Annotated in this window: 106 protein-coding genes (2 of these 106 cut by a window edge); 52 read left to right on the top strand and 54 right to left on the bottom strand. The window is 69.9% G+C overall.

The window, feature by feature from the left end:
• The 3 genes in view from rarD to MWN52_RS16050 are tightly spaced (at most 35 nt apart) and all read left to right on the top strand, a layout consistent with a single transcriptional unit that may run on beyond the window.
• On the top strand, positions 1–367 hold the 3' portion of the coding sequence (gene rarD / locus MWN52_RS16060) for an EamA family transporter RarD (RefSeq protein ID WP_286575498.1). The gene continues 533 nt to the left of window position 1, outside the view; the window shows 367 of its 900 coding nt (coding positions 534–900); the start codon falls outside the window, past its left edge; its stop codon occupies positions 365–367.
• 35 nt (positions 368–402) lie between these two features.
• On the top strand, positions 403–1,410 hold the full coding sequence (locus MWN52_RS16055) for an XdhC family protein (protein WP_286575497.1): 1,008 nt from the start codon (positions 403–405) through the stop codon (positions 1,408–1,410).
• Positions 1,407–2,030 carry a nucleotidyltransferase family protein gene (locus tag MWN52_RS16050; protein ID WP_286575496.1) on the top strand — a complete coding sequence of 208 codons (624 nt, stop codon included), beginning with the start codon at positions 1,407–1,409 and terminating at the stop codon, positions 2,028–2,030. Before MWN52_RS16055 ends, MWN52_RS16050 begins: the two co-directional genes overlap by 4 nt.
• Before the next feature lie 331 nt (positions 2,031–2,361).
• Here MWN52_RS16050 and MWN52_RS16045 read toward each other — a convergent pair whose 3' ends face one another.
• From MWN52_RS16045 to MWN52_RS16025, 5 genes are all read right to left on the bottom strand, one after another.
• On the bottom strand, positions 2,362–3,474 hold the full coding sequence (locus MWN52_RS16045; protein ID WP_286575495.1) for an alpha/beta hydrolase: 1,113 nt from the start codon (positions 3,472–3,474) through the stop codon (positions 2,362–2,364).
• Between the two features lie 274 nt (positions 3,475–3,748).
• Positions 3,749–5,062 carry an ABC transporter permease gene (locus MWN52_RS16040; protein ID WP_130524482.1) on the bottom strand — a complete coding sequence of 438 codons (1,314 nt, stop codon included), beginning with the start codon at positions 5,060–5,062 and terminating at the stop codon, positions 3,749–3,751.
• 12 nt (positions 5,063–5,074) lie between these two features.
• The gene (locus MWN52_RS16035; protein WP_286575494.1) at positions 5,075–6,232 is read right to left on the bottom strand and encodes an ABC transporter permease; all 1,158 of its coding nucleotides are present in this window, start codon (positions 6,230–6,232) and stop codon (positions 5,075–5,077) included.
• A 112-nt stretch (positions 6,233–6,344) separates the two neighbouring features.
• On the bottom strand, positions 6,345–7,031 hold the full coding sequence (locus tag MWN52_RS16030; protein ID WP_130516649.1) for an ABC transporter ATP-binding protein: 687 nt from the start codon (positions 7,029–7,031) through the stop codon (positions 6,345–6,347).
• Between the two features lie 171 nt (positions 7,032–7,202).
• Positions 7,203–8,453 carry an efflux RND transporter periplasmic adaptor subunit gene (locus MWN52_RS16025; protein ID WP_286575493.1) on the bottom strand — a complete coding sequence of 417 codons (1,251 nt, stop codon included), beginning with the start codon at positions 8,451–8,453 and terminating at the stop codon, positions 7,203–7,205.
• A gap of 225 nt (positions 8,454–8,678) precedes the next feature.
• Between MWN52_RS16025 and MWN52_RS16020 the strand changes: the two genes are divergently transcribed.
• The 5 genes from MWN52_RS16020 to MWN52_RS16000 all read left to right on the top strand — a co-directional run bounded on the left by MWN52_RS16020 (position 8,679) and on the right by MWN52_RS16000 (position 14,167).
• Positions 8,679–9,596: an ABC transporter ATP-binding protein gene (locus tag MWN52_RS16020; protein ID WP_131660385.1), complete on the top strand. Its 918-nt coding sequence runs from the start codon at positions 8,679–8,681 to the stop codon at positions 9,594–9,596.
• A complete protein-coding gene (locus MWN52_RS16015; protein WP_286575492.1) occupies positions 9,593–10,351 on the top strand; it encodes an ABC transporter permease in 759 nt (252 codons plus the stop codon). Before MWN52_RS16020 ends, MWN52_RS16015 begins: the two co-directional genes overlap by 4 nt.
• A gap of 52 nt (positions 10,352–10,403) precedes the next feature.
• Positions 10,404–11,603 (top strand): sensor histidine kinase, encoded by a 1,200-nt coding sequence (locus tag MWN52_RS16010; RefSeq protein ID WP_286575491.1) that lies wholly within the window; start codon positions 10,404–10,406, stop codon positions 11,601–11,603.
• Between the two features lie 144 nt (positions 11,604–11,747).
• The gene (locus MWN52_RS16005) at positions 11,748–12,350 is read left to right on the top strand and encodes a response regulator transcription factor (RefSeq protein WP_130536110.1); all 603 of its coding nucleotides are present in this window, start codon (positions 11,748–11,750) and stop codon (positions 12,348–12,350) included.
• A 125-nt stretch (positions 12,351–12,475) separates the two neighbouring features.
• Entirely contained in the window at positions 12,476–14,167 is a 1,692-nt protein-coding gene (locus tag MWN52_RS16000) for a sensor domain-containing diguanylate cyclase (protein WP_286575490.1), read from the top strand.
• A 175-nt stretch (positions 14,168–14,342) separates the two neighbouring features.
• On the opposite strand, the gene MWN52_RS15995 is transcribed toward MWN52_RS16000, so the two are convergent.
• The 7 genes from MWN52_RS15995 to MWN52_RS15965 form a co-directional block, all read right to left on the bottom strand.
• Positions 14,343–15,716 carry a leucyl aminopeptidase family protein gene (locus tag MWN52_RS15995; RefSeq protein ID WP_286575489.1) on the bottom strand — a complete coding sequence of 458 codons (1,374 nt, stop codon included), beginning with the start codon at positions 15,714–15,716 and terminating at the stop codon, positions 14,343–14,345.
• Positions 15,713–16,432, bottom strand: coding sequence for an HAD family hydrolase (locus tag MWN52_RS15990; RefSeq protein WP_286575488.1), 720 nt, complete (start codon positions 16,430–16,432; stop codon positions 15,713–15,715). Before MWN52_RS15990 ends, MWN52_RS15995 begins: the two co-directional genes overlap by 4 nt.
• A gap of 737 nt (positions 16,433–17,169) precedes the next feature.
• Positions 17,170–18,270 carry an AI-2E family transporter gene (locus MWN52_RS15985; RefSeq protein ID WP_286575487.1) on the bottom strand — a complete coding sequence of 367 codons (1,101 nt, stop codon included), beginning with the start codon at positions 18,268–18,270 and terminating at the stop codon, positions 17,170–17,172.
• A gap of 13 nt (positions 18,271–18,283) precedes the next feature.
• Positions 18,284–18,871, bottom strand: a complete 588-nt coding sequence (locus tag MWN52_RS15980; protein WP_130535004.1) for a hypothetical protein — start codon at positions 18,869–18,871, stop codon at positions 18,284–18,286.
• Positions 18,868–19,362, bottom strand: a complete 495-nt coding sequence (locus MWN52_RS15975; protein ID WP_286575486.1) for a phage holin family protein — start codon at positions 19,360–19,362, stop codon at positions 18,868–18,870. The genes MWN52_RS15980 and MWN52_RS15975 overlap by 4 nt, the downstream gene beginning before the upstream one ends.
• Positions 19,363–19,393: 31 nt before the next feature.
• Positions 19,394–19,750, bottom strand: a complete 357-nt coding sequence (locus tag MWN52_RS15970) for a hypothetical protein (protein WP_130524469.1) — start codon at positions 19,748–19,750, stop codon at positions 19,394–19,396.
• A 108-nt stretch (positions 19,751–19,858) separates the two neighbouring features.
• A complete protein-coding gene (locus MWN52_RS15965) occupies positions 19,859–21,340 on the bottom strand; it encodes a Do family serine endopeptidase (protein ID WP_130535007.1) in 1,482 nt (493 codons plus the stop codon).
• 506 nt (positions 21,341–21,846) lie between these two features.
• Between MWN52_RS15965 and MWN52_RS15960 the strand changes: the two genes are divergently transcribed.
• From MWN52_RS15960 to MWN52_RS15940, 5 genes are all read left to right on the top strand, one after another.
• The gene (locus MWN52_RS15960; RefSeq protein ID WP_286575485.1) at positions 21,847–24,000 is read left to right on the top strand and encodes an adenosylcobalamin-dependent ribonucleoside-diphosphate reductase; all 2,154 of its coding nucleotides are present in this window, start codon (positions 21,847–21,849) and stop codon (positions 23,998–24,000) included.
• A gap of 143 nt (positions 24,001–24,143) precedes the next feature.
• Positions 24,144–24,689, top strand: coding sequence for a hypothetical protein (locus MWN52_RS15955; RefSeq protein ID WP_286575484.1), 546 nt, complete (start codon positions 24,144–24,146; stop codon positions 24,687–24,689).
• Positions 24,690–24,803: 114 nt separating this feature from the next.
• Positions 24,804–25,688, top strand: coding sequence for a TSCPD domain-containing protein (locus MWN52_RS15950; protein ID WP_286575482.1), 885 nt, complete (start codon positions 24,804–24,806; stop codon positions 25,686–25,688).
• Positions 25,689–25,723: 35 nt separating this feature from the next.
• Complete coding sequence (locus MWN52_RS15945) at positions 25,724–26,347, top strand: S1 family peptidase (protein WP_286575481.1); 624 nt, start codon at positions 25,724–25,726, stop codon at positions 26,345–26,347.
• Positions 26,344–26,769, top strand: a complete 426-nt coding sequence (locus tag MWN52_RS15940) for a hypothetical protein (RefSeq protein WP_286575479.1) — start codon at positions 26,344–26,346, stop codon at positions 26,767–26,769. The genes MWN52_RS15945 and MWN52_RS15940 overlap by 4 nt, the downstream gene beginning before the upstream one ends.
• 200 nt (positions 26,770–26,969) lie before the next feature.
• On the opposite strand, the gene MWN52_RS15935 is transcribed toward MWN52_RS15940, so the two are convergent.
• Positions 26,970–27,890, bottom strand: coding sequence for a LysR substrate-binding domain-containing protein (locus tag MWN52_RS15935; protein ID WP_286575477.1), 921 nt, complete (start codon positions 27,888–27,890; stop codon positions 26,970–26,972).
• A gap of 102 nt (positions 27,891–27,992) precedes the next feature.
• Between MWN52_RS15935 and MWN52_RS15930 the strand changes: the two genes are divergently transcribed.
• The 3 genes from MWN52_RS15930 to MWN52_RS15920 all read left to right on the top strand — a co-directional run bounded on the left by MWN52_RS15930 (position 27,993) and on the right by MWN52_RS15920 (position 29,294).
• A complete protein-coding gene (locus MWN52_RS15930) occupies positions 27,993–28,343 on the top strand; it encodes a carboxymuconolactone decarboxylase family protein (RefSeq protein ID WP_286575475.1) in 351 nt (116 codons plus the stop codon).
• Positions 28,343–28,654, top strand: a complete 312-nt coding sequence (locus MWN52_RS15925) for a tautomerase family protein (RefSeq protein ID WP_286575473.1) — start codon at positions 28,343–28,345, stop codon at positions 28,652–28,654. The genes MWN52_RS15930 and MWN52_RS15925 overlap by 1 nt, the downstream gene beginning before the upstream one ends.
• 82 nt (positions 28,655–28,736) lie before the next feature.
• Positions 28,737–29,294 carry a DUF4865 family protein gene (locus MWN52_RS15920; protein WP_286575472.1) on the top strand — a complete coding sequence of 186 codons (558 nt, stop codon included), beginning with the start codon at positions 28,737–28,739 and terminating at the stop codon, positions 29,292–29,294.
• Positions 29,295–29,524: 230 nt separating this feature from the next.
• Here MWN52_RS15920 and MWN52_RS15915 read toward each other — a convergent pair whose 3' ends face one another.
• Genes MWN52_RS15915 through MWN52_RS15905 form a run of 3 tightly spaced genes read right to left on the bottom strand, consistent with a single transcriptional unit; the run spans position 29,525 to position 31,075 of the window.
• A complete protein-coding gene (locus tag MWN52_RS15915) occupies positions 29,525–30,133 on the bottom strand; it encodes a DNA-3-methyladenine glycosylase I (RefSeq protein WP_286575471.1) in 609 nt (202 codons plus the stop codon).
• 31 nt (positions 30,134–30,164) lie between these two features.
• Positions 30,165–30,452 carry a YciI family protein gene (locus MWN52_RS15910; RefSeq protein ID WP_286575470.1) on the bottom strand — a complete coding sequence of 96 codons (288 nt, stop codon included), beginning with the start codon at positions 30,450–30,452 and terminating at the stop codon, positions 30,165–30,167.
• A gap of 41 nt (positions 30,453–30,493) precedes the next feature.
• A complete protein-coding gene (locus MWN52_RS15905) occupies positions 30,494–31,075 on the bottom strand; it encodes a TetR/AcrR family transcriptional regulator (protein ID WP_286575469.1) in 582 nt (193 codons plus the stop codon).
• Between the two features lie 228 nt (positions 31,076–31,303).
• Here MWN52_RS15905 and MWN52_RS15900 point away from each other — a divergent pair, with 228 nt between their 5' ends.
• The 4 genes from MWN52_RS15900 to MWN52_RS15885 all read left to right on the top strand — a co-directional run bounded on the left by MWN52_RS15900 (position 31,304) and on the right by MWN52_RS15885 (position 33,175).
• On the top strand, positions 31,304–31,609 hold the full coding sequence (locus MWN52_RS15900) for a DUF3658 domain-containing protein (RefSeq protein ID WP_286575468.1): 306 nt from the start codon (positions 31,304–31,306) through the stop codon (positions 31,607–31,609).
• A complete protein-coding gene (locus MWN52_RS15895) occupies positions 31,581–31,985 on the top strand; it encodes a hypothetical protein (RefSeq protein WP_286575467.1) in 405 nt (134 codons plus the stop codon). Before MWN52_RS15900 ends, MWN52_RS15895 begins: the two co-directional genes overlap by 29 nt.
• Positions 31,986–32,170: 185 nt before the next feature.
• On the top strand, positions 32,171–32,746 hold the full coding sequence (locus MWN52_RS15890; protein WP_286575466.1) for a hypothetical protein: 576 nt from the start codon (positions 32,171–32,173) through the stop codon (positions 32,744–32,746).
• Positions 32,747–32,956: 210 nt separating this feature from the next.
• Entirely contained in the window at positions 32,957–33,175 is a 219-nt protein-coding gene (locus MWN52_RS15885) for a hypothetical protein (RefSeq protein WP_286575465.1), read from the top strand.
• A gap of 134 nt (positions 33,176–33,309) precedes the next feature.
• Here MWN52_RS15885 and MWN52_RS15880 read toward each other — a convergent pair whose 3' ends face one another.
• The 3 genes from MWN52_RS15880 to MWN52_RS15870 all read right to left on the bottom strand — a co-directional run bounded on the left by MWN52_RS15880 (position 33,310) and on the right by MWN52_RS15870 (position 34,997).
• Complete coding sequence (locus tag MWN52_RS15880) at positions 33,310–33,447, bottom strand: hypothetical protein (RefSeq protein ID WP_286575464.1); 138 nt, start codon at positions 33,445–33,447, stop codon at positions 33,310–33,312.
• A gap of 155 nt (positions 33,448–33,602) precedes the next feature.
• Positions 33,603–33,923, bottom strand: coding sequence for a hypothetical protein (locus MWN52_RS15875; RefSeq protein WP_286575461.1), 321 nt, complete (start codon positions 33,921–33,923; stop codon positions 33,603–33,605).
• 591 nt (positions 33,924–34,514) lie between these two features.
• Positions 34,515–34,997, bottom strand: coding sequence for a hypothetical protein (locus MWN52_RS15870; protein ID WP_286575460.1), 483 nt, complete (start codon positions 34,995–34,997; stop codon positions 34,515–34,517).
• 205 nt (positions 34,998–35,202) lie between these two features.
• Between MWN52_RS15870 and MWN52_RS15865 the strand changes: the two genes are divergently transcribed.
• The 3 genes from MWN52_RS15865 to MWN52_RS15855 all read left to right on the top strand — a co-directional run bounded on the left by MWN52_RS15865 (position 35,203) and on the right by MWN52_RS15855 (position 38,111).
• A complete protein-coding gene (locus tag MWN52_RS15865) occupies positions 35,203–36,303 on the top strand; it encodes a M28 family peptidase (RefSeq protein WP_286575459.1) in 1,101 nt (366 codons plus the stop codon).
• A 338-nt stretch (positions 36,304–36,641) separates the two neighbouring features.
• Entirely contained in the window at positions 36,642–37,304 is a 663-nt protein-coding gene (locus MWN52_RS15860) for an XAC0095 family protein (RefSeq protein WP_286575458.1), read from the top strand.
• 354 nt (positions 37,305–37,658) lie between these two features.
• The gene (locus tag MWN52_RS15855; RefSeq protein WP_286575457.1) at positions 37,659–38,111 is read left to right on the top strand and encodes a hypothetical protein; all 453 of its coding nucleotides are present in this window, start codon (positions 37,659–37,661) and stop codon (positions 38,109–38,111) included.
• Positions 38,112–38,658: 547 nt separating this feature from the next.
• Here MWN52_RS15855 and MWN52_RS15850 read toward each other — a convergent pair.
• Positions 38,659–39,939, bottom strand: coding sequence for a carbohydrate porin (locus MWN52_RS15850; protein WP_286575456.1), 1,281 nt, complete (start codon positions 39,937–39,939; stop codon positions 38,659–38,661).
• A gap of 472 nt (positions 39,940–40,411) precedes the next feature.
• On the opposite strand from MWN52_RS15850, the gene MWN52_RS15845 reads away from it, so the two are divergent.
• The 3 genes from MWN52_RS15845 to MWN52_RS15835 all read left to right on the top strand — a co-directional run bounded on the left by MWN52_RS15845 (position 40,412) and on the right by MWN52_RS15835 (position 42,256).
• Positions 40,412–41,059 (top strand): dihydrofolate reductase family protein, encoded by a 648-nt coding sequence (locus tag MWN52_RS15845; RefSeq protein WP_286575455.1) that lies wholly within the window; start codon positions 40,412–40,414, stop codon positions 41,057–41,059.
• A gap of 108 nt (positions 41,060–41,167) precedes the next feature.
• Positions 41,168–41,626, top strand: coding sequence for a hypothetical protein (locus tag MWN52_RS15840; RefSeq protein ID WP_286575454.1), 459 nt, complete (start codon positions 41,168–41,170; stop codon positions 41,624–41,626).
• A gap of 132 nt (positions 41,627–41,758) precedes the next feature.
• Positions 41,759–42,256 carry a TspO/MBR family protein gene (locus MWN52_RS15835; RefSeq protein WP_286575452.1) on the top strand — a complete coding sequence of 166 codons (498 nt, stop codon included), beginning with the start codon at positions 41,759–41,761 and terminating at the stop codon, positions 42,254–42,256.
• Positions 42,257–42,349: 93 nt separating this feature from the next.
• On the opposite strand, the gene MWN52_RS15830 is transcribed toward MWN52_RS15835, so the two are convergent.
• Together MWN52_RS15830 and MWN52_RS15825 are read right to left on the bottom strand one after the other, a co-directional pair.
• Complete coding sequence (locus MWN52_RS15830; RefSeq protein ID WP_286575451.1) at positions 42,350–43,570, bottom strand: hypothetical protein; 1,221 nt, start codon at positions 43,568–43,570, stop codon at positions 42,350–42,352.
• A gap of 198 nt (positions 43,571–43,768) precedes the next feature.
• The gene (locus MWN52_RS15825) at positions 43,769–44,299 is read right to left on the bottom strand and encodes a GNAT family N-acetyltransferase (RefSeq protein WP_130535029.1); all 531 of its coding nucleotides are present in this window, start codon (positions 44,297–44,299) and stop codon (positions 43,769–43,771) included.
• A 142-nt stretch (positions 44,300–44,441) separates the two neighbouring features.
• Between MWN52_RS15825 and MWN52_RS15820 the strand changes: the two genes are divergently transcribed.
• From MWN52_RS15820 to MWN52_RS15805, 4 genes are all read left to right on the top strand, one after another.
• Positions 44,442–44,738, top strand: a complete 297-nt coding sequence (locus tag MWN52_RS15820; protein ID WP_286575450.1) for a YbaK/EbsC family protein — start codon at positions 44,442–44,444, stop codon at positions 44,736–44,738.
• Between the two features lie 207 nt (positions 44,739–44,945).
• Positions 44,946–45,167, top strand: a complete 222-nt coding sequence (locus MWN52_RS19685; protein WP_425608048.1) for a YbaK/EbsC family protein — start codon at positions 44,946–44,948, stop codon at positions 45,165–45,167.
• Positions 45,168–45,483: 316 nt separating this feature from the next.
• Complete coding sequence (locus tag MWN52_RS15810) at positions 45,484–47,064, top strand: DUF1800 domain-containing protein (protein WP_286575448.1); 1,581 nt, start codon at positions 45,484–45,486, stop codon at positions 47,062–47,064.
• A gap of 29 nt (positions 47,065–47,093) precedes the next feature.
• On the top strand, positions 47,094–48,296 hold the full coding sequence (locus MWN52_RS15805) for a DUF1501 domain-containing protein (protein ID WP_286575447.1): 1,203 nt from the start codon (positions 47,094–47,096) through the stop codon (positions 48,294–48,296).
• A gap of 64 nt (positions 48,297–48,360) precedes the next feature.
• Here the strand turns inward: MWN52_RS15805 and MWN52_RS15800 are convergent, their stop codons facing one another.
• Together MWN52_RS15800 and MWN52_RS15795 are read right to left on the bottom strand one after the other, a co-directional pair.
• The gene (locus tag MWN52_RS15800) at positions 48,361–49,158 is read right to left on the bottom strand and encodes a hypothetical protein (RefSeq protein WP_286575446.1); all 798 of its coding nucleotides are present in this window, start codon (positions 49,156–49,158) and stop codon (positions 48,361–48,363) included.
• Positions 49,159–49,331: 173 nt separating this feature from the next.
• Complete coding sequence (locus tag MWN52_RS15795) at positions 49,332–49,685, bottom strand: DUF3147 family protein (protein WP_130516726.1); 354 nt, start codon at positions 49,683–49,685, stop codon at positions 49,332–49,334.
• 316 nt (positions 49,686–50,001) lie between these two features.
• Here MWN52_RS15795 and MWN52_RS15790 point away from each other — a divergent pair, with 316 nt between their 5' ends.
• Positions 50,002–50,949: an amidohydrolase family protein gene (locus tag MWN52_RS15790; RefSeq protein ID WP_286575444.1), complete on the top strand. Its 948-nt coding sequence runs from the start codon at positions 50,002–50,004 to the stop codon at positions 50,947–50,949.
• 80 nt (positions 50,950–51,029) lie between these two features.
• Here the strand turns inward: MWN52_RS15790 and MWN52_RS15785 are convergent, their stop codons facing one another.
• The 6 genes from MWN52_RS15785 to MWN52_RS15760 all read right to left on the bottom strand — a co-directional run bounded on the left by MWN52_RS15785 (position 51,030) and on the right by MWN52_RS15760 (position 58,938).
• Complete coding sequence (locus MWN52_RS15785; protein WP_130516731.1) at positions 51,030–51,464, bottom strand: DUF3597 domain-containing protein; 435 nt, start codon at positions 51,462–51,464, stop codon at positions 51,030–51,032.
• Between the two features lie 84 nt (positions 51,465–51,548).
• The gene (locus tag MWN52_RS15780) at positions 51,549–52,604 is read right to left on the bottom strand and encodes an RCC1 domain-containing protein (protein ID WP_286575441.1); all 1,056 of its coding nucleotides are present in this window, start codon (positions 52,602–52,604) and stop codon (positions 51,549–51,551) included.
• A 160-nt stretch (positions 52,605–52,764) separates the two neighbouring features.
• Entirely contained in the window at positions 52,765–53,355 is a 591-nt protein-coding gene (locus tag MWN52_RS15775; RefSeq protein ID WP_286575440.1) for an NADPH-dependent FMN reductase, read from the bottom strand.
• Between the two features lie 124 nt (positions 53,356–53,479).
• Positions 53,480–55,093 (bottom strand): alpha/beta hydrolase, encoded by a 1,614-nt coding sequence (locus MWN52_RS15770; RefSeq protein WP_286575437.1) that lies wholly within the window; start codon positions 55,091–55,093, stop codon positions 53,480–53,482.
• Between the two features lie 67 nt (positions 55,094–55,160).
• Positions 55,161–57,395 carry a penicillin acylase family protein gene (locus MWN52_RS15765; protein WP_286575436.1) on the bottom strand — a complete coding sequence of 745 codons (2,235 nt, stop codon included), beginning with the start codon at positions 57,393–57,395 and terminating at the stop codon, positions 55,161–55,163.
• 181 nt (positions 57,396–57,576) lie between these two features.
• The gene (locus tag MWN52_RS15760; RefSeq protein WP_286575435.1) at positions 57,577–58,938 is read right to left on the bottom strand and encodes a glycoside hydrolase family 16 protein; all 1,362 of its coding nucleotides are present in this window, start codon (positions 58,936–58,938) and stop codon (positions 57,577–57,579) included.
• A gap of 318 nt (positions 58,939–59,256) precedes the next feature.
• On the opposite strand from MWN52_RS15760, the gene MWN52_RS15755 reads away from it, so the two are divergent.
• Both MWN52_RS15755 and MWN52_RS15750 read left to right on the top strand, forming a co-directional pair.
• Positions 59,257–59,787 (top strand): DUF2059 domain-containing protein, encoded by a 531-nt coding sequence (locus tag MWN52_RS15755; RefSeq protein WP_286575433.1) that lies wholly within the window; start codon positions 59,257–59,259, stop codon positions 59,785–59,787.
• A gap of 178 nt (positions 59,788–59,965) precedes the next feature.
• A complete protein-coding gene (locus MWN52_RS15750) occupies positions 59,966–61,690 on the top strand; it encodes a cellulase family glycosylhydrolase (RefSeq protein WP_286575431.1) in 1,725 nt (574 codons plus the stop codon).
• A gap of 4 nt (positions 61,691–61,694) precedes the next feature.
• Here the strand turns inward: MWN52_RS15750 and MWN52_RS15745 are convergent, their stop codons facing one another.
• The 3 genes from MWN52_RS15745 to MWN52_RS15735 form a co-directional block, all read right to left on the bottom strand.
• Positions 61,695–62,714, bottom strand: coding sequence for a purine-nucleoside phosphorylase (locus tag MWN52_RS15745; protein ID WP_286575429.1), 1,020 nt, complete (start codon positions 62,712–62,714; stop codon positions 61,695–61,697).
• A gap of 52 nt (positions 62,715–62,766) precedes the next feature.
• Entirely contained in the window at positions 62,767–63,237 is a 471-nt protein-coding gene (locus MWN52_RS15740) for a YehS family protein (RefSeq protein ID WP_286575428.1), read from the bottom strand.
• Positions 63,238–63,439: 202 nt separating this feature from the next.
• The gene (locus tag MWN52_RS15735) at positions 63,440–64,888 is read right to left on the bottom strand and encodes a GGDEF domain-containing protein (RefSeq protein ID WP_286575426.1); all 1,449 of its coding nucleotides are present in this window, start codon (positions 64,886–64,888) and stop codon (positions 63,440–63,442) included.
• Positions 64,889–65,049: 161 nt separating this feature from the next.
• On the opposite strand from MWN52_RS15735, the gene MWN52_RS15730 reads away from it, so the two are divergent.
• Complete coding sequence (locus tag MWN52_RS15730) at positions 65,050–66,030, top strand: NAD(P)H-quinone oxidoreductase (protein WP_286575425.1); 981 nt, start codon at positions 65,050–65,052, stop codon at positions 66,028–66,030.
• Positions 66,031–66,138: 108 nt separating this feature from the next.
• Positions 66,139–67,461, top strand: a complete 1,323-nt coding sequence (locus MWN52_RS15725) for a glycoside hydrolase family 2 TIM barrel-domain containing protein (protein ID WP_345783498.1) — start codon at positions 66,139–66,141, stop codon at positions 67,459–67,461.
• On the opposite strand, the gene MWN52_RS15720 is transcribed toward MWN52_RS15725, so the two are convergent.
• From MWN52_RS15720 to gndA, 5 genes are all read right to left on the bottom strand, one after another.
• Positions 67,445–67,879 (bottom strand): VOC family protein, encoded by a 435-nt coding sequence (locus MWN52_RS15720; RefSeq protein WP_286575423.1) that lies wholly within the window; start codon positions 67,877–67,879, stop codon positions 67,445–67,447. The two genes, MWN52_RS15725 and MWN52_RS15720, sit on opposite strands and share 17 nt — an antisense overlap.
• A 105-nt stretch (positions 67,880–67,984) precedes the next feature.
• A complete protein-coding gene (locus MWN52_RS15715) occupies positions 67,985–68,236 on the bottom strand; it encodes a hypothetical protein (RefSeq protein WP_130516760.1) in 252 nt (83 codons plus the stop codon).
• 370 nt (positions 68,237–68,606) lie between these two features.
• Positions 68,607–70,274, bottom strand: a complete 1,668-nt coding sequence (locus MWN52_RS15710) for a GGDEF domain-containing protein (protein WP_286575422.1) — start codon at positions 70,272–70,274, stop codon at positions 68,607–68,609.
• A gap of 82 nt (positions 70,275–70,356) precedes the next feature.
• A complete protein-coding gene (locus MWN52_RS15705) occupies positions 70,357–71,259 on the bottom strand; it encodes an endonuclease/exonuclease/phosphatase family protein (protein WP_425608135.1) in 903 nt (300 codons plus the stop codon).
• A gap of 165 nt (positions 71,260–71,424) precedes the next feature.
• A complete protein-coding gene (gene gndA / locus MWN52_RS15700; protein WP_286575421.1) occupies positions 71,425–72,837 on the bottom strand; it encodes an NADP-dependent phosphogluconate dehydrogenase in 1,413 nt (470 codons plus the stop codon).
• A 234-nt stretch (positions 72,838–73,071) separates the two neighbouring features.
• Between gndA and MWN52_RS15695 the strand changes: the two genes are divergently transcribed.
• From MWN52_RS15695 to MWN52_RS15680, 4 genes are all read left to right on the top strand, one after another.
• The gene (locus MWN52_RS15695; protein ID WP_286575420.1) at positions 73,072–73,380 is read left to right on the top strand and encodes a TFIIB-type zinc ribbon-containing protein; all 309 of its coding nucleotides are present in this window, start codon (positions 73,072–73,074) and stop codon (positions 73,378–73,380) included.
• Positions 73,381–73,668: 288 nt separating this feature from the next.
• Positions 73,669–74,547, top strand: a complete 879-nt coding sequence (gene rpoH, locus MWN52_RS15690; protein WP_130516770.1) for an RNA polymerase sigma factor RpoH — start codon at positions 73,669–73,671, stop codon at positions 74,545–74,547.
• Between the two features lie 834 nt (positions 74,548–75,381).
• Entirely contained in the window at positions 75,382–77,625 is a 2,244-nt protein-coding gene (locus MWN52_RS15685; protein ID WP_286575418.1) for a TonB-dependent siderophore receptor, read from the top strand.
• The gene (locus MWN52_RS15680) at positions 77,625–78,560 is read left to right on the top strand and encodes an alpha/beta hydrolase (RefSeq protein WP_286575416.1); all 936 of its coding nucleotides are present in this window, start codon (positions 77,625–77,627) and stop codon (positions 78,558–78,560) included. Before MWN52_RS15685 ends, MWN52_RS15680 begins: the two co-directional genes overlap by 1 nt.
• Before the next feature lie 279 nt (positions 78,561–78,839).
• On the opposite strand, the gene MWN52_RS15675 is transcribed toward MWN52_RS15680, so the two are convergent.
• On the bottom strand, positions 78,840–80,156 hold the full coding sequence (locus MWN52_RS15675) for an NAD(P)/FAD-dependent oxidoreductase (RefSeq protein WP_286575415.1): 1,317 nt from the start codon (positions 80,154–80,156) through the stop codon (positions 78,840–78,842).
• A gap of 271 nt (positions 80,157–80,427) precedes the next feature.
• A complete protein-coding gene (locus MWN52_RS15670) occupies positions 80,428–82,605 on the bottom strand; it encodes a primosomal protein N' (protein ID WP_286575413.1) in 2,178 nt (725 codons plus the stop codon).
• Between the two features lie 468 nt (positions 82,606–83,073).
• Between MWN52_RS15670 and MWN52_RS15665 the strand changes: the two genes are divergently transcribed.
• Together MWN52_RS15665 and MWN52_RS15660 are read left to right on the top strand one after the other, a co-directional pair.
• Positions 83,074–84,108 carry a hypothetical protein gene (locus tag MWN52_RS15665; RefSeq protein WP_286575411.1) on the top strand — a complete coding sequence of 345 codons (1,035 nt, stop codon included), beginning with the start codon at positions 83,074–83,076 and terminating at the stop codon, positions 84,106–84,108.
• Positions 84,095–84,712, top strand: coding sequence for a DUF3106 domain-containing protein (locus MWN52_RS15660; RefSeq protein WP_286575410.1), 618 nt, complete (start codon positions 84,095–84,097; stop codon positions 84,710–84,712). Before MWN52_RS15665 ends, MWN52_RS15660 begins: the two co-directional genes overlap by 14 nt.
• Positions 84,713–84,751: 39 nt before the next feature.
• On the opposite strand, the gene MWN52_RS15655 is transcribed toward MWN52_RS15660, so the two are convergent.
• Entirely contained in the window at positions 84,752–85,948 is a 1,197-nt protein-coding gene (locus MWN52_RS15655) for a DUF3667 domain-containing protein (RefSeq protein ID WP_286575409.1), read from the bottom strand.
• Between the two features lie 106 nt (positions 85,949–86,054).
• On the opposite strand from MWN52_RS15655, the gene MWN52_RS15650 reads away from it, so the two are divergent.
• From MWN52_RS15650 to MWN52_RS15640, 3 genes are all read left to right on the top strand, one after another.
• Positions 86,055–87,407, top strand: a complete 1,353-nt coding sequence (locus MWN52_RS15650) for an MATE family efflux transporter (RefSeq protein ID WP_130524424.1) — start codon at positions 86,055–86,057, stop codon at positions 87,405–87,407.
• A gap of 109 nt (positions 87,408–87,516) precedes the next feature.
• Positions 87,517–89,427, top strand: coding sequence for a signal peptide peptidase SppA (gene sppA / locus MWN52_RS15645; protein ID WP_286575407.1), 1,911 nt, complete (start codon positions 87,517–87,519; stop codon positions 89,425–89,427).
• Between the two features lie 11 nt (positions 89,428–89,438).
• The gene (locus tag MWN52_RS15640) at positions 89,439–89,768 is read left to right on the top strand and encodes a DUF7709 family protein (protein WP_130516786.1); all 330 of its coding nucleotides are present in this window, start codon (positions 89,439–89,441) and stop codon (positions 89,766–89,768) included.
• A gap of 4 nt (positions 89,769–89,772) precedes the next feature.
• Here MWN52_RS15640 and MWN52_RS15635 read toward each other — a convergent pair whose 3' ends face one another.
• Positions 89,773–90,000, bottom strand: coding sequence for a hypothetical protein (locus tag MWN52_RS15635; RefSeq protein ID WP_130516788.1), 228 nt, complete (start codon positions 89,998–90,000; stop codon positions 89,773–89,775).
• A 60-nt stretch (positions 90,001–90,060) separates the two neighbouring features.
• On the opposite strand from MWN52_RS15635, the gene MWN52_RS15630 reads away from it, so the two are divergent.
• Together MWN52_RS15630 and MWN52_RS15625 are read left to right on the top strand one after the other, a co-directional pair.
• Complete coding sequence (locus tag MWN52_RS15630; RefSeq protein ID WP_286575406.1) at positions 90,061–90,471, top strand: GNAT family N-acetyltransferase; 411 nt, start codon at positions 90,061–90,063, stop codon at positions 90,469–90,471.
• 11 nt (positions 90,472–90,482) lie between these two features.
• Positions 90,483–91,262: an SDR family oxidoreductase gene (locus tag MWN52_RS15625; RefSeq protein ID WP_286575404.1), complete on the top strand. Its 780-nt coding sequence runs from the start codon at positions 90,483–90,485 to the stop codon at positions 91,260–91,262.
• 460 nt (positions 91,263–91,722) lie between these two features.
• On the opposite strand, the gene MWN52_RS15620 is transcribed toward MWN52_RS15625, so the two are convergent.
• From MWN52_RS15620 to MWN52_RS15605, 4 genes are read right to left on the bottom strand one after another with little or no spacing between them, the layout of a single operon-like run.
• Complete coding sequence (locus MWN52_RS15620; RefSeq protein ID WP_286575403.1) at positions 91,723–92,487, bottom strand: DUF2894 domain-containing protein; 765 nt, start codon at positions 92,485–92,487, stop codon at positions 91,723–91,725.
• Between the two features lies 1 nt (position 92,488).
• A complete protein-coding gene (locus MWN52_RS15615; protein ID WP_286575402.1) occupies positions 92,489–93,109 on the bottom strand; it encodes an OmpA family protein in 621 nt (206 codons plus the stop codon).
• Positions 93,106–95,463, bottom strand: coding sequence for a DUF802 domain-containing protein (locus MWN52_RS15610; RefSeq protein WP_286575401.1), 2,358 nt, complete (start codon positions 95,461–95,463; stop codon positions 93,106–93,108). The genes MWN52_RS15615 and MWN52_RS15610 overlap by 4 nt, the downstream gene beginning before the upstream one ends.
• Positions 95,445–96,206, bottom strand: coding sequence for a DUF3348 family protein (locus tag MWN52_RS15605; protein WP_286575400.1), 762 nt, complete (start codon positions 96,204–96,206; stop codon positions 95,445–95,447). The genes MWN52_RS15610 and MWN52_RS15605 overlap by 19 nt, the downstream gene beginning before the upstream one ends.
• A gap of 306 nt (positions 96,207–96,512) precedes the next feature.
• Here MWN52_RS15605 and MWN52_RS15600 point away from each other — a divergent pair, with 306 nt between their 5' ends.
• Positions 96,513–97,241 (top strand): class I SAM-dependent methyltransferase, encoded by a 729-nt coding sequence (locus tag MWN52_RS15600; protein WP_286575398.1) that lies wholly within the window; start codon positions 96,513–96,515, stop codon positions 97,239–97,241.
• A 285-nt stretch (positions 97,242–97,526) separates the two neighbouring features.
• Here MWN52_RS15600 and MWN52_RS15595 read toward each other — a convergent pair whose 3' ends face one another.
• The 4 genes from MWN52_RS15595 to MWN52_RS15580 all read right to left on the bottom strand — a co-directional run bounded on the left by MWN52_RS15595 (position 97,527) and on the right by MWN52_RS15580 (position 101,733).
• Complete coding sequence (locus tag MWN52_RS15595; RefSeq protein ID WP_286575397.1) at positions 97,527–98,102, bottom strand: GNAT family N-acetyltransferase; 576 nt, start codon at positions 98,100–98,102, stop codon at positions 97,527–97,529.
• A gap of 19 nt (positions 98,103–98,121) precedes the next feature.
• Positions 98,122–98,895, bottom strand: coding sequence for a glutaminyl-peptide cyclotransferase (locus MWN52_RS15590; protein ID WP_286575395.1), 774 nt, complete (start codon positions 98,893–98,895; stop codon positions 98,122–98,124).
• A 103-nt stretch (positions 98,896–98,998) separates the two neighbouring features.
• Positions 98,999–100,213 (bottom strand): serine hydrolase domain-containing protein, encoded by a 1,215-nt coding sequence (locus MWN52_RS15585; protein WP_286575394.1) that lies wholly within the window; start codon positions 100,211–100,213, stop codon positions 98,999–99,001.
• A 143-nt stretch (positions 100,214–100,356) separates the two neighbouring features.
• Complete coding sequence (locus tag MWN52_RS15580) at positions 100,357–101,733, bottom strand: helix-turn-helix domain-containing protein (RefSeq protein ID WP_286575393.1); 1,377 nt, start codon at positions 101,731–101,733, stop codon at positions 100,357–100,359.
• A gap of 124 nt (positions 101,734–101,857) precedes the next feature.
• Here MWN52_RS15580 and MWN52_RS15575 point away from each other — a divergent pair, with 124 nt between their 5' ends.
• The 5 genes from MWN52_RS15575 to mmsB all read left to right on the top strand — a co-directional run bounded on the left by MWN52_RS15575 (position 101,858) and on the right by mmsB (position 107,555).
• Positions 101,858–103,363 (top strand): CoA-acylating methylmalonate-semialdehyde dehydrogenase, encoded by a 1,506-nt coding sequence (locus MWN52_RS15575; RefSeq protein WP_286575391.1) that lies wholly within the window; start codon positions 101,858–101,860, stop codon positions 103,361–103,363.
• A gap of 22 nt (positions 103,364–103,385) precedes the next feature.
• Entirely contained in the window at positions 103,386–104,567 is a 1,182-nt protein-coding gene (locus MWN52_RS15570) for an acyl-CoA dehydrogenase family protein (protein WP_286575390.1), read from the top strand.
• Positions 104,564–105,358, top strand: coding sequence for an enoyl-CoA hydratase (locus MWN52_RS15565; protein WP_286575389.1), 795 nt, complete (start codon positions 104,564–104,566; stop codon positions 105,356–105,358). Before MWN52_RS15570 ends, MWN52_RS15565 begins: the two co-directional genes overlap by 4 nt.
• Positions 105,355–106,506 carry an enoyl-CoA hydratase/isomerase family protein gene (locus tag MWN52_RS15560; RefSeq protein WP_286575388.1) on the top strand — a complete coding sequence of 384 codons (1,152 nt, stop codon included), beginning with the start codon at positions 105,355–105,357 and terminating at the stop codon, positions 106,504–106,506. Before MWN52_RS15565 ends, MWN52_RS15560 begins: the two co-directional genes overlap by 4 nt.
• Before the next feature lie 152 nt (positions 106,507–106,658).
• Entirely contained in the window at positions 106,659–107,555 is an 897-nt protein-coding gene (mmsB, locus tag MWN52_RS15555; RefSeq protein ID WP_286575387.1) for a 3-hydroxyisobutyrate dehydrogenase, read from the top strand.
• A 239-nt stretch (positions 107,556–107,794) separates the two neighbouring features.
• Here mmsB and MWN52_RS15550 read toward each other — a convergent pair whose 3' ends face one another.
• The 4 genes in view from MWN52_RS15550 to MWN52_RS15535 are tightly spaced (at most 54 nt apart) and all read right to left on the bottom strand, a layout consistent with a single transcriptional unit that may run on beyond the window.
• Positions 107,795–108,904, bottom strand: coding sequence for a DUF4124 domain-containing protein (locus MWN52_RS15550; protein ID WP_286575386.1), 1,110 nt, complete (start codon positions 108,902–108,904; stop codon positions 107,795–107,797).
• Positions 108,904–109,530 (bottom strand): DUF4124 domain-containing protein, encoded by a 627-nt coding sequence (locus MWN52_RS15545; RefSeq protein WP_286575385.1) that lies wholly within the window; start codon positions 109,528–109,530, stop codon positions 108,904–108,906. Before MWN52_RS15545 ends, MWN52_RS15550 begins: the two co-directional genes overlap by 1 nt.
• Positions 109,531–109,584: 54 nt before the next feature.
• Positions 109,585–110,151 (bottom strand): L-threonylcarbamoyladenylate synthase type 1 TsaC, encoded by a 567-nt coding sequence (gene tsaC / locus MWN52_RS15540; RefSeq protein WP_286575384.1) that lies wholly within the window; start codon positions 110,149–110,151, stop codon positions 109,585–109,587.
• A gap of 4 nt (positions 110,152–110,155) precedes the next feature.
• Positions 110,156–110,857, bottom strand: the final stretch of a protein-coding gene (locus tag MWN52_RS15535; protein ID WP_286575383.1) for a DNA topoisomerase I. It continues 1,842 nt past the right edge of the window; only the last 702 of its 2,544 coding nucleotides appear in the window; its start codon lies off the right edge, out of view — the gene reads right to left on this strand; it ends in the stop codon at positions 110,156–110,158.

Genomic DNA, 110,857 nt, shown 5'->3' with positions numbered 1-110,857 from the left:
GGTGTCGGGGTTGGGCATGGAGAGCGTGTACCTGTTCGTGCCCGCGCTGGCGCTGGTGGCCTGGGGTGAGGCCGGGCACGGTGGCGCCTTCGTGCACGGCTGGAGCCTGGGCACCGACGTGCTGCTGGTGCTGGCCGGAGCGGTCACCGCGCTGCCGCTGCTGGGCTTCGCCTACGGCGTGCGGCGCATCCCGCTGTCGCTGGTCGGGCTGCTGCAGTACATCGCGCCGACGCTGCAGCTGCTGCTGGGCGTGCTGGTGTTCGGCGAGCCGTTCGGACTGGAGCGGGCCCTGGGCTTCGCCCTGATCTGGGCGGCGCTGGGCGTGTTCGTCGGCGACAGCCTGTGGCGCGGACGCCGGCGCGGCTGATGGCCTCACGACCCCGTCAGCCCGCAGGCGCGACCATGGCCGCCATGAAGGACGACGTGACCGCCCCGCCGAAGATCGCCGACGCGCAGCGCGCGGTGCTGGACGCCGCCGCCGGCGCCGACCCCGCGCATGCGGCGCTGGCGCTGGTGGTGGACACCGACGGCTCGACCTATGTGCGCGCCGGCGCGATGGCGCTGTTCGATACCCACGGTGGCCAGGTCGGCTGGCTCAGCGGCGGTTGCCTGGAGCCTGAGATCCAGGTGCGCGCGCTGGCGGCGATCGAACAAGGCGCCGTCGACTGGCTGGAACTGGACACCCGCGAAGACGAGGACCTGCTGTCCGGCTCGGCGATCGGCTGCCGCGGCCGCCTGCAGCTGGCGCTGCTGCCGCTGGCGCTGCTGCCGGGGCTGGAGACCGCGATCGCCGCCTGGCGCGGCGGCCAGGATCAGACGCTGCGGCTGCAGACGCACAAGCTCGATCAGCTGACCCTCACGCTGGGCGCGCAGCGCTGGACGCTGCCCTGCGCGCCTGCGCCGACCGGGCTGGCCGCCGGCATCGGGCTGCTGTTCCAGGCGCCGCCGCAGGTGCTGGTGCTGGGCGCCGGCCCGGAGACGCCGCTGCTGCTGCCGCTGCTGCGCGAGATCGGCTGGACCACGACCCTGGTCGAACGCCGCCCGCGCTGGCAGCCGGGCGACGCGCAGGCCGTCGGCGCCGATGCGCTGCAGCCCCTGGCGCCTGCCGAGGCGCTGACGCTGCCGGCTTCGGCTGGGGCCGATGCCGCGCTGGTCATGCACCACAACTTCGAACTGGATCGCGAAGCGCTCGAAGCGCTGGCCGCGACCGATATCCCCTTCGTCGGCCTGCTCGGGCCGGTGCGGCGGCAGCAGGACCTGTTCCGCCTGTTGCCGCCGGTGGCGCGTCAGGCGCTGGCCCCGCGGTTGCGTTCGCCGGTGGGGCTGGACCTGGGCGGGCGCGGCGCGCAGGCCATCGCGCTGAGCATCGCCGCGCAGCTGCAGGCCTGGCATCACGGCCGCACGGCGTGAGCGACCACATCGCCGTGGTGCTGGCCGCCGGCGGCAGCCGGCGCCTGGGCCGCGCCAAGCAGTTGCTGCCGCGCGCGGGCGAACCGCTGGTCTGCCGCGCCGTGCACCTGGCGCGCGCCACCGCGCCCCTGCGCCTGCTGGTGGTGGTCGGCGCGCGCGCGACCCAGGTCAGCGCCGCGGTGCGCGCCGCCGATGTGGAGACCGTGATGAACCGCCAGTGGCGCGAAGGCCTGGCCGCCAGCGTGCGCGCCGCGCGCGATGCGCTGGCGACCGACGCGCGCGGCGCCACGCGCGTGCTGCTGCTGGCCTGCGATCAGCCGGCGCTGGAGGCCGCGCATCTCCAGGCGCTGCTCGAGGCCGCCGCGCGGTCCGATTCGGGCTGCGCCGGCACGGTGCACGGCGCGCGCATCGGCATCCCCGCCGTGGTCACGCTGGCGCGCCTGGCGCAGGCCCAGCCGCAGGGCGATGCCGGCCTGCGCGAGCTGCTCAACGCGCTGACGCCCGAGACGGTCGGTCGGCTTGCGGCGCCGGAGCTGGAGTTGGACCTGGACACGCCGGCGGACCTGGTCACGGCGACCGCCCGCGGCCTGATCGATCCGCTGCCGTCCACGAGCGAGTAGCCGCTTCTTGGGGGGAGCCGCTGTCTCCTCGAATCTCGCAGCTTCCTGCCTGTAGAGCGGAGCTTGCTCCGCTGGGGCTTTCCCACGAACTGAACGAAGAGCAGCGGAGCAAGCTCCGCTCTACAGGTGGGAGCCGTCCTTATGGCTTTTTGGCCCACGGCGGCGAAGTGCTTTGCCGGTAGAGCCCATCGCCGCCGTGGGCCGAAAAGGCCACAAGGGCGGCTCCGGCGATGTAGGGCTTGCGCTTCGCAACTGGCCTTGCTGGGCAGACAGTGATGAGGCGTGATCGGAAGGCCTCATCGCCCCCGCGGCAGCCTTCGGCTTGTCGCCTTCAGCGCTGCGCCGTCAGTGCGTCGGTCGGCAGCGGCGGGGTCAGCGCCTCGGGCACGGGGCAGCGCGAGGTCGGGGTGGCGGTGGCGGCGAACCAGGCGTCCACCGTCGGCGCCAGCCGGTCCAGGCGCATCGGCAGGCTCAGATGGGTTTCGCCCGGCACTTCCAGATAGCGGTCGCGCGGCGCGGCGGCGGCGAGCATGCGGCCGTGCGCGACCGGGATGTGATGGTCGTTGGTGCCATGGACGATCAGCACGCAGGCCGGCGTGGCGCGCAGGGCGCCGGCGACGTCGACATCGTCCAGGTTCAGCCCCAGCTGCGCGTCGGCCGCGGCGATCACCGCGTCGAGGTTCTGCCGGCCGTAGGTCGCCTGCGCGATCAGCGTGGTCGCGGCGGACTTCCACGTGTCCGGCCGCGCGGCCAGCATGTGCGGGACCATGTCGCGGATGCCGCGGCCGGCGTTGGCGAAGGATTCCATCGCCACCACGCCGGCCACCTGGGGGCCCAGGTCGTGCGCGGCGAAGATCGCCGTGGCCGCGCCGTAGGACACGCCGAACAGGTACAACGGGCCGGCGATCTCGCCGCGCTGGCGCAGCTGGTCGACCACGCGCGCCACGTCCTGCCCTTCGCGCGTGCCATAGCCGGCCGGGCCACTGCCGGAGCGGCCGTGGTTGCGCAGGTCCAGGGTGATGGTGCGGTAGCCGGCCTGGGCCAGCTGCAGCGCCCAGGGCATCAGCGAGTCGCCGTCCATCATCCAGCCGTGCAGCAGCACCACCGTGCCACGCGGGGCGGCCGGCGCCTGCGGCCGCACGAAGTCCACGTCGAAGGCCACCTGCTGCAGCGCGCTGCCGTCCGGGTTGCCGGTGTAGCGGTAGTCCAGCCGGTAGTCGCCCGGGTCCAGCGCGCGCCAGTAGATCGGGACGCCGCCTTGCCCCGGCAGCTTGCCGCTGCGGGTGGGCAGGCGCGCCATCAGCCCCTCGATGCGCGGAGCATCCAGCAACGGCGACACGCCACCGGGCGCGACGATGCGGGTGCTGAGCGAGGTCGAGTTGGGCGGGATGCAGGCGACCAGCCAGACGCAGCAGGCGAGCACCAGCACAAGCAGGCGGGACATCGGCGTGGGGAAGACAGCGAACGGCGGCGCAGCCTAGCGCCGCCGCCGGCCGGCGCGCTATCGCACCGGCGTGACATTCGCATGACAGCTGTCGTGGGTTCAGACAGGCGGCTTGCGTGCGGTTAGGCGGTCACCGCGACGACGATGCGCGGTGACCGCCCAGTCCGATCGACTGCAGGCGTCGATGGCCGGACCGCCGGCGACGCCACGCCACCCCTTCCGCCGCGCCGGCGGTGACCTCACCGCCTCCAGGCGCTCACGACGGAAGCAGCCCTCAGACTTCGCGCAGCGCCTGGGTGATCGGCAGGCGCGCCGCGCGCAGGGCCGGGAACAGCCCGCCGACCAGCCCGATCGCCAGCGCCCACTTCAGCCCGCTCCACAGCAGTGGCGCGGAGACCTTGAACTGGAACACCACCTGGCTGAAGTTCTGCCCCAGCGTGGACACGCTGTAGTTGTTGAACAGCAGCCACGCCAGCGCGCCGCCCAGCAAGCCGCCCAGCAGCGCCAGCAGCATGGTTTCCAGCATCACCGCGGTCACCACCGGCAGGCCACGGAAGCCGATCGCGCGCATGGTGGCGATCTCGCGGGCGCGGGCGGCCACCGCCGCATACATCGTATTGAGCGCGCCGAACACCGCGCCCACCGCCATGATCGCGCCGATCACCGTGCCCAGGATGGTCAGCAGCTTGTTGAGGCCGCCGCCCTGCTTGGCGTAGTAGGCACGCGTGGTCTCCACGTCCAGCTTCAGGCGCGGATCGCCGGCCATGGCGGCCCTGAACTGCTCGAAGCCGGCCTTGCCCTCGGTCCTGACGGTTACCGACTGGTAGGCGCGGCGGTTGTAGGCGCTGGCCAGGGTTTCCGCATCGGCCCACAGCTCCGAGTCGTGCGCATCGCCGGAGGCGAACACGCCGACCACCTGCCACTGCTGGTTGCCCAGCTTCAGCGGCTGGCCGACCGAGAGTCCACCGAACTGATGCAGCGCGCCCTGGCCGACCACCAGCTCGCGCATGCCCGGCTTGAAGCGCCGGCCCTGGATGATCCGCATGCGCTCGTGCACGGCCCAGGCTTCCTCGCCCACGCCGCGCACCTGCACATTGGTGTCCGAACCATCGGACTTGGACGGCAGCGCGACCACCTGCGACAGCTCGGCCGAGACCAGCGGCCGGCCGTTGGCATCGCGCGCGATGCCGGGCAGGCGGCCGATCAGCGGCAGCTGGTCGCGGGTGATGACCGAGTTGGCCTCGGCCTGCGAGCCGCCGCGCAGCACGATGGCGCTGGTCTCATCGCCGGTGCCGTTGAGCTGGGCCTGGAAGCCGTTGCCCATCGCCAGCATCGCCACCAGCACCGCGACCACGCCGGCGATGCCGACCACGATCACCGAGGCCGCGCCCCAGCGCTGGGGCAGGCTGGCCACGCCGATGCGCGTGGCCTGCAGCGCCAGACGGCCGGTGCGGGTCAGCCCCAGCCACAGCCCCAGCAGCGCCGCGAGCGCCAACACGAGAAACCACGGCAGCGCCACCCAGACGCCGATGGCCACCACCAGTGCGCCGATGGTCAGCGCATTCCACAACCCTTGCTTGCGTTTCATGCGTGCGCTCCTTCAGCGGCCGGCCAGTGCATCGACGATCTTCAGGCGGCTGGCGCGTAGCGCCGGCAGCACGCCCACCACCAGCCCGATCATCACCACCAGGCCCGCGCCGACGGCCCAGGTCTGGCCGGGCACGCGCGCCGGCAGCATGCCGCCGGCCTTGGCCGCCAGCGCCGGCAGGATGCCCGCCGCCAGCCCCAGGCCGATCGCCCCGCCCAGGCCGATCAGCAGCAGCGACTCGACCAGCACCAGCCACAGCATCGTGCGGTCCTGGAAGCCCAGCGTCTTGAGCGTGGCCAGCTCCGGCACGCGCTCGCGCACGGCCTGGGCCATGGTGTTGCCGGTCAGCAGCAGCAGGGTGAAGAACACCGCGCCCATGATCGAGGTGACGATCAGGCCGATGTCGGCGAACTGCTTGACGAAGGCCTGCTGCCAGGACGACTCGGTCTGCGACTTGGTCTCGTGGTCGGAGTTCATCGACAGCGCGTCGATGGCCTGGGCCACGCGCGAGGCGTCGTCCGGGTTGTTGAGCGTGACCGTGTACCAGCTGACCTGGCTCTTGATGTAGTCGTTGGACTCATCGAAGTACTTCCAGTTCATCACCAGCTGGTTCTCCTCGTTGGCCGCCGTGCTGCGGTCCTTGGCGCGGAAGATGCCCACCAGCTGCAGCGGCCAGTCGTTGCTGCCGCCGCGCGGGAAGATGGTGGCCTGCAGCGGGATGGTGTCGCCGAGCTTCCAGCCGAACTTGTTTGCCAGCGTCTCGCCGACCACCGCGCCGGTGCGCGTGGTCTGGAAGGCCTTGAGCTGCGTGGGCGGGAGCTGCAGGTTGGGATAGAGGTCGAAGTAGTTGGGCGCGACCGAGAAGTTGGGGAAGAAGTCCTTCGGGTCGCGGTAGATGCCGCCGAACCACATCGCATAGGTCACGTCCTTGACCCCCTGGACCTGCTTGATCTTCTGCTCCAGGTTGAGCGGCAGGGTCTGGGTGATGGACAGGCGCGAGGCGACGATCAGGCGGTTGGCGCCATCGACCGAACCGCCGGAATTGAACGCCACGCGCACCGAGTCGAGCATCCCGTACAGCAGGAACGCGGCGACCACGCTGAGCAGGGTCAGGAAGGTGCGCGTCTTGCTGCGGAACAGCTGCGCCCAGACCAGGGAGAGATATTTCATGACGGACCTCGTGAGGCGAGGAGGGCTAAGGGAGAAGCGCGTGGAGGCGTCGTGCGGCGCGGGCCTCGGCGCGCGATTGCGCTCGTGCACGGACCGCGCCGGGTTTCATCGCTCAATGCTCGACCGCATCGACCAGCTCGCCCTTGTCCAGGTGCACCGTATGGGTGGCGTACTCGGCGGCCTTGGGATCGTGGGTGACCATGATGATGGTCTTGCCATGGTCGCGATTGAGCAGCTGCAGCAGGGTCAGCACTTCCTCGGCCGAGGCGCGGTCCAGATCGCCGGTGGGTTCGTCGCAGATCAGGAAGGTCGGGTCGGAGACGATGGCCCGGGCGATGGCCACGCGCTGCTGCTGGCCGCCGGAGAGTTCGTTGGGGCGATGGTCGCGGCGTTCGGCCAGGCCCACCAGGGTCAGGGCGATCTGCGCGCGGCGCTTGCGGTCGGCGGCCGACAGGTCGGTCAGCAGCAGCGGCAGCTCGACGTTCTTCTGCGCGGTGAGCATCGGCATCAGGTTGTAGAACTGGAACACGAAGCCCACGTGCCGGCTGCGCCAGTTGGCCAGCTGGCCGCCGCTGAGCCGCTCGATGTGCTCGCCCTCGATCTGGATCTCGCCCGAGGTCGGCGAATCCAGCCCGCCGATCAGATTGAGCAGGGTGGTCTTGCCCGAGCCGGACGGACCCATCAGCGCGACGAAGTCGCCGGCGGTGATGTCCAGGTCCAGGCCGTGCAGCACGTGCACCTTTTCCGGGCCGCGCTGGTAGGTCTTGGTGAGGTTGCGGATCGAAACCAGGGACGTCATGGCGATGCCTCGTGTGGATGCGGGCCAAGGCCCGGGCAGAAGGAAACAGGCGCAAGGCGCGTGGGGCCCTTCGCGTGCGGTCCGGCGCCTGCTGCGCCGGTCTTGCTCGATTGCAACGACGCTCGTGCGCGGCGGGGTTCGACATCGCCCGCCGCCTGAAACTCGAAGACCTCAGGACGCCGGTGCGCCATCGCCGACCGCGACGCTGTCGCCGTCCTTGAGCGTGGCCGGTGGATCGAGCACCACCTGCTCGCCGGCGCGCAGGCCGTCGAGGATCTGGCGCTCGCTGGCCAGGGTCTGGCCGGGCTTGAGCGTGCGGCGCTGGACCTTGTCGCCCTCGACGACGAAGGCGACCGGTACGCCATCGCGCTCCACCACCGCCGCGGCCGGCACGCGCACGCCCTGCGGCGCCGGTGCGTCGGCCTTGGGCGCGGCCTCCAGGAAGCTCACGTTGACGCCCATCTCCGGCACGATGCGCGGGTCCTTGACCTTCAGCGCGATGCGTACCTTGACCGTGGCCTTGCCGCGGTCGGCGGTGGGGATCACGGCGATCACCTCGGCCGGGATCTTCCAGTCCGGATAGGCGTTGAGCGTGGCCACCACCGGCATCTTGGGCTGCACGCGGCCGATGTAGGCCTCGCCCACGTCCACCTCGACCTCCAGCGAATCCATGTCCACGATGGTGCCGATGCCGGTGCGGGTGAAGCCGCCGCCGGCCGACAGCGGCGAGACGATCTCGCCGGGCTGGGCCGCCTTGGCGGTGATCACCCCGGCGAAGGGCGCGCGCACCACGGTGTAGTCCTTGCCGATGCTGGAGATCTTCAGCTGGTCGCGGGCGACCTGCACGTTGCGGCGCGCGGTCTCCAGCTGGGCGCGCAGCGCATCGCGCTCGGCCACCTGCTGCTCGTACTGCGAGCGCGAGACCAGCTGCTGGTTCACCAGCGCATCCAGGCGCCGGGCCTCGGCCTCGGCCCGGGTCAGCTGCGCCTGCATGTTCTGCACCTGGCTCTGCGAGGAGGAGAGCTGGGACTGCGCCAGGCGCTTTTCGGCGTCGGCGTTGATCGGGTCCAGGCGCGCCAGGATCTGGCCGGCCTCCACGCGCTGGCCTTCCTCGATCATCACCTCCTCGACCCGGCCGGTGATCTGCGCCGAGACGGTGGCCGTGCGCCGCGCGACCACATAGCCGGTGGCGTCCAGCACCGAGGCCGGCGCGTCGGCGCCGCCGGTCATCGCCGCGACCGTGGCCGTGCGCACCTGCACCGGCTTGGCCCGGCCGAGCGCGAACCACGCGGCCGCCGCCAGCACCAGCAACACAAGCACGACGACCACCGCAATCCACACGCCCTTGCGCGAGGGCGCCGGCGGCGGTGTCTTGCTGCGATCGATGCGCAGCTCCTTGAGCAGTTCGGCTGAGGCGTTCATGGATCCATCGATGACGTCGTTGAGGCGCAAGTGTGACCAGACCGGGTGATTCGTACCAAGCTGCCGGAAGTCACAACCTGCTTGCGGTCGGGGCGCAGCATGCGCGGCGCGTGGGCCCTGCGGCCAGTGACAGCTGTCATCCGCAATGGCTGATCGACGCCACTGCCGGACCCGCGCATGACGGCGCAGGCTAACCGCACCTTCCGGTAATGGCTGATACGTCCCATGCCCGTCATTCCTCTCGATCCGGCTTCACCGGCACCCGCGGCCCTGCTCGGCGCGCATGCCCGCTATGGCGCGCTGGTCGCCCTCGACGGCGTCGACCTGGCGCTGCGGCCCGGCCAGGTGCTGGCGCTGCTCGGCCCCAACGGCGCCGGCAAGAGCACCAGCGTGGCCCTGCTGCTGGGCCTGCAGCGTCCCGACGCCGGGCAGGCGCTGCTGTTCGGCCACGACCCCGATGCACTGAGCGCGCGGCGCCGGGTCGGCGTGATGCTGCAGAGCGCCGCCTTGCCCGACACGCTCACCGTCGGCGAGCTGATCGCGCAGACGCGCGGCTACTACGCCTGCCCGCTGAGCGTGGCCGACTGCGTGGCCATCGCCGGCCTGGACGGCCTGCTGCCGCGCCGCTATGGCCGGCTGTCGGGCGGGCAGCAGCGGCGCGTGCAGTTCGCCCTGGCCATCTGCGGCCGGCCCGAGGTGCTGTTCCTGGACGAGCCCACCACCGGCCTGGACATCCAGGCGCGGCGCCAGCTGTGGGCGGCGATCCGCGCGCGCGCCGCGGCCGGCTGCGCCGTGCTGCTGACCACCCACTACCTGGAGGAGGCCGAGGCGCTCGCCGACGAGGTCGCGGTGCTGCAGGCCGGGCACATCGTCGCGCGCGGCAGCGTGGCCGAGCTGCGCGGCCGCGTGCTGCAGCGCTGCATCCGCGCCCGCACCCGGGTGCCGGCGGCGGAGATCGCCCGCTGGCCCGGCGTGCACGCGGTGCGCCACGACGGGCAGGTCCTGGAGATCCAGGCCGAACCGGCCGAACCCATCGTCGCGCGCCTGCTCGCCGCCGATCCGCAGCTGGACGAACTGGAAGTGCGCCGCGCCGGCCTGGCCGACGCCTTCCTCGCCATCACCCAAGGCCGGGAGGCCGCATGAACGCCATCACCGCCACCGCGCCGTCCACGTTGCGGCTGTATGCCACCGAGGCGCGCTTCGAGGCGCTGCGGCTGCTGCGCACGCGCTCCTTCGTGCTGCCCACGCTGCTGTTTCCGCTGATGTTCTATCTGCTGTTCGGTGTGCTGCTCAATCATGGCAATGCCGAGGCCAAGCGCTATCTGATGGCCAGCTACAGCGTGTTCGGGGTGATGGGGCCGGGCCTGTTCGGCTTCGGCGTCAGCCTGGCGCTGGACCGCGAACGCGGCCTGCTCACCCTCAAGCGCGCGCTGCCGGTGCCGCCGGGCGCGCCCCTGGCCGCGCGCATGCTCATGGCGATGGTCTTCGCGCTGTGCGTCGGCGTGCTGCTGCTGATCGTCGGCACCGTGCTGGGCGGCGTGCAGCTGACGCCCGCGCAGGTGGCCGCCCTGCTGACGGTGGACGTGCTGGGCGTGCTGCCGTTCTGCGCGCTGGGGCTGCTGGTCGGCGCCCTGGTCGGCGGCAGCGGCGCCCCGGCGGTGGTCAACATGATCTACCTGCCGATGTCGCTGCTGTCCGGCCTGTGGCTGCCGCTGTCGATGCTGCCGGGCTTCTTTACCAGGCTCGCGCCGCTGTGGCCGGCCTGGCACCTGGGCCAGCTGGCGTTGAAGAGCGTGGGAATGGACGATGGCGGTGCGGTGCTGGTGCATGCAGGCGCGCTGGCCGCGTTCGCGGCGGTGTGCTTCGCGCTCGCCCGGCGCCGGCTGCGTCGGGCATGAAGTTCCGGCGCCTGTGGTGGCAAGATCGTGGCTTCGTTCAGGACCTGACCCCATGACCTTTCCCGTTCCTGCATGGCTGCGGCCCGCGCCGGGCTCGCGTGCCGCCGAACAGATCGCGCAAGGCAAGTCGCCATGGACCGAGGCGGTCCACCTGATCTGGTCGGCCTGGGTGTTCGTGGTGCCGGTGTTCGAGCCTCACGGCTTCACCGCGACCTGGTGGCTGTGCACGCTGGTGTCGTATCCGCTGTTCCTGCTGCTGTACACGCTGACGATGGTCTCGGCGCGCCGCCGGGCGAACATCGCCGCGCTGGGCATGGTGGCGATGGCCTCGGCGCTGTGCGCGGTGTATCCCTCGGCCATCAGCTATTTCATCTTCGGCTGTCTGACGCTCCGGGTGGAGGGGCGGCACGCGTTCGTGCGCTACCTGGGAATCATGCTGGTGCTCAACGCCGCGTTCCTGGCGTGCGCGCTGCTGGTCGGCTACCCCTGGCAGATCCTGCTGTGGCTGCCGATCTCCACCATCGGCACCGGGGTGGTGATCGCTGTGCAGCAGATCAACCAGCGCAAGGATTCGGCCCTGCGCCTGAGCCACGACGAGGTCCGCCGTCTGGCCGCCGTGGCCGAGCGCGAACGCATCGGCCGCGACCTGCACGACCTGCTCGGCCACACGCTGTCGCTGGTGGCGCTGAAGTCCGACCTGGCCGCGCGCCTGATCGAGCGCGATCCGCGCGCCGCGCGCGTGGAGATGGACGAAGTCAGCCGCGTCGCGCGCGAGGCGCTGGCCCAGGTGCGGCGCGCGGTCAGCGGCATCCGCTCGGCGCAGCTGGCCGCAGAGCTGGCCTCGGCCAGGCTGCTGCTGGAAACCGATGGCATCGCGATGGACTATCAAGTCGATGGCGTGTCGCTGCCGCCGGCGGTAGAAACCGCCTTCGCTATGGTCCTACGCGAAGCGGTGACCAATGTGCAGCGCCATGCACGGGCGCGCACGGTGCACATCGCCGTGGCCGCGCAGGACCAGGCGCTGACCCTGCGCATCCACGACGACGGTCGTGGCGGCGCGCTGGTGCCGGGCAACGGCCTGGACGGCATGCGCGCCCGCGTGCAGGCCCTCGGCGGCACGCTGCAGGTGGACAGCGTGCGCGGCCACGGCACCACCGTGCTCGCGCACGTGCCCTGCGCCTCCCCCGCACTCGCCGAAGACTCCACCGTGGGCGCAACGGTCTCTTCAAATCAAATCGCAGCCCCCCTGTAGAGCGGAGCTTGCTCCGCTGCTTTTGGCCGGATCGATCGGGAAAGCCTCAGCGGAGCAAGCTCCGCTCTACAGGGGGGCGCCGCAGCGGTGGCGATGAAGCTTCCCCATATAGAATCCCGCCATGCCCACCCAGCCCCTCCTGCCGTGATCCGCGTCCTGCTGGCCGAAGACCAGGCCATGGTGCGCGGCGCGCTGGCCGCCTTGCTGCGGCTGGAGGACGACATCGACGTGCTCGAAGCGGCGGCCGACGGCGAAGCCGCCTGGCGCGCCCTGCAGCGGCTCACGCCCGACGTGCTGGTCACCGACATCGAGATGCCCGGCCTGTCCGGCCTGGAGCTGGCCCAGCGCGTGCAGCGCCACGGCCTGGCCACGCGCGTGGTGATCGTCACCACCTTCGCCCGGCCCGGCTTCCTGCGTCGCGCGCTGGACGCCGGCGTGGCCGGCTACCTGCTCAAGGACGCGCCGCCCGAACACCTGGCCGAGGCGCTGCGCAGCGTGCATCGCGGCGGCCGCGCCATCGCCCCGGAGCTGGCGCTGGAAGCCTGGTCCGAGCGCGATCCGCTCAACGAGCGCGAGCGCCAGGTGCTGCGCCTGGCCGGCGACGGCGCCAGCGCCACCGACATCGCCAGGCAACTGCATCTCTCGCACGGCACCGTGCGCAACTACCTGTCCGAGGCGATCAGCAAGCTCGGCGTGGGCAACCGCATCGAAGCCTTCCGCGTGGCGCGGCAGAAGGGCTGGCTCTGAGCGCTCAAGCGCGACGGGCCTGGCGCCTAGGCCCGAATCCAAAACTGCGACGCGGGTAAGCCTTTTGCACGCAATCGCATCGCGCCTGCCCGCTACCATGGCGCGTCGTCCCGCCCACGCCACGCATGCTGTCCAAGAACCGCCTCGTCAACCAGATCGGCCCGCTGCTGGCGGCCATGATCTTCGTCTTGATCGGCTGGGGCATCCTGCGCGGCGCCGACCGCTTCGCCACCGATGCGCGCTGGGTCTCGCACACCCACGAGGTGATGGCGCGCATCGATGAGATCGAGGCGCGCCTGCGCGAGGCCGAATCGGCCGAACGCGGCTATCTGCTGACCGGTCAGGTCGGCTATCTGGCCGATTACCAAGCCGGCAAGGAACAGATTCCGCAGCTGTTCGCCGCGCTCGGCGCGCTGGTGCGCGACAACGGCCCGCAGGAGCAGCGTGTCACCCAGCTGCGCACGCTGATCGACCAGCGCCTGCGTCAGACCGACGCGGTGGTGCGGATCTACCAGCAGCAGGGCCTGGCCGCCGCGCAGGCGACCATCGACACGCAGGCGCGTCTGACCTCCGATGCCATCCGCCGCCAGGCGCGGACGATGGGCGACGCCGAGCGCGCGCTGCTGGTCGAACGCGCCGCCTCCAGCGACGAGAGCGCCACGCTGCTGCGCATCCTGGCGATCGCCGGCATCCCGATCGGCATCCTGGTCATCGCCATGGTCTATGCGCTGATGGTGCGCGAGATCCGCGGCCGCCGCCGCGCCGAGCGCCGGATCCAGCAGAGCAACGCGCGCCTGGAGGCCACCGTGGCCGAGCTGGAGCACACCAGCGGCGACCTGCGCGTGCTCAGCCACTTCGCCAGCATGCTGCAGAGCTGCGTGCGCGTGGAGGAGGCGCTGGCCTTGACCGGCGAGGTCATGGCGCAGCTGATGCCGGGCACCGGTGGCAGCATCTATCGCATTCGCGCCTCGCAGGACTACGCCGAGGCGATGGGCGGCTGGGGCACGCCGAGCGCGGCCAGCGCGGCGATGCTGACGCCGGACGATTGTTGGGCGCTACGCCGCGGCCAGCCGCAGCTGGTGCGGGGTCCGGGCACACTGCGCTGCCACCATATCGAGGGCGACGCCGGCGCCACCGCCTGCATCCCGCTCATGGCGCAGGGCCAGCAGCTGGGGTTCCTGTACGTCTCCGCGGACGACGCCGCCTTCCTGGCGCGCGTGCAGCTGATCGAGACCGCGGCCGAGCAGCTGGCCATGGCGCTGTCCAACCTGGAGCTGCAGGAACGCCTGCGCATCCAGTCCATCCGCGAGCCGCTGACCGGCCTGTTCAACCGGCGCTATCTGGAAGAGTCGCTGGCCCGCGAACTGGCGCGCTGCGCGCGCCGCGGCCTGCCGCTGGCGCTGATGATGCTGGACCTGGATCACTTCAAGCGCTTCAACGACACCCACGGCCACCCGGGCGGCGACGCGCTGCTGTCCGGCTTCGGCCAGCTGCTGCAGCAACTGTCGCGGCAGGAGGACATCGCCTGCCGCTATGGCGGCGAGGAGTTCACCCTGATCCTGCCCGAGTCCACACCGCAGGCCGCGGCCGAGCGCGCCGAGCAGATCCGCGCCGCGGTCGAGGCCATGCGCGTGCCGCATCTGGGCAAGGACCTGCCGCCGGTGACGGTGTCGATCGGCCTGGCCTGCTTCCCGCACGACGGCCAGGAGCCCGAGGCCCTGCTGCGCAGCGCCGACCAGGCCCTGTACCGCGCCAAGGCGCAGGGCCGCAACCGCGTCGAAAGCAGCCACGACCCGCGCGCCGTCCGCTCGGCCTGATCTCAGCCCCGGACGTCATCCCGCTTCGGCAAAAGCCCGCCTGGTGTGAGCTTGCCGGCGGCAGCTCGCTCGGTGAGAGCCGCCATGGCGGCGATGAGGCTCTACCGGGAGAGCGTCATCGCCGCCATGGCGGCTCCCACAGAAGACATCGGCGCCTAGGCGGCGCTGTTGCCGCTCACGGCGCGTAGCGGCTGCGCAGCATCTCGAAGGCCGCGCGCAGCGCCATCGCCTCGCCGCCGGCGGGGCGGCCGGGGCGATCGTTGTCGTTCCAGGCGTACACGTCCAGATGCGCCCACGGCGTGCCGGCCGGGACGAAGCGCTCCAGATACAGCGCCGCGGTCACCGCGCCGGCCATGCGCGAGCCGGCGTTGGCCAGGTCGGCCACGTGGCTGGTCAGATAGCGCAGGTACGGCCGCCACAGCGGCAGGCGCCACAGCGGGTCGCGCGTGCGCTCGCCGGCGGCGAGCCAGGCGTTGGCCAGCGCGTCGTCGTTGGAGAACAGCACCGGCAGCTCGGGCCCCAGCGCGATGCGCGCCGCGCCGGTGAGCGTGGCGAAGTCCAGCAGCACCTCGGGCGTGTCCTCGCCAGCATGGGCCAGCGCATCGCCCAGGATCACGCGGCCTTCGGCGTCGGTGTTGTCGATCTCCACGCTCACCCCGGTGCGCGTGGCGATGATCTCGCCGGGGCGGAACGCATCGGGACCGATCGCGTTCTCCAACGCCGGCACCAGCAGGGTCAGGCGCACCGGCAGGCGCTGGCGCATGACCAGTTCGGCCAGCGCGATCGCGTGCGCCGCGCCGCCCATGTCCTTCTTCATGTTGCGCATGCCGTCGGCCGGCTTGAGGTCCAGCCCGCCGGTGTCGAAGCACACGCCCTTGCCGACCAGCGACACCTTCGGCGCATCCTCGGCGCCCCAGCGCAGCGCGATCAGGCGCGGTGCGCGGTGCGAGGCGCGGCCCACCGCGTGGATCGCGGGAAAGTTCTGCGCCAGCAGCGCATCGCCGGTGATCGCCTCGACCTGCGCGCCATGCTCGGCGCCGATCTGGCGCACGACCGCTTCCAGCTCGTCCGGGCCCATGTCCTGGGTCGGCGTGTTGACCAGGTCGCGCACGCGCAGGCAGGCCGCCAGCAGGGCATCGGTGCGCGCATCGACCGCCTCGCGCAGCAGCCGGGCCGGCGTGCGCGTGGCGGTCTTGTAGCGATCGAAGCGATAGGCGCCCAGGCCCCAGCCCAGTTCCAGCGCCGCGCGCGCGTCGGCCGAGCGCGCGCTCACCACCTCCCAGGCGCTGCCGGCCGGCAGGCCCAGCGGCGCGTGGCCGTAGGACAGCGGATCGCCCGCGTCGGCGATGCCCAGCACCGCGCCGGCCACACCCGCCTCGCCCGGCAGCAGCGCCAGCGTGCCCGGCGCGGCGCTGAAGCCCTGCGCCTGCAGCCACGCGGCCACCGCCGGCGGCTGCTGCGCGCACCAGCCGCCGAACTGCTCGCGCTGCAGCACATGCAGCGGGCGCACCTGGTCGGTGCGGGCGTCGAGAAAGGCGGGAGCACTCATGCGGCGGCGGAGTCCTTGTCGTCCAGATGCGCGTCGAGCCAGTCGGCCAGCGCGGTGAGCGTGGAAAATTCGAGATCGGGCCGCGGCTCGTGCAGCGGCCAGGGCGCGCCCTCGCGGTTGAGCCAGGCCGCGCGCAGGCCCGCGCGCATGGCGCCGGCCGCGTCCATCACCGCGTGGTCGCCCACGTGCAGCACCTGTTCGGGCGGCAGCTCCAGGCGCACGCAGGCGGCGTGGAAGATGCTCGCCTCCGGCTTGGCCGCGCCGTGTTCGCGCGCGCCCAGCTGGAACACGAAGTGCTGATCCAGCCCGCAGCGCGCCAGGTCGGCATTGCCGTTGGTCAGCGCCGCCACCGGCACGCGCGCGGCGATCCGCGTCAGCGCCTCGACGGCGTCGGGATAGCACTCGACCCGGTTGCGCTCGGCATAGAAGATCTCGAACGCGGGATCGAGCAGCGCCAGGTCGGCCCCGCTGTGGCGCAGGGCGTGTTCCAGGGTCAGCTTGCGCAGCGCCGAGAGGTCGTGGATCAGGTGCGGGTTGTCGTCGGTGACCTGCGTGCGCAGCTCGCGCATCGTCTCGATCGGGAACTGGCGTGCGGTGGCGGGGCTGTGGGTTTCCAGCCAGGCGTGCAGCTTGCGTTCGATGCGCTCACCGATCGGGGCGAACGGCCACAGGGTGTCGTCCAGGTCGAGGGTGATGGCGCGGATGTCGAAGGTCATGGGGGGCATTTTAGCCTGTGGGCTGTGGCGCCTGCCTTGAGGGGCGCAGCCCGCCCTTGCCGTTGCCGTTGCCGGGCTGTTGCTGTTGCTGTTGCTTTGGCCGTGCTGTTGCCTTTGCTTTACCTGTCTGAGCCGTAAAGCGAGCCGAGCATCGCAGGAAGACGGGGCCGAAGAGTCGCCCTGTTTGAGCGAAGCGAGTTTGGGCGACGTGCCCCGTCTTCCGAGAAGCGCAGGGAACCGCCGCGTATCGGCGGCTCGCGTCCCGGCGAGAAGCGGTTTTGGCTACTTTTGACAAGACAAAAGTAGCTCGCGCGGCGAAGCCGTGCGAAAGCTTTGCTTTTAAGAAGCGCCTGCATGGCGCTCAAGTTTTGCTTGCAAATTTAAAGCGAGACTTGCCAGGAGCTGGCGCCGGGACTTGTAGGACGAAAGCAACGCGCCTGCGGCGCGCCAAGTGCAAAGCTTTCGCGCCTGCGGCGCGACTTCCTTTTGTCTTGTCAAAAGGAAGCAAAACCGCTTCTCGCCGGGACGCACGCCGACGCTACGCGTCGGTCCCCTGCGCTCCTCGCAAAGCAGGGCATTTATCCCCTTTTAGGGACGGCGCCCAAACTCGCTTCGCTCAAACAGGGCGCCTCTTCGGCCCTGCTTTGCTGCGGTGCTCGGCGTGCTTTACGGCTCAGACAGGTGGAGCAACCGCAAAGGCAAAGGCAACAACAGCAACAGCACCAGCAACGGCTGCGCTACTCCATCAGCCGCGCCCACCCCTCCATCCCCTGCACCCGCGCCAGCACCAGCTTGATGCACACCAGCATCGGCACCGCCAACAGCAGCCCCACGATCCCCCACAGCGAACCGAACACCATCAGCGACAGGATCAGGATCAGCGGCGAGAGCCGCATCTGCCGGCCCAGCACGATCGGCGTGACCACCTGGCCCTCCAGCGTGTGCAGGCCCAGATAGATCGCCGCCGGCAGCAGCGAGGGCCAGGCATCGTCGAAAGTGGTCAGGCCCACCACCAGCATCATCACGATGCCGATCAGCGGGCCCACGTAGGGCGCGAAGTTGAGGATCGCCACCATCGTGCCCCACAGCAGCGCATCGGCCAGCGGGAACTTCAGCAGCATCAGCGCGCCGGCGAACAGCAGGCCCACCACACCGTTGATCAGGCTGATGGTCAGCACATAGCGCGAGACCGCGCGCTCGATGGACTGCAGGATGCCCACGGTCAGCTTCTGCTGCTGGCGCCGCGGCATCAGCGCCACGGCATGGCGCTGCAGCGGCTGGCCATAGACCATGAAGAAGAACGTCAGCAGCACCACCGCCAGCACCGAGGCGATCATGCGCGGGGTGGCGGTCAGGGTGCGGTACGGATCGTCGGCGGTGCGCATCACCTGCGGGCGCCGGCCGGTGTCGCCGGCGGCGGCGCGGGCGAAGTTCTCGGCCGCCTGGTTGGCGTCGTAGACCGGCTTGGTCAGCTCATGCAGCTTGGGCGCGAGCTGGCGCAGCTCGCGCGGGGCCGCCTTGGCCCAGGCCGCGGCCGGCGGCACCATCTGGTAGGCCAGCGCCCCGGCCGCGGCCAGGCCCAGCAGCAGCACCAGCAGCGCGCCGAGGAAGCGCGGCACGTACAGCCGCTGCAGGCCGCGCAGCAGCGGGTTGCCGACCAGCGCCAGGAACACCGCCAGCAGCACCGGCAGGATCACCGCCTGCGCCAGCCACAGCGTGTAGCCGCAGGCCAGGAAGGCCAGGATCACCAGCGACAGCGGCCCGCGCGGGCGCGGTGGCGCCGGTTTGACGGGCAGGGGCGTGGGCGCCGGCGAGAGATCGGCTTCAGAGGTGGACATGCGGCGGCTGGCGTTAGCGTTCGGAAACGTCGGTGGCCGCTTCGGCCGGGCGCGGCGCCTGCGCCGCCCAGGCCTCGGTCTCACCGCGCGCCTCGGCGGCGCGGCCATAGGATGACACGCCGCGCGCCGCGGTCGGCGCCGGCCCGCCGTCGGCGGTGGCCAGCCCGGCCGCCCTCGCTGTGGTGTTGCCCTGCGCCAGCCGCGCCGCGTCGTCCGCGCCGGTGGTCGCGGCCGCCGCACCCGCCGCGGCGGCGGCCTGATGGGTGGCCCCGGCCGCCGACTGCGCGCTGCCGGCCGCATCGTGCGCCTTGTCCGCGGCCTGATCGGCCTGCCACGCGGCCATGGCCGCCTGCAGCGAGGTGAACATGCCGGAGATCGCGCTCACCGAGCGCAGCCACTTGGTCGCCCCAACCGCGCGCATCGGCCGGGTCTGGCCGATCACAAAGCCCAGCCCCAGGCCGGCCAGCACGATGCGCCATGGCGTCCAGCCGCGCTTCCAGTGCCCGATCAGGGCATCGGCATCGGCCAGGGTCTGGGCGCGGCGATGCTCGACCAGCGCCTCGGCACGGTCCACGCGATGGCGCAGGTGAGCGAACTTCATGGCGTGCCTCCTCGCTGGGCGCGCAGCTGCTCGGCGGCCGAGCGCGCCTCCGGCCCGGCGTCTTCCTCGTCGTCGTCGCCCAGGCCCATGGCCTTGAGCTGGCGCCGGGTGGCGTCCATCCGGCTGAAGCCGAAATAGCGCAGCGTCTGCCACACGCCCAGCGCGGTGATCGCCAGGCTCAGGCCCGCGGCCACCGACAGCGCGCCGAGCCAGGACAGCCCCAGCCGCTGCAGCAGGGCAATCAACGCGCCCATCAGCAGCAGCCAGCTGGACACGCCGAACGCGGCGGCCACCGACATCCACACCATGGCCCGGGCCAGCGAGGCGCGGGCCAGGGCGAAGTCGGCCAGGACCAGCCGGCGCAGCGATTTGGCGGTGGCCACTGCCGAGGACAGGCTGTCCTTGCCGGCCTTGCCGACGCGACGCAGGCTCTCGTCCAGCGAGGGCGTTGCGTCGTCGCCGGGGGCGGCGTCGTGGTCGGGTGCGCTCACGCCGGCTCCGGTGTCGCGGTCGTGCAGGCGATCAATCGCTGCTGCGTCCCAGCTTGGCGATGACCCAGCCGGCGGCCAGGGCGATGCCGAAGGAGGCCAGCGGACGCTCGCGGATCAGTTCGGCGGCGCTGTCGATCAGGTCGCGGCCCTTTTCCACCAGGGCGTCGACCTGCTCGCGTGCGGCTTCTCCGCCGAATTCGGCCGCGCTCAGGCCGGCCAGCGCGCCGTCGGACAGCTCGGCCTTGGCCGTGGCCTTGCCCAGGCGCAGTTCGTCGCCGGCGACCGAGGCGGCGCCCTTGACCGCATCGCTGGCGGCCGAGGCGGCGGACTTCAGGTGTTCCCCGGCCTCACCGAGGGAGGACTTCATCTTGTTGGCAGCGTCGGACATGGCATGGCTCCTTGAACGGGTGGGACAGCAGGTGGTCGAGCCTACCCCAGGGCCGCATGAATGCCCCGTCAGCGTGCCGCATGCGGCCCGTGACGGGACGGCCAGCATTCAGCGCATCAGCAGCGTGCCGTCCTCGCCGTCGCGCAGCACGCGCAGCACCAGCTGCTGCGGCGGCTTGGCGAAACTGCTGCGGAAGCTGGGCAGGTCGGCGAAGCGGCCGTTGCTGCCCTCGATGATCACATCGCCGCTGCGCAGCCCGTTGGTCCAGGCGCGGCTGCGCGGCTGCACCTGGCCGACCTGCACCCCGCCACCCACGCCGTTGGCGCGCAGGGTCTGGCGCAGGGCCTCGTCGACCTCGTTGAAGGTCGCCCCGGACAGGCGCGGGTCCAGCTGCGCGCCGGGCAGGTCGCGCTGCTGTTCCTTCAGGCCCACGCGCAGGCTGAGCGGCTTGCCGTCGCGGCGGATGTCCAGGGTGACCTGGCTGCCCACGCCCTGCAGGCCTTCGAAGTTGTGCAGCGCCGCGCTGTTGTCGATGCGCTGGTTGTTGGCCTGCAGCACCACGTCCCCGGGCTTGAGCCCCGCGGCGGCCGCGCCCGAACCGGGATACACCCCGGTCACCAGTGCGCCGCGCGGCGTATCCAGGCCCAGCGCCGTGGCCAGGCGCTGATCCACGTCCTGCGTGGTCACGCCCAGCGTGCCGCGCTTGACCACGCCCTTGTTGGTGTAGAGCTGCTCGGCGATGTTGCGCGCCAGGTCGATCGGGATGGCGAACCCTAAGCCGATGTTGCCGGCCATCGAGCCTGAAGGATTGAAGCTGGCGGTGTTGATGCCCACCAGCTGGCCCTGCAGGTTGACCAGCGCGCCGCCGGAGTTGCCCGGGTTGATCGAGGCATCGGTCTGGATGAAGTTCTGGTAGCCGGCCACCGGGATGCCGCTGCGGCCCACCGCCGAGACGATGCCCGAGGTCACCGTCTGGCCCAGGCCGTAGGGGTTGCCGACCGCGACGACGAAATCGCCGACCTGCAGCTTGTCGCTGTCGCCCAGCGGGATCTGGGTCAGGTCCTTGGGCGGGATGCGGATCAGGGCCACGTCGGTGTCCGGGTCCGAGCCGAGGAACTCGGCCTCCACCGTGCGACCGTCGCTCAAGGTCACCGACACGCCGTCGGCGTTCTCCACTACGTGGTGGTTGGTGAGCACCAGGCCGCGCTGGGCGTCGATGATCACGCCCGAGCCCAGCGCGCGCTGCACGCGCTCCTGCGGCATGTTGGGGATGCCGAACAGCCGGCGGAACACCGGATCGTTGGCGAACGGCCCCAGCGGGCTGGCCACGCGCACGGTCTGGCGGCTGTAGACGCTCACCACCGCCGGGGTGACGCGCTTGAGCATCGGCGCCAGCGACGGGACCGCCTGGCCTTCCACCGCGGCCGGCAGCGCCGCGCCCGCGGCGGCGGCCGGCAGGATCGCCGAGGACGGCGGCCCGTCCTCGCGCGCCAGCGCGGGGTGGTCGAAGGTCTGGTACAGGCCAAGGGCGACGAAGCCGCCGAAGGCAGCGGCGGCGGTCAGGGACAGCAGAGTCGGCAGTGGGCGCATACGGGTCGGTGGCGATCGGCATGGAAGGAGGCGCCCGGGGCGTGCGGCATCGCGGCAACGCGCCTGTCCTCACCGACCCCGGCAACCTGAACGAGTGTGATCAGCGGCGCCTAAACCGGCAATGAAATCGGCCCGCGCAGGCGCCGCGCGGGTTCCATGGAAGGCGCACCCGAGCGTTCCACGCAAACTGGGTGACGCGTGGTTGACAGTCCTCGGGGGCGGGACTACTTTCCATGGCTTGCGGCCCCAAGATGTAGCGAGGTGTCCGCGCAATGGCCCCAAGCCATAGGGTTTGGCTTGGGTTTCCCGGCGCCAGTGGGGAAGCGGCGCATGCATCAGGTGTGCAGGCGGTCCAGGCCGGACCGTCACCACAATCTGTTCGACGCTTCAGTGCCTTGCCCGGGCATGCGTGCGCACACGCCGCAGCTGACCGAAATTTCATCCATCTCGCGCGCGCGCCTAAGCTGGCGTGCGCGCCTTTCATCCATGACGGAGAGCTCCAATCCATGAGCACGGTGCGCCTTGAGGCGGTCAAGAAAGCAGAAGCGGCCCGCGTCATCCCGATGCAGCCCGCGTCCCAGGACATCTGGGACAAGAAGTACCGCCTGAAGAGCAAGGCCGGCGTGGCCATCGATGCCGACATCGACGGCACCTACCAGCGCGTGGCCCGCGCCCTGGCCGACGCCGAGCCGACCGCCGAGAAGCGCGCCTACTGGTACGAGCGCTTCGTCTGGGCGCTGCGCCGCGGCGCCATCCCCGCCGGGCGCATCACCTCCAACGCCGGCGCGCTGGAACACAAGCCGGCCACCAGCACGATCAACTGCACCGTCTCGGGCACCATCACCGACTCGATGGACGGCATCCTGGAGAAGGTCCACGAGGCCGGCCTGACCCTCAAGGCCGGCTGCGGCATCGGCTACGAGTTCTCCACGCTGCGGCCCAAGGGCGCCTTCGTCGCCGGCGCCGGCGCCTACACCTCCGGCCCGATGTCCTTCATGGATATCTTCGACAAGATGTGCTTCACCGTGTCCAGCGCCGGCGGGCGCCGCGGCGCGCAGATGGGCACCTTCGACGTGTCGCATCCGGACGTGAAGGACTTCATCCGCGCCAAGCGCGAGGACGGCCGCCTGCGCCAGTTCAACCTGTCCTTGCTGATCACCGACGGCTTCATGCAGGCGGTGGAGGACGATGCCGACTGGCCGCTGGTGTTCCCGGTCAACCAGAAGGAACAGGGCGACATCGACCTGACCGACGCGGCCAAGGTGGTCTGGCGCGAGTGGCCCAACGCCGACCAGTACGTGCAGCGCGACGACGGCCTGGTGGCCTGCAAGGTGTACGGGCATATCCGCGCCCGCCACCTGTGGGACATGATCATGGTGTCCACCTACGACTACGCCGAGCCGGGCTTCATCCTGATCGACCGCGTCAACGAGATGAACAACAACTGGTGGTGCGAGAACATCCGCGCGACCAACCCCTGCGGCGAGCAGCCGCTGCCGCCTTACGGCGCCTGCCTGCTGGGCTCGATCAACCTGACCACCTTCGTGCGCGACCCGTTCACCGAGCAGGCGCGCTTCGACTGGGAGGAATACAAGGAAGTCGTGCGCGTGTTCACCCGCATGCTCGACAACGTGGTCGAGGTCAACGGCCTGCCGCTGCAGCAGCAGCGCAACGAGATCCTGCGCAAGCGCCGCCACGGCATGGGCTTCCTGGGCCTGGGCTCCACCCTGACCATGCTGCGCATGAAGTACGGCAGCGCCGACTCGTGCGAGTTCACCGAGCAGATCGCCCGCGACATGGCGGTGGCCGGCTGGGAAACCGGCCTGGCGCTGGCCAAGGAGAAGGGCGCCGCCCCGATCATGGAGGAGCGCTTCGAGGTGACCCCGGCGATGCTGCGCCAGCGCCCGGAAATGGAGCGCGACGGCTGGCGCGTCGGCCAGCAGATCGAGGGCAAGGTGCTGCACGCCAAATACAGCCGCTACATGCAGCGCGTGGCCTCGGTCGCGCCCGAGCTGGTGGACGAGCTGGCCGAGGTCGGCGCGCGCTTCACCCACCACAGCTCGATCGCGCCCACCGGCACCATTTCGCTGAGCCTGGCCAACAACGCCTCCAACGGCATCGAGCCCTCCTTCGCCCATCACTACAGCCGCAACGTGATCCGCGAGGGCAAGAAGTCCAAGGAGAAGGTGGACGTGTTCTCCTACGAGCTGCTGGCCTACCGCGAGCTGGTCAACCCCAAGGCCATGCCGTTCTCCGAGGACGCCCAGGCCAAGCTGCCGGACTACTTCATCGCCGCCGACGACATCAGCCCCAAGGAGCATGTCGACGTGCAGGCCGCCGCGCAGAAGTGGGTGGACAGCTCGATCTCCAAGACCGCCAACGTGCCCACGGACTATCCCTACGAGCAGTTCAAGGACATCTACCGCTACGCCCACCAGCAGGGCCTGAAGGGCTGCACCACCTTCCGCTTCAACCCGGCCGCCTTCCAGGGCGTGCTGGTCAAGGAGGCGGACCTGGAGAACACCACCTACCGCTTCGAGCTGGAGGACGGCTCCTTCGTCGAGGTCAAGGGCAACGAGCAGATCGAATACGACGGCGAGATGCACACCGCCGCCAACCTGTTCGACGCGCTCAAGGAAGGGTATTACGGCAAGTTCTGAGCGCCGCGCGTGCCGGCCCACACCGGCATGCGCGATGCTGGAAGACCCCTGCGTCGCCGGCAGCACGGCGCAGGGGGGACACCCATAACACGCGGCTGCACTGGCATCGTCTTGGCACCCCTACGAGCCCTGATGGAGGGCACATGAGCACAGGAACGGAAATCTCGGCGACGCTTTCCGAAGCCGCCGAAAGTGTGAAGGAAAAGACCAGCGAGCTCGCCACCGTCGTGGCCGAGGCCGCCTCGCATGCCGCCGACACCGTCGCCAAGCGCGCGGCCACGGCGAAGAAGTCCGCCAGCAAGACCCTGGAGAAGGCCAAGAAGGCCGTGACCAAGCGCACCAGCAAGGTCACCAAGGCGGTCAAGAAGACCGTGGCCAGCACCAAGCAGAAACTGGTCGCCGCCAGCGCCTCGGCCAAGGCAGAGGCCGCCGCGCTGAAGGCCAAGGGCGTGGGCAAGCAGGTCGCCGCCAAGAAGGCCGCAAAGAAAGTGGCCAAGAAGGCGACGGCCAAGCGGCTCGCCGCCAAGCCAGCGGTGAAGAAGGCCGCCGCCAAGAAGGTTGCGGTCAAGAAGGCCGTCAAGAAAGCCGCAGTGAAGAAAGCGCCGGCCAAGAAAGCCGCCGTCAAGAAGGCGCCCGCCAAGAAAGCAGTGAAGAAAGCCGTCAAGAAAGTCGCCAAGCAAGCGAAGTGACCCGCAGCACCGCCCTGGCCGCGCCCCGGCCAGGGCACACCGCCTGAGCGCGCCTACTGGCGCACGGCGGTGTCCTCCCACCTCAACGCAGTACCGCATCCAGGACCCAAGGCCATGGCCGTCAAGATCGACAAGAAAATCAAGGGCTACAGCGTGCTCACCCCGGAAGACAAGGCGCGCCAGGCCGCCGCGCCGGTGCCCGCCGAGTCCGTCAGCCGCGCCACCGCCGAGGCCGAGCTGCCCGTGGCCGAAGTCATCCAGATGCACGAGCGCATCGAGCGCCCCGACGTGCTGGTCGGCAGCACCTACAAGATCAAGTCGCCGATGGTCGAGCACGCCATGTACGTGACCATCAACGACATCGTGCTCAATGCAGGCACCGAGCACGAGCACCGCCGCCCGTTCGAGATCTTCATCAACTCCAAGTCGATGGAGCACTTCCAGTGGATCGTCGCGCTGACGCGCATCATGTCGGCCGTGTTCCGCAAGGGCGGCGACGTGACCTTCCTGGTGGACGAGATGAAGGCCGTGTTCGACCCGCGCGGCGGCTACTTCAAGGCCGGCGGCGTCTACATGCCCTCGCTGGTCGCCGAGCTCGGCGCCATCGTCGAGGAGCACATGAAGTCCATCGGCCTGATCCACGACCCGGAAATGTCCGAGCACCAGAAGGCGATCCTGGCCGAAAAGCGCAAGCAGTACGAAGACCGCTCAAAAAAAAACACTGACGTAACCCCCAGCGCCAAGCGCAGCGACGCTGTTGCCCCCTCCCTTTCGCGCAGCGAAGGGGAGGGCCGGGGAGGGGTCGCTCCTGCCTCTGCTCCCACTTCCGCCGTCATCCCCAACAGCACCGCCGACCACGTCGAGGACATCGAAGTCACCGGCGACGGCGCCAGCTTCCCGCCCTCGGCCAGCATGTGCCACAAGTGCAACACCAAGGCCATGGTGATCATGGATGGGTGTCAGACTTGTTTGAATTGCGGGTATTCGAAGTGCGGTTAACTCAGAATATGGATATATTTACTCAGATCACGTACGTGGTAGGTCGCCTGACTCCAGACGGTGTGCAAATGCTTGGCACTGGATTCCTGTTCAGGCCTGACGGATATATTGCGACCACCCAACATGTAGTAGGCGTTGATCCATCAAACCTGGTTATCCTCGCTCCCCACATATCAAAAATTGATGAATATCAAGATTTATCCGATAACTCCTGCGTACCCATTCCAGTAACTGTAGAACAGCTCGACCCTATACGGGATCTGGCTGTTCTGAAAGGGGAAATAATTTTTAACGTTAATCTCCCGTCACTTTCGTCATTTGACCGAGTTGCCGTGGGTAGTGACTTGTGTATCTTTGGTTATCCACATTGCGTTGAGGGGCGCAGAGCCCTGACTTTTCAAAAGGCTGAACTTGGGGCTAAGGTGAAAATTAGCGAAAAAGGAGTATCGACAAATCACGCCGTTATTAACGTTCAAGCTCGCCCTGGCCAATCGGGTTCGATTGTTTTTAATCCACAAACCGGGACTGTTGCGGGTGTGCTGGTGGGCGCTTGGGCGCCAGCTGGAGGTGGGGGAATTTCGCTTGGTGGAATTAATCCCAGGGAGTTGCATCAGACGACCCACTGTGTCCCGGCAAGCTATTTGGAAGAGATGGTGTGATCGAAATCCCTGCCGGCAGTTTAGATGAGTGGCTGGAGCCGCTTAAACCATTTCAGCGTTCACATTTGGCTGCTTTTTTAGCACATGAAGAGCCTGAGGCCGCTGCTCAAGATTGGTTGAGTAGTACTGGCTCAAGCCAGATTATTCCTTTTGGTGGTGTCCCTAATCCAAATCCTTTCTGGGATCGATTTAGGCTTGAGTTTCGTAGATTCGTGTGTGATGACTCCGCTTACGTGGAAGAAAAGCAAGCACTGATTGCTGAGGCCGGGCCGGCCACGAAAGCTATACTTATTTCTGGGATTTCCGCGGCAATAGGGGCGACTATCGGTTACTCTGCAACGTTGCTCGCGCCCGCGGTGGCCCTCCTTCTATATGTAATCGCAAAGATGGGTTTACGGGCGTATTGCAACGTTGACGTTTAAAGGTCTTGCGGGCAGGTGTGAGCCCAAGTAGGAGTCAGGATACAGCTTTGAGCAGAATTGGTTGAGAGAGGACAATAGGGGTCAGAGTGCAGTTTTGCTCGTAAGCGACGGGCTCTGGCCCGTGCTTTCGCGACCATGAAACCGCACTCTGAGCCCTGTTCTGGGCCCATTGGCGCCGTGAGTCGGTAATGCGCCGGGTTTCACGCGGCCGCCTCATTCCGGACCGCCGTATGCCACGCATGCGCCGCGCGCAGACGCTGTTGCAGGATCTCCGCCAGCCGCGTCACCGCCGGCGGCGGCGCGACGACCGCGCGGTGGAGGGTCAGCCCCAGCGCCGGCAGCGTCGGCAGGCCGCCGGCGCCGGGCGGCAACAGGGTCAGTGTGTCCGGCACGCCGGCCGGCGTGCGTAGGGTCACGCCCAGGCCGGCGCGCACTGCGGCCCACACTCCGCCGAGGCTGGCGCTGGTGAAGGCGATGCGCCATGGGATGCCGGCGCGGTCCAGTGCCGTGGTCGCGGCGGTGCGCAGCAGGCACGGCGCCTCCAGCATCACCAGCGGCAGCGGTGCGTCGCCGCTCCAGGCCAGCGCGGGCGAGAGGCCGGGTGCGGCGGCGATCCAGCGCAGTGGCCAGGGCGCCTGCGCCTGGCAATGCGCCGAGCCGGCGCCGGACTCCCAGGCCAGCGCCAAGTCCAGTTGGCCGGCCTCGACCCGTGCCCGCAACTCGTGCTGGCGGGCGATGCGCGCTTCGATCCGCACCTGCGGGTGGGCGCGGGCGAAGCGCCCCAGGACGTCGGGCAGCATGTGTTCGCCGAAATCCTCCTGCAGCCCCAGCCGCACCCAGCCCTCCAGGGTCGTGTCCTGCAAGGCCACGATCGCCTCGTCGTTGAGCTCGAGCAGACGCCGCGCATAGCCCAACAAGGCCTCGCCGGCCTCGGTCAAGGCCAGGCCGCGGCCCTGGCGGCGGAGCACCGGCTGGCCGGCCTGTTCCTCCAGCTTCTTCAACTGCGCGCTGATCGCAGAGGTGGACCGACCGCGCCGCTCGGCCGCCTTGGCGAAGCTGCCCAGTTCCACGCCGACGACGAAAGTGCGCAACGCATCGAGATCGAAGGTGATCGGGCGCATCGGAACGATCCTGTTTTTCCGGATAAATGATTCGATATTTTCCGATTTTACGGAAGATCCGGCGCCACTAGGCTATGTTCGTTCCCCATTGCGAGGCCTCCGATGCGCGATTCCACCCCCACCGCCCCTTCCCCGCAGGCGGCGTTCGCCGACATCGCGCCGGCCTTTGCCCGGTTGACCGACGAGGTGCTGTTCGCCGAGGTGTGGCAGCGCCCCGGCCTGTCGCCGCGCGAGCGCAGCCTGGTCACCGTCGCTGCCTTGGTGGCGCTGTACCGTCTGGAGCAGCTGCCGTTCCACCTGCAGCGCGCACTGGATCACGGCCTGGACCGCGACACCCTGGCCGAGGCCATCACTCACCTGGCCTTCTATGCCGGCTGGCCGTGCGCGGCGTCGGCGCTGCCGTTGCTGCGCACCGCCGCTGCGGCCCGGCCGGCCACGACGGAGACGCCGTGATGCCGCATGCCCGTATCTCGCTGCTGCGCGGCACCTCGCCCGCTTATCTGCGTGCGCTGTCGTCCAGTCTCTACCAGGCCATGCACGAGGCCTTCGAGGTGCCTGCCGGCGATTGCTTCCAGATGATCCACCAGCTGGCGCCGGAGGAACTGGTGTTCGACCGCCACTACCTGGGCGGGCCGCGTTCGGACCGCTTCGTGCTGATCGCCCTCACCGCCGGCCGCGAGCGCAGCGATGCCTGCAAGCAGGCGTTCTACCGGCGCCTGGTCGAACTGCTGGCCATCGCGCGGGGATCGCGCCGGAGGACGTGATGGTCACCATCGTCACCACCTCGGCGCAGGACTGGTCCTTCGGCGGCGGCCGCGCCGGTATCGCAGCCAGCGGGGCGCCGGCATGATCGCCATGCAGTACAGCATCGCGCTTCCGGCCGACTACGACATGGCCATCATCCGCCGCCGCATCGCCGACAAGGGGCCGCTGCTGGACACGCTGCCCGGGCTGCTGTTCAAGGCCTATCTGGTCGCGGATCGGCGCGATCCGGCGCTGCCCGCCCGGCAAAACCTGTATGCGCCGTTCTATCTCTGGCGCGATGCGATGGCCATGCATCGCTTCCTCGACGGCCCCGCGTTCGCGGCGTTGTGCGAGTCCTTCGGCCGCCCGCCGGTTTCGTGCTGGATGGTCGAGGCCGCGAGCACACCTGCGGTCCTGCGCACGGCGCGCTACGCCACGCGCCAAATCCAGGCGGCCGCCTTCGCATCGATGGATGGCGCACCCGACGAAGTGGGAGAGGCGCACGATCGCGCGCTGGCCACGGTGCTGGGCTACGAACCGCAGGGATGGACGCGCCTGCGCTTTGGTCTGTGGCGCGATTTGCCGCCGGCGGCGCACAGCGTGCAGTCCTACGTCGTGCACCACCTCAGCGCGCCAGGCGTCGCCGCGGCAGCAGGGTGAGGCGATGACGACGCATGCTTAGAACAGATCGCGCAGTGATGGGGTCAGGTTTCCCGCCAACAGCCTGACTTTGAGCCCCATCGGCAAGTAGGGGCCGGAGTCCAGTTTCCTATGGGAGCGACGAGATCGGCTTCTATTTTCGCGAACATAAAGAGCTGCACTCTGACTCTTGATGTGGCGTGTTCGCGCACATGAAGCCGCGCTCTGACCCCTGTTTTGGCGCAGCCGCCTCAGCCTGTGATGGGCGGTCGGAAGCGCTTGCGCGCACGTGCGACTTGCACACGCACTACGCAGTCTTCGGCGTGATCGTTCACCAGGCCCATCGCCTGCATGAAGGCATACACGGTGGTCGGGCCGACGAACTTCCAGCCGCGCGCCTTCAGCGCCTTCGATAGCGCCACGGACTCCGGCGAGGTCGATCGGGTCTGCGGCACGGGCGGTGCCGGCGCCTCGTAGCGCCACACGAACGCCGCCAGTGAGCCTTCGCGCTGCACCAGTGCCTGGGCCATGCGCGCGTTATGGATGGCCGCCTCGATCTTGCCGCGATGGCGCACGATGCCGGGATCCTGCAGCAGCCGGGCCACGTCGTGCTCGTCGAACGCCGCAAGGCGGTGGTAATCGAAGTAGAGGAAGGCGGCACGGAAGTTCTCGCGCTTGGCCAGGATGGTGCGCCAGCTCAACCCGGACTGGAATCCTTCCAGGCAGAGCTTCTCGAACAGGCGACGGTCGTCGTCGACCGGGAAGCCCCACTCGGTGTCGTGGTAGTGGAAGAACTCCGGCGCCGCCGCGCACCAGCCGCAGCGCGGGCGGCCGTCAGGGCCGGGAACAGTGACGCTCATACGGCGCTCCTGGGACTGTCGACATGCCGACTCACGGCAGCAGGAACTCGAGGCAGGTCGCCACCTTGGCCGGTGCCACCTCGACGATCTCGCTGTGCACCACGCCAGCGGCGACGAAGGGATCGGCCTGCAGCCTGCGCTCTAGGTCCGAGCGGCTGAGGCCATGCGCCAGGATCGCGCCGCCGGCCTGCGGCGGAAGACTGCCGGCCAGCGCAAACACGCCGTCATCGAAGCCTTGCTGCAACCACTGCGCATGCGCCTGCAGCAGCGGCGCGGCCTGGCTGCGGTCGACGGCGAAGCGTAGAAGCACGATGAACATGCACGTACCCCTGTGGAAGAAAGCGATGGAGGCCGAACCGATCACCCGGCCGTCGATGCGGGCGCGTTGGCGGCCATGGCGTCGAGCCAGGACTCCATGCGCTCGACTTCGCGCTGGACAAACTGCGCATCGCCGAAGGCTTGCGTCAGCGCCGACACGCCCTGACTGAAGGCCAGCACGTGCATGGCCAGCGCGTCGGCGTCGGCGCCGCGCCCGAGCCGTTCGAACTGGCTTCCCAGCCACTCACGGAACAGGACAAACAACTGCGTGGCCTGCGCCAGTCCAGGGTGTTCGAGCTTGGACAACTCGCTGCACAGGGTTCCCACGGGGCAGCCATGGCGCATGATCAACGCCTGGTTGCGGACCACGATGCGGATGAAGGCGCGAATGCCATCGGCCGGCGCTGCCGCCTCTGCCTCCCAGCGCTGGAGCAGCGCGCGGGTTCCCTCCAGACGCAGGCCGATCACGGCCTCCAGGATGGCGTCCTTGCTTTTGAAGTGGTGATAGAAGTTGCCACGGGAGATCCCGACCGCGTCGGCTACGTCGGCGAACGAGGTCGCCTCGTAACCCCGCTCATAGAACAGCCGGTCCGCCTCGGCCAAGATGCGCGCACGTGTATCCATTCCCGCCCCTGATCAAGCCTGGCTTCTAGGACAATCATCCTAATCTCGGTAGATCGTATAGGTCAATTGTCCTAGGGGCCGCACGCAGACAATGAAACCGGGCGGGCGGCGCGGAAGCGATCAGAACAGGGATCGGAGTGCGGTTTTGCACTTAAGGCACGGGATCAGCCCGTGCTCTCGAGAACATGAAACTGCACTCTGATCCCCGATCTGCTATGAACCTGCGTCATGGAGCCAGCAGACAGCCAAGACGACCCACCGCTCGACGCCGAGGATCTTGAGGCTGTCGCGGTCCTCACGCCGGATGACTTCAACGCCATCGACCAAGCGCTTCTCACCACGAGCAGTACAAGCTGGCGCAAGGTTGCCGCTGTTGTCGGTACCGCCATGGACGCATACCCAGACTTCTACAAGGTCCCGGACGTCTTCTACGCGCAACGGGTTCGCGCTCTGGTTGCAGACGGGAAGTTAGAGGCACGGGGCAATCTCTACCGCATGCGTTTCAGTGAAGTTCGACTTCCGCAAGCGCGATAGTTCGCCATTTTGGAGGAAGGGCATGAAAAGTTTTGCGATAGTGCTATCCCTTCTTTGCCTGGTCTACTCGAAATCGGCCTCGTCCGGCGAATTTGAGCGCGGCTTTGAAGCTGGAAAAGTCGCGGCGCGGAGCTTCGAGCGCCATCTCAAGGAGGAGAGAAGCAAAGTGAAGGTCGATAAGGAGACCGCTGAACTCGCTAAGTACGTATATAACTACAGAAACTATGCCGTCGGATTGGCGCGGTCATCCAACTCTTACGTTGTGATCTTCTCTCTCCAAAGGAATCTGCGCGAAAGCGTCATCGTGGGTGGAGGGGCGAGATATGAGATTGACTCGGATACTCTTGAAATAAAGAGTGTTAAATTTTATGAATGATACGCGTGGAATGCGCGTCCGGGTAATGCTTTGTCCAGTTGAAGGCTGAAAATCAACCGGCCGACAATAGGGGTCAGAGTGCAGTTTTGCTCGTAAGCGACGGGATCCGGCTCGTGCTTGCGTGACAGTGAAACCGCACTCTGACCTTTTTTGGGGTATCAACTCCTCGGAGTAACATGAGCGGGATGAAGATCACCCCGGACGATGTGCGCGGGCGCGCTCGCGTCTGGGCGATGGCGCCAGATGACCCTGAAGGCGCGGCCGTTCTTGCCCGCAGGATCAATCATCCGTGGTATCGCTGCCAGGCGCTCGCACGTGCTGCCGAATTCTCTGATGGCCGCAAGCGCACCGAACTGCTCGATGCAGCCATTCAAGCGGCGCAGGAGCAGGACGAGCCCAATCGCATTGTGACGGCTTCATCATGGCCGATCCGTGTCCTGGTGGATCGCGTACCCAACCCGGCGGAAGGTCTGGTCCGCCGAATGATCCAGGTTGCCGAAACCGAGCCGCATACCCTTCGCCGAGCGCACGCGCTGCAGTCGCTTGCGTTCGCCGTGTCCCGCTCACCGTCGCTTCTTGGGCTTGTTGTTCCAGCGATGGCCAAGGCCATTCTTGACGGGCACGGGTGGCGCATTGATCGTGTGATCTGCGATACCTTCGAGTTGGTCCGCGAAACCCATCCAGATCTGTTGCTCTCCTTGGCGCTGCATCACAAGGCCAACCGTCAGCAGCAAAGGCTTTTGGCGTCACTCTCCGAGTGAGGATGACGACCCGACGTACACGTTTCTCCACTCCGTCACGGGAATTGGGGGTCAGGGGAATGGGGGTCAGAGTGCCATTCTGCTCGCGAGCGAAGAGGGGGCTCGGGCTCTTTCGGCCGTGAAATTGGACTCTGATCCCTGCTTTGGTCCATCGTTGCCGGAGGTTCTTCTTCAAGCGTGACCGATCAAGATCGTGCCAAGGGTGAAAAGATGAAGGTCGTCTACCTGGTTGGATGGAGTCCTGGCTGTGACAAAGTTGGTCTCAGTGACATGTTAAGGGCTCGGTTCAACTTTACTCTTGGTGAGGCCAAGAAGGCCGTTGACAACGTGCTAGAGGGCGAGCGCGTCGAGCTGCACGTCCACGACGACCAGTTAGAGGTCGTCTCCTCAGAACTTGATACCTTTTGTGTCAAGTACGAAGTGACCTGAATTCGACACTTGATGCTGCCTGAGACAGGAGGCAGGGGGCTGTTTTCCCTGCAGGGACGGCATTGGGCTCGTGCTTCAGCTGACACAAAGCTGTGCTCCGGGCCCTGTTTGGTCCCTCAAAGAGGGCAGGTTGCCTAGCCGATGCCCCAGAACGCGTCCTTGACCGCTTCCCAGAGCTGCTTGAGTGTCTCGCTGCGGCCGCGCGAGAAGGCGAGCCGAATGCACTGCACCAGCAGCGCAACAGCAAGCGCGGCGAACACCAGAAGACCCAAGGCCTCCCTCAATAGAAACGTAGCGACTGCCAAGGCTGCCAATAGCCCGAGAACCGCCAGGTCTGTCTTTAGCGTGCTTGGCGATGACGTTGGTCCCATGGCACCTAAGGTCTGAGTTAACCGAGATGCGAAACGGCGTCGGCTCGGACGCACTGTCAGCCTGCTTGCCGCACCGCCCAGTAAGCTGCGAGCGCGATCCCAGCCGTGAGTTGCAGAACGAGAATACATCCGACGCCGATGCGGCCGGCGGCTTGTTGGGTGCGGCGGGCCACATAGCCAAGCGCCAGCGTGACCATGAAGCTGATGGCCCAGGCGAACCACGCGATGCCTTTGCCAACGCACCCGAAGCTCTCGCAGTACATCCGCCAGAGCATGACGCCGCTGCTGGCCAGTGCGAGCAGGGCCAGCGCATAAACCCCCGTGGTGGCAAGCGCCAAGATACGGCGCCGCTTGGACGAAGTTTCAACGATCACCATCAGCGGTCTAACGCCAGCGTTAAGCCGAGTAGCGAAGCGGCGTCGGTTTGAACAAATGCTAGGGCGCATGTCGGGTCTTCCCAGCCTCGCTTTGATGAGAGGCGGGTGCGACCGATCAATGGTTGCTTGATACTGATGAGCCGGCACTTAGATGCAGTACACATGCGGCCCCTCCACGCCTTCAGACCACCAAGCCTCTAGCTCGGGGAAGCAAGAGATCACTTGGCCCACCACCTGCTCTGGCTTGTATCGAAGGTGCCCGGTTCTGAGAACCTCATGCCAAGGTCTGCGAAGATTGAACCAGCAGCCCAATGGGCCGCCTCTCCTGCGTTGAAGTCGACCATGTCTTGTCCGGCTTCGCATGGGCAAGCCTTCCGGCGCACTGAAGTTCAAGACGAAATATGGCCGGTGGTACTTGTCCCATTGAATCTCGAACTCATACGCCACACCCCCGTCAACCTTTCGAAAAGAAGTGCGCAGAGAATTGTTTGACTTGATGCGCGCAAATCCGCGCTCCAGCGCGAAGGGATAGAACTCTCGCTTCACGGCTTCGCGCAGGGGCTGTGGCATGTGTGATGGCCAAGGCCTGAGTCAGGTCGCGCTGCGAGGCGGCGTCGCCTCGAATGAACTGGTGGGCGCCGCTCCGGCCGCCATCAGCTGATCAACCAGTTCTGCCAGGGTGAGCGGGCCCGCGTCTTGCCAGAAGGCCTTTGGCATTGCCACGCCAAGTGTCTCCTGCAGTTCCGCGATCGTCTCCTCCACATCCAGATCCCTATCCATGGCGTCGAAGCGAGGGCCGCCTGCCACGACAGCGACGCTATCTCCGGGGAGGAAGTACGGGTTCGGCCAGCCCAAGTGACGCGCCATGATGACACCCATCTGGGTCGCGACGCGCTGCCGCTCGCCTCCGCCCCAGCGATCCAACAGACCGGGCGAGCGCGATCGCTGCTGGGCAGCGAGCGCCTTAAAGAACGAAAGGTCAGGTCCAAGCCAGCGAACGCCGATGAAGAATCTCTCCCATGGGTCGGTAGGCGGGTAGTGCGGCGGATACTGGAGCGGCTGGTCAGGAGTCATCGTCAGCATCTGATCCCACACCCCGGAGTTGGGCTGTCGCGGGGATTGTTTGGATGCGCTTTCAGGCCTTTCAAGCAGATTCCCGAGGGAGGTAAGGGGTTACGGACCGCGTCGTGCCGCCGCCAGCTGAAGCCTCCGGACGTGCCGACGGCCTGGACCACAAGCAGGCTAGACTCCGGTCCAGATCAACGCAGGGTAAAACAGGATGAATACGCATAGAAGCTTGCGCGTCGCGCTGCTTTCAGTCGCGCTCGTGTTCGGCACCGCGCAAGCCAAAGAATCCCAACTGCCGCAGCCACAGGCCCGCCTGCTCTCCAGCATTTCCGCCGATTCCATGCGCGGGGATCTGTCCTTCCTGGCGTCCGATGCGCTGGAGGGGCGGGGCACGCCGTCGCGCGGGCTGGATCTGGCGGCCGAGTACATCGCGGCGCAGTTCCGGGGCGCGGGGCTGGAGCCGTTGGGCGATGACGGGTATTTCCAGACGGCGGACTGGCGCCAGATCGCGCCGGAGAAGGAGCGGGCAAAGTTCGCCGATGCGCCCGAGCCGTTGATCGTGCGCAACGTGGTGGGCGTGCTGCGCGGTTCGGATCCGGTGTTGAGCAAGACCTATGTGCTGGTCACGGCGCATTACGACCACCTGGGCATCCGCAAGGACAAGGGCGATGACCCGATCTTCAACGGGGCCAACGACGATGGCAGCGGCACGGTCTCGGTGATCGCGCTGGCGCGCGCCTTCGCTGCGCAGCAGGTGCGGCCCAAGCGCAGCATCGTGTTCATGACGGTGTTCGGCGAGGAGCACGGGCTGGTGGGCTCGCGCTACTACGGCGCGCATCCGCTGGTGCCGGTGGCCGACACGGTGGCCAATATCAACCTGGAGCAGGTCGGCCGCACCGACGACAGCGAGGGCCCGCAGGTGCGCGCGGCCGCGATCACCGGCGCGGACTACTCGCAAGTGGCCGATGTGCTGCGCAAGGCGGGCGAGGCCACCGGCATCCGCATGACCAAGCACCCGGTCAACAGCGACCGCTATTTCGCCTTCAGCGACAACCAGGCGCTGGCCGATCTGGGCGTGCCGGCGCACACCATCAGCGTGGCCTACGCCTTTCCCGACTACCACGGCCCGGCCGACACCTGGGACAAGATCGACTACGCCAACATGGCCGCCATCGACCGCACCGTCGCCCTGGCCGTGTGGACCATCGCCAACGACCCGAAGGCGCCGCGCTGGAACGCCGACAACCCCAAGGCCGCCAAGTACGTCGGGGCCGCGCGCAGGCTGCACGGCGAGCAAAACGCCGCGCCCTGAGCGCGGTTGGCTTCCGTCGGCTGCCGCCTGGACGGGGGCGGCCGAAGCGCGCGCGGATGCCGCCCCGCGCGGTGTTGACACCGGCCACGGGGCGGAGCAACTTCGGTTTCGAGGAGCCTGGAAACGCCCCAGCGCACGCGGCCCGCCCCTGAACCTGGTGTCCCGGTGCCTGCAGTCCCGGCAGGGGCACCCGATGCGATGGCGGCATCGGCAGGGTGGCCATGACCGCCCCCGCAAGGGGCATGCGCCTGCCGGCGCGCTGCGGTGCTTGAGTCTCCTTTACTTCCGTCCGCCGGACATGGCGGGCGGTCACTTCGCGATGCCAAGGAGCAATAACGATGACGGACCATCTCTTCGATGAGCGGAACACGACGGGCGGCGCGCTGCCCGAGGACAGCCAGCACCTGCTGATGCAGGCCGGCCACCAGCTGCGGCTGCTGGCGCGGCTGGCGCAGCCCCGCCCCGGCGGCAAGCGGAAGCAGGCGCCCGGCGTGGGCGCGGCCGAGCTGGCCTGCAGCCTGGACCAGGTGGCCGGGCAGGTGGAGGCGGTGCTGCTGCGGATGTCGCGTCCGGCGCAGGCCGGCGCGGCGTTGGCGGCGGCCGAAGCCGCCGCGCCGTACGCGGTGGACGAGGCGACGCAGGCGCAGGGCCCGCGCCTGGCCTTCGGGGCGACGCTGGCGCAGCTGGACGCCCTGCAGCTGCTGGTCTCGGGCATCAAGGCCTTCGGCGATGCGGTGTTCGCCGAGCAGGCGGCCGACTACGCGGAAGGCAGCGTGTCGATGCTGGGCTTCGCGATCTTCAATCAGGCCAGCGAGGTGGCGGACCTGCTCACGGAGATCGCGGCGCAGCCGCTGGCGCCGGGCGGCGGCTCCGCGTCGGTGCGGGAAGTCCGGCTCACGTATGGCGGCGGGTCCGTCCTGGCGTTGTGCCACGACGCGCAGGCCGCACCGCGTCTGCCGCAGGCCGTCGGCCGGATGGCCGGGGCGATGTGGTTGCACTGACGCGCGCACACCGCGATCGGTGGGAAGCAGCGGCGGCCTCGGCCGCCGCTGTTGTCTGCGGGATGAAAGGCGGCTTGCGGGGGCGTCGTCGCCTTGGGCTTGGTGCGAAGTGGGTTTGCGCGTTGCGTTCGCGCATGGTGCGGCGGTTGGGTTCCGAGCCGCGTGGTCAGCGCCTGTGCTTGCGGAAAGACGCGCCCGCCTGGGTTTCGGCTGACACGCCGTGACCGGCTATGGGCCTACCGGGGGCAGCAGTACGCGCGTGCCGCGCGTGCTCGCCAGCTCGCTCTGCAGACATCGAGCACAGCCAGGCGGGTAGGCTAGTCTTCTATCGTTCGCACCAACCAAGGTTTTGCCATGCCCCTCCATCCCGACTTCCCCGTCGTCGAAGGCCATTACCCGCTCACGCCGGACTGGGCGATCACGCTGGACGCGCCCTACAACCGGCGCATCGAGGACGGCGACCTGGTGCTGTGGAACGAGCGTGTCACGGTGTGGATGACGATCTGGCACAACGACGGCGGGGCCGGCATCGAGGCGCGCCTGGACGATGTGCGCCAGCATCAGTCGCCGGAGGCGCACGACATCGAGCAGGCGCAGATCGGCGATATCCGCTTCTATGCCTATCGCCTGGCCGAGGAAGTCGACGACCCGGACGATGCGCGCAGGCCGGGTTATTACGGCCATGCCTTCGCGGAGGACAGCCAGGTGCAGATGGCGGTGTACTTCGACGATGAGGAGGATCTGGCGGTGGCCCGTGCGCTGCACCAGAGTCTGGTGCATACGGGCGGTGGTGACGCTGCGGAGTGAAGGTGTTCGGAGTGCGGCTGGCGGTGGCTCGCGGTGGCTGAGGTCGGCACGCAAAAGGCTCCGCGACTGGACATCGGCTTGTCGCTGTCAGATCGCCGAAGCCTTTGAACCTGCGGCCACGCAAGTAACCCACTACCGTCGTTCCCGCGAAAGCGGGAGCCCAGCGCCTCTCACGCGGAAGCGTCAAAGTCCATGGATTCCCGCGTGCGCGGGAATGACGGGCTTTTGGCTTACCGAAGGCGTTGAATTTGGAGCCACTCCCATCACCTACCACCGTCGTTCCCGCGAAAGCGGGAACCCAGGGACTTTCGCGGGAAAGCCTCCAAGGCGCTGGATTCCCGCGTGCGCGGGAATGACGGGCTTTTTCTCTTACCGAAGGCGTTGAATCTGGAGCCACTCCCATCACCCATCACCGTCGTTCCCGCGAAAGCGGGAACCCAGGGACTTTCGCGGGAGAGCCACAAAGGCGCTGGATTCCCGCGTTCGCGGGAATAGCGGATCTTCGAAAGGCGGTTGTCCATTCGTGCTTCGGCGTCCTCGATGCGCGCTAAAACGTCGCCCGGACCTGCAGCCCCACCGCCAGCGCATCACCCGCGCGCCTGTAGCTGAAGGTGCCCGGATCGACGATGTACTGCAGGTCCGGGCGCAGCGCCAGCCAGGGCCTGAGCTGGGCGGTGTAGGCCAGCTCGTACAGGCGTTCGGCATCGGTGAGCTGATAGAGCGGTGAATCGCTGGGGACGCCGGTGTCGGCCAGTTCGACGCGCTGCGCCGCGCGCAGGGCGCCGTTGACCTTGGCGCTGGCGTAGCCCAGTGCCAGGTGGTCCTGGCTGCGGGTGCCGATGCCCTGGTAATACAGGCCGGCCACGCGCCAGTGCCGCAGGGGCGAGGTCGCCTGGTCGGTCTGCATGTACTCGCCGAAGACGGTGAATCCGCGCGTGGGGTCGGCGGTCTCGGCGCTGAGCTTCTGCTCGGCCAGCAGCCACACGCCGTCGCGCCCGCTGACGCTGGCCGCGGTACCCAGCCGCCTGGCGCGGGAGGTGTCGGCGTAGGCGCCGATCTGGTAGCTGCCGGCGTAGGGGCCGCCAGCGCCCGGCGTCCAGGCCAGTTCGAGCACGAACAGCGAGCCGGTCGTGCCGCTGGCGAAGGGGCGGAAGGCGGTGTGCACGTTGTTGCCGCGCAGCTGCGGATTGACCTGGAACCAGCCGCCGCGCAGGACCACGTGCGCGGCCGGCGGCCAGCTGGCCTCGGCGCCCCAGCGCGCCACCGGGTAGTTGTACCAGCCGCTGTTGCCGGTCATCGACAGCGGGTGCGCGCACAACGCCGAGTTGAGGAAGCTGTTGCCCGCGGCCAGCAGCCCGAAGTGGCTGCCCATCGCGTAGAAGCCCAGCTTGAGATAGCCGCCGCCGGCGAAGCCGTAGTCGAAGCTGACCTCGCTCAGCCGCGTATAGGTGCCGCCGTAGACCTGCTGCATGGCGAAGCGATTGCCGACCAGATCGGCCGAGGCGCTGCGGCCGCGGCGATCGTTGAGCGTGAGGTGGAACGCCCCGCCGCGCCAGCCGGCCAGCCGATCCATGGCCAGGTCCAGGCCGACGCGCAGCTGCTGCGCATAGCGCGCGCCGCTGGCCCCGTCGCCGTTGTCGACGACGTCCACGGCCTCGCCGATGTAGTCGCCGCGCGGCGCGACACCGCGCGTGGCCCAGCCCTGGCGCACGCCGCCCCAGTCGCCGGTCATGGCGGCGGCCTGGTCAGGCGTGGCGTGGGCCTGCGCGCAGATCAGCAGCGCGCACAGCAGGGCACAACAGGAACGGCCGGGGGAATGCCGATGCATGGGTGTGGGTCCGCGGGGCGTGGCGTCGGGGAAACCGCGCGCGGTGACGGCGCGTCGGTGCCGGGAGGCCTCTGGGGTTACGCCGTTCGGAGCGCGGCGCCGCCATGGCGGTGCGTTGGGAGGGCTATCGACGTTGAAGCTCCTGCGACGCCACCTTGGGAAAGGTGGTCCCGGCGTCGCCGCTCACCGGCGGCATCGCACCGATACGCCCCCGAAAGACCCGAATCGTCGTTCCCGCGAACGCGGGAACCCAGCGACTTCCGCAGGTAAGGGCCAGCGGCCGGGGACACGCGTTGGAGGGAGGCTGCAGGTTTTCCGGCCATTCCCGTCGCGGAGCCGTAAGCGCTAAAGCAGGACCCAAGGCATCCGCCGCCGGCGTCGCGACGCACCGTGGCCCGGTTCGCGCACCGCAGCGGGCCATCGGCGCGCGCTTGAGGGAAGATGCTCCCTCTTGCAGCTTGGGAGGCTGGCGATGTCGAAGGTCCGTGTCGAAGGTTTCACCCTGTCCCTGGACGGCTTCGCCGCGGGGCCGCATCAGCGCCTGGAGGCGCCGATGGGCGAAGGCGCGCAGGACCTGCATCGGTGGCTGCGCGGGACGCGCACCTTCATGCAGACGCTGTTCGGCAAGGAGGGCGGCAGCACGGGGCTGGACGACGAGATCGCCGCGCGCGGGTTCGAGAACCTCGGCGCCTGGATCATCGGGCGCAACATGTTCGGGCCCATCCGTGGCGACTGGGGCGACGCGGACTGGCGCGGCTGGTGGGGCGACGATCCGCCGCACCACGTGCCGGTGTTCGTGCTGACCCACCATGCGCGGCCCAGCCTGCCGATGCAGGGCGGCACGGTCTTCCACTTCGTCACCGGCGGCATCCATGAGGCACTGGGCCTGGCGCGCGAGGCGGCCGGCCCGCGCGATATCCGCATCGGCGGCGGCGCCGACACCGTTCGCCAGTATCTGCAGGCCGGGTTGATCGACCAGCTGCATCTGGCCATCGCGCCGACGCTGCTGGGCTCGGGCGAGCGGCTGTTCGAAGGCGTGGACCTAACGGTGCCCGGTTATCGCTGCACCAGCTTCCGCGCCTCGGACGCGGCGCTGCATGTGGTGCTGGAGCGGGGCTGAGCCGCAGGCGTCGCAGCGCGGGTAGTTTCGTCCTTGCCCGGTGGCGGGTGTTTGTCGAGAATGCGGTTGGGCTGCGCATGGAGCGCGAGCCAGAAAAGGGGAAAACACATGAAGCGTGTTGTTTCGGCCCTCCTCGCGATGGCGAGCCTCTGCGTGGCCGGATGCGCCACCTACAACGTCGGCGGCGCATCGGCATCGGCGCAACTGAAGAAGTTCGAGCCGGTGCCCAGAAAATCGAGCCTGTATGTGTGCCGCGAGAAAGCCCTGCTGGTGGCGCGCGGGGTCAAGACCGTGGTCCTGGTCGACAACGAGCCGATCGGCGCACTGAAGGCCAACAGTTTCGTGCATACCGATCTTGCGCCCGGAAAGCACGGCGTGCTGCTGCGGCACGACGGCATCAATGCCGGCGCCGGCGGCTTCATGACCATCGACACCAAGCCCGATGAAGTGCGCTTCCTGTGGGTGGGCGTCACCGGCCACGGCTGGGGTGTGCTGACGGTGGACAACTTCGACAACGAGGCCAAAGCGCGCCAATGCGTGCTGGGTGCCGAGTACTCGGTGCCCTGAGCCGGAGCGGTCGGCATCCGCTGTAGCGGGCGCCGCGACGAATCTCGACGCGCCCCTCGCCCCTTGCTGACGCCGCGCAGTCACGGGCGGCGCTAGAGTGCCGCGCGATATCGATCGCGTGCGAGGTGTGGGATGCAAGGGGTTTCCGGAAAGCGCCAGGTGCTGGGGCTGGTCGGCTGGCTGCTGCTGGTGTTGGTCGCCGGCGCCATCGGCGCGGCGGCGTCGGTGCAGGCGGCGACTTTCTACGCCACGCTGGCGCTGCCGTCCTGGGCGCCGCCGGCGGCGGTGTTCGGGCCGGTGTGGAGCGTGCTGTATGTGCTGATGGGCATCGCGGCGTGGCTGGTGTGGCGACGCGGCGGCTGGGCCGCGCAGCGGCGGGCGCTGACCGTGTTCGTGGCGCAGCTGGCGCTCAATGCGCTGTGGAGCTGGTTGTTCTTCGGCTGGCACCTGGGCGCGGCGGCGATGCTGGACATCGTCGTGCTGTGGGTGCTGATCGTGGTCACGGTGGCGATGTTCTGGCGCGTGCGGCCGCTGGCCGGCGCGCTGCTGCTGCCGTATCTGGCGTGGGTCAGCTTCGCCAGTGCGCTCAACTACGCGGTATGGCACCTCAATCCGCAGGCACTGGGTTGAGCGAAGCGGGCGGACGGGAAACGAACGACCGCAGCATCGGCCGTCATGCCGCCAGCCGCGCCGCGTGCGCGGCTGGGCCGTTCGACGCTGGCGTCAGAGGCCTTTCAACAGGCCGCGCAGCAGCTTCTTGCCGGTGCTTTCCTTCTCCGCGGGCTGTTTCGGATCGCCGGTCGGCGACTGCGGGTCCTGGCCCGCGCCGCTGAGGTCCATGCCGAGCATGGCGCTGGCGGTGGACTTGGTGCGCACGCGCACGTTCCACTCCGGCGTCCAGGGCTGCTTGGGGTCTGCCGGCCTGGGCGGCCAGACCAGATTGGTTTCGGGGCCGTAGGCGATCATCGACAGCAGCCCCGCGCCGGTCTCGCCGCCGTCCTTGAGGATGCCCTTGGGGATCTGGCAGCGCGTGGTCTCCGGGCCCAGCAGCACCTTCTCCTTGACCCAGCGCTCCAGGCTGCCGCCGGGCAGGAAGTCCATCAGTCCGCTGCCCATGTCGGGCACCTCGGCGCTGCTCCACAGCACCATGTCGTTGCCCTGCTTGGCCATGACGTTGATGAAGTAGGCGCCGGCGCGCGCCACCGGCTGCCAGCTCAGGACGATGCCGTCGGCCGGCGCGCCCTGCTGCTGCAGGGCGATGTCGGGCATGAAGTCGGCCTGCGGGCCCAGGCTGAACTTCAGCGACTCCGGCACGCCCTGGCCGGTGATGCGGTGCTCGCCCTGCAGCGAGGCGCCGCGCTCGGCGCGCTTGCGCGCCTTCTGGTTGGGCCATAGCGCATAGCTGGGGTCGGGCCGCACGTCGCGATCGGGCGCGCGGCGCGCCTCGATCGTGCCGCTGGCCTCGGGCATGCCGTTGCGCATGCGCACCTGGATCACGCGCGGCTGGCCGGGGCGGATGCTGGCGCCGCAGCCCCAGTACACCAGCATGCGCGCCTCGGTGGCTTCCATCAGTGGGCCGTCGCCCTGCGAGTCGGGGATGACCGCCCGCGTGGGCGGCAGCAGCGGCAGCGCATCGCCCAGACCCAGGCCGGTCGGGATCGACTGCTGCGCGGGCAGGCCCGGCGCCAGCGTGTTGTGCAGGGCGATGTCGAAGTACAGCCCACTCGCCCCGGCCGAGCGCGCGTCGGGATAGCCCAGGTCCTGCTTGCCGCCCAGCATGCCGGCGAAGCGCCCCAGCGCGCCCATGTCGGGCATGCCGGCCATCCTGTGGGTGTCCACGTCGATGAAGACCTGGGTCGGTGCGGCCGGCGCGGCGGCGCGGGTGGGCAGGGCCAGCAGCAGGCAGGCGGCGAGGGCGGCGGGCAGGAGGCGGTGGCTGGACATGGGCGTTCCGGTGGCGTGCGTGTCCCGGGAATGCGCAAAACGGCGCAGGGACAGGCCATGCGGCGCGCATCACGCGCCGGTTCGCCGGATGCGCGGCCCAGGGTGGCCGCGCCGGATTTGATCAGGTCGGTGGATCTGGCCTTGCTGCCAGGCCCGGCGGCATCGCAGTCCGTCGCGCCGCCGGCAGTGGGAGCGCGCTCAGCCGTCGACCGGTTGCGCGGGTGTTTCCAGCAGCAACTGGTAGAAGGCCAGGTCCAGCCAGCGGCCGAACTTGAAGCCTACCTGCGGCAGCGTGCCGACATGGCGGAAGCCCAGGCGCTCGTGCAGGGTCACGCTGGCGGTGTTGCTGGCGTCGATGCCGCCGATCATCGCGTGCAGGCCCTGCGCGCGGGCGGCCTCGATCAGCGCCTGCACCACCACCCGGCCCAGGCCCTGGCCGCGGTGGTCAGGATGCACGTACACCGAGTGCTCGACCGAATACTTGTAGGCCGGGAAGGCGCGGAAGGTGCCGTAGCTGCCGAAGGCCAGCAGCGTGCCGTGCGCGTCCTCCACGCCGATCACCGGGAAGCCGCCATCGCCCTTGGCCTTGAACCAAGCCGTCATCGTGGCCGGCGTGCGCACCGCGTACTCGTACAGCGCGGTGGAGTGGAGGATGGCATCGTTGAAGATGTCCAGGATCGCGGCGGCGTGCTGGTCGTGCGTGCAGCGCACGAGGGTGTGGGCGGACATGGGGCTCTCTGGGCGAGGGAACGGCGGCCGCGCGTGGCTTCGCGCAACGGCGGCGCAGGCAGGCAGAATAAGGCGTCGGCGTCATCGTGTCCCGGTGCCCGCCGCGAAGCCCGCCTTCCTTCCTGCCTTCAAGGAGCACGCCGTGTCGATCGCCTCCGTCCGCGCCTTCTTTCAGCAGCACGCGCCCGAGGTGGAGGTGATCGAACACGCGCAGAGCACGGCCACCGTGGCGATGGCCGCCGAAGCGCTGGGCGTGACGCCGGGGCAGATCGCCAAGACCCTTGCCTTGGGGCTGGACGATGCGCTGTTGCTGCTGGTCATGGCCGGCGATGCGCGGCTAGGGCCTGTCCTCCCTCCCCGGGCAGGTCGCGCCGCCCTTGCGCGTGCCCGGGGCAAGGAAGCGGGAGGGAGTGGACGTCCGTCCACGACCGAGCAATGACGCGGCCCCGGGTGCGCGCAAGGGCGGCCCTTCGGGTTGGCGCTGCAAGGCCGCCATCTTCGCGCCGCGCGGCTTGGCCTGACGGCCAGTCAAGCCTGCGCCGCGCGACGCAAACCTGACGGCCTTGCAGCGCCAACGCGGCCTGCCCGGGGAGGGAGGACAGGCCCCCACCAGAAGTTCAAGGCCGCCTTCGGCACCAAGCCGCGCATGCTGCCGCCGGAGCAGACCCTGGCGCTGACCGGGCATCCGGTCGGCGGCGTGTGCCCGTTCGGCCTGGCCGGACCGGCGCGCATCTGCTGCGATGTCTCCCTGCAGGCGCATGCCTTGGTGTATCCGGCCGCCGGCTCGCCCAACAGCGCCGTGTGCCTGGCGCCGACGCGCCTGGTTGACCTGGTGCAGGCGCAGTGGGTGGATGTGGGCAAGGCCTGAGCGCGGCAGTCGCGACAGTGCGCTGAGGCGCGTTGGCGCGAACCGCGTCGTCGCCTCCCGAGCGCATGGCCATGGCATGCGCTTCCGGCGCTGGCTTCCCTTCGGACGCCAACCGTGGCACGGTCGCAGCATTCGCCAATGCCGCGTTTCGCGGCCTCGCAGGCGACGTCCGTTGCCACGCGGCGCCACATCGCGCCACGTCTGAATCCGTGCCCCCCGCGCGGTCGCGTTCCGACAATGGCTTAACCCGCGTGCAAGACGCCAGGGCTAGGGTTTTCACGCGGCGCACATGGCCCGCAACGCCCGGAGGTGGTCGATGTACCCGCCTGCAACCCCGTCTGCTGCTCTGCTCTCCCGTGCGCGTCGAAGCGCGTTGTCACTTGGCCTGTTGGCCGCGTCCGGCCTGTGCGCGCTGCCGGCCGCCGCGCGCGATGCCAGCCCGACCCCGGATCAGCTGCGCTGGCTGGAGCGGGTGCAGTTCGGCCTGGACAGCGCGAGCGTGGCCGCGCTCGGCCGGCAGGGCCAACGCGACTACCTGCGCGCGCAGCTGCACCCGGATGCGGGCGATACCAATCTGCCCGCGGCGGTGCAGGCACAGCTGCAGGGCTACGAAGGGCTGAACGTGTCGGCGCCGGCGGCACTGACGCAGCTGGCGGCGCGGCAGAAGGAGATCAACGCCATGCCCGACGGCGATGCCAAGGCCGCCGCGAAGAAGGCGCTGCAGGAACAGAAGAACCAGAACGTGCAGCAGGTGCGCCAGGCCGAATTGCTGCGTGCGGTCTACGACCCGGATCAGCTGCGCGAGCAACTGGTGTGGTTCTGGCTCAACCACTTCAGCGTGCAGGCCGACAAGGCGCGCGTGGGCTGGGTGCTGGGCGACTACGTCGATCGCGCGATCCGCCCGAATGCGTTGGGTCACTTCTCCGACCTGGTGCTGGCCACGCTCAAGAGCCCGGCCATGCTGGACTACCTGGACAACGCGCAGAACGCCAAGGGCAAGGTCAACGAGAACTACGCGCGCGAGCTGATGGAGCTGCACACGCTCGGCGTGGACGCCGGCTATACCCAGCACGATGTGCAGCAGCTGGCGCTGGTGCTGACCGGCGTGGGCATCGCGCCGCCCGATCGCGACGGCCCGCCCAAGCTCAAGCCGGCCCAGCAGGCCCAGTACCTGCGCGAGGGCGCGTTCGAGTTCAACCCGGCGCGCCATCAGGAGGGCGACAAGACCCTGCTGGGCCAGCGCATCGCCGGCGGCGGCTTCGACGAGGTGCGCAGCGCGGTGGAGCTCATCACCCGCCAGCCGGCGTGCGCGCACTTCATCTCCAGCCAGCTGGCGCAGTACTTCGTCGCCGATACGCCGCCGCCGGCGCTGGTGGACAAGATGGCCAAGGCCTTCCTGCGCAGCGATGGCGACATCGCCAAGGTGATGGAGGTGATGGTGAGCTCGCGCGAGTTCGCCGATGCCGGCCAGCGCAAGTTCAAGGATCCGTATCGCTACCTGGTGTCCTCGATCCGCTTCGCCTACGACGGCCAGGTGATCGCCAACCCCGCGCCGCTAGTGGGCTGGCTGGGGCAGCTGGGCGAGCAGAGCTTCGGCCGGATCACGCCCGACGGCTGGCCGCTGGCCTCCGACGCCTGGAACAGCTCGGGCCAGATGGCCAAGCGCTTCGAGATCGCCCGCGCCATCGGCGGTGGCGATGCGCGGCTGTTCACGCCCGCCAAGGCCGATGGCAAGGCCGAGCAACAGGGCGGCTTCCCGATGCCGGCCTCGCGGCTGTTCTATGCCGCGATCGAGCCGACGCTGGCGCCGGCTACGCGCGAGGCGCTGGCCAAGGCGCGTTCGCAGCAGGAGTGGAACGCCTTCCTGCTGGCGTCTCCCGACTTCAACTACCGCTGATCCCTACATCCCTGCACGAGGGTGTTCCCATGAAACGTCGTGATTTCCTCATCGCCAGCGCACTGACCGCCGCCGCCAGCGGCAGCATGGGCTGGTCCGGGCGGCTGTTCGCCGCTCCGCCGAAGGGTCGCAGCCGGATGCTGGTGGTGTTCCTGCGCGGCGGCTACGACTGCAACAACCTGCTGGTGCCGGTGGCCAGCGATTTCTACTACGACGCGCGTCCCACCCTGGCCATCGCCAGGCCCGACCCGGCCAACGACAAGAGCGCCATCGCGCTGGACGCGCACTGGGGCCTCAACCCGGTGCTGCGCGACAGCCTGCTGCCGCTGTGGCAGAGGAAGCAGCTGGCGTTCGTGCCGTTCGCCGGTACCGACGACCTGTCGCGCAGCCACTTCGAGACCCAGGACGACATCGAATCGGGCGAGGCCGGCGCCGATCGCCACGACTACCGCTCCGGCTTCCTGGCGCGGCTGTCGGCGGTGATGACCGGCGTGCCGGCGATCGCCTTCACCGACTCGCTGCCGCTGAGTTTCCAGGGCGCCGGCGAGATCCCCAACCTGTCGCTGCGCAACGATGCCAAGCCGGTGTTCGACCCGCGCCAGTCCGACATCTTGGCCGGCATGTACCAAGGCACCCAGCTGGCCAGCGCCGCGCGCGACGGCCTGGCCCTGCGCCAGCAGGTCAGCCAGGCGCTGCAGCAGGAGATGATGCAGGCCAGCCGCGGCGCGGCCAGCGCGCGCAGCTTCGCCGACGAGACCCGGCGCATGGCCGTGCTGATGCGCGACAAGTACCGGCTGGGCTTCGTCGATGTCGGCGGCTGGGACACGCACGTCAACCAGGGCAGCACCGACGGCCAGCTGGCCAACAACCTCAAGAACCTCGGCCAGGGCCTGGCGGCCTATGCCGATGCGCTGGGCGAGGACTGGAACGACACGGTGGTGGTAGTGCTGAGCGAGTTCGGCCGCACCTTCCGCGAGAACGGCGACAAGGGCACCGACCATGGCCACGGCACCACGTACTGGGTGCTGGGCGGCGGCGTCAAAGGCGGGCGCATCGCCGGGCCGCAGGTGGACGTGGCCCAGGCCAACCTGCTGCAGAACCGCGACTATCCGGTGCTGACCAACTACCGCGAGCTGTTCGGCGGCCTGCTGCAGCGCATGTGGGGCTTGAACGGCACCCAGCTTGAGCAGGTCTTCCCCGGCGCCAAGCCGAAGGATCTGCAGCTGGTGTGAGTTGCGACAAAGCGACAGGGCGCCATGGGGCGCCCTGTCGTGTCTTCAACGCGGCAGATCGAACTCAGCCGCGGCGTCCGCCGTCGAAGGGCTCGTCGGACAGATAGGCATCGCGCACCGCGCCCTTGGCCTCGTCCCAGTCCAGGCGCGAGCTGCCGCGCGCGCTGTTCCAGCCCAGGCGCAGCTCGTCGGCGACGGTGTCGTCCCACATGCGCCCGCCGAAGTCGCTGCTGAAACGCGAGCGCGTGCCATAGCGGTAGGCCGGCACGAAGTCCTCGTACTGGTGCTCCGGGCCGCGATACGGCGCACGTTCGAAGTGCGTGCGGAAGCGCTCGTCGCTGTCGGCATAGGCCAGATGGCTGCGGTCGGCGCGCTCCCAGGCATCGCGCGCGGCGGGGCGAGCCTGCTCCCATTCCAGGGTGGAGGTGCCGCGGTTGCGCGGCCATTCGCGTTCCAGCTCGGCCTCGCGCTCCTCCCAGCTGCGGCCGGGCTCGGCCTCGCGCGCCTGCAGGCCGTAGCCATAGACGCTGGCGTAGTCGCGATCGAAGTCCTTGGCCGGATCGTAGTAGGGGCGGTGCTTGTGCGCGGCGCGCCAATAGTCGGCCTCGACGGTCGGGTCGAGTTTCTCGGCCACGCCCTTGCCGACGGCGCCACCGGCGACCACGCCCACCGCAGCGCCGATCAGGGTGCCGATCGGTCCCAGGACCGAACCGGCGGCCGCGCCGACCGCGGCGCCACCGACCACGCCGCCGACGCCCACGCCGACCGGATGCGCGCCGGGCGTGCCGGTGATGGGATCGCGGTTCGGATTGGCGACGGTCTCATCGACGGTCGGGTCGTACTTGTCATTGGCCTTGCTCACTTGCATCTCCCATGTCCGGCCGCGACGTGCGACCGTTGCTGTGGGAACGACGGTGCAAGCCGCGCCGTTAACCACCCGTGGCACCGGCGTGAGCAAGTGTTCGGATGCGTTGGAGCGTTAGGTCTTGTGAGCAGGCCTGCACAAGCGTGAGCAGGGCGGATTGCGGGCCTTGCTTACGGCAGCAGCTGGATCCCGAACGGCCGCACTGCCAGGGCGAACAGCCAGAAGCACACCACGGTCAGCGCCGCGCTGGCGCCCAGCGTCCACCAGAAGCCCAGCCGCGGCAGCAGCAGGGGGAAGGCGAGGAACATCGGCAGCGTCGGTACCACGTACCAGAAGGTGTACCAGGCATGGTTGGCGATCTTCTCCGCCGGCTGCCGCTCCAGCTGCAGCCAGACCAGGGCCAGCAGCGTGACCAGCGGCAGCGCGGCGAGCAGGCCGCCGAGCCGGTCGCTGCGCTTGGCCGCTTCGGACACGACCACGACGATCAGCGCGGTGACGGCGTACTTGGCGATGAGCCAGGGCATAAGCAGCGTTCGTTTGGGAGAGAGGCGAGGCAGTCTAAGGCGCGCTCCGGGCGCAGACGACGCGCGTCACCGACCGACGCTGAAATCCCTCCACCGTCATTCCCGCGAACGCGGGAATCCAGGGACTCTTGCTTTCCCGCGTGCAGGTCGCTGGGTTCCCGCTTCCGCGGAAACGACGAAGGCCTGCGGACCGTTCTAGACTAGCCCCCTGCGCCGGAGGCTGTCCGGCGCGCTCCGCAGTCCACGTTGACTGGGAAGCCTGGCGCCTTTGCGACCCCTCCCGGGGCGCCCGTGCCGACCGTTTGGGGAAACGCGTATGCAACTTCGAATCCTGATGCTCGTCCTGAGCGTCCTGCAGGGGCGTCTGCTGATGCCAGGGCTGCTGTGCCTGCTGGTGGCCAGCATGGCCTGGGTGGCCGTGGCCGAGCCCGAGCGCGGGCCGCTGATCCTCGACATGCACCTGCACGCCCCGCCGGCGCCGGGCGCCGCGCCTGCGCCCTGTCTCGAAACCGGCGGGAGCTGTGCGGCGCCCGATGCCGCCGCCGCGCACCGGCATACCCAGGCCCAGCTGCGCCGCTACAACGTGATCGGCTTGGCCGCCGTGCAGGACAGCGGCCAGGCCATGCCGGCGTCCGAAGCGCGCGCGCCCGGCCACCTGGCGCTGGACCCGCTGCGCATCGACGCGGCGACCGAGGCGCGGGTCCAGGCGCTGCGCGCCAGCGGCCAGCTGACCCTGCTCGGTCTGCGCCGCCCAGCGGCAGAGATGGCGCTGGACGATCCACGCATGGAACCGCTGTGGCAGCTGGCCACGCGGGTGGATTTGCCGGTCGGCCTGCACCTGGGGCGCCAGGACGCCAGCCAGGCCGGCGCTGACGCCGAGCTGGAGGCGCTGCAGCACCTGCTGGCGCGGCATCCGCAGCTGCGCCTGGACCTGGTGCACGGGGCGCAGCCGCTCTCCGAGGCGCTGCTGGCCGTGCTCGATGCCCATCCGCAGGTGTACCTGGACGTCGGTCAGCTGGTCGCAGGTCAAAACCGCCCGGCCTTCTACCGCGACCTGCGGGCCATCCTCGATGCCGGCCTGGGCGACCAGGTGATGTTCGGCTCGGGCAGCCCGGCCTGGCCGGCCTCGATCGGCGCGTCCATCGACACCGTGCGCCGCGCGCCATTCCTGGATGATGGCCAGAAGCGCGACATCTTCTACAACAACGCCGCGCGCTTCCTGCGCCTGGAGCGCCAGCCGGCGCCGGCGTCGCGCACGATCTGAACGAAAAAACCGCGCGCCATCGCAGGGATGGCGCGCGGTTCGAGGCGTGCGAGGCCGCCGGCAGGCGGCCCGGCGCGGGATCAGTCCTTCAGCTCGGCCGGCACCTTGCCGCCGTTCTCGGCCAGCTTCTTCATCACCGCCTTGTGCAGGGCGATGTTCTGCTCGGCGCTGCCGGCCTCGCCGGCGTGGACGTTCAGTTCCTCGGCCAGCTCCTTGCGCGCGGTCAGGCTGGAATCCAGGTCGAGCAGCTTGAGCAGGTCGACGATGGAGTGCTGCCAGTCGCTCTTACCGCCCTTGCGCGCGGCGATGTCGGTCAACACGGCGGCGACATCGACCGGCTCGGCCGGCGTCGCGGGCGCAGGCGTCCGCGCGGGCGGGGCAATGCCGGCGGTGGCTTCGCTGCCGTCGACGATGACCACTTCGGGCTTGGCCGTGGCGCTCGGCGTGGCCGCGGTGGTGGCCTGCGGCGAGGCATGGCCGAAGATCTTGTTGACGATGCTGGAGAAGAGGCCCATCGCGATGTCTCCTTGTATGACGGTGGAACGGGGAGGCTAGCGACCCGGTCGCTCAGATCGGATGAAGCCGCCGCGTCGGCCGCGTTACGGGGCCAGCGAGATCGGCACGAAGGTGGCCTGGGTGAGCACCGGGGACTGCCATTCCTCCTTGCCGCCATGGCCGGCGTACCAGGTGCTGCCATCGCGCCTGACCAGGTAGGTGCCGTAACTCAGCGAGAACACCAGGTCGATGTCGCGCACGGTGAGGCGCTTGGGCTGCTTCACGTAGCCGGTCTTCTGGCCCAGGCCCACGGTGCCCCAGTCGGTATTGCCCCAGCCCATCGCGCTGCCGTCCTCGAACTGGGCGATGGCGTTGTACATGGACAGCTGCACCGCCTTGGGCCCACGCACGCCGGGCACCGGCAGCGGCGTCGCGGAGAAGCGCTCCGGCGGATCGTCCCGGAGCCCGTCGCCGAGCATGTAATTGCCGCGGGTGCCCCACGCGAGCAGCGTGCCGTCGCGCCGGATGGCCATCGAGGTGTAGGCGCCGGCGGCGATCGCGACCACCTCGTTCAGGCCATCGACGGCGGCGGGCAGGTCCAGCGCGGGCTCCTGCACCGGCTGGCGTCCCAACTGCCCATAGCGGTTGCCGCCCCAGGACAGCACCGTGCCGTCGCGGCGCAGCGCCAGCGTGTGCGTGAAGCCCATGGCGACCTGGGTGATGTCGGTCGCACCTGGCACGCGCACCGGCGTCAGCGCGGGCGGGCTGGCCTCGCCCCAGCGCTTGTTCGCCAGGCCGTCGCCGATCCTGCCTTCTTCGCGCCGGCCCCAGGCGCGCAGGCTGCCATCCTCGAGCAGGGCGATCGCGGTGCCTTCGCGGCCGTAGAGGTGGCGCACGGGAGGCAGCGATACCTGGACAACGCTGCTGCCGGTCCCGCCGCCCAGCCCCACGCCCGCGCCCCAGGCCAGGACACGGCCGTCCTCGGTCAGCGCATAGCCATTTTGGGCGCCGCCGGCGATCTCCCGGACGCGGGCAGGCAACGCGATCAACGTCGGCCGTGCCCAGCGCGTGCCGCCGTACTGTTGCGGGTTCGGACCAAGTTGCCCGTCTTTGAACTCGCCCCAGCCCACCACCGTGCCGTCCTCGCGCAGCGCCAGCATGGTTCCGTCCGAACCGCTGAGCTGGACGATCCGCGGCTCAGTCGCGGAGGCGGAGAGCAGGGGAAACAGGAGCAGACACAGAACCAGGAGGGTGCGCATATTGGCTTCCAGCAGGCAGGACATGCCAGAACACGCAAAACGGGGCCCGCAGGGGACGAGATCAGTACGGCGGCTTGCGCTTGGCGCGCTGGGTGCGCGCGGCCTCGGTCCACCAGGCCAGATCGTCGGCGAAGCGCGCGAAGCTCCTTTCCAGCGACTTGCCGGCCTCCTCGATCGGCTGGCCGTCCGCATCCAGCGTCTTGCCGATCGGACCGACGGTGACGGTGCTGGAGATCACCACCATGCCCATCTCCGTGAGCGTGCCGTGCCAGGCGAAACTGGCGTGCGCGCCGGACAGGCGGCCGGCCGAATAGCTGACGATGCCGGCGGGACGCCAGAACCATTCTTCGAGGAAGTGGTCGGTGAGGTTCTTCAGCCCCGGCTGCAGGCCCCAGTTGTATTCGCCGGTGACGAACACGAAACCATCGGCCGTGCGGATCTTCTCGGCCAGCGCCTCCATCGCCGGCGGCGCCTCGCCCTTGGGATATTCCTTGTACATGCGGTCCAGCATCGGCAGGTCGACCGCCTTGGCGTCGATCAGCTCGGCCTGCGCGCCGCGCGCATTGAGCGCGCGCACCGCGTATTCGGCCAGGCGGATGCCCATGCGGTCGCTGCGATAGGAACCATAGAACACGAGGATGCGGTCGGACATGGGCGCGGCCTGCTGGCAATGGGGAGAGCGATCATCACCGCTCACGCGGCAATGTCCCGTGCACGCCATCGCCGGAGGACCGATGGCGCGCCGCGCGCCCGCGCCATCGTCTAGCGCTTGCGGCCTACTTGCCCGGCCGGGCCACCGCGTACATTTCCCTGGCGATCTGCTTGAGCAGTGCGTTGTTGTCCTCGCCCTCCTTGTACAGGTCGAAGTGGGTGCGGCCGTCCAGGAAACGGAAGTCGCTCCTGGCGTGCAGACCGTCGAGCACGGCCTGGAACTTGTGCGCCGCGCCGTCCAGATAGAACGTGTCGGCGGTGCCGACGATCACGTGAATCTTGCCGTCCAGGTCGGGCCTCAGTTGCGGCCACTGCGCGGCCAGGCGTGCGGCGATGTCGTAGTGCGTCGTCCAGTACGCGGCGACCCTGGGATCGACCTTGCCGGTGTCGCGGTCGAACAGCGGCATCGGCGCGCCATCGACGCCACGCGGGGAGAACACCGATTCGTACGAGGCCAGCTGCCCGCCGTAGGGCCCCAGCACGCGCTCGATCTTGATCAGATCCTCGGCCGTCGCCACGACCTTGCCCGCCTCGCGCGCCATCGGGGCCACGCCGCCGTCGGGCAGGCGATACATGTTGGCGTTCGGGGCATAGAGATCCACGCCGGTGAAGTCGTGGAAGTCGGTGGGGTCCGGCGAAGTCGACCAGGTGCCGCCGAACAGCTTCGGGTAGCGGGTCTGTAGCCACAGCGTGGCCCAGCCGCCGGACGAGTGACCGGTGAGGAAGCGGCCGGAAGGCTTGCCGTCCATGCGGTACTGTTTTTCCAGCGCCGGGATGAGCTCTTCGGTCAGCGCCGTGCCCCACGGGCCGTTGTTCACCGAGTCGGCGAACTCGTGCGTGCCGCTGGGGACGGCCTCCTCCAGATAGACCCAGATCATCGCCGGCATCTGCTGGCGCGCCATCGCGTCCCAGGTGGTCACGATGCTGTCGGCGAAGGCGTCGTAGTTGCCGGTGAACCCGTGGGTCACATACACGGTGGGATAGCGCGTAGCGGCCTTGGCGTCGTAGCCGGGCGGCACCAGTACGCGGGCGCGCAGCCGGATCTCGCGGCCCCAGAAGGCGCTCAGCACCGGGCTGGTCATCGAGGCGTCGAAGCTGTGCGCTTTGGCCTGCGGCAGCGCGGCGCGCGCGGCCTCGGGCAGGCGCGGCGACAGCGCCCAGGGGTCGGACGTGTGCGGCACCGTCTGCGCCAGCGACAGGCTGGGCAAGGGCTTGCCCTGGGCCAGGTTCACCGCGGTGACCGCGCTGACCAGATCGCCGCCGCTGCGGCCGGTGTAGTTGTAGCTGTGGTCGACATCCAGCACGGCCTGCACGAGGTAGTCGCCGGACAGGGTGGAGAACGGGGCCGGGAAGGCGATCTGGTCCAGATCCATGTCCACGCTGCCGCCGCCTTCCAGGTGCGTCACTTCCTGCGCGGCGATGAACACCGAATGCGGCGCGGACGGATTGCCGTCGACCGCGGTGATCTGGCCGTTCCTGGACGCGGCCCGCACCGAGGCGGGGTCGCTGGCGAACACCAGCAGCCGGCCCGAGGTCGGCGCCGCGCCGGCCGGCAGGGTGATGTGGACGAAGCGGTGCGGTGCCGGCGTGTCCGCCGACGCATCGCGCGCCTGGGTGACGGGCGCACAGGCACTGAAAGCCAGCGCCAGCGAGCCGGCGACTGCAAGACGGTGCAGCATGAAGATCCCCTGGGGTTGAAGGTTGCGAGCTTTCCAACGAACGTAGTGCAGGCGTGCCGCGCGCGGCTCAGCCCTGCGGCACCTCGGGACGATAGCGGCGTTCGGCATTGGCGGCGACATCGGCCTCGGTGAACCACACCGGCCGCAGCCGGCCGGTGGTATGCAGCGGGGCCTGGTCGGCGAAGTGGGGCGAGGCCGGATCGCCGCTTTCCCCGCCCACGCTCACCGCCCAGGCCTGCGGCCCGTCGGCACCGAAGGCCACCACCGCCACGAAGCTGTTGCCCGAGGTGGTGTAGCGCAGGCGCGTGCCGGGATAGGTGCGCGATTCGGCGCTGGCCAGCGAACCCCAGCGCGAGGTCGTGAACGGCACCGGCAGGCTCGGCTTGGCATCGTCGAAGGTCTGCACGATGGCGCCATCGTTGCGCTGGTAACGGTTGATCTCGCCCCACGGCACCTGCCAGCGGCCGAAGTCGCGCTGCAGCTGATCGACCACGGCCTGCAGCACCGCCAGGCGCTGTTCGGGCGTGGCCAGGGTGGCCATCGCATCGACGCCGCCGCGATCGCGTTCGCGCGCCAGCGGGGTGATCTCCTTGAGCAGCGCATCGGCCCAGGTCACCGCCAGCGTGGTCGGCACCGAGTCCAGTCCCCAGCGACGGTCCCAGCCGGCCAGCGCGGCCATGGGGCCGGCGAGCGCGGCCTTGCGCGCATCGCCGTCGGGCAGGCCGGCGTAGTCGTGCTGCAGCAGCGGCAGCAGCGTGTCGAAGGCCGGCAGCCACGGGTCGTAGGCCGCCTCGATCAGCTGCTGCGGGGTGAAGGTCGGCCGCGCGCTCAGCACAGCGATGGCATGCGGCGCGCGTGCGTTCTCGCCGGCCTGGTCCATATAGCGCGGGAAATCGTTGGCGTTGGGGCTGTCGGCGCCGGCCGCGCTCCACGGCCAGTTGTTGGCGTTGTAGACCCAGCCGTTGCGCGGGTTGACCACCTGCGGCAGCGTGTCCAGCGCATGCAGCCCGTCCCAGGCGGTGGCCGGGTCGCTGCCGTCCACCGGCTTGCGGTAGTCCACGTGCGCATGGCGGATCGGCACGAACTGCGGATGCAGATAGGCGGTGGTGCCATCGGCATCGGCATAGAGCGTGTCGTTGGACGAGTTGGCCTGCAGCGCGGCCACCTTCATGAAGTCGGCGAAGCCGCCGGCCTTGGTGCGCAGGAACGACTGCTGCAGCGCCGCCACCGGCCGGTCCATCATGGCGAAAGCCACCCAGTGCGTGGCGTCCTGCGCGCGCACGATCGGCCCGTGGTGCGTGGCCCAGACGGTGAAGCCGCGCTGCGCCTGGCCGCCGGCCGCGGTGCGGTAGGACAGGGTGACCTGGCGCTGCTGCAGCGGCCGCAGCGTCTGGCCATCCCGGTAGCAGGGGCTGCCGTCGGCGCAGGGCGCGAGCGTCTCGACGAACTCGTCGACGTTGTCCACGCCGCTGCTGGTGTGCATCCAGCCGGCATGACGGTTGAAGCCCTGATAGACGAAGAACTGCCCCCAGGTCACCGCGCCATAGGCGTTCAGCCCCTCGTCGCTGCGCATTTGCAGCTCGGAGCGGAAGAAGTAGCTGGTGTGCGGATTGATCAGCAGCAGCGCGCGCCCGTCGGCGCTGTGCGAGGGCGCGATGGCGATGCCGTTGGAGCCGCTGGGCAGGCGCAGCTGCGGTTCGCGCTCCAGCAGTGTCATCGCCACCGGCTTGCGCTCGTGGAAGGCCTGCAGCTGGCTCAGCGCGATGCGCTCGATGTCGCCGCCGATGCTGCCTTCGCTGAAGCTCAGCGCCATCCACGGCTCGAAGTGGGTCAACAGCCGCGGCTTCACCTGCGGGTGCGCGGCCAGGTAGGCGTTGAGCCCGTCGGCCCAGGCTTGCATCAGCGTCTGCAGCCAGGCCGGGCTGGCCTGGTAGTCGGCCTGCAGTCGCGCCGGATCGTAGTAGAGCCGCTGGCGCAGGTCCTGCCACAGCATCGTCTCGCCTTCGACCTCGGCCAGCCGGCCCAGGTTGACCAGGTAGTTGGTTTCGATGCGGTTGAAGTCGTCCTCGGCCTGCGCGTAGATCATGCCGAACACCGCATCGGCATCGGTCTTGCCGTGCACGTGGGCGATGCCCCAGGTGTCGCGGGTGATCTCCACCTGCGCGGCATGCTGCTGCCAGCGGGCGCGTTCGCCGGCATCGGGCGCGGCCAGGGCGGTGGACGCCGCCAGCCCCGAAGCGAGCAGGCTGGCGGTGAGGACGAGGGCGTGTCGGGGCCTGCGGATCGAGCGGGGCAAGGGCATGGCGGCGGCGTGGTGGGGTGGCCCCGCATCCTAGCGCTCCCACCCCGCCCCGCGCCGCCGTAACTGAAGCCTCTCAGCCCCGCACCCTCCCTACCGTCGTTCCCGCGAACGCGGGAACCCATGGACGTTTACCGGAAGAGCCAGGACACAGGCCGCCCCCAAGAACGACAGCTGGGCCGCCCTACGGACTCTGATACACCACATCATCGATGGCGAAATCCACATCCGCCGGCGGCGGATCGGACACCACCATGAAGGGCTGCTTCACCGCGGTCAGGTCCAGGTCGTAGAAGGCGCTGAAGGGAATCGTCACCTGGTGCCAGTTGCCGTCGCGCACCAGCCCGTAGCTGTTGCCGCCGTTGACGAAGTCCACCCAGCTGTCGCCGAAGGAGGTGTTGATGCCGATCTTGAAGGTGCCGGTGGCGTTGGTCTTCATCTGGAACCTGAGCGAGCCGCCCGCGTAGTTGCTGAAGTTCTTGAAGCCGCTGCTGATGCCCAGCCCGTACCAGTTGTTGGCCGCGGCGTGATACGACATCACCTGGCTGCCCTCATAGGCCGCCCCGCTGTTGGGCGTCAGGTTGTTCCACAGGTACAGGTCGGTGCCGTTGCCGTAGTCCAGCTGGCCGCTGAGGCCCGCGCGCTCGGAGAACAGGCCGAAGGTGCCGGCCGGGGCGGCGTGGTCCGCGCCGATGTACAGCTCCGACCCGGGCGTGTCCTGGTACAGGCGGATGTAGTCCACCTCCATCTTGCCGGGGATGGGCGCGGTGATGCCGGCCACGTCGTGGATGCCCGGGTAGTTGCCGCCCACGGCCAGGTTGAGCAGCAGGAACTGCTGGGCATGGAACTCCTGCAGCGAGGCGCCCTGGATGTCGGAGATCGCGAACTCGAAGTACTGCTGCCCGTCGATGGACATGCGGATGTAGTTCGCATCCCAGGTCAGCCGGTAGGTGTGGAAATCGTTCTGCAGATCGACCGGGCTGTTGTAGTCGCTGCCGTAGTCGGCCTGCGAGCCGTTGTAGTCCCAGTGCACCGCGGCGCCGACGCGGCGGTTGGCCATGCCGTCGGCGATGGCCTGGGCCGAGCCGGCCTCCATCATGTCGATCTCGCCGCGCGCCGGCCACACGCCGACCGCGCCCAGCATCCAGTAGGCCGGCCACAGGCCATTGCCCACCTGCGGGATCTTGATCCGTGCTTCCAGCGTGCCGTACTTGAAGTGCATGCGGCCCTCGGTCTTCAGCCGCGCCGAGGTGAAGGGCATGCCGCCGAAGTCCTCGTGGCGGGCCTCGATCACCAGATGGCCGTTCTCCACGCGCGCGTTCTCCGGGCGGCTGGTGTAGTACTCCAGTTCGGCATTGCCCCAGCCGCAGTTGCCGATCTGGCAGCCGGTGCCGACGTCGTAGGTCCATTTGTTGCCATCGATGGCGGTGCCGTCGAAGTTGTCTTCCCACACCAGCGTCTGGGCCTGCACCGCCGGTGCGTAGCTGGCACACGCGGCGCTGAGGATCACGGCGGACGACACCGCCAGGGCACGGAATGAGCGCATGGTCTATCTCCCTTGGATGATGGCGCGACCGCCTCCGCGGCGGGGCCAGCGCCGACGCTCCTCCGCGTATGACAGCGCTGTCAAAGCCTGTTTTCGGCCATGTGCGAATTCGCGGGCTCTGTCACAGCCGTGCGTTCGCAGCGCATGAAGAACGGCGTCGTTTTTGCCGAGTCTTGCTGCATGACAACAGCGATGACACATGCAAGTGTTTGAAGTGGAAGCGTTTACTGGCGCTTTGCCCTGGCCCGGCCATCGCGCAGAATAGGGTTGCGATGTCCGCATCGGGCGGACGTGCAAACCAAGACAGGGACGTCCTGCATGTTGAAGTCCATTTTCGCCGCCGCGCTGCTGTACGCGGTCGCTGTTGCCGCGCCCGCCGCAGAAACACCCGCAAGCGAAGCCTCGGTCAGGGAACTGCTGCAGGTCACCGATGTGCGCGCGTTGGTCCAGTCCATGGAAGGCCAGATCCGGGAAACCGTCGGGCAGAACCTGCAGCGTGCGACCCAGGGGCAGGCGCTCAATGACGCGCAGCGCGCCATCATCGACAGGACCGGCAAGAAGATGCTCGATGTCATGATGGAACAAATGCGCTATGACGTCATGGAGCCGGACTACGTCCGCCTCTACATGGAGAGCTTCAGTCAGTCCGATGTCGAGGGGATGCTCGCCTTTTATCGCTCGCCCGCGGGCCAGAGCATGCTGAAGAAGATGCCGGTGTTGATGAAGAATTCGATGGCCTTGATCCAGGAGCGGCTGCAGCTGCTGCTGCCCCGGATCCAGGAGATGCAGGGCGAGATGATCGAACAGCTGCGGGCAGCCAAATCCGGGGATGCGTCCGGCAAGGAATGAGCAGGGTGCGACCCGGCGTGCGCCGCGCATGGTGATGCACGCCATCGGCGCGGCGCGGGGCTGACGGCGCATAGGGCGTGCGGCGGGGCGGGTGGCGGGCCGGATGCTGCATTGCAGGCGACGCCCGCCTCCCGCCCAGCTTAGGCTTGACGGTCCCGAAGCGATGTCCGAGGCCTCCATGCCGTTTTTCCGTGTCTTCGCGCTGGCCGCGCTGCTTGCGCTGCTGCTCGTCCCTGCCGTCCACGCGCAGCCGCGCGGGTTCCTGCGCGCGCAGGGCACGCAGATCGTCGATGAGGACGGCAAGCCGGTGATCCTGCGCGGCATGGGCCTGGGCGGCTGGATGCTGCAGGAGGGCTACATGCTGGAGCTGCCCAAGTTCGGCGCCCAGCGCGTGATCCGCCAGCACATCACCGAGTTGATCGGTCAGGACAAGACCCAGGCCTTCTACACCGCGTGGCTGGACCACCACACCACCAAGGCCGACATCGACGCGATGGGGGCGTGGGGCTTCAACTCGATCCGCCTGCCGATGCACTACGCGCTGTACACGCTGCCCGTCGAGGATGAGCCGGTCAAAGGCCGTCAGACCTGGATCGAGGACGGCTTCCAGCGCACCGACGCGCTGATCGCCTGGGCCAAGGCCAATGGCATGGTGGTGATCCTGGACCTGCATGCCGCGCCGGGCGGGCAGGGCAACGACCTCAGCATCGCCGACCGCGACCCGTCCAAGCCCTCACTGTGGGAGGACCCGGCCGCGCAGGACAAGCTGGTCGCGCTCTGGGAGCAGCTGGCGCGCCGCTACAAGGACGAGCCGGCGGTCGCCGCCTACGACCTGATCAACGAGCCGAACTGGGGGTTCACCGATCGCGCCGACGTGCACGGCTGCAAGGAGACCGGCAACGCGCCGCTGCGCGCGCTGCTCGAACGCACCACGCGCGCGATCCGCCGCATCGATCCGCGCCACATGATCGTGCTGGAGGGTAACTGCTGGGGCAGCAACTACGCCGGCGTGCTCGATGCGGGCCTGTGGGACGACAACCTGGTGCTGAGCTTCCACAAGTACTGGGACACGCCCGACCGCGCCAGCATCGCCAGGATGCTGGCGTTGCGCGACCGGCATCGGATCCCGCTGTGGCTGGGCGAGACCGGCGAGAACTCCAACGACTGGTACACCCGCACCGTGGCGCTGGCCGAAGGCCAGGGCATCGGCTGGAGCTGGTGGCCGCTGAAGAAGATCCGCTACAACAACCCGCTGCAGATCGTGCCCAATCCCGGTTACGAGGCCCTGCTGGCCTACTGGAACGGCACGGGCCCCAAGCCCTCGCCGCAGGCGGCCGAGGCGGCGCTGATGCAGTTGGCCACGCACGATGTGGCCTTCGCCAACAACCTGCAGCATCCCGATGTGGTCGATGCGCTCCTGCGCGCGCCGCATTCGGACCGGGCGCGGTCGTTCAAACCGCACCTCGTCGAGGCCGCCGGCGGGGCCTGGGCTGCCGTGGACTTCGATCTGGGACCGGACGGGGTGGCCTATCACGGCCGCACGCCGGCCAACGAATCGAGCGAGCCCGGCGGCTTGGTCTGGAATGCGCTGATGGCCTATCGCAACGACGGCATCGACCTGGGCCGCGATCGCGACGGGTCGCTGCACGTGGCCGGCCTGCAGGCCGGCGAATGGCTTCAGTACACCTTCACCGTCGCCGTTGCCGGCCGTTACGACCTGACGCTGGACATGCAGGGCGCGGGCGAGGTGGCGCTGGTGCTCAACGGCGATGCGCAGCCGGCCGCGCAGGCCGCCGGCGTGTTCCGGGGGCTGGCGCTGCAGCCGGGCACCAACACCTTGCGCATCCGCTCCGAAGGCGCGGCGTTCGACCTGAAGACGCTGCGCTTCACGCCGGCGCGCTGAAGCCTCAGCGCGCTGGCACGCCGTCCTGCCACTGCGGCCAGTGCGCGACGATGTGGTCGACCACGCGCGCGCCGACGGCATCGATGTTGCGCACGGTCTCGGGGAAGCCGCCGGCGGTCTCGCCCGGCGCGGGGTCCAGGTGCTGCAGCGTGGTCTCGCGCGGATTGCCCTGGTCGAAATTGACCGCGCCGCGCAGGCTGAGGATGCGATCGGTGCCGTGCGTGCGCTGGATCACCAGCGTCAGCGCGGCCGCCTCCATCTCGGTGATGACGTAGTCGTCGGCGCCGTAGAGTTTGGCGATGTCCTGCGCCTGCCGCGACAGGCCGGGGCCATGGAAGAAGGTATCGCCGGTCATGTGCGTGCCGGTGCCCACGAACGGCGCGCGCCGCGCGGCCGCGTCGGGATAGCGCAGGCGATACGCCCGCGCCGCGTCGGAATCGGCCAGCGGCACGCCCTGCGACAGCTGCATCGCCCAGCCCACCAGCGCCGGGTTGAGATGGAACACGCGGTAGGCCTCGTAGCCCTTGCGCGGCATGAAGGTCGACGCGCCGGGCGTGTTCTCCTCCGGCGCCCAGCGATGCCCCAGGTCGTAGTCGACCAGCCAGCTGGCCCAGTTGACCTCGCCGATGGTGCCGCGCTGCGGCGGCGTGCCGCCGACGCCGGTCAGCAGGTAATAGCTATGGGAGAAGTCGAACGCGGGATTGAGCAGGATCGCCTGCATCGAGGCGGCGCTGTTGACCTTGCCCATGCCCAGCACCGCGCCGCATACGCCCTCGGCACTGCAGTAGACCGGATTCAGCGCGCCGGGCACGGCGATGGGTTTGGCGTCGGCCCAGTAGCGCTCGTACCAGTGCTGGAACTCGCCGGCGCGGTCGCCGCTGTTGGCGCCGATCTCGAACATCGCCGCTACGAACACCTTGACCTGGATCGGCGCCGGCGTCGCGGCGTTCGCGCAGACGCTGGTCAGCCCCGCCAGGGCCGTCAGGCAGGGCAACACCACACGGGCAATCAGGGAACGCGGCATCGGCAGGCTCGGACAGGGAACAGGCGCGCCGGCAGCCCCGGCGCGAGGGCGCTCAGGCGCCGCGCAGGCGCAGCGTCAGGCCCTTGAGGAAGGCGCGCAGCAGCTGGTCGCCGCAGGGGCGGTAGTTCTTGTGGTCCGGCTGGCGGAACAGCGCCGAGAGCTCCGGCTTGGACACCGGGAAGCCGGCGGCCTCGAAGATCGCATGCATGTCCACGTCCTTGAGCTGGAAGGCCACGCGCAGCTTCTTCAGCACCAGGTTGTTGGTCACCCGCGTCTCCACCGGGCGCAGCGGCTGGCTCTCGTCGCGGCCGCGGAACTGCACGATCAGCCCGTCCAGCACGTGCGCCAGCAGCGCATCGCTGCACGGCGCGAAGCCTTCTTCGTCCTCCTTCTTCAGCGCGGCCTGCAGCTGCGCACGGTCGATGGGGAAGGCCGGGTCGGCCAGCTGTGCGATCTCGATGAGTTTGGGCTCGCTCAGATCGAGCATGTAGCGCACGCTGCGCAGGACGTCGTTGGTGATCATGGGTGGGGCTCGGCAGCAACGCCGCGTGTGCGGCAATCGCGCATTTTACGTCCTCGCGCGGACCCGCTCGTCACTCGCCTTGGCCGCAACAGCGAGGCCACCGATCCAAATCCCCGTCGTTCCCGCGAACGCGGGAACCCCTGGACGTTCGTACCGAGCGCGGGACCCACAAGCTCCCGGCTCCCCTGGACGACGGCACCCGTCACCCCTGCCCGACAGGCACCGGCCCCGAACGCGGCCCCAGCGCCCGAAACGCCAGGCGGTTGCGCCCGGCACGCTTGGCGTCGTACAGCGCCGCATCGGTCGCTTCCAGCAGCGGCGCGGGATCCGGGCCCTCGACCTGCCACGTCGCGCCGACCCCGACGCTGACGGTGACGTAGGGCCCGGGCTCGGGTGCGTTCAATCGGCGCTGTTCGACCGCGGCGCGCAGCGCCTCGGCCATGGCCTGGGCGGCCTGCGCATCGGTGGATGGCAGGATCACCGCGAACTCCTCGCCGCCATAGCGCGCCACCACGTCCAGCGCGCGCGTGCAGCCGGCGGCCAGGGTCTGCGCGACCGCGCGCAGATGGGCATCGCCGACCTGGTGGCCGAAGGCGTCGTTGAGCCGCTTGAAGTGATCGATGTCGATCATCAGCAGCGCCAGCGGCTCGCCGGAGCGGCGCGCGCGCTGCCATTCGCGGCTCAGGGCGGCATCGAACTCGCGGCGGTTGGCCAGTCCGGTCAGCGTGTCCACGCGCGCCAGCGCATGCAGCTCCTCGCGTTCGGTCATGGCGCGCAGTTGCAGCAGCACGCTGCGCGCGCCATAGCCCAGCAGCGCGAACACGAAGCCGCCGATCGCCCAGCGCGGATGCCCGCCGACGATCATCGCCGAGGTGACCAGTACGCTGATGGGCAGCAGCAGCGGGCTGCCGGCGCGCACGATCGAGGCCAGCCGCGGCAGCTGCCAGCCGGGCCGCGCATCGGGTACCGGGCGCAGCGCCAGCGACACCAGCAGCAGGAACGGCACGTCGATCAGCAGATCCCACAACGCCCCGAACTGGCCGTCCGCGGGTTCGCCGTGGTTGATGTAGGCCGCCACGCCCAGATAAACCCAGGCGAAGGCGGCCTGGCTACCATGGAAATGGCGCTGGGCCGCGGTGCCGGCGGCCAGCCAGCGCAGCACCGAGAAGACGGCGATGAAGGCGTTCTCCACGTCCAGCATCAGGGCCAGCCGGTCTAGCCCATCCTCGCTGGCGCTGCTCAAGGTGGCGAAGGTGAAGGTGTGGACGAAGAACAGCAGGCCCAGCGCGATCGCCATCAGCGCATCGAGCAGGCGCAGCGGCCACCCTTCGCCCTGATGACTGGCCAGGACGAAGGTGAGCGGCACCCCGTAGAGCACGTACAGCAGGACGCTGGCACCGGAGGTGGACGAGGTGTTGCCGAGTACCGTGGTCTGCAGCATGTTGACGCCCATGCCACCGGCCCACAGCAGCAGGCCGATCGCCAGCGCGATCCAGCCGCTGGCCGCCACGTTGCGTCGGCTGCGCCACAGGCAGGCGGCCGCGGCCAGCAGCGGCGCGCCGAGCAGAAACGCGAACGACACCGCCTCGGCATGGGCGGGTAGTGCCCACATCGCCGCCGCGTGGATCAACAGATATAGCCAGGGCAGCATGCGCACGCCGTCGGGTCCTCCCTGGGCCTCACCATACGCGGCCGCGAGCGCGGCTCACAAGCCGGTGCGCCAGACACGATGCAGCCATCCCATCGCGCAGACGCGCCCGTCGCCGCCGCGGGATTAGCATGGCCGCCCCCCGAGTCCGCACAGGTGCCTGCATGCCCGATTCCACGATGACCGCCATCGCCATCCGCGACGGCAAGGGCGCGGCCGACGCGCTGCATCCGGTGCAGGTGCCGCGCCCGGTGGCGGCCGAAGGCCAGGTGCTGATCCGCGTGCATGCCGCCGGCATCAACCGGCCGGATCTGCTGCAGCGTCAGGGCCACTATCCGCCGCCGCCCGGCGCGCCGGAGACGCTGGGGCTGGAAGTGGCCGGCGAGGTCGTCACCGGCGCCGGCCGCTGGCAGCCGGGCGACCGCGTCTGCGCGCTGCTGGCCGGCGGCGGCTATGCGCAGTACGTGGCGGTGGACGCGCGTCAGGTGCTGCCGCTGCCGGAAGGCTGCGACTTCGTCCATGCCGCGGCGCTGCCGGAGACGGTGTTCACCGTGTTCGCCAATGTGTTCGAGCATGGCCAGCTCAAGGCCGGCGAACGGCTGCTGCTGCACGGGGCCACCTCGGGCATCGGCGTGATGGCGATCCAGATGGCCAAGGCCGCCGGCGCGCAGGTGCTGGCGACCGCGCGCGGCGCGGACAAGGCCGTGCAGGCGCGCACGCTGGGCGCCGACATCGCGGTGGACACCCGCGCCGGTTCGTTCGTCGAGGCGGCCAAGGCGGCCGGCGGCGTCGATGTGTCGCTGGACATGGTCGGCGCCAGCGTGTTCGCCGACACGCTGGCGGTGCTCAACCCGCGCGGCCGCATCGTCTACATCGCCGCCCAGGGCGGCGGCACGCTGGAAGTGCCGATCATGGAACTGATGCGCCGCCAGGCCGTGCTGACCGGCTCGACCCTGCGTCCGCGCAGCGCGGAAGAGAAGGGCCGCCTGGCCACCGAGATCGAGCGCCGCGTCTGGCCGTGGATCGCGCAGGGCCAGGTGAAGGTGCTGGTCGACCGCACCTTCCCGCTGGAGCAGGCCGCGCAGGCGCATGCCTATCTCGAAGCCGGCCAGCATCTGGGCAAGGTCGTGCTGACGATGGCGTGATCCGAGCGCCGCTTCGGCCCGCACCCGACGTGGCATCATCGCCCTCCCCCACTCATTCGAATGCGCCCACGCCGCATGGCGTGCGGTGCCTGCACTGAGGAGCGGGGCATGCGGGTAGGCAGGGGGTGGGTGCTGGCGCTGTTGCTGGCGAGTGTGCCGCTGGCGCAGGCCCAGGCGCGGGCCGAACGGCCGGCGCAGGTGCGGATCGTCGAGCGTCCGGAAGGCTTCGTGCTGCTGGTGGACGGCCAACCGTTCTACGTCCGCGGCGCCGGCATGCGCGGCGACGCGCGCGAGCAGGACGCGCTGGCCGCGCGCGGCGGCAATGCCTTCCGCACCTGGCAGACCGGCGCCGACACCGCCCGGGTGAAGGCGATGCTGGACCACGCGCAGGCCAAGGGCCTGAAGGTGGCGATGGGCATCGAGGTCGCGCGCGAGCGGCATGGGTTCGATTACGACGACGCCGGCGCCGTGGAGGCACAGCGCGCGCGCATTCGCGGCGAGGTGCTCGCCTGGAAGGACCATCCCGCCGTGCTGATGTGGGTGGTCGGCAACGAGCTGAACCTGGAATCGACCAACCCACGCGTCTGGAACGCCGTGGACGCGCTGGCCGACATGATTCACCGGCTCGATCCGAATCATCCGGTGATGACCACCGTGGCGGGCCTGGACAAGCCGCTGGTCGAGGCGATCAAGGCGCGCGCGCCCGCGCTGGACCTGATCGGCATCCAGCTCTACGGCGACCTCGACCGGCTGCCGGAAAAGCTTCGCCAGAGCCAGTGGACCGGCCCTTATCTCGTCACCGAATGGGGACCGACCGGCCATTGGGAGAGCCCGCTCACCGCCTGGGGCGCGCCGATCGAGGACACGTCCACCGACAAGGCGCGGCTGCTGGCGCAGCGCTACCGCCAGGTCATCCAGGCCGACAAGCGCCAGGGGCTGGGGTCGTTCGTGTTCCTGTGGGGCCAGAAGCAGGAGCGCACGCCGACCTGGTATGGCCTGTTCCTGCCGGACGGCACCACCACGCCGGCGGTGGATACCTTGCAATGGCTGTGGACCGGCCATTGGCCGCGCAACCGTGCGCCGTCGATCCAGGCGCCGACGATCGACGGGCAGGGCGCGCGCGCCAGCGTCACCCTGGCGCCGGGCAGCGCGCATACCGCGTCGGCGCCCGCGCAGGATCCCGATGGCGATGCCCTGGACTATCGCTGGACCGTCCTGCGCGAGAGCCAGGCCACCAGCGTCGGCGGCGATCCGGAAACCGTCCCCGCCCAGGTCGATGTGGCCGTCGGCGACACGGCCAACGGCGCGATGCGCCTGGTCGCACCGCAGGCGCCCGGCAACTATCGGCTGTTCGTCGAGGTCCGCGATGGGCAGGGACATGCGGCCACCGCCAACCTGCCGTTCCGGGTCGAGCTCACTGCGGAAAAGTGATCCGCACCGCCTCGGCGCTGCGTTCGGCCGGGCCGTGGAAGGCCGCCTCGATATTGTTGCCATCGGGGTCGAGGACGAAGGCCGCGTAATACCCCGGGTGATAAGGCCGCAGCCCGGGCGCGCCGTGGTCGCGGCCGCCGTGGGCCAGGGCGACCTTATGGAAGGCATCGACCATGGCCGTATCGCGCGCCTGAAAGGCCAGGTGGTGGCGTCCGGTGAGTTCGCCGGTGGCGGCCGGGCTGTCGGCGCTGGAGACGAACAACTCGTCCGCCCAGAAGAAGCCCGGCCCGGTGCCGCCGATGGGGATGCCCAGCGCGCCGAGCACGGCGCTGTAGAAATCCTGGCTGGCATGCAGGTCGCGCACGACCAGATGCAGGTGGTCGATCAGGCGGCCGCGGAAGAGTTCCTGCGTTTCCATGGGAGCGCTCCGGCTGCGGTTGAAGTCGACCTAAGGTTTTAGCACTGCCACCGCGGCGGGCCCGTCACGCCGCTGACGGCCAGGACAGCACACGCCGCGTCGCGCTCATTCGTAGAACGCGTCGGATGCGTCGATCTCCAGCCCGTTGGCCTTGGCGTAGGCGACGGCGGCGCGGCACGCGGCCAGCGCGACCGGGTTGTCTTCCAGATGCGACACCGGCGCGCAGCGCATGGTCAGCAGGTCGGCGTCGTGGCACAGCGACGCCGTGCCATCGGCCGTCACGCAGATGGTGTCGTCGCCCGAGGTGACGAAGTACAGCCGTTCGGTATTGCGTCCATAGAGATGGAAAAAAGCCATTGCACTCTCCTTGTGTTGAGCGCTGGCGACCACGGTACAGACCGCGGCCGACCCGCCTGTTCAGGAATTCTCACGAACCCCGCCGGAGCCCGAACCGTCATCCAGACTTCACTCCGACGCGACATCATCATGCGACGTTGGCCGACGTTCGCGACAGAGGCGCTGAATCGCGTCCTACCCGCCGTTTTTTGGGTCGGTCGCTTCGCCACCCTCGGTCTGCCCCTTCGGCACCGTCGCCAGCGGTCGCCATCCGGCCGACGGGCGAGGGTCTGACAAGCACGCGACCCTCACGGCAACCCGCGACCGCCGCCGCGCGACTGCCTGTCAGGTCAAGCGAGGCACGCCGCCGTGGCGGCGCAGTTGGCGGCGCCTAGCCGACCTCCGCCAGCGTCGCCCGATCGCGCCCGGCGCGCTTGGCGGCATACATGGCCGCGTCGGCGCGCTGCAGCAGGCCGCGCGTGTCGCGGTCCTGCGGCAGCAGCCCGGTGATGCCGGTGCTGAGCGTGACGCGCAGCTCGGGCAGTCCCAGATCCCGGGCGATCGCATCGAGCGGTTCGCGCAGCGCGTCGATGCGCCGCAGGGCATGCGCCGGCTCGGCGTCGGGCAGCATGACCAGGAACTCCTCGCCGCCCATCCGCGCGACATAGTCCTGGCCACGGAACACCGCGCGCAGGGTCGCCGCCACGCGCTCCAGCACGCGGTCGCCCACGTCATGGCCGTAGCGGTCGTTGATGTCTTTGAAGTGGTCGATGTCCAGGAAGCACACCGTCAGCAGCCGGCCCTCCTGCTGGGCGCCGGCACGCGCCTGGGCCAGCCGTTCCAGCGCCGCGCGGCGGTTGGGCAACCCGGTCAGCGCGTCGGTCTGCGCCAGCAGGCGCATCTGGTCGCGCTGCTGGCGCAGGCTGCCCAGGCGCAGGGTCAAGGCCATGCTGGCGGTCAGGCCGAGCCAGACGCCGGTCACCATCAGCGTCTCCACTTCCCACAACGCCAGAAGGGTCGGCGCGAACAGCTCCAGCCCGGTGGCGAGCAGCAGGGGCGCCAGGCATGCCAGCGTGATCATCCCGCCGGGCTGCCGGCGGACCAGCGCCAGCACCGCGCGTGCGGCCAGCAGCACGCACAGCGCCACGAAGCCGACGCCATCGAGCAGCCAGATGGTCCGCAGGGCCGCCTCCGGCAGCACCAGCACCACCGCCGACAGCAGCAGGAACGCCATCGAGACCATGCCGGCGAGCCGATACACGCGCGACGAGGCCTTGCCCGGATCGCGCAGCATGCGCAGGGTCAGGCCGATCATCGCCGTCGGCAGGGCGGCGATCAGCCGCAGCGCCAGCGCCTCGTCCAGCGGCAGCCAGGGCCGCGGATAGGTCCACAGCCCGGACAGCAGGGCGATCCACAGCGCGAAGGTCACCGCGCCGATCGCCGCGGACAGGAAGGCGCGCTCCCGCGTGGCGATGAAGGTGAGCAGGCAGGACAGCACCAGCGACAGCACCACCGCCAGGCAGGCCACCCGCATCGAGAAGCGCAGCGTGTCCTGGCGCTGCACCACGGCCGGTTCGCCCAGCATCACGATCGGCCGCCACAGCGGCAGCGCCGCCTGGTCGAACTCGACCTCGATCGGCTGCAGGTTGCCGCGCGGCGGCACCAGCACCGTACCCATGCCGGTGCGGAAGCGCGAGTCCAGCGTGCGCGCGTCCAGCGGCGTGCCGCAACGCTCGCGCGTGCCGTGGCGGATCTCCACCTGGCCCTGGTAGATGTTCATCGCCAGCGCCGCCTGCGGCGTGCCCGGCCAGCCGCCGACGGGCGGCGCCAGCGGAATGCGCACATGGCCGGGGCGATGCTGGTGGCGGCAGGGATCGATGTGTTCCTCGGCCAGCGCCGGCTGGCCGGACACCACGAAGGCCCGCGGCTGCGACGCCGGCGCGCAGGCGGCCAGCCCGAGGACCAGCAGCAGGACCAGGCACAGCAGCCGGGGAAGACGCGACGCCAGGTCGAAGGTCATGGGCTTGGCAATAAGCGCCGCCACGCGGCGGACGACCATGGTATCGGCTGGCGCCAGCCGATCTGCAGTCTGGCGTGCGATCCGTGTGCGAGCCGGCCCGGTCAGGCCGGCCGGGCTTCGCTCAGGGCTTGGCGGCGGCCCGCGCCGGGTAGGCGAAGGTCGCCACCACCGGGAAGTGATCGGACGGATAGCGCGCACCGTCGTGGTCGGTCAGCGTGGCCACCGTCAGCGGCTGCAGGCCGCGGTAGAGGATCCAGTCGATGCGCTTGTCCGGCGTGCCGGTGAAGTCGTGGAAGGTCCGGTCCGGCCCACTGCGCGAGGGCGCCGTTTCCCAGCTGTCGTGCAGCAGCGCGGTCAGGGTGGCGTGCGGCGCGGAGTCGGGCGTGGTGTTGAAGTCGCCGGTCAGCACGATCGGCTCGTCGGCCGGCAGCGCCTTGAGCCGCTGCGCGATCAGCTGCGCGCACTTCACCCGCGCGGCCTCGTCTTGGTCGCGGTAGGGGAAGTGGGTGTTGTAGAGCACGAAGGTGCGCCCATCGGCGATCCGCTCGAAGCGCGCCCAGGTCACCATGCGCGGCAGCGGGTGGCCCCAGCTGATGCTGCCCGGCACCTCCGGCGTATCGGACAGCCAGAAGTTGCCCGAATCCAGCACCTTGAGCGCGTCCTTTCGATAGAACACGCCCATGTGCTCGTCCTCGTCGCCGCCGCGCCGGCCCTGGCCGAACCAGGCGTACTGCGGCAGGCGCGCGGCCAGATCGTCGGCCTGGCGCCTGACCAGCTCCTGGGTACCCATCACGTCCGGCGCCTGCTCGGTGACCACGCGCGCGAGCAGGTCGCGGCGGTTCTCCCAGCGGTTCTCGTTGGTGTCCGCCGGCGTGCGCACGTTGAAGCTCATCACCTTCAGCGTGGCCGGCGCGGCGGCCAAGGCCTGCGCCAGCGGCAGGCCGATGAGCAGCAGGAGCAGCATGCGCGCCTGGCGATGACGTGCGAGCAGCAGGCGGAAGGCGGGAGGCAGCAGACGGGACAGGGGCATGGGACCGGAGCAGGCGACGCGACGGGCGTCATGGTCCGGCAAACGCGCCCCGCGCGAAACGCGGCGAAAGTCGCAAGGCGAAGGCCTACCTCCGGCAGGCAGGTCGAGATTTATTGAACTGCATCACACATTCGGCGGCCTGCCGTACCGGCGCGCCGATCACGCGCCCCAGCTGGCGTGGAAGCTGCCCGGCGCATCGACGCGCTCGAAGGTGTGCGCGCCGAAGAAATCGCGCTGGGCCTGGATCAGGTTGGCCGGCAGGCGCGCACTGCGGTAGCCGTCGTAGTAGGCGATGGCCGAGGCGAAGCACGGCACCGGGATGCCGGCCTTGACCGCCGTGGCCACCACCTCGCGCAGCGCGCCCTGGTAGTCGGCGGCGATCTTCTGGAAGTACGGCGCCAGCAGCAGGTTGGCCAGCTTGGCGTCGGCCGCGTAGGCGTCGGTGATCTTCTGCAGGAAGCGCGCACGGATGATGCAGCCGGCGCGGAAGATGCTGGCGATCTGGCCGTACTGCAGGTCCCAGCCGTATTCGTCCGAGGCCGCGCGCATCTGCGCGAAGCCCTGCGCATAGGACACGATCTTGCTCAGGTACAGCGCCTTGCGCACCGCCTCGACGAAGACCGCGCGATCGCCGTCGAACGCGGGCGCATCCGGGCCGGCCAGGATCCTGGCGGCGGCCACGCGCTCGTCCTTCAGCGCCGACAGCACGCGGGCGAACACCGACTCGGTGATCAACGGCAGCGGCGTGCCCAGGTCCAGCGCGCTCTGGCTGGTCCACTTGCCCGTGCCCTTCTGCGCGGCGCGGTCTAGCACCTTGTCGACCAGATCGCCCTCGCCGCGGTCGTCGCGCTTGCGCAGGATCGTGGCGGTGATCTCGATCAGGTAGCTGTCCAGCTCGCCCTGGTTCCATTGCGCGTAGGTGTCGGCCAGCTCGGCGTTGGACAGGCCGAGCACGTGCTTGAGCACGGCATAGCTCTCGGCGATCAGCTGCATGTCGCCGTACTCGATGCCGTTGTGGACCATCTTGACGTAGTGGCCTGCGCCGTCCGGGCCGATGTAGGCCACGCAGGGCGTGCCGTCCTCGGCCTTGGCGGCGATCTCATTGAGGATCGGGGCGACCAGGTCGTAGGCGTCTTTCGGCCCGCCCGGCATGATCGAGGGCCCCTTGAGCGCGCCTTCCTCGCCGCCGGACACGCCGGTGCCGATGAAATGCAGACCGGCCTGGGCCAGCTCCTCGTTGCGCCGGCGCGTGTCCTGGAAGAAGGTGTTGCCGCCGTCGATCAGCACGTCGCCCTTGGCCAGCAGCGGCTTGAGTTCGGCGATGACCGCATCGGTGCCGGCGCCGGCCTTGACCATCAGCAGGATGCGGCGCGGGGTTTCCAGCGATTCGACGAATTCGGCCAGCGTGTAGCTCGGCACCAGGCCGGCGTCCGGATGTTCGGCCATCACCTCGTCGGTCTTCTCGCGGCTGCGGTTGAAGATCGAGACCTCGTGCCCGCGGCTTGCGATGTTCAACGCCAGGTTGCGGCCCATGACCGCCATGCCGACCACGCCAATGGGTTGCTTGCTCATATGCGCTCCGATTGCCTGGACGGCACTGTAGGAAGGGGGCGCGCATGATAACGAGCGCGTCAGGCGATGCATGTCTGCACCGTGCCACGCGTGCGCAACCGCGGTGTCCGCCGAAGCCAAACCGACCGCGCGCTGTCGCGGCGGTGACCATGCGGACAGACCGGGGCCGGTTTCAGCACGGCTTCAAACCAGCCCACACAGGCTCCAGGTCACTCTCCCTAGCCGATGCCCACCATGGATTGCCCCGTCTGCAAGACCACCGCGCTGATGATGTCCGAACGTCAGGGCATCGAGATCGACTACTGCCCGCAGTGCCGCGGGATCTGGCTGGACCGGGGCGAGCTGGACAAGCTGATCGACCGGGCCAGCCCGGAGCCGCCCGCGCGCCAGGTCGCCGCGCCGCCTCCGCCGCCGGCTGCCGCCTACGGGGCGCGTGCCTACCCGCGGCATGACGACGATCGCCGCCACCGCGACACAGGCCACGACGGCTATGGTCGCAAGCGCAAGAAGGAGAGCTTTCTCTCCGACCTGTTCGACTTCTGAAGCCGTTTCCAGCCTCGCGCGTCCCGCCCTCGACGTTGGCATGAGGCGAAGAGGCCTTCCGGCATCTTGAACGGCGCACTGACGGACCGCATGTCATGCTCTGGCAGCGTCGCGAATGCCATTGGATGCGCTAAGTGGTTGATTGCCAAGGACCTGGCGGCGATTGTGAACGGATTTCCAAAAGTGAATGCAATGCAACAGATGTCGCGATAATTGTTCCCTTGGTAGAACGAAGGGAACCATCCCGCGCCTTAGCAGTCCAACCCCCACATTGCTAAAATCGCTGCCATGACCCAGACCTCCGCTGCCACCGCCCTGGTGGCCAACAACCTCCCGATTCCCAGCCCGCTTGGCTCGCTGGACGCCTACATCGGCGCCGTGCACCAGATCCCGGTGCTCACGGTCGACGAGGAGCAGGCGCTGGCCCACCGTTTCCGCGACGAGGACGACCTCGACGCCGCGCGCGAACTGGTGCACTCGCACCTGCGCTTCGTCGTGCACGTCGCCCGCGGCTACAGCGGCTACGGCCTGCCGCTGGGCGACCTGATCCAGGAAGGCAACATCGGCCTGATGAAGGCCGTCAAGCGCTTCGACCCGGACATGGGCGTGCGCCTGGTGTCCTTCGCGGTGCACTGGATCCGTGCCGAGATGCACGAGTTCATCCTCAAGAACTGGCGCATCGTCAAGGTCGCCACGACCAAGGCGCAGCGCAAGCTGTTCTTCAACCTGCGCAAGTCCAAGACCCGCCTGGGCTGGATGAACGCGGCCGAAGTCAGCGCCGTGGCCAAGGACCTCAACGTCTCCGAGCGCGAAGTGGTGGAGATGGAGTCGCGCCTGTCCGGTCGTGACATCGGCTTCGATGCCCCGTCCGACGAGGACGACGACCACGCCCCGCCGTCGCCGGCCGCTTATCTGATGGCCAACGAGGAAGATCCCTCGCAGGCCTACGAGCGCGCCGACAGCGAGGACAACCAGCTCGAGTTGCTGCGCGAAGGCATGGCCAACCTCGACCAGCGCTCGCGCGACATCATCGCCCGCCGCTGGCTGGACGCCGACGCCAAGGTGACGCTGCAGGAGCTGGCCGACGAGTACGGTGTCTCGGCCGAGCGCATCCGCCAGATTGAGGCCAATGCGCTGAAGAAGATGAAGGCGCTGTTCACCGCCTGATTCGAGGCCAACGTGTTGCTGATTGAAAAGCCCCGCATTTGGCGGGGCTTTTTTTGTGGTTCTTCGCCGGATCGAGGGGTGGCTCGGTGACTGAGTGTTACGGCTTCGGAGGGGCCCGCTGCCTCGCGCGTTGACTCACGGGGCTTCGACTTGAAGGCGTCGGGCAAGTGCTCTGCCCCCTCCCTTTCGCCGCAGGCGAAGGGGAGGGCCGGGGAGGGGTGCTTTTGCTCTTCGCTTCTGTGGCTTGCCCGGGAAAGCCCCGGACCCCTCCCCATCCCTCCCCTGCGCTACGCGCAAGGGAGGGGGCCTCAAGTCGATGCCTTCCCGTCACTGATCGCACCCTGCCCCCTCCCTTTCGCCGTAGGCGAAGGGGAGGGCCGGGGAGGGGTGCTGTTGCTCTTGCTTCGGCGGCTTGACCGGTAAAGCCTTAAGCCCTCCCTTTCAAGCGCTAGCCGCGATTTCGAGCTCCCCTGCGCTACGCGCAAGGGAGGGGTTCTCGAACGACCGTGCAAACTGCTATCGGACGGGTCGAGGCTGGTCGGCGGAGTAAGTGCATCGGCTGCGCGACAAGCCGAAGGACTCTCTTGTTGTGTCTGCGGGCGGCGCCCAGGCAAGGGCACTGCAGTCACCCCTGACAATCGTGTAATCGCGATTTCAAGATTCATTCTCATTTGCTAAGCTGCCGCGCATCCGGTCGCCGCCGCGCGCGGCGACACGCGAAGTCCGTCCTCGTCCTGCACATGCCCGCCTCGCGGGCGTGATCGCTGGTGTGCGGCTTTGCCAGATTCGCCCCAGCCGTCGCCAGGGCATCACCCCTGACCGAGGCTGTTCGAGATGACTCCTGCTGCGCGTCGCACGCTCCGTGCGCCTGTTTCCCGTCCCCTGCGCCTGGCCCTGCTGGCCGCGCTGGCCAGTTCCCTGCCTGCCCATGCGCAGCAGGCCGAGACCGACCAGGACGCCGACACCACCCTGGACACGCTGCACGTCACCGCCGAGCAGATCGCCAAGCAGGCGCTGGGGACCTCGATCATCACGCGCGAGGACATCGAGCGCCGGCCGCCGGCCAACGACCTGTCCGACCTGCTGCGGACCATGCCGGGCGTCAACCTGACCGGCAACAGCGCTTCGGGCGCCTACGGCAACAACCGCCAGATCGACCTGCGCGGCATGGGGCCGGAGAACACGCTGATCCTGATCGACGGCCGCCGCGTGAGCGCGCGCGATTCGGTGCGGATGGGCGTGGCCGGCGAACGCAACAGCCGCGGCGATACCAACTGGGTGCCGGCCGAGGCGGTCGAGCGCATCGAAGTGCTGCGCGGCCCGGCCGCGGCGCGCTACGGCTCGGGCGCGGCCGGTGGCGTGGTCAACATCATCACCAAGCGTCCCACCGGCGACCTGTCGGGCAGCATGACGCTCTACGGCCTGGTGCCCGAGCACAGCGACGAGGGCGGCAGCCAGCGCGCCGGGTTCACCCTGAGCGGACCGCTGGCGCGCGATCTCTACTTCCGCCTGTACGGCAATCTCAACAAGACCGATGCCGATGCGCCGGACATCAACAGCGCGCATTCCCGCAGCGGCGTCGCCGCCGCCGGCCGCGAGGGCGTGCGCAACAAGGACATCAATGGCCTGCTGCGCTGGGACGCCAGCGACGCCCAGGTGGTCGAGCTGGAGTCCGGCTACAGCCGCCAGGGCAACATCTTCGCCGGCGAATATCTCAACAACTCCAACGCCACCGTGGTCAGCAAGGTCGGCGACAAGACCAATGTGATGACCCGCCGCGATGCGGCGCTGACCCATCGCGGCAAGTGGGACTTCGGCACCTCGCGCCTGACGGTGTCCTATGCGCAGACCGACAACGACCGCATCGCCGAAGGCCTGGCCGGCGGACCGGAGGGTTCGCTGTCGACCACGCCGGTGTGGACCCGTTCGACCCTGCGCGACGTCGCCGCCGACGGCGAGATCAACCTGCCGACCACGCTCGGCGGCGTGGACAACATCTGGACGGTGGGATTCGAGTACCGCAAGAGCCGGCTGGACGATCCGTACTCGGTCTCGCAGACGGCCCCCGGTGTGGTGGGCATCGATCCGAGCGGCCGCAACGGCAAGACCGATGAGCAGGTCAGTGCGGTGTTCGTCGAGGACAACCTCTACGCCACCGAGCGGCTGACCCTGACGCCTGGCCTGCGCTTCGATCACCACAGCGCGTTCGGCAACGAACTCAGTCCCAGCCTCAACGTGCAGTACAGGCTGGCGCCGGACTGGCTGATCAAGGGCGGCGTGGCGCGCGCGTTCAAGGCGCCCAACCTGTACCAGGCCAACCCGAATTACCTCTACTACACGCGCGGCAACGGCTGCCCGAGTTACTACGTCGGCGTCGGCACCGGCGGCTGCTACATCCAGGGCAGCGCGGACCTGGATCCGGAGACCAGCATCAACAAGGAGATCGGCATCGAGTGGCTGCCCGACACCGGCTACCACGCCTCGCTGACCTACTTCCACAACGACTACGACAACAAGATCGTGGCCGGCTACAGCGACTACTACCAGACGCCGGGCCGGGCTTTCGTCTATCAGTGGGTCAATGCCTCCAAGGCGCTGGTGCAGGGCGTGGAGGGCAATCTGAAGCTGCCGCTGCTCGGCGATCGCGGCCAGACGCTGAGCTGGGACACCAACCTGACCTGGATGATCGACAACAAGAACGAGGCCACCGGCCAGCCGCTGTCGGTGATCCCCAAGTACACGCTCAACTCGACTCTGGACTGGCGCGCGACCCAGCGCCTGTCCTTCGCGCTGATGGCCACCTTCTATGGCAAGCAGGAGCAGGCGCGGCTGGACCGCAACAACGAGGCGATCTGCGGCGCGGCCGGGCTGCCGGTGTGCGACTCGCTCGGCGCCTACCAGCTGTGGAGCACCAGCCTGCGTTACCGGATCACGCGCGATGTCAGCCTTGGCCTGGGTGTGAACAACCTGGCCGACAAGCGCATCTTCCGCGAAGGCAGCCGCGCCAGCAGCGCCGGCGCGCAGACCTATAACGAGCCCGGTCGCGCGTACTGGGCCAGCCTGCGGTTCGGCTTCTGATGCGCGCGCTCGCTTCCTGCCTGGGCGGCCTGCTGCTGCTCATGTTCGCTGCCGCGCCGGCGCGGGCCCAGCCCGACCTCACCCGCACCACCGGGCCGACGCTGGCCGACACCGGTTCGCGCGCGTACGCCTTCCATGTGCTCAGGTTCGTCTCGGCCGATGGTCAGCGCCATTACCGCGTGCGCGTGGCCGTGCCGAAGACGCCGGCGCCGGCCGGCGGCTTCCCCGCGCTGTATCTGCTCGACGGCAACGCGGCGCTGATGGAACTGGACGAGGCCGCGCTCGAGCTGCGGCGGGCCGGCGGGCATGCGCCGGTGCTGGTGTTCATCGCCACCGACAACGACCTGCGCATCGACAGCGCCGCGCGTTCCTACGACTACACGCCGACGCCGGCCGATGGCGCGCAGGAGGATGCGCTGGGCCGGCGCAGCGGCGGCGCCGATGCGTTCCTCGCGCTGATTGTCGATGAGGTGCGTCCGGCCGTGGCCCGGCTGATGGCGCTGGACCCGGCACGGCAGACGCTGTGGGGACATTCCTACGGCGGGCTGTTCGCGCTGCATGCGCTGTTCACCCGGCCGCAGGCCTTCGACCGCTATGTCGCGGTGGACGCCTCGCTGTGGTGGGGCAGCGGCCAGATTCTCGAGGAAGCCGCGCGCTTCCAGGCCAAGGCGCTGCCGGCGCCGGCCGCGCTGCTGATGCTCAACGGTCGCGGCGCGCAGGAACGCGCTGCGCCGCGGGCCGCCGATGCGGCGCGCAGCCAGGCGATGCAGGCGGCGCGGATGCATCTGCCCGCCGATGCGCCGGACACGCTGGCCGCGCAGCTGCGCAAGGTGCCCGGGCTCACGGTGGAGCAGAAGATCCTGCCGGGGCTCTCGCATGGGCAGACGCTGGGCGCCTCGCTGCAGCAGGCGATGGATTTCGCTGGCGCGCCGTAGGGAGGGGGCTGGAATAACGCGCGTCGTTCCCGCAGCAGCGGGAATCAGGTGTCTGATCGCATCGCGTCCCAGCTTCAGCCAGTGCCCGTAAGCCACACAAAACTCAACCTCGTCGTTCCCGCGAACGCGGGAACCCAGCGCCTTGGGCTCCCTGGGTGAACGTCCATGGGTTCCCGCTTTCGCAGGAACGACGGTAGGTTGGGGAAACGACGTTAGGTGGGTTCTTGCCGCGGCGTTGATGACACGCATCGGCCCGCGCGAAGCGGGCCGATGCGCGGCTCAGTCCGCCGCGCGGTGCGGATCCAGCGCGAGGTCCTGCACGGCGTGGTCGGGCACGGTCTCGCGCGGGGCCTGGCCGAAGATGATGCGGGCCGCGCGCTGGTAGCTCCAGTACGCCATGGCCCAGTTGACCAGCACCACGAAGCGGTTGCGGAAGCCGATCAGGAAGTACACGTGCGCGGCCAGCCAGAACCACCAGGCCAGCGGCCCGGACAGCTTGAACCGGCCCACGTGCACGATCGCCGCCATGCGGCCGATCGTGGCCAGGTTGCCGTAGTCGCTGTACTTGAACGGCGTCACCGGCTTGCCGGCCAGGCGCAGGCGCAGGCTCTTGGCGATGTAGCGGCCCATCTGCTTGGCCGCCGGCGCCACGCCCGGCACGGGCTTGCCATCGGCCTGGGTGACGGCGGCCAGATCGCCGCCGACGAAGACGTCCGGGTGTCCCGGCGCGCTCAGGTCCGGCCGCACCAGCACGCGTCCGGCGCGGTCCAGCGGCACGCCCAGGCTGCGCGCCAGCGGCGAGGCGGCCACGCCGGCGGCCCACACCACCGTGCGCGCGGCGAAGGTCTGCCCGCCCAGCGTGTAGCCGTGTTCGTCGATGTGGGTGACCGGCGCGCCGGTGCAGACCTCCACGCCCAGCTTCTCCAGCTGCGCGCGCGCCTTGTCGGTGAGGTCCTCGGGGAAGGACGGCAGCACGCGCGGGCCGGCCTCGATCAGGCGCACCCGCGCCTGGGTCGGATCGATATGGCGGAACTCGTGCTTGAGCGTGTGCCGGGCGATCTCGGCCAGGGTGCCGGCCAGTTCCACCCCGGTCGGGCCGCCGCCGACGATGGCGAAGTGCAGCCAGGCCGCGCGCTTGGCGGGGTCGGGCTCGGCCTCGGCGCGTTCGAAGGCTACCAGCATCTCGCGGCGCAGGCGCAGGGCGTCGTCCAGCGTCTTCAGGCCCGGCGCGTGCTCGGCCCAGGCGTCGTTGCCGAAGTAGGCATGGCCGGCGCCGGTGGCCAGCACCAGCGTGTCGTAGCGCAGGCTGGTGCCGTCGGCCAGCTCGATGGTGTGCGCGTCGGGCAGCAGGCGGGTGACCTCGCCCAGCTGCACCTCGACATTGCGCTGATCGCGCAGGATGTGGCGCAGCGGCGCGGCGATGTCCGGCGCGGACAGGCCGGCGGTGGCCACCTGGTACAGCAGCGGCTGGAACAGGTGGTGGTTGTGGCGGTCGATCAGGGTGATGCGCACCGGTGCGTCGTCGAGCGCGCGCGCGGCCCACAGGCCGGCGAACCCGCCGCCGACGATGACCAGATGGTGTGTTGAAACAGACATGAGCAACAGACTTGGAAACGGGGGGAGAGACGGGCGCCCGCGAGGCACCGCACGCCCCATCCTGTCACAGCCGGGTCGGCCTGGCGCTGAAGTCAATTCAACTTCTTGCTAATACGGCGCCGGATCGCACCGCCAGACGCAGCGCGATATCCAAACTCCCCAAGCAACCTCCCTCACCGTCATTCCCGCGAAAGCGGGAACCCAGAGACTTTTCGCCCCGAACGCCGGAAACCCCAACCTCCCGCCCGGGCAACCAACGCCGTCGCCCCACTCAATACAGATCCGTCGGATCCACATCCAGCGACCAGCGCACGCGCCGGGCCTCGGGCAGCGCCTCGACCTGCGCCAGCGCGGCCTGCAGCGCCGCGTGCAGGCGCGGGCGTTGGGCCGAGGAGAGCAGCAGCTGCATGCGCTGGAAGCCGGCGCGGCGCGGCATCGGCGCCGGCATCGGGCCGTGCAGCTCCAGGCCGGCATCGGCCTGCGCCAGCGCCGCGCGCACCGCGCGCAGGAAGGCCTGGACGTGCTCGATCTGCTTGGCCTCGGCGCGGAACATCGCCAGGTGCGCGAACGGCGGGAAGCCGGCCTCCTCGCGCTGGGCCAGCTCGGCCTGGGCGAAGGCGCGATAGCCGCCGGACAGCAGCGTCTCCAGCAGCGGATGACCGGGATGGTGGGTCTGCAGCCACACCTGGCCGGGGCGCGCGGCGCGCCCGGCACGGCCGGCGACCTGGATCAGCAGCTGGGCGAGCTTCTCGCCGGCGCGGAAATCGGCCGAGAACAGGCCCTCGTCCACGCCGACCACCACCACCAGCGTCAGCAGCGGCAGGTCGTGGCCCTTGGCCAGGATCTGCGTGCCGACCAGGATGCCGGGCCGGTCGCCGAGCGTGGCGAAGGCCTGTTCCAGCGCATCCTTGCGCTGGGTGGTGGAGCGGTCGATGCGCAGCACCGGCACCTGGGAAAAGGTATCGGCCAGCAGTTCCTCCAGCCGCTCGGTGCCCACGCCCTGCGGCTGCAGCGCCAGCCCGCCGCAGTCCGGGCAGGCCAGCGGCGCGCTCTGGCGATGGCCGCAGTGGTGGCACTGCAGGCGCCGGCCGGCGGCGTGCACCGTCATCGGCGCGTCGCAGCGATGGCAGTGCGCGCTCCAGCCGCAGTCGTGGCACAGCAGCACCGGCGCGTAGCCGCGGCGGTTCTTGAACACCAGCACCTGGCCGCCGGCCTGCAGCTGCGCGGCGATGGCCGCCAGCGTGTCGGGCGACAGGCCCGCGGCCAGGGGACGCTTGCGTACGTCGACCACGCGCACGCTGGGCGCCTTGGCCGCGCCGGCGCGCGTGGACAGACGCAGATGCGCATAGCGGCCGGCCTGGGCGTTGTGCAGGGTCTCCAGCGAGGGCGTGGCGCTGCCCAGCACCACCGGCACGTCCAGCGCCTTGCCGCGCACCAGGGCGAAGTCGCGGGCGTGGTAGCGGATGCCGTCCAGCTGCTTGTAGCTGCCGTCGTGCTCCTCGTCGATGACGATCAGCCCGGCCTCGGGCAGCGGCACGAACACCGCCGAGCGCGTGCCCACCACGACCCGGGCCTCGCCGCGCAGGCAGGCGGCCCAGGTCAGCGCGCGTTCGCCGTCGGCCAGGCCCGAATGCAGCGCGTACACCTCCACGCCCAGCCGCGCCCGGAAGCGCGCCAGCGTCTGCGGGGTCAGGCCGATCTCCGGCACCAGCACCAGCGCCTGCCGGCCGCGCGCCAGACAGGCGGCGATGGCGTGCAGATAGACCTCGGTCTTGCCCGAGCCGGTCACGCCCTCCAGCAGGATCGGGGCGAAGCCCTGCGCGGGGATGGCGGCTACCGCCGCCTGCTGTTCGTCATTGAGCACCGGGCCGGGCTGGGGATCGCGCGCGCGGCTGCGCGGCGGCTGGGCGACCCGCTCGGCCAGGCCGCGCTGCAGCAGACTGCGCGCGGCGGTGCGCCAGCCGGGGTGGAGGTCGTCGAGCTGCCATTCGGCCAGGCCTTCGCCGCGCAGGCGCTCGGCCAGCAGACGCGGCTGGCTGCCGGCGCGCAGGCGGTCCAGCGCGGTCATGCCGGCCTCGGTCAGGCGCCAGCCCCAGGCCTCGCGCACCGGCAGCGGCTCGCCGTGGCGCAAAGGGCCGGGCAGGGCGGTGGCCAGCACCTCGCCCAGCGGGGCGTGGGTGTAACCGGCCAGCCACTGCAGCGAGCGCGCCAACTCGCCGACCAGCAGCGGAGCCGGATCCAGCACGGCCAGCGCGGTGCGCAGTTCGCCCGGGGCGGCGCCGGCGGCGACCACCTCGACCACCACGCCGACCAGTTCGCGATTGCCGAACGGCACGCGCACCCGCCGGCCGACATCGTCCTGGCCGACGGCGTGGCCGGGGGGCGGCAGGTAGTCGAAGGCCTGCCGCAGGGGAACGGGCAAGGCGACGCGGAGCAACAGGGCGGACATCGCGGGCAAGTGTAGGGCACCGGTCACATCGCACCTCCGGTTGTGCAGTTGCGGCAGGAACCTGTCTGCCAGGTGACGAAACCCACGCAACTGGCCGACACACATGGGAAAACCGCCTTATCCACACCGCCTGTGGATAAGGCTGTGCATCACGCCGCTGCTCCACGCCAAATCAGCCGTCTTTTCTGGGCGGGCGTCATATTGGTGAAAAAAACGCCAAGGCCAATTAGTCAATTAAAATCAATCACTTGAGCGTGGAACAGGCGAAAAGTGGGCCGTTGTGGAGGCGGCCGAAGGGCCCGGATGACGCCGCTTTGGATGCTGTGCACAACCATCGATTCGTCAAGCCCCGAAGAATCCCGGGAAATTTGAATGTTTGGCCAATGTCAAGGGTTTTGTTGACGAACCCAACCGGACCATCGCCGCCTATCATGCGTATGTCACACGCCGCCGCCGACCGATCCTGACTTGAATACGCCCGCCGATGTCCCCGCCGCGCTCTCAGCCTTCCTGCGCGGCGTCGAACGCCGCGGCATCGTCCTGGCCGAGCTGCAGTGCGGCCGCCGCGAGACCGGCGAGATCGCCATGGCCGCGGCCCTGCGCGCCTTCGGCCAGTACGCCAGCGAGCAGCCGATGGCCGAATGGCCGCGCGGCTTCTGGTCGCTGCTGGCCTCGGCCCCGCCGCTGCGCCAGGCCCACCCCGAGGCGCGCTGGCCGCAGGAGATGGACTGGCTGGCCGACCTCTCCGACAGCGACCGACTGGCCCTGCTGCTGCGCCTGGCCGCCGGCCTGGACGAGGACGACGCGGCCGCCGTCATGGGGGTCAACCAGGTCGGCTATCGCGGAGCGCTGACCCGCGCCTGCCCGCGCGACGAGGCCGGCCAGCCCGACGCGGCCGCCTGGCGCGCGCTGGCCGAGGCGATCCAGCAGCATCTGCGCGCGCTCTCGCCCGAGCGCCTGGCCCATCTGAGCCGGCTGCGCGAGGCCTTGGCGCCGGACGTGCCCGAGCCGGCGCCGGCGCCGGCGCCGGCCAGCGTGGCGCCCGAGCCGGTCCGGAAGCCATCCCCGTCGCCCGCACCGCGCCGCCCCCGTTCGGCAGCCGCAAGGCGTCCCTTCCCGTGGCGCCAGGTGCTGATCGCCGCCGCCGTCCTGCTGGTATTGGCCGCCATCGCCGGCGGCTGGTGGTACCTGCACCAGGGCCGGCTGGCCGCACCGGCGACCGTCGGCGCCCAGGGCGGCGGGGACGGCGCCCAGCCGCTGCGCGACGAGGCCCAGGTGCAGGTCGAGCCGCTGTCGCGCGACGACGAGGCCGACAAGCGCTTCAGCCAGGCCGAGGCGGTGCTGACCCATCCGGATTTCGACGCGCTGATGGACCCGCAAGGGCTGGCGCTGGCGCAGCGGGCCGGGTTCCTGGCCTGGTACGCAGCCGCGCCGCAGGACCGCCAGCGCGAGGCCGCCGAGGCCATGAACGCCCCTGCGGAGGCTCGCGATGCGGCGCAGTAAGCCCCTCGTGGCCCTGGCCGTGGCGGCCGTGCTGGGCCTGGCGACCTCGGTGCTGCTGGCCCAGGCGAGCGACGAGCAGGCGCTCACGCCGGCGATCCAGGCCGCGCGCGCCGCGCGCCTGGCGGCGCTGAGCACGCCGGCGCGGCACGCCTTCGCCGACCGCATGGTCGCCTGGGACCGTCTGCCGCCGCTGGAGCGCGCCAGGCGCCGCGCCGAGTACGCCGACTGGCTGGCCCTGGACCCGGCCACCCGCAGCCGGCTGCAGCAGGCCGCCGCGACCCTGGCCACGCTGCCGCCGGCGCAGCAGCAGGCGCTGCTGACCCGGTTCGGGCAACTGGACCAGAGCGAACAGGCTGGTTGGCGCCTCGGCCCCGACCTCGGCGCCGACTTCCCCCGCCTGCAGCCGCTGCTGGCCTACATGCCGCAGGCGGAGATCGCGCCGATGCGCGCGGTGCTGCGCCAGCTGACCGCGCCGCAGCGTGCCGACCTGGCCGTGCTGGCCCAGCGCACGCCGCCGCAGGACCGCGATGCACTGCGCCAGGCGCTCATCGCCGCCGATCCCGCCGGTCGCGGGCAGTGGCTGCAGGAGCGGCTGCGCCACTAAAGCGGCGCGCCGTGCCGCCTCCGGGATGGACGGCAGGCCTCAGTGGGTGATGCTGGAGAACATCGGCACCAGCGAGAACATGCCCACCAGGATGAAGTACAGCACGCCGATCACCCCGTACTTGAGCGTGGTCAGCCACCACGCTTCGCCGTAGACGCGGCGCTGGGTCAGCCAGAGATAGACGGGCAGCCACAGCGCCAGCAGCACGCGCAGCACGCCCAGGGTCTGCGCCAGCCAGCCGGCGCTGGCAGGCAGGGCGTCGCCGATCAGCATCAGCACGAACATCGCCAGCAGCGCGAGCACCAGGAAGGCGTGGCTGTAGAGGCCCACCACCAGATGCTCCAGATAGCCGCGTCCGCTGCCCAGGTAGCACAGCTTCAGCAGCAGCGCGAAGGCCGGCACCAGCACGAACAGCGCACTGGGGATCGCGGCCAGGAAGACGTGCACGAACTCGCCCGGATCGTCGCTGTAGCGCTGCAGATTGAGCCGGGCGCGCTCGACCTTGGCATTGAGCCAGCGGTTGGCGAAGCCGGGCAGGGCGTCGATGTGGATCTGTTCGTTCGTGGTGCGCCTGGCCGGCTTGGGTGCTTCGGGCTCGGGGGTACTTTGCGCGTGCTCCGCTGCGCCTGCCTCGGGCGCGAGCGTGGCCGGCTGACTCGGGTCGAGCTGATGCAGGCGCGCCTGCGCATCGGCGCGCAGCTTGCGTTCGCCCATGGTCATGGCCCGGGCGGCGATGGAGTCGGCGGCGACCTGGGTCCTGGCCTCGCGCAGGGCGGCGAGCTTCTCGTCGCGGCTGGCCTCCACCGCCGCGACCGTGGTCTGCGCGCCGAAATGGCCCGGATCGGCGATCAGTTCGGGCCGGTCCCAGGCGCCGTCCTGCACGCCGCGCAGCATCGAGCCGATCTCCTTGCCGCCGTCCACATGCACCGCATACTGGGCCACGAAGAAGGTCAGCACGCTTAGCACCACGAACAGCCGCAGCGGCGGCACATACGGCGCGCGGTGGCCGCGCAGGAAGCGCACCGGCAAACGCCCCGGGACGATAAGCTCGCGCAGCGTGCGCACGATGCGCCCGTCCAGGTGCCAGAGCGACTCGAACACCTCCTCCACCGCATGGCCGAAGCTGCGCAGCGGGTTGTGCGCCGGCTGGCCGCAGGCATGGCAGTAATGGCCGGCAAGCGGGGTGGCGCAGTTGTCGCATGCGGCGGACGTGTGTCCGCCGGGCTGTCTGGTCATCGAAGTTGCGCCCCTTTCCCCAAGGTCGGCCGGTAAGATAGCGGCCCTTCCCGGCCCGATGCCAGCGCCCATCCCGCGCGCGATCGCAGCCGCTGTGCGTGTTTCCATGTCCGCCCCTTCCTTGCCCGCGCCGGGCCTTGCGCACGAGATGCGCAGCACCGGCCGCCTGGCGCTGCCGCTGGTCATCGGCCATGTCTCGGCCGGCCTGGTCGGCTTTGTCGACAACGTCATCGCCGGCCACCACGGCACCGCCACCCTGGCCGCCGTCACCACCGGCACCGCGCTGATGTGGCTGCCGCTGATGGTGCCGATCGGCACGCTGGTGGCGCTGGCCGCATCGGTGTCGCACCACGACGGCGCCGGCGAGCACGACCGCATCGGCCCGCTGTTCCGCCAGGCGCTGTGGCTGGCGGCGGGGCTGGGGCTGGCGATGTTCGCTTTCCTGAGCCTGATCCCGCATGCGCTGGCGCCGATGGGCATCGCGCCGGAGATCGTCCCGGGCGCGCGCGACTTCCTGCACGGCATCCGCTGGGGCATGCCGGCGATGGCCGCCTACCTGTGCATGCGCAACCTGAGCGAGGGCATGCACTGGACGCTGCCGACGATGGTGCTGGGCTTCGGCGGCCTGTTCCTGCTGGCGCCGCTGGGCTACGGGCTGGCCTTCGGCGCCTGGGGCCTGCCGGAACTGGGCGCCGGCGGGCTGGGCATCGCCTCGGCGGTGATGATGTGGGCGCAGGCGCTGCTGTTCCTCGCCTATCTGGCGCGCTCCAGGCGCTTCGCCCCGCTGGGGCTGTTCGCGCGTTTCGAACCGCCGCGCTGGGCGCAGATCGCCCCGCTGCTGCGCACCGGCCTGCCGATCGGGGTGACGGTGCTGATGGAGGGCGGGCTGTTCATCAGCACCGCGCTGCTGATCGCACGCCTGGGCGCGGTGCCGGCGGCGGCGCACCAGATCGCGATCAATCTCTCGGCGATCTGCTTCATGGTGCCGATGGCGCTGGCCGAGGCGACCACGGTGCGCGTGGGCCATGCGCTGGGGCGGCGCGATGCGCACGGCGTGCGCCGCGCGGTGCGTGCCGGCTACGCTATCGTGCTGGGCACGCAGACCTGTTCGGCGCTGGTGCTGGCGCTGTTCCACAACCAGATCGTGGGCATCTATACCGACGATCTGGCCGTGGCCGCGCTGGCCGGCAGCCTGCTGGTGCTGGCGGCGATCTTCCAGTTCCCCGACGGCATCCAGGTGATGTCGGCCGGCGCGCTGCGCGGGCTCAAGGACACGCGCGTGCCGATGCTGCTGGCCGCGCTGGCCTACTGGGGCGTCGGCATGCCGGCGGGCGCCACGCTGGGCCTGGGGCTGGGCTACGGTCCGCGCGGGATGTGGGTCGGCCTGACCATCGGCCTGACCGCCGCGGCGGTGATGATGGCCCTGCGCCTGCGCAGGAGCACCGCGCGCCTGGCCTGAGGGCGGGGCCGGCCGGCTGAACAGCCGTGCCGTGACGTGTGGGGCATGCCGCGGCGGCGCGGCTGCGACTAAGCTGATGCACCGTTTGTCGAACGAGCCCCCAGCGCCCATGAACCAACCCGTCCGCCGCGATCCGATCAGCCGATTCTTCATCGGCCTGTGGGACGTGATGAATTTCACCCGACGGCTGATCTTCAACCTGGTCTTCTTCGGCCTGCTGTTCCTGATCGGGGTGCTGGTGATCGTGGCCCTGGCCAAGGGCGGTGGCCCCAAGCCGCTGCAGGACCGCACCACCCTGGTGATCGCCCCGGACGCGGCGCTGGTGGAGCAGTACTCCTCCGACCCGGCCAGCCGCGCGCTGTCCAAGGCCTTCGGCCAGGCTGGCGGCGAGGTGCAGCTGCGCGACCTGCTGCGCGCGCTGGAAGTGGCCAAGACCGACCGCAGGATCGAGCGGGTCTTCGTCGATTTCGACAAGCTGAGGGCCAGCGGCTATGCCTCGCTGCGCGAGGTCGCCGCCGCGCTGGCCGACCTGCGCGCCTCGGGCAAGCAGATCCTGGCCTTCAGCGAGAACATGAGCCAGGGCCAGTACCTGCTGGCCGCGCAGGCCAACGAGGTCTATCTGGACCCGATGGGCAGCGTGGAGATCACCGGCTTGGGCCGCTACCGCCAGTACTTCCGCGAAGGCCTGCAGGACAAGCTGGGCGTGGACGTGCACCTGTTCCGCGTGGGCGAGTACAAGTCCGCCGCCGAGCCCTACATCCTGGACGCGGCCTCGCCCGACGCCAAGGAAGCCGACCTGTTCTGGATGAACGATGTGTGGGGCCGCTACCTGGCCGACGTCGGCAAGGCGCGCAAGCTCTCGCCCGAGGCGGTGAGCGCCGGGGTGACCAACCTGCCGGCCGAGGTGACCGCCACCGGCGGCGACCTGGCCAAGGTCGCCCTGCAGCAGAAGCTGGTCGACGGGCTGAAGACCTGGCAGGACGTGCAGCAACTGCTGATCGAACGCGGCGTGGCCGACGAGGACGACGCCGACAAGTCCGGCCTGGGCTTCCGCCACGTCACGCTGGAGCAGTACCTGGCGCAGCTGCCCGCCAAGCCGGCCGCGCTGGACGAGCGCCCGCAGGTGGCCGTGGTGGTGGCCTCCGGCGAGATCAGCTCCGGCGACCAGCCGGCCGGCCGCATCGGCGGGGAGAGCACCTCGGCCCTGCTGCGCACCGCGCGCGAGGACGACAAGGTCAAGGCCGTGGTGCTGCGCGTGGACTCGCCCGGCGGCGAGGTGTTCGCCTCCGAGCAGATCCGCCGCGAGGTGGTCGCGCTGCAGGCCGCCGGCAAGCCGGTGGTGGTGTCGATGGGCGACCTGGCCGCCTCGGGCGGCTACTGGATCAGCATGAACGCCGACCGCATCTATGCCGATCCTTCGACCATCAGCGGCTCGATCGGCATCTTCGGCCTGGTGCCCAACTTCACCCGTGCGCTGGGCAAGATCGGCGTGCATACCGATGGCGTGGGCACCACGCCTTTCGCCGGCGCGTTCGACCCGACCAAGCCGATGGATCCGCAGGTGAGCCAGATGATCCAGTCGGTCATCAACAAGGGCTACGCCGACTTCACCGGCCGGGTAGCCGCCGCGCGCCACAAGAGCGTCGAGCAGATCGACCAGATCGCCCGTGGCCGCGTGTGGACCGGCCAGCAGGCCATGGAACGCGGCCTGGTCGATCAGATGGGCGGGCTGAAGGACGCCATCGCCGATGCCGCCGCGCGCGCCAAGCTGGGCGCGGCCGACAAGTACCGGGTGCAGTACGTGGAGAAGGAACTGTCGCCGTTCGAGCAGTTCCTGGCCAACGCGGCCGGCAGCCCGATGGGCCAGGCGCTGGTGGGCCGTTCGGATCTCGCCCAGAGCCTGCTGCTCAAGGCCGCCCCGCACACCGCCGAGCAGCTGAAGTTCGTGCAGGACGCGCTGGAGCGCAAGCCTGGCGGCAAGCCGGTCAGCGAGCTGGCGTACTGCTTCTGCGGGTTGTGAAAGGAGGTGCCATGAAGACGACCGATTTCGACAGCCGCGACCTTGCCCAGGCCAATCACCGGATCGTGGCGGAGGGGGAATCCCTTCCCAGCGTCCGCCTCAAGGACGGCAGCCGGGTCCAGACCGGCACGGTGGGCGCGATGCTGCAGAACGTGGTGCGCTACAACGCCGGCGAGCGCGGCGAGGTCGAGCGCGAACTGGAGCTGGCGGTGCCCACGCTGATCAAGGTGGGGTTGTTCGACCTGTTCACGCCCGAGGAATGGATAGCCGGCGACAACCCCGGCCGCCGTCTGCTGGGCGAGTGGGCGCTGCAGGCACTGCAGCGCGCCGAACAGGGCTGACGCGTCACTGGCCTTCGGCGGCCTCGATCTGCTTGTCCTGCGCGTCCTTGGCCTGCTGCAGCTGGCCTTCGACGGCCTTGGCCTTGTCCAGTGGCCGGTGCAGGGCCTGGACCGCGGCGGTGCTCTGCGGCGTGGGCGGTTTGTCCGGCTGCGGCGCGGCCGGCGGGCTGCAGGCCGCGAGCGCGCCCAGGCAGGCGGCGCACAGCAAGCGAAGGCAAGGGGATGCGGACATGGCGGCTGCCTCGCGAGGGATGCGTGGCTATCCTACGCCGACGCCATCGCCGAGCGCGCCATGCCTCCTCGCTACACGCTGATCGAAGCCGTCCCAACCGTCGCGGTCTACCGCGGGCTGCGCGTCGGCGCGGGGCTGAGCGCGAAGACCGAAGAAGCCGCGGCCAAGGGGCTACCCCAGTCCTGCTTTGCCGTGCAGGTGCTGTACGAGGGCGAGCCGGTGGGCATGGGGCGCGTGATCGGCGACGGCGGCTGCTTCTACCAGGTCGTCGACATCGCCGTGCTGCCGGCGCATCAGGGGCAGGGCCTGGGTAAGCGCATCATGTCCGCGATCGCCGACTACTTGCGCCTGCAGGTGCCGGCCAGTGCCTATGTCAGTCTGATCGCCGACGGCCAGGCGCATCGGCTGTATGCGCAGTTCGGGTTCGCACCGACCGCGCCGGCGTCGATCGGCATGGCCCTGGTGCGCTGAAGGAGAACGCGATGTCCCATCCCCACCGCTGGCGCCTGGACGGACAGCTCGCCCTGGTGACCGGCGCCAGCGCCGGCATCGGCCTGGCCGCCGCGGCCGAACTGCTCTCGCTCGGCGCCGACGTGCTGCTGGTCGCACGCGACGCCGATGCGCTGGAGGCCGCGCGCGACGAGCTCACCGATGCTCATCCGGAGCGGATGATCGAGGGCTTCGCCGCCGACGTGGCCGACGACGAGGAGCGGCGTGCGCTACTGGACTGGGTCGAGGACCAGGGCGAGGGTCTGCACATCCTGGTCAATGCCGTCGGCGCCGGGGCCAACGGCAGCCTGCTGGATCTGGACGAAGCGACCTGGCGGGCGGTGTTCGAGACCGGGCTGTTCTCCGCCTTCGAGCTGTGCCGCTATGCGCAGCCGCTGCTGGCGCGGCACCCGGCCAGCAGCATCGTCAACGTCGGCGCGGCCAGCGGCCTGCGCGCGGTGCGCGGCGCCACGGTCGAAGGCATGGCCAAGGCCGCACTGCACCAGATGACGCGCAGCTTGGCGGTGGAATGGGCGCAGGACGGCATCCGCGTCAACGCGGTCGCGCCCTGGGCCATCCGCACACCCCGCACCGCCGCGCGCCTGGCCTCGTCGGCGCAGCACGAGCGCGTGCTGGCGCGCACGCCGCTGCAGCGCCTGGGCGAAGCGGAGGAGGTGGCCGGCGCGATCGCCTTCCTGTGCCTGCCGACGGCGGCCTACATCACCGGCGTCTGCCTGGACGTGGACGGCGGCTTCGGCTGCAGCGGCTTCTGACCAGCGCTCGCGAATCCCTCCGCTCGCAGCGATCTGCCCCCTCCCTTGGGAAGCAGGGGAGTTCGAAGTCGCGAGCTAGCGACTGAGGGGGAGGGGCTGGCTTTTGTTGTTGCGTTTGCGGTTGCCTGCAGCGAGAAGCAACAGCAAACGCACCCCACCCCAGCCCTCCCCTTCGCTTCGCGAAAGGGAGGGGGCAGAAGCAAAAGCCAAGACGCACTCAGGCAGAAGCTGGCGCAGGCAGTGGCCGATCAGCGCAAAAGTCAGTCGAGACAAAAGCCTGGAGTTGAGCCGGCAGGCAAACCATTCCGTTCGCGCGAATCCGCCCCCTCCCTTGCGAAGCAGGGGAGGGCTGGGGAGGGGTTGGCTTTTGCTTTTGTTGTTGCCTGCAGCAAGTAGCAACAGCAAAAGCACCCCTCCCCAGCCCTCCCCTTCGCTGCGCGAAAGGGAGGGGGCAAAGGCGCTAGGCGGGCTTTTTGCGGGCGCGGCTGCGCGAGGGTTTGGAGGGCTTGGCGCCGCTGGGGAGGCGGGGGGCGTCGGCCTCGGGGTCGGTGCCGCCCTGCAGCTGGGCCATCCACGACAGCGCGTCGACGTAGCCGAGGAAGTGCTGCAGATAGCCAGGCGCGGTGTCGTGCATCAGCGTCAGGGCGCGGTGCACCAGCAGGTGCGAGTTGAGCGGTCCCGAATCTTCCGGCGCCGGCTCCAGCGACTGGCGCAGCTGGCGCGCGGTGCGCACCTCTTCCCACAGGCGCTGGAACTCGTCCAGCGCCGGCAGCTGCGGATAGGACGCCGCGGCAGGCCGCATTGCCCCTGTGGCCTCACGCGCGGTGTGGGCGTGCCCCTGGGACTGGCCTGGCTGGCGACGGTGGTGATCCTGCGCGGACGTCGGGCCGGAAGGCGCAACCGGAGCAGGAGCGGCATGCGCCTCGTCGCGCGCGTCGAATCGCTGCTGCGCGCCGGCATGCAAGGCATCGAGCAGTTCGGCCAGCGGGCTGGCAACGCTCACGGCCTGGCGGGACGTTCTGCGCTTGCGCGCCCGGGCCTGCTCGACGCGCGTGCGGTACTCGGCCAGCAGCGCAGCCAGGCGCGCTTCCAGCAATGCGCGGGTCGCGCCGGTCTGCGCCTGGGTGCGCGCGGCCAGGGCGTCGAGCAGGGCGAAGCGCACCGGGTCGATGCGGTCGGCGCCCTGCGCGCGCCAGCGTTCCAGTTGGCCCAGCGCCGCCTGCACGTCAGGGTGTCGCGGCGGTCTTGGACGGGCGCGGCATCGGCGCGATCTCCACGCGGCGGTTGCGCGCGCGGCCCTCGGCGTCGTCGTTGGAGGCGACCGGCTGTTCGGAGCCGAACGCGGCGGCGAAGATGGAGGACGCCGGCACGCCTTCGGCGATCAGCGTGCGCGTCACCGTCAGCGCGCGCTGCGCGGAGAGTTCCCAGTTGTCGGCGTAGTGCAGGTTGTCGTCGTGGATCGGGCGGTCGTCGGTGAAGCCGCTGACCATCAGCACCTCGTCGCGCGCGTGCAGGTACTGACGCAGCGGTGCGGCCAGGCTGTGCAGTACCTCGCGCCCCTCCGGCTGCAGCTGGTCGGAGTTGAGCGCGAACAGCACGTTGCCGCGGATGCCGATGCGGCCATCGACGAGGGTCACCCGGCCGGCCGCCAGGGGACCGGCCAGCGCCTGCTCCAGCGCCTGGCGCCGGTGCGCCTCCTCGTCCAGCTTGCTCGACAGCTGCAGCTGCACGGCGATCACGCCGACCAGGATCAGCACGAAGGCGCCCAGCAGCACCGACATCAGATCGCCGAACGCCGCCCACACCGGCGTGCCGGCGCCTTCGTCCAGCTCGATCTCCCCACTCATGCCGCCGCGCTCTTGGCGTCGCCCAGCTGGCGCAGGTCCTCGATGATCTGGCGCTGCGAGAGCAGGCTCAGGTCGATCACTTCGCGCGCTTGGGCCACGTAATAGGCCAGCTGCTCATCGCTGCGCGCCAGCGACTTGTCCAGCGCCTGTTCGATGCCATGCAGGCGCTCGGTCAGTTCCGCGTTGGCCTGGCCGAACTGGGCCACCGCCGCGCCGAAGGCATCGCCCAGGCTGGCCACTTCGGTGGCGCTGGCGCCGACCTGCGCGGCGGCCTGCTCCAGCTTGCCGGTCTGCGCCTCGACGTGGTCGGTGAAGCGCGTGCCGACGCGTTCCAGCAGCTGCGCCGAGGTGGAGACCAGGGCGTCGATCGCGCCGCGCTGCTCGGTGGAGGCGTGGTTGACCGCGTCCAGCAGCGTGTCCAGCGTGGACATCAGCTGGTTGCGTTCGGCCAGCAGCTCGGTGTCGCGCACCATGGAATCGGAGAGCTTCTGGCGCAGTTCGGCGATGACCTCGGCCGCCGCGCGCGGCGCCTCGGCGGCGGCATCGACCAGGCGCGTGATCTGGGCGATGGTCTCCTGCGCATGCGTCTGCGCCTGGCCGGTGATCGCCTCGGCGGTCTGCGCCAGCGTGTCGCAGATGGCCTGCTGGCGCTGCGCGGTCTCGGCGCCGGCCTGTCGCCATTCCTCGCGCAGGGCCTGATGGGTCGAGGCGAGCGCCTCGGACCAGGCGGCCAGGCGCTGCCCGTCCTGGGCGGCTAGCGCGTCCTGCAGCGCGCTGTGCGAGCGGGTCAGCGTCTGCGCCACGGTGGCGGTGTGCTGGTCGAACGCCGCGGCCGCCTCGCGCAGCTGCTGCGCGTGCTGCTCGGCCTGCTGGGCCAGGGCCTCGCGCAGCTGCTGCTGGGTGTCCTCCGCGCTGCGCGCCACGGCGCCGGCGTGCGTGTCGAAGGTGCTGGCCGCCTGCGCGCTATGCCGGGCGAACGCGGCGCTGGCCGCCTCCAGCTGCACGCCGCCGCGTTCGGCCTGGGCGGTCAGCGTGTCGTGCAGCTGCGCCTGCGCCTGGCGGGCGTGGTCCAGCAGCGCGGCGGCGTGGGTCTGGAACGCGGCCCCGGCCTGCTCCAGCGCCTGCGCGTGCTGCGCGGCCTGGGCTGCGTGCAGCTCGCGCTGCTGGGCCAGGGCCTGGGTCCACTGCGTGTCGAGCTGCTGCGCGGTGCCGTCCAGGCGCGCGCCGATGGCCTCCACCGTGCGCGTGGCGTGCGTGGACAGCGCCTGGCCGGCGCCGTCCAACGCCTGCTGCAGGGCCTCGACCTGCGCGGCGTGCGCCTGGCGCTGCGCATCAAGCGCGGCGGTCCAGCTGTCGCGGGCCGCGCTGGTGGCGCCGGCGAAGCCCTTGTCCAGCGCGTCGAGCTGCTGCTGCACCGCCTCGCGCACGCTGGCCTGCAGCGTCTGCGCGTCGCGCGCCAGGCCGGTGAGGGTGCGTTCGACCACCGGCTGCAGCGCGGCGTTCACCGCCTGCGCGCTGTCGGCGACGCTGGCGGCCAGCGCGCGGGCCAGCACCTCGCTCAGCTGCACGTGCGCCGCCTCGGTCCGGGCATGCAGGACCTCGTGGCGTTCGACCAGCTGCGCGTGGGTGGCGCTGCTGTGGGTCTGGATGGTCTGCATCAGCGCGCCGAGCTGCTCGATCAGCTGCGGCATCAGCGCGGTCTGCGCCTGCTGCAGGCGGAAGGCCTCCTCCTGCCGATGCGCGCGCGAGTGCGGATGCAGCGTGGTGGCGATGGCCGCATCCAGCCGCTGCACGGCCTCCAGGCGCTCGCGCCGGCATAGCGCCGAGAGCAGGCCCAGCATCGCCGAGGTGGCCACGCCGGCGATCGAGGTGCCGAAGGCGAAGCCCAGGCCCTTCACCGGCGCGGCCAGCGAGCCGCGCATGGCCTGCAGGTCGATCGCGCTCTCCAGCGCCAGGCCGGTGCCGCGCAGCGTGGCCATCATGCCCAGCAGCGTGCCGAGCATGCCCAGCAGCACCAGCAGGCCGGTCAGGTACGGCGTCAGCGTCGGCGCCGGCAGGGCCACGCGCGCGCCTTCGATGCGCAGGCGCACCGGCTGGCGCAGGCTGGGGGCGAGCCGTTCCAGCCAGGCCGCCACACCCGAGGCCGCGGTGGGGTCCTCGGCCAGGGTCAGCTCCAGCGTGCGCGTGGCCTGGCGGTAGCGGTAGAGCTCGATCGCGCCGGCGATGTAACAGGCGGCGATCACCAGCGACACGGCCACGCCCAGCGCGTTGTTGCCGAGGTAGCCGGCGCCGACCCAGGCCACAGCGAGCAGGCCCAGGAGGAAGACGATCAGGTTCAGGACGGTTCTTGGCATGAAGGCATCAACGAAGGCGCGAGCGCCGCGAGCAGCGCATCGATCGGTTGGAAGCGCAGGTCCAGCTCGGCCAGCAGCGCGCGCTGCATGTCCTGGGCGAAGGTCTGCAGCCAGGCAGGCATCTGCGCGGCGTCGGTTGGGGGGGCGCTGGCCGGGACGGCGTCGGCCTCGGCCGGACGCAGGCGCAGGAAGTGCTGTTCCAGCAGCGCCGGGACCGCGGCCAGCGCGGTCTGCTCGCGCGGGCTCAGGGTCGATTCCATCACCGCGTCGACCTCGGCCAGCCGCGCCAGCGCCGCCGGGCCGTGGCCGAGCATGTCGCGCAGGCGGCCGCGCAGCAGGCCGGTGGTGGCCAGCATGGCGCGCTGGTGGGCCAGGTAGCGTTGGCGGAACACGGCGAAGTCCACGGCCAGGTCCAGGCTTGTGCCTTCGCCGGCGGCCTTGTCCAGGCGCCGCTGGATGGCCGCGGCCAGCTCGCGGTCCTCGCGGATCGCCGCGGCCAGGGCGGCGCGCTGGGCGTGGCAGGCGTCGGCTTCGGCGGCGTCGAAGCGCGGGCCGTCGGCGGCCGGCGGCGGCGCGCCGTCCAGCGCCCGCGACAGGGCGACCGCGCGGTTCCAGTCCACCCACTGCGCCAGCCGCTCGGGCAGCGCCGGCGGCGGGGCCGGCACGGCGACCTGGCCCAGCCGCGCGAGCAGGCGCACAAAGGCCGGGCCGGGGACAGGCCCGTGTTGTCGGGGTTTGGCCATGGAGGGGCGCGGTGGGCGCACTGAAAAAGACGACGATTTTACACGGCCGGCCCGGCGGACCCGGACGGGCCCGCCTGGGAGGTGCCGGCGCACCGGGGAGGCGCGCCGGCAAGGCCTCATGGCCGCCGCGGCCTGTGCGCACCCTGCTGGACTCGCACAGCCGGGGGTCTTGGCCGCACTGGAGATGGGCAGGCGCTGATTCGAGCCAGCCCGCGCCAGCCTGCACTCCATCGCAATGACAGCTGTCACTGGAGGGCGTGCCGGCGCACGCGCACGATGGCGCCGCCCCTTTCGGAGAACACGCCCATGTCCGCATCGCTTCGCGCCGGTCGCTACGGCATCGACGCGCCCTATGCCCCGCTCGGGATGCTCGCAGGCGCCCTGGCCTGTGCGGCCGTCGCGGTGTTCGTGGCGCCGCAGTGGTGGGTGAGCGCCATCATCCTGACGCTGATGGCGGGGCTGTATCTGCACACCACGCGGCGCGGGAAGTTCCTGGTCTGGCAGCGCCTGCTGGCCGCGCAGCCGTGGCGCGGCGACGAGCGGGTGCTGGACCTGGGCTGCGGCCGCGGCATGGTGCTGCTGGAGGTCGCGCGCCACCTGCCGCGCGGGCGCGCGGTCGGCGTGGACATCTGGAGCAGCAAGGACCAGTCGGGCAACGCCATGGCGGCCGCGCTGGCCAATGCCGAGGCCGAGGGCGTGGCCGCGCGCGTGGAGTTGCACACCGCCGACATGCGCCACCTGCCGTTCGCCGATGCCAGCTTCGATGCGGTGGTCTCCAATGTGGCCATCCACAACATCGCCAGGCGCGAGGGCCGCGCGCAGGCCATCGACGAGGCCTGGCGCGTGCTGCGCCCCGGCGGCGTGCTGCTGCTGGCCGACATCAACAAGACCGACGAGTACGTGGCCAGGCTCGCCACCCACGGCGTGACCGCCACGCGCCGCAGCCTGGGCTGGCGCATGTGGTGGGGCGGTCCGTGGGTGCCGACCCGTGTGGTCGAGGTGCGCAAGCCTGCTGCGGTGCGCGTGCTGGGCTGAGCGCGATCGGCGTGGAGTCGGCGCCTCCTGCGCCGCATGCGCCGGCCAAGGCGGCCCTGGCCGCCTGCATGCGCGTGCCGCTCCTCCGCCTGAATGCCATGGTCCGCCATAGGACTGGCGAGATACCGCAGCCGCGCCTGTAGAGCGGAGCTTGCTCCGCTGGGGCTTTCCCACGAACTGAACGGAAGGCAGCGGAGCAAGCTCCGCTCTACAAGGAGGGCGCGGCGTGATCGGAAGAGACGGGGGCTCTCACCAAGGTGACAGACTTGGCCAGCTTGACCACGTTCAGTCGGCGCGCAATGCGGTGGTATCCGCGAGGTGGCGATGCGGATCCAGGCGGGTGACGAAGACCTGCTCGACGCACCATTCGCCCTTGTATTCGTCTTCGCGCCGGTGCGAGGGCGTCATGCCCGCCCGCTGCAGCAGCGCCAGGCACGGCAGGTTGCGCAGGTCGCTGGCGGCTTGGACCTCCACAAGGGAGGGCAGGCCGGCCAGCCGCGTCAGCAGCCCGCGGACGCAGGCCGTGCCATGGCCCTGTCCCTGCGCGTCCGGCGTGATGCTCAGCCCGAACTCGGCCTGCGTGGCATCGGCCGACAGCCACACTCCGACATCGCCGATCAGCGCGTCGTCCTGCGCGCGCGCAAGCGCCAGCTGCCGCCAGCCATCGGGCACCAGGGCGTCGTGTCCGGCCTGCTCGCGCAGGAAGGCCTCGCAGGCCGGGCGGTCCATCGGCGGCCAGCCCTGGAAGCGGGCCACCGCCGGATCGCGGCGATAGGCGTGGAAGGCGTCCAGATCGTCCAGGCGCAGCGCGCGCAGGCGCAGCCCGGCGAAGCTGTAGGGAAACAGGTCGAAAGTGTGCATGGTCTGTGGGCGCGGGCGCTCAGCGCGGCCCGGTCAGCTTGATCTCGAACAGCTTGGGCCAGCGCTTGCCGGTGACGAAGATGCGGTCGCCCTGCGCGTCGTAGGCGATGCCGTTGGGCACGTCGTCGTTCGGGTCGGGCAGCTTGCGGTAATCGAACAGGCCCTTGAGGTCGACCCAGCCCACCACCGCGCCGGTGGCCGGATCGATGCGCGCGATGCGATCGGTCATCCACACATTGGCCCATAGCTGGCCCTTGATCCATTCCAGCTCGTTGACGCGCTGCAGCGGCTTTCCCTCGACGGTTACGGTGATGCTGCCGGTCGGCTGCAAGGTGTCCGGATCGAGCACGCGGATGACCGGCGTGCCGTCGCTCATGTACAGGTGCGTCTCATCGCGGGTCAGCGCCCAGCCTTCGCCCGGATAGCGGAAGCTGCCGACGATGTCCAAGGTCGCCAGGTCGCGGATCGCGCCCACGCCGCTGCGCCAGGTCAGCTGCAGCAGCTTGCCGTCGTGCGCGACGATGCCCTCGCCGAAGTATTGCGGCGGCAGTGCCGCCTCCTGCAGCACCTTGCCGGTGGCCAGCTCCACCTTGCGCACCACCGACTCGCCCAGCTCGCCGGTGCTCTCGTACAGCACGCCATCCAGGTAGAACAGCCCCTCGGTGAAGGCCTGCGTGTCGTGCGGATACGTCTTGACCGCCTTGACGCCATACACCGGCACCCGCGCGCAGGCGGGCAGGGTGAACAGCGCCAGCAGCAGCGCGAGAGCCGGGCGCAGGGGGGGGGCGGACATGCACTGCATCGGAGCGACGGTCGAGGAGCGAGGCGGCAGCTTAGCCCAGCGCAGGCGGTTGACGAGCGCTTTCAACGCATCCGGACGCCGCCCTTCAGCCGCGCTAACGCGCCGCGCCCGATGCGCTCAGCGCCTGAGCGTGGGCGAACAGCAGCTTGAGGATCGCCACATACGCCTTCTCGGTGTCCTGGCCGGCGGTGTTGGTGAAGAACACGATGCCGGTCCGCAGATCGGGCGTGGCCAGCATCTCGGTCTTCAGGCCGGGGTCGCTGCCGCCGTGGCCCACGTACCGGGTGTTGAACTTGGTCTGCCAGAACAGGCCGGAGTTCTTCTCGGCGATGTCGACATTGGCCGGCTTGTGCTCGGCCGTGAACTGCAGGCGCAGCATTTCATCCACCGAGGACGGCTTCAGGATGCGCGCACCGTTGGCCTGGCCGCCGCTGAGCAGGGCGATGAAGAACTTGGACAGGTCGTCGACCGAGGTGCGCAGTCCGCCATCGGGCCAGGTCGTGCCGGTGTAGGGCTGCAACGCGACGGCGATGCCGTCCTGCGACAGGTACAGCGTGGCGCCCTCGCGCAGATCGCGCGGCTGGAGACGCCAGTGGGTGCTGTCCATGCCGAGCGGGCGGAAGATGCGGTCCTCGGTGTAGCGATCCAGCGGCTGGCCGGTGGTGCGCTCGATGATGTAGCCGGCCAGCCCGGCGCCGATGTTGGAGTAGTCGCGCTCGGTCCCGGGCGCGGAGGCGTTGTAGTTCTCCGGGCTGTAGTCGGCCCCGCCCGGCACGAAGTAGCCGCGCAGAAAGTCGCCCAGCGGCTGCGGCGCATTGCGGCCGAAGTGGTAGCTCGCGGCGTACACGTCCCAGCGATCGGTGATGCTGGAGGTGTGCGTGGCGATCTGGCGCAGCGTGATCGGGATGTCGGGATGACGCGGGTTGCGCACCTGGAACGGCAGGTAGCCATCGATGTCCGCGTCGACGTCGAGCTTGCCTTCCTCCAGCGCGCGCATCATCGCCGCGCCCACGACGGTCTTGCTGATGGACGCGATGTTCATGACGGTCGCGGTGGTGAACGGACGTCCGCTCTCGCGGTCGGCCAGCCCGTAGGCACCGCGCCAGGCCACCTTGCCGTCCACGATGACCGCGGCCCCCACGCCGACCAGCCCGCCTTCGCGCATCTGCTGCCTGATCGCCGCATCGACCGAGGCCGCCTGGGCGGCAGGTTCGGCGCTGCGCTCGTCGGCGCGCGCTTCGGCCAGACACAGCGGGCCGCCAGCGAGCGACACGGTCAGCAGCGTGAGCAGCGTCTTGCGCAAGTACATGCGGAACCCCCTGTTGGAGCCGCGAGCGTCTCAGCCACGGCATCGCCGCCGCGTCTGCCGGAAGTCACTTCCGCGGGCATCCTGACCGATCCGTCAGCAGTGCGCCGCCCGTGCCCCACGGCGCACGCTCGGGCGGCCACCCTTCAGCGCGCCACCGCACCCAGCTGCGGCAGCGCGGGGAAGGCGCGCTGCAGGCAGTCGCTCCATTCGCAGGTGCGGCAGCCCGGGCCGATGGGCACGGCCGATTCGGGGCGGATGTCGATGCCGCGGGCGTAGACCAGGCGCTCGGCGTGGCGCAGGTCGCAGCCCACCGTGACGGCGAAGGTCTTGCGCGGCTGGCCGTAGCCGACCGGGCCGGTGCTGACCTGTCGGGCCAGCCAGAAGTGGCGTCGGCCATCGGGCAGGCGGGTGACCTGGGTCAGCACGCGTCCGGGCTGGTTGAAGGCCTCGTACACGATCCAGAGCGGGCAGGAGCCGCCGACCTGGGAGAAGTGGAAATCGGTGGACGAATGGCGCTTGGACACGTTGCCGGCGCGGTCCACGCGCATGAAGAAGATCGGCAGGCCCGGCGCGCCCTCGCGCTGCAGCGTGGACAGGCGATGGCACACCGCCTCGAAGCCCACGCCGAAGCGGTGCGCCAGCCATTCGATGTCGTAGCGGCTCTGCTCGGCGCTGCGCAGGAACTCGCCGTAGGGCATCACCAGCGCGCCGGCGAAGTAGTTGGACAGGCCGATGCGCGCCAGCGCAATGCGCTCGGCGTCGTCGAAACCGGCGCGCGCGGTCAGCGCGGCGATCAGGCCCGGGTGTTCCAGCAGCACCAGTTCGGCGGCCATCTGGAAGGCCTGCTGGCCCGGGCGCAGGTAGTCGGGCAGATGCAGCACGCGCGCGGCCGTGTCCAGGCGGCGCTTGATCTGGCCGCCGCCGTGGACCTCGGCCAGCACGCCGTGGCGGTCGGCCAGGCGCTGGCGCAGGCGCGGCGCGGTGTGGCCGGGCACCAGGCCCAGTTCGTCGAACAGGCCCTCGGCCAGCGTGTCCAGCTCGGGGATGTGGTTGCGCAGGCGGTTGAAATAGTCGCGCACCTGGTCGCCGGGCGGCAGCAAGGCCGGCGCGCCGGAGGTCGCATCGCCGATCTGCAGTTCCAGCGCCGCGGCGCGCTCGCGCAGGGCGCGATGCTCGCGATGCAGGTCCAGCAGCGCATGGGCGACCTGGGGCAGGTTGCCCGCCAGGGCGCGCAACTCGGCCGTGGTCACGCCGGGCCGGTCCAGCGCGACCAGGGTCTCGTGCAGCGGGTCGATCAGCGCGGCCGGGTCGTCGGCGTCGAACAGGCCGGCGGTGTCCTGCAGGACCTGGCGCAGGCGCTGCTGCACGGCGGGGGTCAGCGGGCGCTTGTTGCGCTCGATCTGGTTGAGATAGCTGGGCGAGAGGCCCAGCGCCTGGGCCAGCTGGGCCTGGGACAGGCCGTGGCGCTGGCGCAGGCGCTGCAGGCGCAGGCCGAGCTCGAGGCGGCGGTGGGGGCTCATCTTCGCAATCTTCGCAGAAATCCGGCCGGTCATTGGCCGGATTAAGCAGAATTGGGGCTGAAATCTGCCCCGATCTTGCGAAAGATGCGAATCCTGTCATTCGCCATCGCCCCAAGGGCCGCCCATGAACGCTGAACTGCCGCGCGTGTCTCTGCTGATCGACGGTGCCTTCGTCGAATCGCGCACCTCCACCTGGAAGGACATCGTCAACCCGGCCACGCAGGAAGTGCTCGGGCAGGTGCCCTTCGCCACCGTGGACGAGGTGGACCGCGCCGTGGCCGCCGCCAAGGAGGCCTTCAAGACCTGGCGCAAGACGCCCATCGGCACCCGCGCGCGCATCTTCCTCAAGTACCAGCAGCTGATCCGCGAGCACATGGGCGAGTTGGCGGCGATCCTCACCGCCGAGCAGGGCAAGACCCTGCCCGATGCCGAGGGCGACGTGTTCCGCGGCCTGGAGGTGGTCGAACACGCCGCGGCCATCGGCAACCTGCAGCTGGGCGAGCTGGCCAACAACGTGGCCAACGGCGTGGACACCTACACGCTCATGCAGCCGCTCGGCGTGTGCGCCGGCATCACCCCGTTCAACTTCCCGGCGATGATCCCGCTGTGGATGTTCCCGATGGCCATCGCCACCGGCAACACCTTCATCCTCAAGCCCTCCGAGCAGGACCCGATGGTGACCATGCGCCTGGTCGAACTGGCGCTGGAGGCGGGCATCCCCAAGGGCGTGCTCAACGTCGTCCACGGCGGCGAGGAGGTGGTCAACGCCATCTGCGATCACCCCGACATCAAGGCGGTGTCCTTCGTCGGCTCGACCAGGGTCGGCACGCATGTCTACAACCGCGCCTCGCTGGCCGGCAAGCGCGTGCAGTGCATGATGGGCGCCAAGAACCACGCCGTCGTCCTGCCCGATGCCAACAAGGAGCAGACGCTCAATGCGATGGCCGGCGCGGCGTTCGGCGCGGCCGGCCAGCGCTGCATGGCCGCCTCGACGATGGTGGTGGTGGGCGCGGCGCGCGACTGGATCCCCGATCTGGTCGAGAAGGCCAAGACGCTGAAAGTGGGCCCGGGCAACGCCAGCGGCGTGGACGTCGGCCCGCTGATCTCCACCACCGCGTGCTCGCGCGTGGAGGCGCTGATCGAATCGGGCATCGCCCAGGGCGCCAAGCTCGAACTGGACGGCCGCAAGCCGCAGGTCGAGGGCCACGCGCAGGGCAACTTCGTCGGCCCGACCATCTTCTCCGGCGTCAAGCCGGGCATGCGCATCTACGACGAGGAGATCTTCGGGCCGGTGCTGGTGATTGTGGAGGTCGACACGCTCGATGAGGCCATCGCCTTCGTCAACGCCAACCCCAACGGCAACGGCACCGCGCTGTTCACCCAGTCCGGCGCGGCCGCGCGCCGGTTCCAGGAAGACATCGACGTGGGCCAGGTCGGCATCAACGTGCCGATCCCGGTGCCGGTGCCGCTGTTCTCCTTCACCGGTTCGCGCGCCTCCAAGCTGGGCGACCTGGGTCCGTACGGCAAGCAGGTGGTGCTGTTCTACACCCAGACCAAGACGGTGACCGCGCGCTGGTTCGACGACGACACGCTCAGCCATGGCGTCAACACCACGATCAGTCTCAAGTGAGCCTTCGCACAAGGGCGATGCCATGAACGCAGTGATGAAACTCCCGCACGACGCGGCCGAACTCACCGAGGAGCAGCAGGCCTTCCGCGAGGCCGCGCGCGACTTCGCCGACAAGGAATTCGCCCCGCACGCCGCCCACTGGGACGCCGAATGCATCTTCCCGCGCGAGGCCATCGCCAAGGCCGGCCAGCTGGGCTTCTGCGGGCTGTACTCGCCCGAGGCCGTCGGCGGGCTGGGACTGTCGCGGCTGGATGCGGCGGTGGTGTTCGAGGAGCTGGCCAGCGTCGATCCCTCGACCGCCGCCTTCATCACCATCCACAACATGGCCACCTGGCTGATCGCCGGCAACGCCACGCCGGCCGTGCGCGATGCCTGGTGCCCGGGGCTGGTCGCCGGCGAGAAGCTGGCCTCGTATTGCTTGACCGAACCGGGCGCGGGCTCGGATGCGGCCTCGCTCAAGACCCGCGCCGTGCGCGAGGGCGACCACTACGTGCTCGACGGCGCCAAGGCCTTCATCTCCGGTGCCGGCGCCACCGACGTGCTGGTGGTGATGGCGCGCACCGGCGAGCCCGGCGCGCGCGGCATCAGCGCCTTCGTCGTGCCGGCCGATGCGGAGGGCATCAGCTACGGCCGCAAGGAAGAGAAGATGGGCTGGAACAGCCAGCCCACGCGCGGCATCACCTTCCAGGGCGTGCGCGTGCCGGCCGCCAACCTGCTGGGCCAGGAGGGCGACGGCTTCCGCCTGGCGATGAAGGCGCTGGACGGTGGGCGCATCAACATCGCCGCGTGCTCGCTGGGCGCGGCCCAGGGCGCGCTGGATGCGGCGCGCCGCTATCTGGGCGAGCGCAGCCAGTTCGGCAAGAAGCTGAGCGAGTTCCAGGCGCTGCAGTTCAAGCTGGCCGACATGGCCACCGAACTAGTCGCCGCGCGCCAGATGGTCCACACCGCCGCGCGCAAGCTCGACGCCGACGCGCCGGACAAGACCGTGTGGTGCGCGATGGCCAAGCGCTTCGCCACCGATGCGGGCTTCTCGGTCTGCAACGATGCGCTGCAGCTGCACGGCGGCTACGGCTACATCCGCGAGTACCCGGTCGAGCGCCTGCTGCGCGATTGCCGCGTGCACCAGATCCTGGAGGGCACCAACGAGATCATGCGCGTGATCATCTCGCGGCACCTGCTGAGCAGCGACGAGGCGCTGCGATGAGCTGGCGCGACACCGAGCACACCGGGCTCAAGGTCGAGGCCGAGGGCCATGTCGCCCTCGTCAGCCTGTCCAACCCGCCGGCCAATACCTGGACCGTGCACAGCCTGGCCGCGCTGCGCGACCTGGTCGGCGCGCTCAACGCCGACCGCGACATCTACGCGCTGGTGATCACCGGCGAGGGCGAGAAGTTCTTCTCGGCCGGCGCGGACCTGAAGCAGTTCGCCTCCGGCGACAAGGCGGCCGCGCGGGAGGCGGCGCGCCGCTTCGGCGAGGCCTTCGAAGCGCTGGCCGCGTTCCGGGGCGTGTCCATCGCCGCGATCAACGGCTATGCCATGGGCGGCGGGCTGGAATGCGCGCTGGCCTGCGACCTGCGCATCGCCGAGGAGCACGCGCAGCTCGCCCTCACCGAAGCGGCCGTGGGCCTGCTGCCGTGTGCGGGAGGCACACAGGCGCTGCCGCGGCTGGTCGGGGAGGGCTGGGCCAAGCGCATGATCCTGCTCGGCGAGCGCGTCGATGCGGCCACCGCGCTGCGCATCGGCCTGGTCGAAGAGGTGGTGCCGCGGGGAGAGGGCCGCGCACGTGCTCTGGACTGGGCGCGCAGCGCGGGCCGCCAGAGCCCGACCAGCGTGGCCGCGTGCAAGGCGCTGGTGCAGGCCACGCGCAGCGGCAGCTTCGCCGCGGCGCTGGTGGCCGAACGCGAGGCCTTCGTCGATCTGTTCGACACCGCCGACCAGGCCGAGGGCGTCAACGCGTTCCTTGAAAAGCGCGCGCCGCAATGGACCAACGCATGAATCCGCACGACTCGGTGGTCGAGGCGCCGGTGCTGTTCGAGACCCGCGAGGGCGCAGGCGGCAAGCGCATCGGCATCGCCACGCTCAACGCGCCCAAGACGCTCAACGGCCTGTCTTTGGAGATGACGCGCCTGCTGGACGCGCAGCTGCGCGCCTGGGCCGAGGACGCCGCCATCGCCTGCGTGGTGCTGCAGGGCGCGGGCGAGAAGGCCTTCTGCGCCGGCGGCGACCTGCACGGCCTGTACCGCAGCATGCGCGAGTACCGCGATGGCGGCGGCGAGGACATCACCTCCAACGCGTACGCGGCGGCATTCTTCGAAGAGGAATACCGCCTGGACTACTTCATCCACACCTATCCCAAGCCGCTGCTGTGCTGGGGCCATGGCATCGTGATGGGCGGCGGCATCGGCCTGATGTCGGGCGCCAGCCACCGCGTGGTCACCGAGCGCTCGCGGCTGGCCATGCCGGAGATCGGCATCGGCCTGTTCCCCGATGTCGGCGGCAGCTGGCTGCTGGCGCGCGTGCCGCGCGGGGCGGGCCTGTTCCTGGCGCTGACCGGCGCGCCGCTCAACGCCGGCGATGCGATCTACGCAGGCCTGGCCGATGTGTGCATCGACAGCGGCCGGCACGCCGCGCTGCTCGATGCGCTGGTCGCGCAGCCCTGGGACGAGGCGCCTGCGGCCAACCGCGCCGCGCTGACCAGGCTGCTGGCCGGCATGTCCATGCCGGCGCCGCCCGGGCCGCTGCAATCGCATGCCGAGCAGGTCGAGGCGCTGGTCGGCGCCGGTTCGCTGGAGCAGGTGGTGGCCGCCATCGGCGCCGCCTCCAGCGACGACGACCCGTGGCTGCAAACCGCGCAGGCCACGCTGGCCGCCGGTGCGCCGGGTTCGGCGCGCCTGGCCTGGGAACTGCAGCGCCGCGCCGCCGACCTGAGCCTGGCCGACACCTTCCGCCTGGAATGCATCGCCGCCCTGCATGTGGCCGCCCATGGCGACTTTGCCGAAGGCATCCGCGCGCTGCTGATCGACAAGGACCGCAAGCCGCGCTGGAACCCGGCCACCCTGGCCGAGGCCGACGCGCAGTGGGCGCAGGGTTTCCTCATCTCGCCCTGGCCCGCCGAGGCGCATCCGCTCGCCGACCTCGCATGAATACCCTGTAGAGCCGAGCTCGCTCGGCTGGGGCTCTACCGGGAAAGCCCCAGCCGAGCTTGCCCGGGTCCGGCTCTGTCGGGAAAGCCACAGCCGAGCGAGCTCGGCTCTACCACGCATCGATATCACTACGCCCCGGGAGGGCCTTACCAATGTCACATATCGCCTTCATCGGTCTGGGCAACATGGGCGGGCCGATGGCCGTCAACCTGGTCAAGGCCGGGCACACGCTGTCGGTGTTCGACCTGGCGCCCGCGGCGCTGGAGGCGGCCAAGGCCGCCGGCGCCCACGCCGCCGCCTCGGCCCTCGACACGCTGGACGGTGCCGAGGTGGTGATCTCGATGCTGCCGGCCAGTCGGCATGTCGAAGGCCTGTACCTGGGCGACGGCGGGCTGCTCGAAAAGATCCCGGCCGGCGCACTGGTGATCGACTGCAGCACCATCGCCCCGGCCAGCGCGCGCAAGGTCGCCCAGGCCGCGGCCGCGCACGGCCTGGCGATGCTCGACGCGCCGGTGTCCGGCGGCACCGCCGGCGCCCAGGCCGGCACGCTGACCTTCATCGTCGGCGGCGAGGCGCAGGTGCTCGAACGCGCCCGCCCCGTGCTGCAGGCGATGGGCAAGAACATTTTCCACGTCGGCGCCAGCGGCGCCGGCCAGGTCGCCAAGCTGTGCAACAACATGGCCCTGGGCGTGATCATGGCGGTGACCGGCGAGGCCATCGGCCTGGGCGTGGCGCACGGGCTGGACCCGAAGGTGCTCTCGCAGATGATGGCGGTCAGCACCGGGCGCAGCTGGGCCACCGAGGTCTGCAACCCATGGCCGGGCGTGCTGGAGAACGCACCGGCCTCGCGCGGCTACAGCGGCGGCTTCGGCAACGACCTGATGCTCAAGGACCTGGGCCTGGCGGTGGAGGCGGCCATGGGCGTGGGCGCGACCATCCCGCTGGGCGAACTGGCGCGCAACCTCTACGCCATGAACAAGCAGGCCGGACGCGGCGGCCTGGACTTCTCCAGCGTGGTGCAGCTGATCAGCGACAAGGCGCAGGGCTGAGGCTTCGCTGCAAACAGTGGGCCGTGCCTTGAAGCGCGGTCCAATCGCCGAGCCTCCGCCAACCTTCCACCGTCATTCCCGCGAAAGCGGGAATCCATTGACGTCGGCACTGCGCATGAAAGCCACTGGATGGTCAGGCATGCGCCTGCCGAGACGCACTTCCCGTTTTCGCGGAAATGACGGGTCTTCTTCGCCGTTCCGATCCGCGCTTGCCCGCTCTTGCTCGCTCGCCGCGCATCTCACTTGCAATGCGCATCGGTGACGATGCGCTGCACGCGGTCGTAGTCTGCCTTCCTGTCGGCCTGGTTCTCGGGCTTGGCGTAGCGCCAGGCCACTTCGGCCTCGCCCAGGCGCTTGTTCCAAGCCGCGCACAGGCGCTGGTCGGGCACGCGGGCGCAGACGTCGTGGATCACCTCGCAGGCGCGGCCTGCGCCGCCGGCCGGGTTGCCGTCCAGGCCGACGGTGTTCAGCGGCGCGCAGCGCGACTGCGGATTGGCCTCCTCGGTCAGGTAGGTGCCGCTGTCGTAGGTGGTGCACTGGAACAGGATCGGCGGCGCCGAGCCGGTGACCAGCCCGGCCGCGGCCGGGCTGGCCTGCGCGGGCTTGCGACCGGCCAGCGCGTCGGCGGCCGCGTCGTCTTTGTGCAGGGTCGGGTCCTGGATCAGCGTCATGCCGGGAATCGTCTGCAGCACCTGCGTGTCGTCGGCCGCCGGAACGATGGCCGAATCGCGTGCGCGCTCGCCGCCCTGGCGCGCCGCCGCCGGCGCGGCGAATGGAGCGGCCTGTGTCGCTGTGGGGGCCGCCGCCTGTGCCGCCGGCACCGCGCTCGCCGTCGGCGCGGCGGCAGCGGGCTTGTTGCCGGGCAGCGGCATGCTGGCTACGCCCTGCACGGCGCGCTTGTCGGTCTTGCTGCCGGCCGGGCAGGGGCTGTTCTGGACGGTCAGCGCGCCGGTGGCATCGGTGCAGCGGTAGATCGTCGTCGCCGGCCCGGTCGGCGCGGGCGGCGTCACGGTCGGATCCGGGGTGGCGCTCAGGTGCAGCGGCGCGGGCGGTGGCCCGGAAGGAGCAGGCAACGCGACCGGCGCCGCCTCGACGCTGCGCGCGGGCGGCACCGTCGAGGCGGCCGCAGGCGCGGGCGCGTTGCGCAGCGAAGACGGCAGCGGCCGGCTCGCCACCTCGCCGACCTGGCGCTTGTCTTCCTTGGTCCCGGCCGGGCACGGCGCGTTCTGCACCGTCATCTCGCCCTTGGCATCGGTGCAGCGGTAGATCGTGGTCTGCGCCAGCAGCGGCCACGCCAGGCCCAGCGCCGTCGCCGCCAGGGCGACGCGCGCCCAGTTCCTCACTCCCATCAACCTGCTCCGCAATCGTTGTCCAGGCGCGCGTCGAGACCGCGCTGTTCTTTGTCCAGCGCGTGCCGCTCGCTCTGCAGCGCGCTGTGGTACTGGCGCTGGATCTCGTAGCGCCGGTCGCGCAGCCGGTCGCAGACCTCGGCCTGCGGCAGCTGGTGACAGGCGTCGCGCACCCAGGTGTTGCCGACCACCACCGGTCCGCCGGGTCGATGATGGCCGGGCGGGCCCCAGCCGCCGCCGGGGTAGCCCAGCGACCACAGCGGCACCAGGCGCGGATTTCCGTCGCCATTGTCGCTGGTGTAGCTGCGCCCATCGTCGCTGGTGCACAGGTACATCGGCCGCGGCGGGGTGCGATAGATCACCACCTGCGCCGGTGCCGGTGGGGCGGCGGGGCGGGCTGGCGAGGCAGGGACCGCGGGCGAGGCCGGCACCGGCGGCGGATCCTCCGGGCGCAGCATCTCGCGCACTTCCTGGCGCTGGCCCGGCGGGCACTTCGCATCGCTCAGCGTCACCGTGCCGTCGCGGCCGACGCAGCGGTAGATCGTGACCGGATCGGCCGCACGGACGTCACCCGCCGCCAGGGCGGCAAGCACGAGCAACAGCGGCGGCAGCGGTGGGCGCGACATGCGCGCATCTTGCGCGCTGGCCTGCGGGGCGGGAAGCCTTGCGGCGCTGACGGTTCAGTCCCGCAGGACCTGGCCGGTGCGCGCGTCGCGGATCACGCTGGGGCGATCCAGGCCGCCGGTGCGGCCTTCCAGCACGCCGTCCACGCGCGCCAGCAGGCGCAGGTCGAGATCCTCGAACCGGCGCGCCGACGGCTCGCCGGCCAGGTTGGCGCTGGTGGACACCAGCGGCCCGCCGAAGGCGTTGCACAGCGCGATCACCTGCGGATGGGCGGTGACGCGCACGGCGATGCCGCTGTGCACGCCGGTGACCCAGCGCGGCGCCTGCGGCGAGGCCGGCACGATCCAGGTGTTGGCGCCAGGCCAGCTGTCGAGCACCGCGGCCTGGCGCGCGGCCGGCAGCGCATCCCAGTCCAGCAGCGGGGCGAGCTGCTCGCGCTCGGCGGCGATCAGGATCAGGCCCTTGTCGACGCTGCGCTGCTTGATCGCCAGCAGGCGCATCACGGCCGGCTGCGACAGCGGGTCGCAGCCCAGGCCCCACACGCCTTCGGTGGGATAGGCCAGCACACCGCCCTCGCGCAGCAGCGCGACGGCGGCGTCCAGGGACAGGGTCGAGACCGGCATGGCGTCAGAACGGTGCCGCGTCGTCGGCCGGCTTCTTCTTGATCACGGTCTTCTTGCCCGAGACCGGCATGGCCTTGGACGAGAGCATCGACACGGCCGGTTCGGGCTGGGCGGCGACCTTTTTCACCGCCTTTTTGGCGGCTTTCTTTGCGGGAGTCTTCTTGGCGGCCTTCTTCGCCGCAGGTTCCTTGGCGGCCTTGGCGCTCTTGGCGGGCGCCTTGGCCGCGGTCTTCTTCGCGCCGAAGCCCTTGCGCACCGGCTTGCCGGTCTCTTCCAGCAGCTTGACCACCTCGTCCAGCGTCAGCGACGCCGGTTCGCGATCCTTGGGGATCTTGCCGTTGAGCTTGCCGTCGGAGATGTACGGGCCGAAGCGGCCGTTGAGCACCTGGATGTCGCTGCCGTCGAACTCCTTGATGATCCGGTTGCGCGCGATCTCTTCCTTCTCCTCGATCAGGAACACCGCGCGGGCCAGGTCGATCGTGTACGGGTCGTCTTCCTTCTTCAGGGAGGCATAGGTGTTGCCGCGCCGGGCGAACGGGCCGAAGCGGCCGATGCCGACGCTGACGTCCTCGCCCTTGTCCTGGCCCAGCGCGCGCGGCATCAGGAACAGCTCCAGCGCCTCGTCCAGGGTGATGGTGTGCATCGACTGGCCCGGGCGCAGCGAGGCGAACTTGGGCTTCTCCTCGGCGTCCTCGGCGGTGCTGCC

The organism is Pseudoxanthomonas winnipegensis (genome assembly GCF_030322905.1).
GTDB classification, from domain to species: Bacteria; Pseudomonadota; Gammaproteobacteria; order Xanthomonadales; family Xanthomonadaceae; genus Pseudoxanthomonas_A; species Pseudoxanthomonas_A winnipegensis.
This window is presented reverse-complemented; position numbering and strand designations above follow the sequence as displayed.

Bases quoted from the DNA above. Each gene is read 5' to 3' on its own strand.
- MWN52_RS16055 (WP_286575497.1), top strand. From the start codon at position 403: ATGGCCGCCATGAAGGACGACGTGACCGCCCCGCCGAAGATCGCCGAC.
- MWN52_RS15550 (WP_286575386.1), bottom strand. From the start codon at position 108,904: ATGGGAGTGAGGAACTGGGCGCGCGTCGCCCTGGCGGCGACGGCGCTG.
- MWN52_RS15970 (WP_130524469.1), bottom strand. From the start codon at position 19,750: ATGTCCGACGCTGCCAACAAGATGAAGTCCTCCCTCGGTGAGGCCGGG.
- MWN52_RS15715 (WP_130516760.1), bottom strand. From the start codon at position 68,236: ATGGCTTTTTTCCATCTCTATGGACGCAATACCGAACGGCTGTACTTC.
- MWN52_RS15885 (WP_286575465.1), top strand. From the start codon at position 32,957: ATGAAGGTCGTCTACCTGGTTGGATGGAGTCCTGGCTGTGACAAAGTT.
- gndA (WP_286575421.1), bottom strand. From the start codon at position 72,837: ATGAGCAAGCAACCCATTGGCGTGGTCGGCATGGCGGTCATGGGCCGC.
- MWN52_RS15925 (WP_286575473.1), top strand. From the start codon at position 28,343: ATGCCGCATGCCCGTATCTCGCTGCTGCGCGGCACCTCGCCCGCTTAT.
- MWN52_RS15670 (WP_286575413.1), bottom strand. From the start codon at position 82,605: ATGTCCGCCCTGTTGCTCCGCGTCGCCTTGCCCGTTCCCCTGCGGCAG.
- MWN52_RS15870 (WP_286575460.1), bottom strand. From the start codon at position 34,997: ATGACTCCTGACCAGCCGCTCCAGTATCCGCCGCACTACCCGCCTACC.
- MWN52_RS15825 (WP_130535029.1), bottom strand. From the start codon at position 44,299: ATGTCCGCCCACACCCTCGTGCGCTGCACGCACGACCAGCACGCCGCC.
- MWN52_RS15780 (WP_286575441.1), bottom strand. From the start codon at position 52,604: ATGCTGGCGCTGCGCGAGGACGGCACGGTGGTGGGCTGGGGCGAGTTC.
- MWN52_RS16040 (WP_130524482.1), bottom strand. From the start codon at position 5,062: ATGAAACGCAAGCAAGGGTTGTGGAATGCGCTGACCATCGGCGCACTG.
- MWN52_RS15600 (WP_286575398.1), top strand. From the start codon at position 96,513: ATGTCCGCATCGCTTCGCGCCGGTCGCTACGGCATCGACGCGCCCTAT.
- MWN52_RS15585 (WP_286575394.1), bottom strand. From the start codon at position 100,213: ATGTACTTGCGCAAGACGCTGCTCACGCTGCTGACCGTGTCGCTCGCT.
- MWN52_RS15770 (WP_286575437.1), bottom strand. From the start codon at position 55,093: ATGCTGCACCGTCTTGCAGTCGCCGGCTCGCTGGCGCTGGCTTTCAGT.
- MWN52_RS15655 (WP_286575409.1), bottom strand. From the start codon at position 85,948: ATGACCAGACAGCCCGGCGGACACACGTCCGCCGCATGCGACAACTGC.
- MWN52_RS16025 (WP_286575493.1), bottom strand. From the start codon at position 8,453: ATGAACGCCTCAGCCGAACTGCTCAAGGAGCTGCGCATCGATCGCAGC.
- MWN52_RS15915 (WP_286575471.1), bottom strand. From the start codon at position 30,133: ATGAGCGTCACTGTTCCCGGCCCTGACGGCCGCCCGCGCTGCGGCTGG.
- MWN52_RS15890 (WP_286575466.1), top strand. From the start codon at position 32,171: ATGAAGATCACCCCGGACGATGTGCGCGGGCGCGCTCGCGTCTGGGCG.
- MWN52_RS15990 (WP_286575488.1), bottom strand. From the start codon at position 16,432: ATGACCTTCGACATCCGCGCCATCACCCTCGACCTGGACGACACCCTG.
- MWN52_RS15985 (WP_286575487.1), bottom strand. From the start codon at position 18,270: ATGTCCACCTCTGAAGCCGATCTCTCGCCGGCGCCCACGCCCCTGCCC.
- tsaC (WP_286575384.1), bottom strand. From the start codon at position 110,151: ATGCCGGTCTCGACCCTGTCCCTGGACGCCGCCGTCGCGCTGCTGCGC.
- MWN52_RS15980 (WP_130535004.1), bottom strand. From the start codon at position 18,871: ATGAAGTTCGCTCACCTGCGCCATCGCGTGGACCGTGCCGAGGCGCTG.
- MWN52_RS15755 (WP_286575433.1), top strand. From the start codon at position 59,257: ATGTTGAAGTCCATTTTCGCCGCCGCGCTGCTGTACGCGGTCGCTGTT.
- MWN52_RS15950 (WP_286575482.1), top strand. From the start codon at position 24,804: ATGGCCGTCAAGATCGACAAGAAAATCAAGGGCTACAGCGTGCTCACC.
- MWN52_RS15685 (WP_286575418.1), top strand. From the start codon at position 75,382: ATGACTCCTGCTGCGCGTCGCACGCTCCGTGCGCCTGTTTCCCGTCCC.
- MWN52_RS15850 (WP_286575456.1), bottom strand. From the start codon at position 39,939: ATGCATCGGCATTCCCCCGGCCGTTCCTGTTGTGCCCTGCTGTGCGCG.
- MWN52_RS15635 (WP_130516788.1), bottom strand. From the start codon at position 90,000: ATGTCCGCATCCCCTTGCCTTCGCTTGCTGTGCGCCGCCTGCCTGGGC.
- MWN52_RS15720 (WP_286575423.1), bottom strand. From the start codon at position 67,879: ATGGAAACGCAGGAACTCTTCCGCGGCCGCCTGATCGACCACCTGCAT.
- MWN52_RS15730 (WP_286575425.1), top strand. From the start codon at position 65,050: ATGCCCGATTCCACGATGACCGCCATCGCCATCCGCGACGGCAAGGGC.
- MWN52_RS15615 (WP_286575402.1), bottom strand. From the start codon at position 93,109: ATGAGTGGGGAGATCGAGCTGGACGAAGGCGCCGGCACGCCGGTGTGG.
- MWN52_RS15565 (WP_286575389.1), top strand. From the start codon at position 104,564: ATGAGCTGGCGCGACACCGAGCACACCGGGCTCAAGGTCGAGGCCGAG.
- MWN52_RS15590 (WP_286575395.1), bottom strand. From the start codon at position 98,895: ATGTCCGCCCCCCCCCTGCGCCCGGCTCTCGCGCTGCTGCTGGCGCTG.
- MWN52_RS15560 (WP_286575388.1), top strand. From the start codon at position 105,355: ATGAATCCGCACGACTCGGTGGTCGAGGCGCCGGTGCTGTTCGAGACC.
- MWN52_RS15680 (WP_286575416.1), top strand. From the start codon at position 77,625: ATGCGCGCGCTCGCTTCCTGCCTGGGCGGCCTGCTGCTGCTCATGTTC.
- MWN52_RS15865 (WP_286575459.1), top strand. From the start codon at position 35,203: ATGAATACGCATAGAAGCTTGCGCGTCGCGCTGCTTTCAGTCGCGCTC.
- MWN52_RS15760 (WP_286575435.1), bottom strand. From the start codon at position 58,938: ATGCGCTCATTCCGTGCCCTGGCGGTGTCGTCCGCCGTGATCCTCAGC.
- MWN52_RS15675 (WP_286575415.1), bottom strand. From the start codon at position 80,156: ATGTCTGTTTCAACACACCATCTGGTCATCGTCGGCGGCGGGTTCGCC.
- MWN52_RS15660 (WP_286575410.1), top strand. From the start codon at position 84,095: ATGCGGCGCAGTAAGCCCCTCGTGGCCCTGGCCGTGGCGGCCGTGCTG.
- MWN52_RS15740 (WP_286575428.1), bottom strand. From the start codon at position 63,237: ATGATCACCAACGACGTCCTGCGCAGCGTGCGCTACATGCTCGATCTG.
- MWN52_RS15630 (WP_286575406.1), top strand. From the start codon at position 90,061: ATGCCTCCTCGCTACACGCTGATCGAAGCCGTCCCAACCGTCGCGGTC.
- MWN52_RS15775 (WP_286575440.1), bottom strand. From the start codon at position 53,355: ATGTCCGACCGCATCCTCGTGTTCTATGGTTCCTATCGCAGCGACCGC.
- MWN52_RS15570 (WP_286575390.1), top strand. From the start codon at position 103,386: ATGAACGCAGTGATGAAACTCCCGCACGACGCGGCCGAACTCACCGAG.
- MWN52_RS15610 (WP_286575401.1), bottom strand. From the start codon at position 95,463: ATGCCAAGAACCGTCCTGAACCTGATCGTCTTCCTCCTGGGCCTGCTC.
- MWN52_RS15805 (WP_286575447.1), top strand. From the start codon at position 47,094: ATGAAACGTCGTGATTTCCTCATCGCCAGCGCACTGACCGCCGCCGCC.
- MWN52_RS15580 (WP_286575393.1), bottom strand. From the start codon at position 101,733: ATGAGCCCCCACCGCCGCCTCGAGCTCGGCCTGCGCCTGCAGCGCCTG.
- MWN52_RS15900 (WP_286575468.1), top strand. From the start codon at position 31,304: ATGGAGCCAGCAGACAGCCAAGACGACCCACCGCTCGACGCCGAGGAT.
- MWN52_RS15835 (WP_286575452.1), top strand. From the start codon at position 41,759: ATGCAAGGGGTTTCCGGAAAGCGCCAGGTGCTGGGGCTGGTCGGCTGG.
- MWN52_RS19685 (WP_425608048.1), top strand. From the start codon at position 44,946: ATGCTGCCGCCGGAGCAGACCCTGGCGCTGACCGGGCATCCGGTCGGC.
- MWN52_RS15830 (WP_286575451.1), bottom strand. From the start codon at position 43,570: ATGTCCAGCCACCGCCTCCTGCCCGCCGCCCTCGCCGCCTGCCTGCTG.
- MWN52_RS15910 (WP_286575470.1), bottom strand. From the start codon at position 30,452: ATGTTCATCGTGCTTCTACGCTTCGCCGTCGACCGCAGCCAGGCCGCG.
- MWN52_RS15840 (WP_286575454.1), top strand. From the start codon at position 41,168: ATGAAGCGTGTTGTTTCGGCCCTCCTCGCGATGGCGAGCCTCTGCGTG.
- MWN52_RS15790 (WP_286575444.1), top strand. From the start codon at position 50,002: ATGCAACTTCGAATCCTGATGCTCGTCCTGAGCGTCCTGCAGGGGCGT.
- MWN52_RS15695 (WP_286575420.1), top strand. From the start codon at position 73,072: ATGGATTGCCCCGTCTGCAAGACCACCGCGCTGATGATGTCCGAACGT.
- MWN52_RS15920 (WP_286575472.1), top strand. From the start codon at position 28,737: ATGATCGCCATGCAGTACAGCATCGCGCTTCCGGCCGACTACGACATG.
- MWN52_RS15650 (WP_130524424.1), top strand. From the start codon at position 86,055: ATGTCCGCCCCTTCCTTGCCCGCGCCGGGCCTTGCGCACGAGATGCGC.
- MWN52_RS15905 (WP_286575469.1), bottom strand. From the start codon at position 31,075: ATGGATACACGTGCGCGCATCTTGGCCGAGGCGGACCGGCTGTTCTAT.
- MWN52_RS15855 (WP_286575457.1), top strand. From the start codon at position 37,659: ATGCCCCTCCATCCCGACTTCCCCGTCGTCGAAGGCCATTACCCGCTC.
- MWN52_RS15845 (WP_286575455.1), top strand. From the start codon at position 40,412: ATGTCGAAGGTCCGTGTCGAAGGTTTCACCCTGTCCCTGGACGGCTTC.
- MWN52_RS15725 (WP_345783498.1), top strand. From the start codon at position 66,139: ATGCGGGTAGGCAGGGGGTGGGTGCTGGCGCTGTTGCTGGCGAGTGTG.
- MWN52_RS15935 (WP_286575477.1), bottom strand. From the start codon at position 27,890: ATGCGCCCGATCACCTTCGATCTCGATGCGTTGCGCACTTTCGTCGTC.
- MWN52_RS16030 (WP_130516649.1), bottom strand. From the start codon at position 7,031: ATGACGTCCCTGGTTTCGATCCGCAACCTCACCAAGACCTACCAGCGC.
- MWN52_RS16045 (WP_286575495.1), bottom strand. From the start codon at position 3,474: ATGTCCCGCCTGCTTGTGCTGGTGCTCGCCTGCTGCGTCTGGCTGGTC.
- MWN52_RS15575 (WP_286575391.1), top strand. From the start codon at position 101,858: ATGAACGCTGAACTGCCGCGCGTGTCTCTGCTGATCGACGGTGCCTTC.
- MWN52_RS15735 (WP_286575426.1), bottom strand. From the start codon at position 64,888: ATGCTGCCCTGGCTATATCTGTTGATCCACGCGGCGGCGATGTGGGCA.
- MWN52_RS16000 (WP_286575490.1), top strand. From the start codon at position 12,476: ATGCTGTCCAAGAACCGCCTCGTCAACCAGATCGGCCCGCTGCTGGCG.
- sppA (WP_286575407.1), top strand. From the start codon at position 87,517: ATGAACCAACCCGTCCGCCGCGATCCGATCAGCCGATTCTTCATCGGC.
- MWN52_RS15625 (WP_286575404.1), top strand. From the start codon at position 90,483: ATGTCCCATCCCCACCGCTGGCGCCTGGACGGACAGCTCGCCCTGGTG.
- MWN52_RS15765 (WP_286575436.1), bottom strand. From the start codon at position 57,395: ATGCCCTTGCCCCGCTCGATCCGCAGGCCCCGACACGCCCTCGTCCTC.
- MWN52_RS15745 (WP_286575429.1), bottom strand. From the start codon at position 62,714: ATGCCGCGTTCCCTGATTGCCCGTGTGGTGTTGCCCTGCCTGACGGCC.
- MWN52_RS15995 (WP_286575489.1), bottom strand. From the start codon at position 15,716: ATGAGTGCTCCCGCCTTTCTCGACGCCCGCACCGACCAGGTGCGCCCG.
- MWN52_RS16010 (WP_286575491.1), top strand. From the start codon at position 10,404: ATGACCTTTCCCGTTCCTGCATGGCTGCGGCCCGCGCCGGGCTCGCGT.
- MWN52_RS15965 (WP_130535007.1), bottom strand. From the start codon at position 21,340: ATGCGCCCACTGCCGACTCTGCTGTCCCTGACCGCCGCCGCTGCCTTC.
- mmsB (WP_286575387.1), top strand. From the start codon at position 106,659: ATGTCACATATCGCCTTCATCGGTCTGGGCAACATGGGCGGGCCGATG.
- MWN52_RS15875 (WP_286575461.1), bottom strand. From the start codon at position 33,923: ATGGTGATCGTTGAAACTTCGTCCAAGCGGCGCCGTATCTTGGCGCTT.
- MWN52_RS15795 (WP_130516726.1), bottom strand. From the start codon at position 49,685: ATGCCCTGGCTCATCGCCAAGTACGCCGTCACCGCGCTGATCGTCGTG.
- MWN52_RS15545 (WP_286575385.1), bottom strand. From the start codon at position 109,530: ATGTCGCGCCCACCGCTGCCGCCGCTGTTGCTCGTGCTTGCCGCCCTG.
- MWN52_RS15750 (WP_286575431.1), top strand. From the start codon at position 59,966: ATGCCGTTTTTCCGTGTCTTCGCGCTGGCCGCGCTGCTTGCGCTGCTG.
- MWN52_RS15605 (WP_286575400.1), bottom strand. From the start codon at position 96,206: ATGGCCAAACCCCGACAACACGGGCCTGTCCCCGGCCCGGCCTTTGTG.
- MWN52_RS15960 (WP_286575485.1), top strand. From the start codon at position 21,847: ATGAGCACGGTGCGCCTTGAGGCGGTCAAGAAAGCAGAAGCGGCCCGC.
- MWN52_RS15640 (WP_130516786.1), top strand. From the start codon at position 89,439: ATGAAGACGACCGATTTCGACAGCCGCGACCTTGCCCAGGCCAATCAC.
- MWN52_RS15595 (WP_286575397.1), bottom strand. From the start codon at position 98,102: ATGCACACTTTCGACCTGTTTCCCTACAGCTTCGCCGGGCTGCGCCTG.
- MWN52_RS15810 (WP_286575448.1), top strand. From the start codon at position 45,484: ATGTACCCGCCTGCAACCCCGTCTGCTGCTCTGCTCTCCCGTGCGCGT.
- MWN52_RS15955 (WP_286575484.1), top strand. From the start codon at position 24,144: ATGAGCACAGGAACGGAAATCTCGGCGACGCTTTCCGAAGCCGCCGAA.
- MWN52_RS15710 (WP_286575422.1), bottom strand. From the start codon at position 70,274: ATGGTCGTCCGCCGCGTGGCGGCGCTTATTGCCAAGCCCATGACCTTC.
- MWN52_RS15785 (WP_130516731.1), bottom strand. From the start codon at position 51,464: ATGGGCCTCTTCTCCAGCATCGTCAACAAGATCTTCGGCCATGCCTCG.
- MWN52_RS16015 (WP_286575492.1), top strand. From the start codon at position 9,593: ATGAACGCCATCACCGCCACCGCGCCGTCCACGTTGCGGCTGTATGCC.
- MWN52_RS16035 (WP_286575494.1), bottom strand. From the start codon at position 6,232: ATGAAATATCTCTCCCTGGTCTGGGCGCAGCTGTTCCGCAGCAAGACG.
- MWN52_RS15860 (WP_286575458.1), top strand. From the start codon at position 36,642: ATGACGGACCATCTCTTCGATGAGCGGAACACGACGGGCGGCGCGCTG.
- MWN52_RS15930 (WP_286575475.1), top strand. From the start codon at position 27,993: ATGCGCGATTCCACCCCCACCGCCCCTTCCCCGCAGGCGGCGTTCGCC.
- rpoH (WP_130516770.1), top strand. From the start codon at position 73,669: ATGACCCAGACCTCCGCTGCCACCGCCCTGGTGGCCAACAACCTCCCG.
- MWN52_RS16020 (WP_131660385.1), top strand. From the start codon at position 8,679: ATGCCCGTCATTCCTCTCGATCCGGCTTCACCGGCACCCGCGGCCCTG.